109 protein-coding genes and 4 tRNA genes (1 of these 113 running past the window's edge) are annotated in these 115343 nt (G+C 27.3%); 62 read left to right on the top strand and 51 right to left on the bottom strand.

The window, feature by feature from the left end; all coding sequences use genetic code 11:
* Positions 1-1192, top strand: partial view of a phenylacetate--CoA ligase family protein gene (locus BT997_RS04370; protein ID WP_072680229.1) — the 3' portion only. It extends 104 nt beyond the left edge of the window; the window shows 1192 of its 1296 coding nt (coding positions 105-1296); the start codon falls outside the window, past its left edge; it ends in the stop codon at positions 1190-1192.
* Between the two features lie 11 nt (positions 1193-1203).
* Here BT997_RS04370 and BT997_RS04365 read toward each other — a convergent pair whose 3' ends face one another.
* The 4 genes from BT997_RS04365 to BT997_RS04350 are packed head-to-tail and all read right to left on the bottom strand — an operon-like array spanning position 1204 to position 5300.
* Complete coding sequence (locus BT997_RS04365; RefSeq protein ID WP_072680228.1) at positions 1204-1629, bottom strand: amino acid-binding protein; 426 nt, start codon at positions 1627-1629, stop codon at positions 1204-1206.
* 8 nt (positions 1630-1637) lie between these two features.
* Positions 1638-2933 (bottom strand): phenylacetate--CoA ligase family protein, encoded by a 1296-nt coding sequence (locus tag BT997_RS04360; RefSeq protein WP_174247195.1) that lies wholly within the window; start codon positions 2931-2933, stop codon positions 1638-1640.
* A 1-nt stretch (position 2934) separates the two neighbouring features.
* A complete protein-coding gene (locus BT997_RS04355) occupies positions 2935-3468 on the bottom strand; it encodes a 2-oxoacid:acceptor oxidoreductase family protein (RefSeq protein WP_072680227.1) in 534 nt (177 codons plus the stop codon).
* Complete coding sequence (locus BT997_RS04350) at positions 3468-5300, bottom strand: thiamine pyrophosphate-dependent enzyme (protein WP_072680226.1); 1833 nt, start codon at positions 5298-5300, stop codon at positions 3468-3470. The genes BT997_RS04355 and BT997_RS04350 overlap by 1 nt, the downstream gene beginning before the upstream one ends.
* 473 nt (positions 5301-5773) lie before the next feature.
* Here BT997_RS04350 and BT997_RS15515 point away from each other — a divergent pair, with 473 nt between their 5' ends.
* Together BT997_RS15515 and BT997_RS04345 are read left to right on the top strand one after the other, a co-directional pair.
* Complete coding sequence (locus BT997_RS15515) at positions 5774-5941, top strand: symporter small accessory protein (protein WP_174247194.1); 168 nt, start codon at positions 5774-5776, stop codon at positions 5939-5941.
* Positions 5941-7575 (top strand): sodium:solute symporter, encoded by a 1635-nt coding sequence (locus BT997_RS04345; protein ID WP_072680225.1) that lies wholly within the window; start codon positions 5941-5943, stop codon positions 7573-7575. The genes BT997_RS15515 and BT997_RS04345 overlap by 1 nt, the downstream gene beginning before the upstream one ends.
* 21 nt (positions 7576-7596) lie before the next feature.
* Here the strand turns inward: BT997_RS04345 and BT997_RS04340 are convergent, their stop codons facing one another.
* Positions 7597-7977: an acyl-CoA thioesterase gene (locus BT997_RS04340; RefSeq protein ID WP_072680224.1), complete on the bottom strand. Its 381-nt coding sequence runs from the start codon at positions 7975-7977 to the stop codon at positions 7597-7599.
* Positions 7978-8167: 190 nt separating this feature from the next.
* Between BT997_RS04340 and BT997_RS04335 the strand changes: the two genes are divergently transcribed.
* Both BT997_RS04335 and BT997_RS04330 read left to right on the top strand, forming a co-directional pair.
* Positions 8168-9118 carry an ABC transporter substrate-binding protein gene (locus BT997_RS04335; protein ID WP_072680223.1) on the top strand — a complete coding sequence of 317 codons (951 nt, stop codon included), beginning with the start codon at positions 8168-8170 and terminating at the stop codon, positions 9116-9118.
* Between the two features lie 2 nt (positions 9119-9120).
* Positions 9121-11415, top strand: coding sequence for an EAL domain-containing protein (locus BT997_RS04330; RefSeq protein WP_072680222.1), 2295 nt, complete (start codon positions 9121-9123; stop codon positions 11413-11415).
* Here the strand turns inward: BT997_RS04330 and BT997_RS04325 are convergent.
* Together BT997_RS04325 and dnaJ are read right to left on the bottom strand one after the other, a co-directional pair.
* Positions 11395-14793, bottom strand: coding sequence for a transporter substrate-binding domain-containing protein (locus tag BT997_RS04325; RefSeq protein WP_072680221.1), 3399 nt, complete (start codon positions 14791-14793; stop codon positions 11395-11397). The genes BT997_RS04330 and BT997_RS04325 overlap by 21 nt on opposite strands.
* A 75-nt stretch (positions 14794-14868) precedes the next feature.
* Positions 14869-16002, bottom strand: a complete 1134-nt coding sequence (gene dnaJ, locus BT997_RS04320) for a molecular chaperone DnaJ (protein ID WP_072680220.1) — start codon at positions 16000-16002, stop codon at positions 14869-14871.
* A 71-nt stretch (positions 16003-16073) separates the two neighbouring features.
* Between dnaJ and recR the strand changes: the two genes are divergently transcribed.
* Genes recR through BT997_RS04300 form a run of 4 tightly spaced genes read left to right on the top strand, consistent with a single transcriptional unit; the run spans position 16074 to position 19329 of the window.
* Positions 16074-16646, top strand: a complete 573-nt coding sequence (gene recR / locus BT997_RS04315) for a recombination mediator RecR (RefSeq protein WP_072680219.1) — start codon at positions 16074-16076, stop codon at positions 16644-16646.
* Between the two features lie 23 nt (positions 16647-16669).
* Positions 16670-16840, top strand: a complete 171-nt coding sequence (locus BT997_RS04310; protein WP_072680218.1) for a uracil-DNA glycosylase — start codon at positions 16670-16672, stop codon at positions 16838-16840.
* 2 nt (positions 16841-16842) lie between these two features.
* Entirely contained in the window at positions 16843-18351 is a 1509-nt protein-coding gene (locus BT997_RS04305) for a PAS domain-containing sensor histidine kinase (protein WP_072680217.1), read from the top strand.
* A 57-nt stretch (positions 18352-18408) separates the two neighbouring features.
* Complete coding sequence (locus BT997_RS04300; protein ID WP_072680216.1) at positions 18409-19329, top strand: dUTP diphosphatase; 921 nt, start codon at positions 18409-18411, stop codon at positions 19327-19329.
* A 38-nt stretch (positions 19330-19367) separates the two neighbouring features.
* On the opposite strand, the gene BT997_RS04295 is transcribed toward BT997_RS04300, so the two are convergent.
* From BT997_RS04295 to BT997_RS04270, 6 genes are all read right to left on the bottom strand, one after another.
* Positions 19368-19868, bottom strand: coding sequence for a gamma carbonic anhydrase family protein (locus tag BT997_RS04295; protein WP_072680215.1), 501 nt, complete (start codon positions 19866-19868; stop codon positions 19368-19370).
* 80 nt (positions 19869-19948) lie between these two features.
* Complete coding sequence (locus BT997_RS04290; protein WP_072680214.1) at positions 19949-22537, bottom strand: M14 family zinc carboxypeptidase; 2589 nt, start codon at positions 22535-22537, stop codon at positions 19949-19951.
* Positions 22538-22540: 3 nt separating this feature from the next.
* A complete protein-coding gene (locus tag BT997_RS04285) occupies positions 22541-24043 on the bottom strand; it encodes a helix-hairpin-helix domain-containing protein (RefSeq protein ID WP_072680213.1) in 1503 nt (500 codons plus the stop codon).
* A gap of 13 nt (positions 24044-24056) precedes the next feature.
* Positions 24057-24959 carry a RimK family alpha-L-glutamate ligase gene (locus BT997_RS04280; RefSeq protein ID WP_072680212.1) on the bottom strand — a complete coding sequence of 301 codons (903 nt, stop codon included), beginning with the start codon at positions 24957-24959 and terminating at the stop codon, positions 24057-24059.
* Between the two features lie 37 nt (positions 24960-24996).
* Entirely contained in the window at positions 24997-26088 is a 1092-nt protein-coding gene (locus tag BT997_RS04275; RefSeq protein WP_072680211.1) for a M20 family metallopeptidase, read from the bottom strand.
* A gap of 144 nt (positions 26089-26232) precedes the next feature.
* On the bottom strand, positions 26233-27471 hold the full coding sequence (locus tag BT997_RS04270) for an argininosuccinate synthase (RefSeq protein WP_072680210.1): 1239 nt from the start codon (positions 27469-27471) through the stop codon (positions 26233-26235).
* Positions 27472-27539: 68 nt separating this feature from the next.
* Between BT997_RS04270 and BT997_RS04265 the strand changes: the two genes are divergently transcribed.
* From BT997_RS04265 to lptB, 4 genes are read left to right on the top strand one after another with little or no spacing between them, the layout of a single operon-like run.
* Positions 27540-27791 (top strand): S4 domain-containing protein, encoded by a 252-nt coding sequence (locus tag BT997_RS04265; RefSeq protein WP_072680209.1) that lies wholly within the window; start codon positions 27540-27542, stop codon positions 27789-27791.
* 5 nt (positions 27792-27796) lie between these two features.
* Entirely contained in the window at positions 27797-28780 is a 984-nt protein-coding gene (gene trpD / locus BT997_RS04260; protein WP_072680208.1) for an anthranilate phosphoribosyltransferase, read from the top strand.
* A gap of 8 nt (positions 28781-28788) precedes the next feature.
* Positions 28789-29208 carry a tRNA (adenosine(37)-N6)-threonylcarbamoyltransferase complex ATPase subunit type 1 TsaE gene (tsaE, locus tag BT997_RS04255; RefSeq protein ID WP_072680207.1) on the top strand — a complete coding sequence of 140 codons (420 nt, stop codon included), beginning with the start codon at positions 28789-28791 and terminating at the stop codon, positions 29206-29208.
* Positions 29201-29923, top strand: coding sequence for an LPS export ABC transporter ATP-binding protein (lptB, locus tag BT997_RS04250; RefSeq protein WP_072680206.1), 723 nt, complete (start codon positions 29201-29203; stop codon positions 29921-29923). The genes tsaE and lptB overlap by 8 nt, the downstream gene beginning before the upstream one ends.
* Before the next feature lie 2 nt (positions 29924-29925).
* Here the strand turns inward: lptB and BT997_RS04245 are convergent, their stop codons facing one another.
* The 3 genes from BT997_RS04245 to BT997_RS04235 all read right to left on the bottom strand — a co-directional run bounded on the left by BT997_RS04245 (position 29926) and on the right by BT997_RS04235 (position 33580).
* Complete coding sequence (locus tag BT997_RS04245) at positions 29926-31242, bottom strand: diguanylate cyclase (protein WP_072680205.1); 1317 nt, start codon at positions 31240-31242, stop codon at positions 29926-29928.
* A gap of 104 nt (positions 31243-31346) precedes the next feature.
* Positions 31347-32072 carry a 3-deoxy-manno-octulosonate cytidylyltransferase gene (gene kdsB, locus BT997_RS04240; protein WP_072680204.1) on the bottom strand — a complete coding sequence of 242 codons (726 nt, stop codon included), beginning with the start codon at positions 32070-32072 and terminating at the stop codon, positions 31347-31349.
* Between the two features lie 17 nt (positions 32073-32089).
* The gene (locus tag BT997_RS04235) at positions 32090-33580 is read right to left on the bottom strand and encodes a PAS domain-containing sensor histidine kinase (protein WP_072680203.1); all 1491 of its coding nucleotides are present in this window, start codon (positions 33578-33580) and stop codon (positions 32090-32092) included.
* 71 nt (positions 33581-33651) lie between these two features.
* Between BT997_RS04235 and polA the strand changes: the two genes are divergently transcribed.
* The 5 genes from polA (at position 33652) to BT997_RS04210 (ending at position 38916) form a co-directional block, all read left to right on the top strand.
* Positions 33652-36354, top strand: coding sequence for a DNA polymerase I (gene polA / locus BT997_RS04230; protein ID WP_072680202.1), 2703 nt, complete (start codon positions 33652-33654; stop codon positions 36352-36354).
* A 104-nt stretch (positions 36355-36458) separates the two neighbouring features.
* Positions 36459-37160: a response regulator transcription factor gene (locus BT997_RS04225; RefSeq protein WP_072680201.1), complete on the top strand. Its 702-nt coding sequence runs from the start codon at positions 36459-36461 to the stop codon at positions 37158-37160.
* Positions 37161-37184: 24 nt separating this feature from the next.
* Positions 37185-37379, top strand: a complete 195-nt coding sequence (locus tag BT997_RS04220) for a hypothetical protein (protein ID WP_072680200.1) — start codon at positions 37185-37187, stop codon at positions 37377-37379.
* Positions 37380-37382: 3 nt separating this feature from the next.
* Positions 37383-37643: a DUF2116 family Zn-ribbon domain-containing protein gene (locus BT997_RS04215; protein ID WP_072680199.1), complete on the top strand. Its 261-nt coding sequence runs from the start codon at positions 37383-37385 to the stop codon at positions 37641-37643.
* A complete protein-coding gene (locus BT997_RS04210; RefSeq protein WP_083568447.1) occupies positions 37621-38916 on the top strand; it encodes a response regulator in 1296 nt (431 codons plus the stop codon). The genes BT997_RS04215 and BT997_RS04210 overlap by 23 nt, the downstream gene beginning before the upstream one ends.
* Here the strand turns inward: BT997_RS04210 and lgt are convergent.
* Genes lgt through argF form a run of 4 tightly spaced genes read right to left on the bottom strand, consistent with a single transcriptional unit; the run spans position 38909 to position 43340 of the window.
* Positions 38909-39727 (bottom strand): prolipoprotein diacylglyceryl transferase, encoded by an 819-nt coding sequence (gene lgt / locus BT997_RS04205; protein ID WP_072680197.1) that lies wholly within the window; start codon positions 39725-39727, stop codon positions 38909-38911. The two genes, BT997_RS04210 and lgt, sit on opposite strands and share 8 nt — an antisense overlap.
* 11 nt (positions 39728-39738) lie before the next feature.
* Positions 39739-41034 (bottom strand): (Fe-S)-binding protein, encoded by a 1296-nt coding sequence (locus tag BT997_RS04200; RefSeq protein WP_072680196.1) that lies wholly within the window; start codon positions 41032-41034, stop codon positions 39739-39741.
* Positions 41034-42401, bottom strand: coding sequence for an oxygen-independent coproporphyrinogen III oxidase (hemN, locus tag BT997_RS04195; protein ID WP_072680195.1), 1368 nt, complete (start codon positions 42399-42401; stop codon positions 41034-41036). Before hemN ends, BT997_RS04200 begins: the two co-directional genes overlap by 1 nt.
* Positions 42402-42413: 12 nt before the next feature.
* On the bottom strand, positions 42414-43340 hold the full coding sequence (gene argF / locus BT997_RS04190) for an ornithine carbamoyltransferase (RefSeq protein ID WP_072680194.1): 927 nt from the start codon (positions 43338-43340) through the stop codon (positions 42414-42416).
* Between the two features lie 208 nt (positions 43341-43548).
* On the opposite strand from argF, the gene BT997_RS04185 reads away from it, so the two are divergent.
* From BT997_RS04185 to BT997_RS04175, 3 genes are read left to right on the top strand one after another with little or no spacing between them, the layout of a single operon-like run.
* On the top strand, positions 43549-45675 hold the full coding sequence (locus tag BT997_RS04185) for a ribonucleoside triphosphate reductase (RefSeq protein ID WP_072680193.1): 2127 nt from the start codon (positions 43549-43551) through the stop codon (positions 45673-45675).
* Positions 45656-45814 (top strand): anaerobic ribonucleoside-triphosphate reductase, encoded by a 159-nt coding sequence (gene nrdD, locus BT997_RS15410; protein ID WP_072680192.1) that lies wholly within the window; start codon positions 45656-45658, stop codon positions 45812-45814. Before BT997_RS04185 ends, nrdD begins: the two co-directional genes overlap by 20 nt.
* Complete coding sequence (locus tag BT997_RS04175) at positions 45795-46466, top strand: anaerobic ribonucleoside-triphosphate reductase activating protein (RefSeq protein ID WP_258239419.1); 672 nt, start codon at positions 45795-45797, stop codon at positions 46464-46466. Before nrdD ends, BT997_RS04175 begins: the two co-directional genes overlap by 20 nt.
* Here BT997_RS04175 and BT997_RS04170 read toward each other — a convergent pair.
* From BT997_RS04170 to hemB, 3 genes are read right to left on the bottom strand one after another with little or no spacing between them, the layout of a single operon-like run.
* Positions 46443-47132 (bottom strand): response regulator transcription factor, encoded by a 690-nt coding sequence (locus tag BT997_RS04170; RefSeq protein ID WP_174247193.1) that lies wholly within the window; start codon positions 47130-47132, stop codon positions 46443-46445. The genes BT997_RS04175 and BT997_RS04170 overlap by 24 nt on opposite strands.
* Positions 47133-48329, bottom strand: coding sequence for a PAS domain-containing sensor histidine kinase (locus BT997_RS04165; RefSeq protein ID WP_072680190.1), 1197 nt, complete (start codon positions 48327-48329; stop codon positions 47133-47135).
* A gap of 13 nt (positions 48330-48342) precedes the next feature.
* Positions 48343-49317: a porphobilinogen synthase gene (hemB, locus tag BT997_RS04160; protein ID WP_072680189.1), complete on the bottom strand. Its 975-nt coding sequence runs from the start codon at positions 49315-49317 to the stop codon at positions 48343-48345.
* Between the two features lie 60 nt (positions 49318-49377).
* On the opposite strand from hemB, the gene ribA reads away from it, so the two are divergent.
* From ribA to BT997_RS15505, 8 genes are all read left to right on the top strand, one after another.
* Entirely contained in the window at positions 49378-49953 is a 576-nt protein-coding gene (ribA, locus tag BT997_RS04155) for a GTP cyclohydrolase II (RefSeq protein ID WP_072680188.1), read from the top strand.
* Positions 49953-50534, top strand: coding sequence for a 16S rRNA (guanine(527)-N(7))-methyltransferase RsmG (gene rsmG / locus BT997_RS04150; RefSeq protein WP_072680187.1), 582 nt, complete (start codon positions 49953-49955; stop codon positions 50532-50534). The genes ribA and rsmG overlap by 1 nt, the downstream gene beginning before the upstream one ends.
* The gene (locus tag BT997_RS04145; RefSeq protein ID WP_072680186.1) at positions 50531-50749 is read left to right on the top strand and encodes a PP0621 family protein; all 219 of its coding nucleotides are present in this window, start codon (positions 50531-50533) and stop codon (positions 50747-50749) included. The genes rsmG and BT997_RS04145 overlap by 4 nt, the downstream gene beginning before the upstream one ends.
* Before the next feature lie 13 nt (positions 50750-50762).
* Positions 50763-51134: a hypothetical protein gene (locus BT997_RS04140; RefSeq protein WP_072680185.1), complete on the top strand. Its 372-nt coding sequence runs from the start codon at positions 50763-50765 to the stop codon at positions 51132-51134.
* A gap of 3 nt (positions 51135-51137) precedes the next feature.
* Positions 51138-51479, top strand: a complete 342-nt coding sequence (locus BT997_RS04135) for a hypothetical protein (protein WP_072680184.1) — start codon at positions 51138-51140, stop codon at positions 51477-51479.
* A gap of 45 nt (positions 51480-51524) precedes the next feature.
* Positions 51525-51680, top strand: coding sequence for a hypothetical protein (locus BT997_RS15510; RefSeq protein WP_174247192.1), 156 nt, complete (start codon positions 51525-51527; stop codon positions 51678-51680).
* Positions 51673-53685 carry a glycine--tRNA ligase subunit beta gene (gene glyS / locus BT997_RS04130; protein WP_072680183.1) on the top strand — a complete coding sequence of 671 codons (2013 nt, stop codon included), beginning with the start codon at positions 51673-51675 and terminating at the stop codon, positions 53683-53685. The genes BT997_RS15510 and glyS overlap by 8 nt, the downstream gene beginning before the upstream one ends.
* 126 nt (positions 53686-53811) lie before the next feature.
* Positions 53812-53979, top strand: a complete 168-nt coding sequence (locus BT997_RS15505) for an entericidin EcnAB (RefSeq protein WP_174247191.1) — start codon at positions 53812-53814, stop codon at positions 53977-53979.
* Between the two features lie 11 nt (positions 53980-53990).
* On the opposite strand, the gene BT997_RS04125 is transcribed toward BT997_RS15505, so the two are convergent.
* Positions 53991-54254 (bottom strand): hypothetical protein, encoded by a 264-nt coding sequence (locus BT997_RS04125; protein WP_072680182.1) that lies wholly within the window; start codon positions 54252-54254, stop codon positions 53991-53993.
* Between the two features lie 184 nt (positions 54255-54438).
* On the opposite strand from BT997_RS04125, the gene BT997_RS04120 reads away from it, so the two are divergent.
* The 7 genes from BT997_RS04120 to BT997_RS04090 all read left to right on the top strand — a co-directional run bounded on the left by BT997_RS04120 (position 54439) and on the right by BT997_RS04090 (position 61494).
* Complete coding sequence (locus BT997_RS04120) at positions 54439-55488, top strand: phosphagen kinase (RefSeq protein WP_072680181.1); 1050 nt, start codon at positions 54439-54441, stop codon at positions 55486-55488.
* 20 nt (positions 55489-55508) lie between these two features.
* Positions 55509-56222, top strand: coding sequence for a response regulator transcription factor (locus tag BT997_RS04115; protein ID WP_072680180.1), 714 nt, complete (start codon positions 55509-55511; stop codon positions 56220-56222).
* A 1-nt stretch (position 56223) separates the two neighbouring features.
* On the top strand, positions 56224-58113 hold the full coding sequence (locus BT997_RS04110) for a CBS domain-containing protein (protein ID WP_072680179.1): 1890 nt from the start codon (positions 56224-56226) through the stop codon (positions 58111-58113).
* Between the two features lie 108 nt (positions 58114-58221).
* Complete coding sequence (locus BT997_RS04105; RefSeq protein ID WP_072680178.1) at positions 58222-59979, top strand: hypothetical protein; 1758 nt, start codon at positions 58222-58224, stop codon at positions 59977-59979.
* Positions 59976-60704, top strand: a complete 729-nt coding sequence (locus BT997_RS04100) for a nickel/cobalt transporter (RefSeq protein ID WP_072680177.1) — start codon at positions 59976-59978, stop codon at positions 60702-60704. The genes BT997_RS04105 and BT997_RS04100 overlap by 4 nt, the downstream gene beginning before the upstream one ends.
* Entirely contained in the window at positions 60701-61186 is a 486-nt protein-coding gene (locus BT997_RS04095; RefSeq protein WP_072680176.1) for a DUF1007 family protein, read from the top strand. Before BT997_RS04100 ends, BT997_RS04095 begins: the two co-directional genes overlap by 4 nt.
* The gene (locus BT997_RS04090) at positions 61183-61494 is read left to right on the top strand and encodes a hypothetical protein (protein WP_072680175.1); all 312 of its coding nucleotides are present in this window, start codon (positions 61183-61185) and stop codon (positions 61492-61494) included. Before BT997_RS04095 ends, BT997_RS04090 begins: the two co-directional genes overlap by 4 nt.
* Positions 61495-61591: 97 nt before the next feature.
* Here BT997_RS04090 and BT997_RS04085 read toward each other — a convergent pair.
* The 4 genes from BT997_RS04085 to BT997_RS04070 form a co-directional block, all read right to left on the bottom strand.
* Positions 61592-61668, bottom strand: a tRNA-Thr gene (locus tag BT997_RS04085).
* Between the two features lie 86 nt (positions 61669-61754).
* Positions 61755-61831, bottom strand: a tRNA-Met gene (locus BT997_RS04080).
* Between the two features lie 20 nt (positions 61832-61851).
* Positions 61852-61928: transfer RNA gene (locus BT997_RS04075), tRNA-Met, on the bottom strand.
* A gap of 17 nt (positions 61929-61945) precedes the next feature.
* Positions 61946-62020: transfer RNA gene (locus BT997_RS04070), tRNA-Gln, on the bottom strand.
* 120 nt (positions 62021-62140) lie between these two features.
* On the opposite strand from BT997_RS04070, the gene BT997_RS04065 reads away from it, so the two are divergent.
* Positions 62141-63172 (top strand): bifunctional 3,4-dihydroxy-2-butanone 4-phosphate synthase/GTP cyclohydrolase II, encoded by a 1032-nt coding sequence (locus BT997_RS04065; RefSeq protein WP_072680174.1) that lies wholly within the window; start codon positions 62141-62143, stop codon positions 63170-63172.
* Between the two features lie 103 nt (positions 63173-63275).
* Here the strand turns inward: BT997_RS04065 and pckA are convergent, their stop codons facing one another.
* The 4 genes from pckA to BT997_RS04045 are packed head-to-tail and all read right to left on the bottom strand — an operon-like array spanning position 63276 to position 68284.
* On the bottom strand, positions 63276-64853 hold the full coding sequence (gene pckA, locus BT997_RS04060; protein ID WP_072680173.1) for a phosphoenolpyruvate carboxykinase (ATP): 1578 nt from the start codon (positions 64851-64853) through the stop codon (positions 63276-63278).
* Between the two features lie 25 nt (positions 64854-64878).
* Entirely contained in the window at positions 64879-66198 is a 1320-nt protein-coding gene (locus BT997_RS04055; protein ID WP_258239418.1) for a sodium ion-translocating decarboxylase subunit beta, read from the bottom strand.
* Positions 66199-66230: 32 nt separating this feature from the next.
* Positions 66231-68042 carry a biotin/lipoyl-containing protein gene (locus BT997_RS04050; RefSeq protein WP_072680172.1) on the bottom strand — a complete coding sequence of 604 codons (1812 nt, stop codon included), beginning with the start codon at positions 68040-68042 and terminating at the stop codon, positions 66231-66233.
* A gap of 5 nt (positions 68043-68047) precedes the next feature.
* Positions 68048-68284, bottom strand: coding sequence for an OadG family protein (locus BT997_RS04045; RefSeq protein WP_072680171.1), 237 nt, complete (start codon positions 68282-68284; stop codon positions 68048-68050).
* Between the two features lie 321 nt (positions 68285-68605).
* Between BT997_RS04045 and BT997_RS04040 the strand changes: the two genes are divergently transcribed.
* Positions 68606-69262, top strand: a complete 657-nt coding sequence (locus BT997_RS04040) for a S24 family peptidase (protein WP_072680170.1) — start codon at positions 68606-68608, stop codon at positions 69260-69262.
* Between the two features lie 3 nt (positions 69263-69265).
* On the opposite strand, the gene BT997_RS04035 is transcribed toward BT997_RS04040, so the two are convergent.
* From BT997_RS04035 to mobB, 5 genes are read right to left on the bottom strand one after another with little or no spacing between them, the layout of a single operon-like run.
* A complete protein-coding gene (locus BT997_RS04035; RefSeq protein WP_072680169.1) occupies positions 69266-70264 on the bottom strand; it encodes a hypothetical protein in 999 nt (332 codons plus the stop codon).
* Complete coding sequence (gene metG, locus BT997_RS04030; RefSeq protein WP_072680168.1) at positions 70264-72216, bottom strand: methionine--tRNA ligase; 1953 nt, start codon at positions 72214-72216, stop codon at positions 70264-70266. Before metG ends, BT997_RS04035 begins: the two co-directional genes overlap by 1 nt.
* 23 nt (positions 72217-72239) lie before the next feature.
* Complete coding sequence (locus tag BT997_RS04025) at positions 72240-72440, bottom strand: hypothetical protein (protein ID WP_072680167.1); 201 nt, start codon at positions 72438-72440, stop codon at positions 72240-72242.
* Entirely contained in the window at positions 72430-73278 is an 849-nt protein-coding gene (locus BT997_RS04020) for a class 1 fructose-bisphosphatase (protein WP_072680166.1), read from the bottom strand. Before BT997_RS04020 ends, BT997_RS04025 begins: the two co-directional genes overlap by 11 nt.
* Positions 73278-73781 carry a molybdopterin-guanine dinucleotide biosynthesis protein B gene (gene mobB, locus BT997_RS04015; RefSeq protein ID WP_072680165.1) on the bottom strand — a complete coding sequence of 168 codons (504 nt, stop codon included), beginning with the start codon at positions 73779-73781 and terminating at the stop codon, positions 73278-73280. Before mobB ends, BT997_RS04020 begins: the two co-directional genes overlap by 1 nt.
* Before the next feature lie 77 nt (positions 73782-73858).
* Here mobB and BT997_RS04010 point away from each other — a divergent pair, with 77 nt between their 5' ends.
* Positions 73859-74350, top strand: a complete 492-nt coding sequence (locus BT997_RS04010; protein WP_072680164.1) for a hypothetical protein — start codon at positions 73859-73861, stop codon at positions 74348-74350.
* Here the strand turns inward: BT997_RS04010 and BT997_RS04005 are convergent.
* From BT997_RS04005 to bamA, 6 genes are all read right to left on the bottom strand, one after another.
* Positions 74304-75764, bottom strand: a complete 1461-nt coding sequence (locus BT997_RS04005; protein ID WP_072680163.1) for a transglycosylase SLT domain-containing protein — start codon at positions 75762-75764, stop codon at positions 74304-74306. The two genes, BT997_RS04010 and BT997_RS04005, sit on opposite strands and share 47 nt — an antisense overlap.
* 6 nt (positions 75765-75770) lie before the next feature.
* Positions 75771-76049 carry a YggT family protein gene (locus tag BT997_RS04000; protein ID WP_072680162.1) on the bottom strand — a complete coding sequence of 93 codons (279 nt, stop codon included), beginning with the start codon at positions 76047-76049 and terminating at the stop codon, positions 75771-75773.
* Entirely contained in the window at positions 76046-77323 is a 1278-nt protein-coding gene (gene gltX, locus BT997_RS03995; RefSeq protein ID WP_072680161.1) for a glutamate--tRNA ligase, read from the bottom strand. The genes BT997_RS04000 and gltX overlap by 4 nt, the downstream gene beginning before the upstream one ends.
* A 1-nt stretch (position 77324) precedes the next feature.
* Positions 77325-78563 carry a pitrilysin family protein gene (locus tag BT997_RS03990; protein WP_083568443.1) on the bottom strand — a complete coding sequence of 413 codons (1239 nt, stop codon included), beginning with the start codon at positions 78561-78563 and terminating at the stop codon, positions 77325-77327.
* Positions 78564-78626: 63 nt separating this feature from the next.
* On the bottom strand, positions 78627-79685 hold the full coding sequence (locus tag BT997_RS03985) for a dehypoxanthine futalosine cyclase (RefSeq protein WP_375537751.1): 1059 nt from the start codon (positions 79683-79685) through the stop codon (positions 78627-78629).
* Between the two features lie 14 nt (positions 79686-79699).
* Positions 79700-81955 (bottom strand): outer membrane protein assembly factor BamA, encoded by a 2256-nt coding sequence (gene bamA, locus BT997_RS03980; protein WP_072680158.1) that lies wholly within the window; start codon positions 81953-81955, stop codon positions 79700-79702.
* Between the two features lie 109 nt (positions 81956-82064).
* Between bamA and BT997_RS03975 the strand changes: the two genes are divergently transcribed.
* On the top strand, positions 82065-82895 hold the full coding sequence (locus BT997_RS03975; RefSeq protein ID WP_072680157.1) for a prephenate dehydrogenase: 831 nt from the start codon (positions 82065-82067) through the stop codon (positions 82893-82895).
* 2 nt (positions 82896-82897) lie between these two features.
* Here BT997_RS03975 and folP read toward each other — a convergent pair whose 3' ends face one another.
* Genes folP through BT997_RS03950 form a run of 5 tightly spaced genes read right to left on the bottom strand, consistent with a single transcriptional unit; the run spans position 82898 to position 86629 of the window.
* Positions 82898-83716 carry a dihydropteroate synthase gene (gene folP, locus BT997_RS03970; protein ID WP_072680156.1) on the bottom strand — a complete coding sequence of 273 codons (819 nt, stop codon included), beginning with the start codon at positions 83714-83716 and terminating at the stop codon, positions 82898-82900.
* 1 nt (position 83717) lies between these two features.
* Positions 83718-84350, bottom strand: a complete 633-nt coding sequence (locus BT997_RS03965) for a DNA polymerase III subunit delta' (RefSeq protein WP_072680155.1) — start codon at positions 84348-84350, stop codon at positions 83718-83720.
* Positions 84350-84901, bottom strand: a complete 552-nt coding sequence (locus tag BT997_RS03960) for a HobA family DNA replication regulator (RefSeq protein ID WP_072680154.1) — start codon at positions 84899-84901, stop codon at positions 84350-84352. Before BT997_RS03960 ends, BT997_RS03965 begins: the two co-directional genes overlap by 1 nt.
* A gap of 2 nt (positions 84902-84903) precedes the next feature.
* Positions 84904-86115, bottom strand: coding sequence for an aspartate kinase (locus BT997_RS03955; protein ID WP_072680153.1), 1212 nt, complete (start codon positions 86113-86115; stop codon positions 84904-84906).
* Positions 86116-86131: 16 nt separating this feature from the next.
* Positions 86132-86629, bottom strand: coding sequence for an RNA pyrophosphohydrolase (locus BT997_RS03950; RefSeq protein ID WP_072680152.1), 498 nt, complete (start codon positions 86627-86629; stop codon positions 86132-86134).
* A 55-nt stretch (positions 86630-86684) separates the two neighbouring features.
* Between BT997_RS03950 and hemW the strand changes: the two genes are divergently transcribed.
* Positions 86685-87749, top strand: a complete 1065-nt coding sequence (gene hemW, locus BT997_RS03945) for a radical SAM family heme chaperone HemW (protein ID WP_072680151.1) — start codon at positions 86685-86687, stop codon at positions 87747-87749.
* Between the two features lie 39 nt (positions 87750-87788).
* Here hemW and BT997_RS03940 read toward each other — a convergent pair whose 3' ends face one another.
* The gene (locus tag BT997_RS03940) at positions 87789-88463 is read right to left on the bottom strand and encodes a hypothetical protein (RefSeq protein ID WP_072680150.1); all 675 of its coding nucleotides are present in this window, start codon (positions 88461-88463) and stop codon (positions 87789-87791) included.
* Positions 88464-88657: 194 nt separating this feature from the next.
* On the opposite strand from BT997_RS03940, the gene prmC reads away from it, so the two are divergent.
* From prmC to BT997_RS03920, 4 genes are read left to right on the top strand one after another with little or no spacing between them, the layout of a single operon-like run.
* Positions 88658-89485 (top strand): peptide chain release factor N(5)-glutamine methyltransferase, encoded by an 828-nt coding sequence (gene prmC, locus BT997_RS03935; RefSeq protein ID WP_072680149.1) that lies wholly within the window; start codon positions 88658-88660, stop codon positions 89483-89485.
* A 24-nt stretch (positions 89486-89509) separates the two neighbouring features.
* Positions 89510-91480 carry a M3 family metallopeptidase gene (locus tag BT997_RS03930; RefSeq protein WP_072680148.1) on the top strand — a complete coding sequence of 657 codons (1971 nt, stop codon included), beginning with the start codon at positions 89510-89512 and terminating at the stop codon, positions 91478-91480.
* A gap of 55 nt (positions 91481-91535) precedes the next feature.
* A complete protein-coding gene (locus tag BT997_RS03925; protein ID WP_072680147.1) occupies positions 91536-92030 on the top strand; it encodes a hypothetical protein in 495 nt (164 codons plus the stop codon).
* Between the two features lie 3 nt (positions 92031-92033).
* Complete coding sequence (locus BT997_RS03920) at positions 92034-92312, top strand: hypothetical protein (protein WP_072680146.1); 279 nt, start codon at positions 92034-92036, stop codon at positions 92310-92312.
* Between the two features lie 9 nt (positions 92313-92321).
* On the opposite strand, the gene BT997_RS03915 is transcribed toward BT997_RS03920, so the two are convergent.
* Positions 92322-93377, bottom strand: coding sequence for a tyrosine-type recombinase/integrase (locus BT997_RS03915; RefSeq protein ID WP_072680145.1), 1056 nt, complete (start codon positions 93375-93377; stop codon positions 92322-92324).
* A 58-nt stretch (positions 93378-93435) separates the two neighbouring features.
* Positions 93436-93936: an NlpC/P60 family protein gene (locus BT997_RS03910; protein WP_072680144.1), complete on the bottom strand. Its 501-nt coding sequence runs from the start codon at positions 93934-93936 to the stop codon at positions 93436-93438.
* Positions 93937-94246: 310 nt separating this feature from the next.
* Here BT997_RS03910 and tssA point away from each other — a divergent pair, with 310 nt between their 5' ends.
* The 17 genes from tssA to BT997_RS03830 form a co-directional block, all read left to right on the top strand.
* Positions 94247-95788, top strand: coding sequence for a type VI secretion system protein TssA (gene tssA / locus BT997_RS03905; protein WP_174247190.1), 1542 nt, complete (start codon positions 94247-94249; stop codon positions 95786-95788).
* Between the two features lie 8 nt (positions 95789-95796).
* Complete coding sequence (tssB, locus tag BT997_RS03900; RefSeq protein ID WP_072680142.1) at positions 95797-96285, top strand: type VI secretion system contractile sheath small subunit; 489 nt, start codon at positions 95797-95799, stop codon at positions 96283-96285.
* 18 nt (positions 96286-96303) lie between these two features.
* The gene (gene tssC / locus BT997_RS03895) at positions 96304-97782 is read left to right on the top strand and encodes a type VI secretion system contractile sheath large subunit (protein WP_072680141.1); all 1479 of its coding nucleotides are present in this window, start codon (positions 96304-96306) and stop codon (positions 97780-97782) included.
* 4 nt (positions 97783-97786) lie between these two features.
* Positions 97787-98203: a type VI secretion system baseplate subunit TssE gene (gene tssE / locus BT997_RS03890; RefSeq protein WP_072680140.1), complete on the top strand. Its 417-nt coding sequence runs from the start codon at positions 97787-97789 to the stop codon at positions 98201-98203.
* Positions 98193-99965 (top strand): type VI secretion system baseplate subunit TssF, encoded by a 1773-nt coding sequence (gene tssF / locus BT997_RS03885; RefSeq protein ID WP_072680139.1) that lies wholly within the window; start codon positions 98193-98195, stop codon positions 99963-99965. The genes tssE and tssF overlap by 11 nt, the downstream gene beginning before the upstream one ends.
* A 10-nt stretch (positions 99966-99975) precedes the next feature.
* Positions 99976-100968 carry a type VI secretion system baseplate subunit TssG gene (gene tssG / locus BT997_RS03880; protein WP_072680138.1) on the top strand — a complete coding sequence of 331 codons (993 nt, stop codon included), beginning with the start codon at positions 99976-99978 and terminating at the stop codon, positions 100966-100968.
* A complete protein-coding gene (gene tssH, locus BT997_RS03875) occupies positions 100968-103523 on the top strand; it encodes a type VI secretion system ATPase TssH (RefSeq protein WP_143145155.1) in 2556 nt (851 codons plus the stop codon). Before tssG ends, tssH begins: the two co-directional genes overlap by 1 nt.
* A gap of 8 nt (positions 103524-103531) precedes the next feature.
* Positions 103532-103663: a hypothetical protein gene (locus BT997_RS15670; protein ID WP_258239417.1), complete on the top strand. Its 132-nt coding sequence runs from the start codon at positions 103532-103534 to the stop codon at positions 103661-103663.
* Between the two features lie 3 nt (positions 103664-103666).
* The gene (gene tagH, locus BT997_RS03870; RefSeq protein ID WP_072680137.1) at positions 103667-105064 is read left to right on the top strand and encodes a type VI secretion system-associated FHA domain protein TagH; all 1398 of its coding nucleotides are present in this window, start codon (positions 103667-103669) and stop codon (positions 105062-105064) included.
* 10 nt (positions 105065-105074) lie between these two features.
* Entirely contained in the window at positions 105075-105530 is a 456-nt protein-coding gene (gene tssJ, locus BT997_RS03865; protein WP_072680136.1) for a type VI secretion system lipoprotein TssJ, read from the top strand.
* Positions 105530-106861, top strand: coding sequence for a type VI secretion system baseplate subunit TssK (gene tssK, locus BT997_RS03860; RefSeq protein WP_072680135.1), 1332 nt, complete (start codon positions 105530-105532; stop codon positions 106859-106861). Before tssJ ends, tssK begins: the two co-directional genes overlap by 1 nt.
* 14 nt (positions 106862-106875) lie before the next feature.
* Complete coding sequence (gene icmH / locus BT997_RS03855) at positions 106876-107733, top strand: type IVB secretion system protein IcmH/DotU (RefSeq protein WP_072680134.1); 858 nt, start codon at positions 106876-106878, stop codon at positions 107731-107733.
* A complete protein-coding gene (gene tssM, locus BT997_RS03850; RefSeq protein WP_072680133.1) occupies positions 107733-111212 on the top strand; it encodes a type VI secretion system membrane subunit TssM in 3480 nt (1159 codons plus the stop codon). Before icmH ends, tssM begins: the two co-directional genes overlap by 1 nt.
* Entirely contained in the window at positions 111212-111889 is a 678-nt protein-coding gene (locus BT997_RS03845) for a PP2C family serine/threonine-protein phosphatase (RefSeq protein WP_072680132.1), read from the top strand. The genes tssM and BT997_RS03845 overlap by 1 nt, the downstream gene beginning before the upstream one ends.
* Positions 111886-112755: a serine/threonine-protein kinase gene (locus BT997_RS03840; protein WP_072680131.1), complete on the top strand. Its 870-nt coding sequence runs from the start codon at positions 111886-111888 to the stop codon at positions 112753-112755. Before BT997_RS03845 ends, BT997_RS03840 begins: the two co-directional genes overlap by 4 nt.
* A gap of 79 nt (positions 112756-112834) precedes the next feature.
* Positions 112835-113359, top strand: a complete 525-nt coding sequence (locus tag BT997_RS03835) for an Hcp family type VI secretion system effector (protein WP_072680130.1) — start codon at positions 112835-112837, stop codon at positions 113357-113359.
* Between the two features lie 128 nt (positions 113360-113487).
* Positions 113488-115343, top strand: a 1856-nt coding sequence (locus BT997_RS03830) for a type VI secretion system Vgr family protein (protein ID WP_072680129.1), incomplete at its 3' end; no start/stop codon positions are given.

Here is a 115343-nt window from a genome sequence, read left to right as displayed (position 1 = left end):
CTATAAAGAAAAGTTTGATGACTTAGGAATAAATCCAAAAGATATTGAATCATTAGATGATATTAGAAAGTTACCTTTTACAAAAAAACAAGACTTAAGAAATAATTATCCTTATGGCTTATTTGCAGTTGATATGGATGAAATTGTTAGAATACATAGTTCTAGTGGAACTACTGGAAAACCTACAGTTGTAGGTTATACAGCAAAAGATATGAATATTTGGTCTGAAGTTATGGCTCGTATATTTTATATGGGTGGAGTTAATTCTTCTGATATTTTGCATAATGCAATTGGCTATGGTCTTTTTACAGGAGGACTTGGCTTTCATGAAGCTGCACAAAGAATGAAAGTAGCTGTAATACCCAGTTCTACTGGATTTACTTCAAGACAACTTCTCTTAATGAAAGATTTCAAAGCTACAGTATTAAATACTACTCCATCTTTTGCACTTCATATGGCAGAAACTGCTAAAAAAGAGGGCTATAATCTAAAAAAAGATTTACAATTAAAATGTGGTTTTTATGGTGGAGAGCCTGCTTCAAAGGGTCTAAAAGATGAAATAAAGGATATCTGGGGAATACCTTTTTATGAAGTATATGGATTATCTGAAATAATTGGTCCTGGAGTTGCAGGAGGGTGTAAGCATTCAGATAGGTTACATATAAATGAAGACCATTTTTATCCAGAAATATTAGATCCAGATACTTTAGAACCTGTAAAAGAAGGAGAAAGAGGAGAGTTAGTTTTAACTACAATAACAAAACAAGGTCTTCCTATAATTAGATATAGAACAGGAGATATTACCTCTTTAGATTTTACTCCCTGTAGATGTGGTAGAACTACAGTAAAAATGGAAAGTGTAGTAGGGCGTAGTGATGATATGATTATTGTAGGTGGAGTAAATATATTTCCTTCTCAAATAGAACATGTATTATCAAATATAGAAGGTGTTTCCTTAAATTATCAAATAATTTTAGATAAAAAAGGTTATTTGGATAAATTAGAACTAGATGTTGAATTAACTGATAATATGATGTCTGATTCAGTAAATGAATTACAAAAGTTAAAAGCGGAAATTCAAAAAGATATTTTAAATAATTTATATATACATGCAGAAATTAAATTAGTACAACCAAATTCAATTCAAAGAAGTGCAGGTAAAGCAGTAAGAATTATAGATAAAAGGAAGTAATAACTCTCCTTTTATATCTTTTCTAATAATTTAACTTTTGATTTACTTAGTAGTTTTGTCGCTTTTTCAAAATCAGCAAGGCCTACTTTAAATATAAATGCACCATTTTTAGCATTGTTAATTGTATAGGTATATTCTAAATTGATATTATTTTCAGATAATATTGTAACTACATCATTAAATGAACCAATATGGTCATCAATCTCAGCTGCAAAAACTTCTGTAATAGTTAAAGAAAAACCATTTGCATCTAAAATTCTTTTAGTTGATAGTTCATCATCAACTAATAGTCTTAAAATACCAAATTCACTCGTATCTACAAGATTAATGGCCTTTAATGAAATTTTATTTTTTGATAATAAAGATGTAATATCTGATAATTCGCCCTGTTTATTTTCAATAAATACAGATAATTGTTTGATAGTATATTTACTCATTTTAGTCCTTATTCTCTTTTATCTATTATTCTAATAGCTTTTCCAACACTTCTTTCTATACTTCTTGGTTCAACAAGTTTTACATTTGCATTTATATATAGATTATTTAACAAATTGTGTTGTATTGATTTTTTAATATTTTCAATTTCTGAAATAGAGTCTATCATAACATCATCTGATATTTCAATTAAAATATCTAAAGCATCAAGATGTCCTTTTTTACTTACAACTATTTGATAGTTAATCGTAAGTCCTTCTGTTTGAGAAATTACGTGTTCTATTTGAGAAGGGTAGATATTTACACCATTGATTATCATCATATCATCAGCTCTGCCTACAACGCTTTCCATTCTAACCATCGTTCTTCCACAAGCACAGGGTTCTCTTTTAAGTGAAGTAATATCACCTGTTCTATATCTAATTATAGGAAGAGCTTGTTTTGTTAGTGATGTTATTACTAACTCTCCTCTTTCACCATCAGGTAATATTTCGCCTGTTTTAGAATCAATAATCTCTGGATAAAAATGATCTTCAAATATATGCAATAAATCACTATGTTTACATGAACAACTAACTCCTGGCCCAATAATTTCTGAAAGTCCATATATTTCATGATAATCTATTCCCCAGACTTTTGATACCTCTTTTTTAAGACCTTTAGAAGTTGGTTCTGCACCAAAAATTCCAGCTTTTAATTTAAAATCTTTTTTATAATCTATTCCTGCTTTAGATGCAGACTCTGCCATATGTAGTGCAAATGATGGAGTAGAAGCAAGGATAGTTGCTCCAAAATCTTTCATAAGCATTACTTGCCTATCAGTAAATCCTCCAGAACTTGGAATAACAGTCGCTTTTACTTTTGCAGCACCATTATGTAATCCAAGTCCTCCTGTAAAAAGTCCATATCCATACGCATTATGTACTATATCTTCTTCTGTAGTTCCTGCCATTTTAAAAACTCTAGCCATAACTTCATCCCAAACATCCATATCATGTTCAGTATATCCAACAACAGTAGGTTTTCCAGTAGTTCCAGATGAACTATGTACACGAATTACTTGACTCATTGGTACTGTAAATAGACCAAAAGGATAATGGTCTCTCAAATCTTGCTTTTTTGTAAAAGGAAGTTTTGAAATATCTTCTATTGATTTAATATCTTTTGGATTAATTCCTAACTCATCAAATTTCTTTTTGTAAAAAGGTGTTAATGTATAAACTCTTTTAATAGTTTCTTTTAATCTTTTTGTTTGTAGTTTTCTAAGACTTTCTAAAGAACTACTCTCTACCTTATTCCAAATCATTTTAAGCCTTTGTATCTGCTATTGCTTTTTCTAAAACCTCAATATTTTGTTCTGCAACTTTTGGATTAAAATCTCTTAGTGCTTGTTTAACATCTTCTTCTGTAAAAGGGAAATCCTCACATTTAGATACTACAACACCTAACATGTACACGTTTAAACCTTGTATTGGTAATTCTTTCTTTTTTGCTTTATCAAATGCATCAACCTGAAAAACAGTAGCATTTATATCAGACGAAGGAAAATCTGATTCTGCATTTACTGCTAAAGTTCCAGTTGGTTTCAAAAACTGAACATTTCTTAATGCTTCATTCTTTTCTAATCCAATTAATAAATCTGCTTGGTTTGCATCAATTACTGGATTTGTATAGTTACCAAGTTTGATTGTACATGAAACTGCACCACCTCTTTGACTCATACCATGATTTTCTGTTCCTAAACATGCTACATCTTTATTTCCAGCACATAACGCTAAAATCTTTACTAAAAATACAGACCCTTGACCACCAAATCCTGCTATTACTACTTGATATCTCATTATTTATTTTCCTCTCTAATTATACCACGACTTGTATCTTGAACAAAAGCATCTGTTGGACAAACTACACTTAAACAGGCACCACAACCAATACAAAGGAATGGATCAATTTCAACTTTTCCATCTGCATTATAAGCCATTGGAGGACATTTATATATAGTTGTACATTGATCACAAGCTGTACAATCTTCAGGAACTACTTCTGCAAACTCTAATGGAATATGGTCATCTACTACTTCTTTATCAAGAACACAGAATTCTCTTACTACAACTACTATTGGCCCATCTGCTTCATCGTATACTTTTTTCATGTCTTTAAAGAAATCAAGAGAGTGTTGAATATCATTTGAGTAGATATGTTCATAGACATCTGCTCCACAACCTTCAGCAATCTTCATAATATCAATCTCTTTATTTTCTCTTTGTGGTGGAAGTTGTCTTCCTGTCATTGCTACAACAGAGTTATCAAGGACAACTAACATAAATTTGTGTTTCTGATATACCGCATTTACTAATGGTGGTATACCTCCATGGAAAAATGTACTATCTCCAATGGTTGCTACTACATATTTATCTGGATCTGCTATTGAAAAACCACTTGCCATTGATACAGAAGCACCCATACATAAAACTGTATCAATTGCACCTTGGTTTATTGCAAGAGTATAACACCCAATATCTGATGGGTAAATAGATTTTTTCTTTCTAAATACTTTCGTAATAGCATAATAAATATCTCTATGTGGACATCCTGGGCAAAGATTAGGAGGACGTGCAGCTATTTCCTCTTTAAAAGGTACAACTGGATATAAATCAGCTCCAGTGTAAACTCCTATTTTTATTAATGCATTTTGAATATAAACTTTTTGCATCTCATCAATAACATGCATAGTTCCATCTAGTTTACCATGAACTTTTTCAGTTAAAATTTGCTCTTCAATACAGGGCATAGGTTCTTCTACAACTAAAACTTTTTCATAGTTTTTAAATTGTTCTCTAATTTGATTTTCAGGAAGAGGGTAAGGCATCTTAAATTTAACTACGTCTGCTTCAATACCAATATCTTCTAATGTCTCTCTTGCAAACCCATCACCTGTTCCAGATGTAAGTATTAATAGTTTACCACCTTTACATTTATCAAATTCAGGTTTAATAAGATTTTCCCAGTTGTATTCTTTAAGAGCATTTATTCTTTCAATTTGTTCATAACCTTGAATTATTCTACCTGCTCTTGGAACTGCTGCCCACCTTCCTATTTCTCTTTTAAATTCACCTTTCCCTGGTTTAAAATTAGTTTCCTCATCAATATCAACAATTTGTCTTGCATGACAAACTCTCATGACAGGCCTTAACATTGTAGGTGTTTGAAATGTTTCAGATATATCTGCTGCAATTTTTACAAAATCATAAGCATCTTGAGGAGTTGCTGGATCAAGTACAGGGATTTTTGCAAATTTAGCAAAGACCCTTGAATCTTGCTCTGTTTGAGATGAATGAAAACCAGGATCATCTGCAACTATTAATACAAAGGCTCCTAGGTTACCAATATATGCAGCACTCATTAAAGCATCACTTGCAACGTTTAAACCTACTTGTTTCATAGTTGCAGCTGCACGTCTTCCTGCAACTGCACCTGCATAGGCTACTTCAAAACCAACTTTTTCATTTGTTCCCCATTCTGCATATAAATCTAAATTCATTTGATGTTTTAGTTTATTAACATTTCCTAGTATTTCACTAGACGGTGTTCCTGGATATCCAGAAACCATATCAATATCTGAGTGAATAATCCCCCAAGCAATTGCATCATTTCCCATAAGCGTCTGTTTCATGATTTTCCTAATTATTAAATAAAATTTAAAATATTATACTAAGTATAATTTTTATTGTAAATTAAATGATTAAAAATTACAAATAATTGTAGAAAATCATAATAATTAGGTAATGAATGGAAAAATATACTTTTTAACCTATATAGTTGTATTTAATATACTAATAGATATTCAATTATTAAAAGGTGATAATTAGTAAGTTGACAAAATTAGTAAGAAAACTTAAGAAATTTACAAATATTTTAATAAATTAACAAAAAATTTTATAATTTATATTTATTGTATAGGTTATTTATATTTTTAACTATATTTAAATTTATTAAACAATAATTAAAAATTTATAAAAAGATTAATTTAATTATTAAGCTGAATTTTTGTTTATATTATAAACTTAAATATATTTTTTAAACAGTTTAACAAAATGTAATAGAGTTTCTTATAAACTTTTTCTAATAATTTCAAAGGGAGATGAGATGGTTGGAGCAGATTTTGGGGTAAATCTTGCTTTTTATTTAACAATTATTAGTACATTAATATGTGTAGTTTATGGTGCTATTAATTGGAATAAAGGAAGTAATGATTCAGGAAAAGGTGTAAAGAATTGGGCTAAAACAGAAGATAAAATAGATGAGGGGTTATAATGGGAGCTTTTGAAAATATAATCATCATTTTGTACTTATCATTAATAGGTTACTTGGGTTTTTTAGGTTACAAACAAACTAAGAATACTACTGATTATTTAATTGCAGGACGAGATACTCATCCTTTTATTATGGCATTATCATATGGGGCAACATTTATTTCAACTGCTGCAATTGTAGGTTTTGGGGGAGTAGCAGCATGGTTAGGTAACTCTTTATTATGGTTAACATTTTTTAACATAATAATTGGTATTTTTGTTGCATTTGTTTTTTTTGGTAATCCAACTAGAAAAATGGGTTATCGCCTAAATGCACATACTTTTCCTGAGTTTTTAGGTAAAAGATATGATTCAAAATTTATTCAAATGTTCGGGGGAATAATTATACTATTATTCATGCCATTATATGCAACAGCAGTATTAATTGGCGGTACTCATTTTATTGCATTATATTTTCAAGTTGATTATCATGGTGCACTATTAGTATTTTCTTTAATAATCACTGCATATGTAATAGCAGGTGGGTTAAAAGGTGTGATGTTGACAGATGCACTTCAAGGTTCAATCATGTTTATTGCAATGATTATACTTTTATTTGTAACTTTTGATTCTTTAGGTGGAATAGATCAAGCTTTTGGAAAACTAGAGAATGTTTGGAATCAAACTGTTGGGTCTTTAGCAAATACTTCTATAAAAGAATTAAAACCTGGTGGTCCAGATTTTATGATGAAACTTTCAACTATGTGGGGTTTTTCTGGTTGGAATTCAATGCCATCATTTTTTAGTCCAGGATGGTTATTTGTAATTACAACTATCACTTTAGGTGTAGGTATAGGTGTTTTAGCACAACCACAACTAATAGTAAGATTTATGACCGTTAGTTCAAAGCAAGAATTAAATAGAGCAGTACTAATTGGTGGAATATTTATTGTTTCAATGACAGGTATAGTTTTTATAGTTGGTTCTTTAACAAATGCTTGGTATTTTGAGTTTAATGAAGGTAAAAATGCATTACAGAGTGCGGGAAGTATTGGTAAAGTAATTCCTCACTTCATAAATACAGCTATGCCTAAATGGTTTGCATTTATTTTTCTGTTTGCTTTAATTTCGGCTGCTATGAGTACACTTTCTTCTCAATTTCATACAATGGGAACAGCAGTAGGTAGAGATTTAATTCAACAAATTAAACCAAAAAGTAATTCTGTCATAGTAACTAGACTTGGAATTATTATTATGATTTCTTTTTCTGTTGCTTTAGCTTATGCATTTGATAAACAGCCAGCAATAATTGCAAGAAGTACAGCAATTTTCTTTGCTTTATGTGCATCAATATTTCTTCCATCATATATTGCAGGGTTATTTTGGAAAAGAATGACAAGAACTGGTGCTATAGCATCTATGTTAGTGGGGCTTCTTTCTTCATCATTCTGGCTTGTCTTTGTTCATTTTAAAGAAGCAAAAGCTTTAGGTATTGCAAAAGCTTTAACAGGAAGTCATTCTGTATTGAGTGGAAAAATTATATTTGTAGATGCTTTAATAATTGCATTACCTTTATCAATTATTACAGCAATAATTGTATCTTTAATGACAAAACCAATGGAAGAAAAACATTTAAACAAATGTTTTAATGACTGATACTTAAAGGCTGTTTAGCCTTTAAGTTAAACTTTTTATTTCTCTATCTGCTAATATATGCTTTGTAGGATTTTTATTATAATCTAAGGCAACAATAACAATTTCTTCAACAGTGAGAATAATCCTGTCTGTAGTTTTATTTTTTATTTGACATTTAACTGTAATAGAAGTTTTTCCTGTTCTAATAAGTTCTGTTCCTATTGCTAAAATATCACCAATATTTGCAGGGTTTTTAAAACATACTTCACTCATTTTAACAGTAGCTAATCTTTGTGTATCTAGAAGTTGTGCTGCAAAGATAATAGCTTCTTCATCAATCCAAGACAAAGCTTGACCACCAAAAAGAATTCCTGCAGCATTCAAGTGCGGATACATTACCATTCTTTGAGAATCATAAATCAAATTGATCCTTTTTATTTATGTTATAACAATAATAGCGTTAATAATTGATAAAATGAGATTTCAATAATATAATTTATAATTTTAATCTAGATTTTATAAATTTAATGATAAATTATTATTTAATATATATACCTGTTATTCAGTTAAAAATAAAGTTATTTTATTAATAAATAGTAAAGGAATAGTACAAATGTTTAGATTCAATTATATTATATTACTATTGCCAATATTATTATTTTCAACATCAAATAAAAAATGTGTATATATAAATTCTTACCATGATGGTTTTGTCTGGTCAGATACCATTGCAAAAGAAATAAAATATATTTTAAAAGATAGTTGTGATGTTATTCAATTTAATATGGATACAAAAAGAAAAAAAGATGAAGCTTCAATAAAGAGTAGTGCCTTACAAGCAAAAAAGCTAATAGATAAAACTAATCCAGATGTTGTAATCACTTCAGATGATAATGCTGCAAAATATTTAATAAAACCTTATTATAAAGATAGTTCAATACCTTTTGTTTTTACAGGAGTAAATTGGACTGCAGATAAATATGGCTTCCCTTATTCTAATGTAACAGGAATGATTGAGATAATACCTATAAGAGCACTGTATGAAATGGCAGTTGATTTGTCTATTGGAAGAAAAGCTACTTTTATAGGTGATAATACTATTACCGATAAAAAAGACTTGTCATATTTTATTAAATATTCTAAAAAATATGGAATTGATTTATCATATAATTTAGTAGATGATATTAATGAATGGAAAAATAGTTATTTAGAAGCACAACTAAATAGTGATTTTATTATTTTAGGACATAACTCTGCTATAAAGAATTGGAATGACAAAAAAGTAAAAGATTTTTTATTGAAAAATAGTAAAAAGTTAGTTCTTGCTACTTATGAATGGATGATGCCTTTTTCTATGATTGGATTAATAATTAAAGCAGAAGAGCAAGGTCAATGGGCAGCAAATACTGCAAAAGGTATTTTAAATGGTTATGCCATAAAAAATATTTCAATCACAACAAATAAGACTTGGAACAATTTTATTAATTTAAAGTTAGTAGATAGTGCAAAAATTAAGCTCCCTAGAAAAATATTAATAAAATCAAAAAAATATGACATGGATTAAATTTGAAGACTCCTTTCTTTTCTTTAAAACTAAAAGTAACTGTATTTTTAATAAACCTGTTAATATTATTGATTATTGGAGTAGTTCAATATATTTATCAAGTTTCAAATTTAAAAAATAAATTTAACTACAATATTGAAAATATCATTGAAAAAGAGTTATCTAATAGGGTTTCAACTACCAAGGGTGTTATTACTTCATTAAGTAGTTATTATCAATATACATCGAATATGAATACATCTTCTTTTTCTAGTTTCTCAAATGATTTATTAAAAAATTATGACTTTATGGAAGTTATTGCTTTTGCAACAGTTGTACAAGAGAAAGAAAGAGTCTCTTTTGAAGAAGAGATGAAAGATAATGGCTTATACAATTTCTATATAAAAGATTATGATAAAAATCAAAAACTTATAAAAATTAATAAATTAAAAGATAGATATGCTCCTATTATATATATAGAACCTGCGTCATACAAATATACTAGGTTTTATGGCTTTGATATATATAACAATAATATATTCAATGAAGCTTTTATTCTTTCATCTAAATCAGGGAAAGTAATAGTAAAAGATAGAGTAATTGATGAACTTGGTAATAAACTAAATCTTTTTATTAAAGCTACATATAAGGGTGAAGATAGAATTGAAAATGAATCTTTAAGGTATGCAAATACTAATGGTTTTTACATTATAAATATAAATATTGATAAATTATTAGAAAAAGTAAAAAAGAAGTTTAATAAATATCATATTGAAATAGTAGATATAAATGAGTATGGAAAATATCTAGAAGCTAATTCTTCTAAAAAAGAAAATATATTTAAGAAGTTGATTTATCTTAAAAAAATTGAGGGTTTTGAGCATAGTTTCCTTCTTATAACAAAGCAATTGACATTAAAAGATTTTAATTTATTTGTTTTTATTTCTGTATTATTAGTAGTAATATTAATACAAGTCTTATATATATTAATTTGGCATAAGGATAAAATATCAAAACATAAATTAAGCTATAAAGCTACTCATGATGATTTGACAGGTCTTTACAATAGAAATTATTTTAAAAAAATCTTTGACAATAAAATAAATAACAAAAATAGTATGGATAAATTAATTGCATTATTATTTATAGATATAGATAGATTTAAAGAAATAAATGATTCTTTTGGTCATAAATTTGGAGATGAAGTATTAATTGAAATTTCGAATCGTTTTAAAAAAATTATGAGAAGAAATGACTTAATTAGTAGGCATGGTGGTGATGAGTTTTTAATTTTAGTTGATGATATTGAGAATATTGAACATATAATAAATGTTATAAAAAAGATTATGTCTAGTATGAATACTCCTATATCCTTCAATCATCAGAATATTCATCTAAGAATTAGTATTGGTATTTCAATTTATCCAAATGATGGTAAAACAGTTGATGATTTATTAAAAAATGCTGATTCCGCAATGTATAGAGCTAAAGAAGAGGGGCGAAATACTTTTAAATTTTATACAGAAGATATGACTTTAAAAGTAATGAAAAAAATAGTACTTGAAAACAAACTAAGAGAAGCAATTAAAAATGATGAGTTTGTTGTATATTATCAACCTCAATATGATGGAAAAATAAATAAATTAATAGGAATGGAAGCCTTAGTTAGATGGAAAAATACAGAAGGAGAACTAATTCCTCCAAATGCGTTTATTCCAATTGCAGAGGAAGCAGGATTAATAGTTGACTTAGATAGACTTGTTATGAAAAAAGCAATAAAACAATTTTCTATTTGGAAAAATCAAGGATTAGATACAGGTACTTTATCTTTAAATTTATCTATGAAACAGCTAAAAAGTGATGATTTTATTGAATTATTAAATAAAACTATAATTGATAATAATTGTAAGCATAATTCTATTGAATTAGAAGTTACAGAAGGAGGAATCATGGAAAATCCTTCTGAATCTATTGAAAAGTTGAGAGAAATAAGTTCTTTAGGGATTAAACTTTCTGTAGATGATTTCGGAACAGGATATTCATCTTTAGCATACTTGAAAAAACTTCCAATTAATAAGCTTAAAATTGATAGAGCATTTGTAAAAGACTTGCCTTTTGATGAAGAAGATACAGCTATCACAAAATCAGTAATTGTTCTTTCAAAGAGTTTAAAACTTGATGTTATAGCAGAAGGTGTTGAAAACCAAGAGCAGATAGATTTTCTTGTTAAAAATGGATGTTATAAAATTCAAGGTTACTTTTATGGAAAACCTATGAACTATAAAGAGTTTGAAAAACTATTGAATAGGAATGTATAAAGTAACTTTTGCACCTTTTTTATCTTCAAATTGCGAGTTTTCTATTTTAATAAAACCTTTCATACTATCTGTAATAATCTTATGAGTCATATATAATCCAAGACCTGTACCTTGTGATTTATGTTTAGTTGTAAAATATGGTTCACAAACTTTTCGGATAATCTTTTCATCTATTCCACCCGCTGTATCCATGATTTGAATTACTGCAAATTTATTCTCACAAAAAGTATTAATAAATATATTTCTATTTTCTTCATCTATCTCTTTTAATGCATCTTTTGAATTTGTTAATATATTTAATAGAGCTTGATTTAATTCATTTTCAAATCCATTTATATATATTGAATTTATTTTTGTATTTACATTAATAAAATTGTTTTTAAATGATGCATTAACAATAGTTAAAACTTTTTCAATACTGTTTTTAACATCAAATTTCTTTTTCTTTTTGTCACTTTTTATATAGTTTTGAAAATCATCTATAGTTTGAGATAAAAATTTTGTTGTTTCAGTTATAGAATCAAGATTATATTCTAATAATTCGTCATTTAATAATCCATACTCTTTTTGTACCTTTATTCCAGAAGCAGCAGTAGAAATTGAACTTAATGGTTGTCTCCACTGATGTGCAATGTTTCCAATCATTTCTCCTAAGCTTGCCATTTTTGACTGTTGAAACATAATTTCTTCTTTATTTTTAATTTCAGTTAAATTGATAATTGAAAGGATAAATGAAGACTTTCCATCAAAATCTATTTTTTTTGTTTTTAGAAGAACAGGTATTGTAGAGCCATCAACTTTTATAGCCTCTATTTCATGATTTCCATCAAAATCATCTTTATATATATCTATTAAAGAATTTTCTTTTAATATATTTGTAAGTTCTCTATTCATAAGTTGAGATTTATTTCTATATTCTAACATATTAACTATTTCATCATTTAAATATTTGATTTTTTTGTTTTCAATAATTAATACACCAGCAATATTTAAATCTATCAAAGATTTAAAATTTTTTAATGAATTTTCTAACTCTTTTTGAGTCTTTTTTAAATTACGTTGATAATCAATTAACTGTTTATTTTTATAAAGAACAAATATAATAATAATTAAAAATACTAGAATTGTTTTCCATAATAATGAATAATCAACTTCTTGTTGAATATTAGTATTTAACCACTTTTTATATATTTGATCTTTGTCTTCTGGAGACATACTATTTAAAATTTTATTGACAATACTTTTAAGAACAGGGTAATCATCTCTAATCATAAACTTTAGATTTAAATCAATTCCTGTTTGACCTGTTATTTTTAAATTAGAATAGCCTCTATTCTTTATATTATGAGAGAGTACAGGCATTATATCTACATACGCAAAGACTCTATTTTCACTTACATACTCTAATCCTTGGATAACATCATTTACAAAAACAAATTTAATTGTTGGATATTTTTCTTCTAATAATCTATGTGCAGAGGAATTTTCTCCTACAGCAATTTTTTTACCTATTAATTCTTCTGCACTTGCAATATAATTTTTATCTTGTAATGTAGCAATTCCAATTGGGGATTTTAAATAACCGTCACTAAATATAGAATATTTTTCTCTATCATTTGTTTTTGTTGCTGCAATTAATATATCACTTTTCTTTTCTTTTATCGAATCTAATACTACTGAAATTTTATTATTTGAGCTTAAGCTTGTTTTTAAATTAGCTTTATCTTTTATATAATTCCAAAAATCTACACTTATTCCGTATAATTCATCATTTTCTACTGAATTAAAGGGAGACCAATTATTTGTAGATATTACATTTATTTTTTTATTTTTTATAAAATTCAATTCTTCGTTAGTAAAATTAATTTTTTTAGAAATATTAATCCATTTGTTTTCTAATGCTTTCTGTTCTTCTTTTGTTATAGAACTTATAGCTTTGTCAATTAATGGATGGAGTACATTTAAATCTTTTCTTACTCCTACATATAATTCACTTTTAAAACCATCAAGTGATACATGGCTGCTTGCTTTTAATTTTCCATAATAGTTTTTATTTATATAATAACTTGCTAATAAATCATTTTGAATTGTTGCATCTATAAAGTTATTTTCTATTGAATTAAAGATATCTGTTAAAGATTCAAATTCAATTACATTTGCATTTGGATAATTTTTTTTAAATACATTAGTAAGATGCCATCCTTTTGCCATACCTATTTTTTTATTATTTAAATCATCTATATTTATAATATCAGTACGAGATTTTTTTGTAACAATTGATAACGTTTGTGACATAAAAGATTGAGTATATAATAAAAAATCTTCTCTTTTTTTGTTATATCCTATTACAGGAAGAATATCTATCTCTTTATTTTTGAGTCTTTTTATAAGAGAAGTCCATTTATCAGTGACAAAAATTGGTTTTAATCCAAGTTTTTGAGATATAAGCTTGATATAATCAATAGTATAACCTTTAGGTGTATTATTTTCATAATAATCAAAAGGTATCCAATCTAGCTCATTTGCAATATAAAGAGCATCTTTTTCTTTTAAATATTGTTTCTCATTTTCATTCAAGTCTAATTGAATACTTAAGTTTTCATCATACTTTTTATTTTTCCATTTCATAGATATTCTATTTTTTTCTTCTATTGTTAGACTTGATAAAGCTTTATCAATAATATTTTTTAGTATCGGATAGTCATTTCTTGTAGCCATATACAAAAGATTACCTTCATATTTTGTATGAAACTGCGCTTTTATATTACTTATAGAGTGTTTATTTATAAAATAGTTAATTATGGCAATATTTGAAATAATAAAATCAACTTTTCTTGTTACAACTGCATCAATTGATTCTAAAATGTTTTTTACATAAACTATTTCTATACTTGGGTAATTGTTCTTTATAAACTTTTCTTGAACATAACCTTTTATTATTGCAATTTTTTTACCTTTTAATTCATCCATTGATTTATAAGAGATATTATTATCTGTAAATACATAGTCTCTTATAGATAAATATGGCTTTGTGTATAAAAGGAATTCTTCTCTATGTTTATTTTTTGAAAGAATAGGAAGTAAATCTATTTGTTTGTTTTTTGTTTTATCTAAAAGGTTTTGCCAAGAATCAATAGAGTAATCGAATTTCAATCCAGTTTTCTTTTCAATTAAATCTAAATAGTCTTTTGCAAGACCTGTATATTCATCATTTTCAACAAAATCAAAAGGAGGCCAATCTCTTTCTGCACCAATAGTAATTGTAGGATTACTTTTTATAAAGTTTAATTCTTCTTTAGTAAATTCAATTTTGTTTGAGGCAAAAGAATGAAGTGTGATAAATAGTAGAAAAAATATGATTATTTTTAGATTTTGCATTGTAGCCCTTATTTAGCATTATTATACATAAATAAGAGTTACAAGTTAATAATAAATTATTTAAATTTTAAAGGATTATGAAAACCATTTTTTTACTTTTTCAAACATTCCCTCAAAGTTCGATTCATGTGGCTTACTTTCAACTCCAAAACTATCTTGAAGTTTTTCTAAAAGTTCAGTTTGTTCGTTATTTAATGATTTAGGATATTTAATTTTGATTTGTACAATTAAATCACCTTTACCATAACCTTGAACAGAAGTTACACCTTCTCCATGAAATTTAAATTGCTCTTTATCTTTTGTACCAGCTGGAATTTTAAGATTTAATTCTCCTCTTAAACCTGGAATTTTAATAGATGCACCTAATGCAACTTGAGTAAAGAAAATAGGTACTTCAATATAGATATCATCATCATGTCTTACAAAATGAGAATCTTCTTTTACTCTAATTTGTAAATATAAATCTCCTCTTGTACCATCTGGTGCTGTATTACCTTTATTTGAAACTCTAATTCTATTTCCGTTGTTAACACCTTCAGGAATATTTACTTCAAATTTTTCTTTTGTTTCTTTATATCCTGAACCTGTACAAGTTTTACATTTACTACTTGCTGCTTGACCTGAACCTTCACAATGAGGACAAGTTTGAGCAAAAGTCATAAATCCTTGTCTCATATGTACTTGTCCTTGACCATTACAATGAGTACATGTACTTAGTTTTCCATTTTTAGCACCCGTACCTTTACAGTCTTTACAAGCTGATTTATGTGGATATTTAATCTCTTTTTTACAACCAAAAATTGCTTCATTAAATTCAACTTCAATTTCAATAGCAATATCTAAGTTATAGTTATAGCTTTTTCTCTCACGTCTTCTAGAATTTCCTCCAAAACCGCCAAATCCTGAACCACTGAACATTTCTTCAAAAATAGAACCTAAGTCATCAAATCCTCCACCAGAGAATCCTCCTCCTTGACCATGACCTTCTAGACCAGCCTTACCATATCTATCATAGATTTGTCTTTTTTCATCATCACTTAAAACCTGATATGCTTCATTTACTGCTTTAAATTTCTCTTCTGCTTCATGATCATCAGGATTTTTATCTGGATGATACTTCATAGCCATTTTTCTATATGCTTTTTTTATAGTACTTTTGTCACTATCCTTAGTAACTTCTAATAATTCATAATAATTAATTTCAGTCAATTACTAACTCCTATAAATATAATTTTCGCGATTTTATCTAAATAACTATTAAGATTAGATATAATTCGCGCATGAAAAAAGGTTTAGAAAAGTTTTATGATTTAGTTGATGCATTTGAATCTTTGCCTACAATAGGTAAGAAATCTGCTTTGAGATTAGCATATCATATAGTAATGAATGACAGTTATAGTGGTATTAAAATTGCACATAGTATTGAAAATGCGTTAAGAAATATAAAAAAATGTATTAATTGTGGTTCTATGAGTGAACATGAGATATGTGAAGTATGTTTAGATGACAGTAGAGATAAGACAAAAGTTTGTATTGTACAAAGTGCAAAAGATATATTTATAATTGAAGAATCTAAACAATTTGACGGTTTATACTTTGTAATTGAAGAATTAGAACCTGAAGCAGTTGATAAGATGTTAAACTTTGTAAAAGAAAATGAAGTAGAAGATGTTTTATTTGCAATAACTCCTTCTTTATCTAATGATGCTTTTATTTTATTTATTGAGGATAAATTAAAAGATTTTAAAATTAACTTTACAAAAATTGCTCAAGGTGTTCCAACAGGTGTTAGTTTAGAGAATGTAGATATCTTGTCTTTAGCTAAGGCTATACAAAGTAAAGTTAATATTTAAGAAAGTTAGATAAGATATTATTTATGAATAAAAGAATAGTTTGCCAAAAATGTAAATTCTATTATGTAACTTGGGAACAAAACAAACCTCATGGTTGTAAAGCTTATGGTTTTAAATCAAAAACAATACCTTCTGTAGTTGTAAAAAGAAGTAGTGGTCTTGATTGCTCATTTTATGAGTTGAAAAGTGGATAAATATGGAACTTTTTATACTAAAAAATTATATTTCTCAATACAAAAAAAATAAAATTTCTATAATTAAATATTGGATTAGTGATAGTAAGATATTAAAAATATTAAAAGTACATCAAATAAATAGAGAAATATTTGTCAAAAAATATGCCTTGGGTATATTAGATTATTATATAGATATTGTTAATGATAATAAAAAAATAGGAGATTGTCCTGTTATTGATGAGCTTGTTTTATATTTAAAAGATAAAAATATTACACCTTCAGAACTTTTTATAATCTGTACAGGTTTTAAAAATGCTTTACTTGAATATACATATGATTTAAAAATCACTAATTTACAAATAGAAAAAGAGATAAATTATATTTTTGAGAGTAATTTTGCAGGAGTACTAGATAAATATTCTCGTTCTATACTTGATGTAGAAAATGAATTATCAAAATCTAGTAAAATTATTGATAAAAATGTAATTATGTCTAGTACTGATGCTTCTGGGAAAATTATTAGTGTTTCTGAAGCTTTTTGTGATATCTCTGGATATAAAGAAGAAGAATTAATAGGTCATATGCATAATATAGTTCGTCACCAAGATATTTCTAGTGAGACTTATGAAGAGTTATGGAAGACAATAGAATCTGGACAAGTATGGAAAGGTGAGCTTAAAAATAGAAGAAAAGATGGCTCTTCTTATTGGGTTCACGTGATAATAACTCCTAATTATGATTCTAATGGCAATTTTAAATCATATGATGCAATTAGACAAGATATAACTTCTAAGAAAAATTTAGAAGAACAACAAAATATACTTGTAGAACAATCTAAATCTGCTGCTATGGGTGAAATGATAAGTATGATTGCTCATCAATGGAGACAACCACTTCAAGCAGTTTCTATTTTAATACAAAAACTACCCTTAAATAAAGTTCTTGAAGGCGAAATAAGTGATGAGCTTTTAGATCAAGTAGTTTCTGGTATTGGTAAACAACTTGAATATATGAGTAAAACAATTGATGACTTTAGAGATTTCTTTTTACCTGATAAACCTAAAGAAAAAGTTGCAGTTATTGAAGTAGTAAATAAAGCATTAGACTTTTTAGGCTTTATGACAAAAACTGATTCTATTGAAGTTACTTTAGATTCAAAAACAGATATTGAAATAATGATACATGTAAATGAGTTAGTTCAAGTATTTATTAATTTAATAAAAAATGCAAGAGATGTTTTAATTGATAGAGATATTAAAGAGAGAAAATTATTTATTAAATTCTATGAAGAAGAAAAATACCTTGTAATTGAAATAGAAGATAATGCAGGTGGAATACCTGAAGATATTTTAAATAAAGTATTTGAACCTTATTTTTCTACAAAATCCAATAAAAATGGTACTGGACTTGGATTATATATGTGTAAGACTATAATAGAAAAACATAGTAAAGGTAAATTATCAGTTAGCAATTCAGAGAATGGTGCTGTTTTTAAAATTGAATTGCCAAAAGAAAATGATTTTATGTAAAGTAATATTTGTGTAAAATAAAAGCTTTAATTTTTTAATTAATTTAGGAGTAATAATTTGTTATATAAAGACTTAAAAGATAGTATTAAATCACTTGGTTTTGTTACGATTGAAGATTTTGTACATTATATTGGCGTAACACCAGCAGATATCCTTGAATGGGAAGAAAAAGATGAAGTTCCTTATACTATATCGTTAATCATTCACCTATTAAAAGGGGATAAAGATTTACCAAATAGTATTTCTCTTGATAATTTAGTAGAGGAGTGTTTACCTTTAGCTGAATTACTTGATGAAGCATCTTCTTTCCCTCATAAACTTGAAGAAATGTTCTTATTACAAAAAGAATTAAATGATTCAACAAATGGTAAAAATTGGGAATTAGGTGTAAATAAATTTGGTAAAGATATCAATTGGCTTAGATGTATTCATATGGAAGTTGCAGAATTAATTGATTCTACTCCATGGAAACATTGGAAAAATATTAATGCAGAACCTGATATGAACAATATTCATGTTGAACTTGTTGATATTTGGCATTTTTTAATGTCTTATATTTTACAAGAAACAAATGTACCTAGAGCGGTTTCTTTAGTAAATACTCATTGTATTTATGAAGCAGTAGAAGACGTAGATGTAAAAGCTATGGTAAAAGAATCTGAAAAGTTATCTTATATCTCATTAGCAATTGAAACTGGTAATATGCCTTCATTTAGTGGAATTGAGAGATTTATTGATCAATTCTTTAGATGTTGTAAAATATCAGGATTATCATTTACATGGCTTCAAAAATTGTATATTGGTAAAAATTGTTTAAACAAATTTAGACAAGACCATGGTTATAAAGAAGGTACATATATCAAAGAATGGAATGGTGATGAAGATAATGTTGTAATGGTTTCAATATTAGAAACTATGGAAAATGTTAGTTTTGATGATCTTTATTCACAATTAGAAAATAGCTATCCAGGAAAATAAAAAGAGAAAGTCTCTTTTTATTTTTTAATTAAATTATATTAAGAATAGTCATTTTTATATTCGACATAATGTCCTGCATGTTTAATTAGACCATCAACATCTTCTTGCGTTAATTCTTTAACAACTTTTGCAGGGCTTCCCATAATTAAACTTCTTGGAGGAAATTTTTTTCCTTGAGTAACTAATGAATTTGCACCCACTATTGAACCTTCACCTATAACAGCATTATCCAAAATTGTTGCACTCATACCAATAAGACAGTTATCTTGTACTTCACAACCATGTAACATAACTTTATGTCCAATGGTTACATTATCACCTAAAACAGTTTTAGTATGTGAATCAGTATGAATCATTGACAAATCCTGCACATTTGTATTTTTACCAATTCTTACTTCATTTACATCTGCTCTTATTACACAGCCAAACCAAATAGAAGAATTTTCACCAATTTCAACATCGCCTATTACATCTGCACTTGGAGCTACCCAAGCTTTACTATTAATTTTTGGATAAAACTCTTTAAATTTCATTATCATCTAAAACCTTATATTAAAAATTTGGATTTATTATATCTACTAGATTTGTAAATTGCAAGAAGTAAAATAAGAAAGAAATCTTATTTTACTTGGTATTCTAAAATTATAGGCTCAGAGTAGTTAGGAACATCATCATAAGTGAATATTGCATAATACTTATTTATATCTTTTGCACCAAAATCATCATATGTATAATCATCTAGTCCTGCATAAATTTTTTGTCCATCATGAGAAGAGTAGGGTTTTCTATAAGCATTTTTTATCACTTTAACACCTTTAAATGCGTCATCTTTTGGATTGTCCCAAGTGATTTTTATCTTCCCATTTTCTTTTATGATTTTAGCATTTGAAACTTTTTCAACTGCATTTCTTCTTTTTGGAATATGCTCTAAAATAAGTTTTGGAGATAGAGATTTATTTTTTACTTCCCAAGAAACACTTTTATCTTTTATAGCTTTTTTAGATGAAGTTGGTTTTAAGACAAAAGCAACATCAGATTTATTTTTTAACTTTTCATTTAGAGTTATCTCAGAAAAAGTATCAAAAGTAAAATATTGAGTTTGATTGTTTTTTAATTCAGTAGCACTAACATCAAATCCTACATTTTGAATAATATCTCTATTTCTAATACTCTTATAATCTTGGTCAATATTTTCATCTACAAACTCTAAATGGAATCTAATATCATCTTTAATATAGATTTTTGTTGAGTTTAATTCAAAATAGGCTTTTGTGATAAAAGTATCGTTATATGGTGGTAAAGATGATAAATTAAATTCAAAAGTAGAATATATAGAAGCACCATCTTTATCAAAACCTGCAGATATTTCATCTGATTTGACTTCATTCTTACTAACTGTATATACAGCTTTTGGATATAGTTCAGTGATAGTTGGTTTCATAGTATATGTAAGTTCAAGTCTAGGTCTATAACCTAATCCATAACCAAATTTACCATAACCAATGTCCCATTGCATCATTTGTCTTGTACGTCCAATTCTTAACTCTTTTGGCCCTTCAACTCTTAAAACAACTTTCTTTTTATCAGAGGCTAATTCTTGTAAGTCTTCACACTCTAGTCCAGATAAATGCCATCCTCTCCAAATACCTTGAGTTAATTGATGAGATTCAGTCGGTCTACCTATATATCTTAATATTTTCATATTTTGAACGTCATCAAAACTTGTAATATCTTTTATTGATTCTGGATCTACTATACCAACATTCCATTCCCCATATTTTTCAATAGTTGTAGAAACTCTATTTATAGGATATAAGTTAAATGATGCAGACTTAATCAAGGCATTAGCAGGTAAAGTTTTTACATCAATCGTAACAATTGCATAAGAAACACCTTTATTCTCATCTACCCCAACAAATAAAGAGTTTACTCCAAAATGTTTATCATTTTGATTTAAATTTTCAGCTACATATCCAGTCTCTTTTGCATTTGCGTAGTATGTTCTACTAAATTCATCATAATCAGGATTGGTTCTAAGCTTGATTTGTGGATAAAAAGGTGATTTTTCACCAGTTTTTTTATTTACAACTCTAATGTTGTAAAAATAGTCTTTATTACTTTGTAAATTGATATCACTAAATTCTAAACTTTGTGTTCTTGCTATTAAATTTGATGCATTACAAAAATTTTTATCTTTTAAACTTCTATAAATTTCAAAAAATATATTTTTATCTGTTTCATAAGACCAAGATAAATTTGCATGATTTGAACCTATTTCAGTTATTTCAAAAGATTTAACTCTATAGACTGAATTCTTTTCTGAATAATTAGGAACTTCTTTAACAGCAGCAAGTAGAGCAGGGACATGTTCTCTTAAATGTTCATTCATGTCATCCATATAATCAGATATATTTCTAGTACCTACTTCTACAACAGATGAAATTATTCCACGTGAGTGATAAAATTCTCTACCACTTCCAGAAATTAGCTTGGTAGGTGGTTTTCCTTGATGAATACCATATTCTCTACCTGAGATTTTTCTTATTTCTTCTGCCATATTTGCACATAATGTATTCATATCAGTTGTATCAATAGTATCTTCATGTCTAAAATCATGTGCAGGGAAAAATACATTTCCTTGTGAATGATAATCTAAAGCTATAGTAATATTTTCATGAGCTTCAACAAAATCTCTCAAAGCTCTAGTTTCAGGCTCTGAAAAAGGTTCTGGTCCACCGTATACATTTGAAGTTGTGGCAGTTGATTTAACATAGCCAATTGGAAAGTTTCTATTTAAATCTACACCATAAGATCCATCTGCATTTACTCTTCTATTTTTTCTCCAAAAAGAGAAATGATTTCTTGAGTATTCATATCCATCAGGATTTGCACAGGGAACCATATATATAGTTGTATTTTTTAAATAAGCTTGTAAAGTTGGATCTGTTTCAAGATTTTCTAAAATGTATGTTGCAAATTCAATTGCAAGCTCATGTCCAACCCATTCTCTAGCATGAATAGTTCCTGTAAAGAAAAGTGCAGGATTATTATCTGCACTCTTAATATCTTTACTAATAGTAATTAAATTTATATCTCTTTTTTCCCAAGTTTTACCAATAGAGTCTATTTTGAAATAGTTTGGATATTTATTTTGGTATTGCCTAAAAATTTCTGTTGATTCATCGTATGATCGATAAAGTTGCTTCAAAAACTATTCTCCTATTTTAAATCTAGATTTTAATTGTGCTAATTTGTTTTTACCTATACCATCAATTTCTTCGAGCTGGTCTAAGTTTTTAAAACCTTTATTTTTTACTTTGAAATCTAGAATGATTTTCGCAAGTTTAGCACCAATTCCTTTTATTTTCTTTAAAATAGATTCATCAGCTTTATTAATATCTACTCTCATATCGTCTACATGGTCATCCCAAGTTTCTAGCATTTGTTCATCTATAGATTCTAATTCTAATAAATCACTTGTATCAGTAACAATATTATCTTCAAGATACTCTTGAATTTCTAAGGCTAATTCCTCTTCCATACCATGAAGTGTCATAATATCAGTTAGAGTGGCCTTATTAAAGTTTAATTTGTTAATTTCAAGATTATCATGTTTAACTTCTTTTGTTAAATCATCTTTAATTGGCAAATCTTCAGGGGCAATTGAATCAGGAACATCACTAGAATCACTTAATTCAGCTTTTTCCATATCGAACTCATCTACTTTATCATTTATATACCACGTACCATCACAAGAAGGTTTATATTTACTAAAACCAATATGTCTCATAGTTCGTAATAAAGAAGAATCAATCTTACCTAACTCTTCCCATGAGAACAATGGAACATGAGGCATCTTAAATCTTCCATTTGAAAAATCCCACATCAAGTATTGACAAATCCAATCTCTAATATAAGGGAAAGCTGCAAAAGCAGTTGCACACTCTAAAATATAAGCTTTATCTGTTTTTGCATCAATTGCAATGTCACAAGCCCAATATTCTGCTTTAGCTGCTTTACTTGCTTCTACTGCTAATTCAAGTGCATTCATTGGAACATTCTCATAAGACATTGAACCACCTTGAGATGTATTAGTAATCCATTCTCCTTCGCCAGAAAATCTCCAGAAAGCACAAATAGGTTTATGTCCTATCAGCATTACTCTTAAATCTCCTGAATATTTTAAATCAATTCCATCTTGTGTATAAATAGGGTTATATTTTTCTTTATCTAATAAGGCTTTTGCTTCCGCAAAATTATCAGCTTTATGAACATAGTAACCTCCATAATTTGAAGCACCATATGATCTTTTAATAATTTGAGGATATTTAGCTCTGTTTTTTAAATAATCATAACCTTTTTTCTTGTCATAATGAATTTCTGTATAAGGAGCTGAAAGATTATATTTGTTACAAAAAAGAGTCACATTCTCTTTTGACTTATTTGGAAATTGTGTTTCTAAAGAGGGAACAAATCTTACATTAGGAAGTTCTTTAGAAATTTCTACAAAAGTATCATATGCAGTTGCAGGAATATTACCAATTAATATTTCAATTTTTTTTCTTTTAACTTCTTTAATAAATCTATCTTTATCATTTTTCCAGTGATATGTAACAGTCTCAATTTTATCTGGCCAACCTTTAAAATTTGAATGGTCAAAAAATCTTAATACATAATCAAGATATAAAAATCCTAATTTTGGTAAATTACTCATACTATATTTCCTTTTATTTTTTTGTTTTTCTATCAATTAAATCTACAATTAATTCTATTTTTTTATCATTGAAGTTAAGACCCATTTTTTCCTGTTCAGGGGTGGCAAAAGCAGGAATTCCATTTACTTCTAAAACAATATATTCTTCTTTTTTTCTATCGTATATAATATCAACACCTGCTATATCTAGTCCTGTAACTTTAGCAGCATTTAGTGCCAATTCGATTACAGCATCTTTAGGTTTTCTAACAAAAACACTTCCTCCGCTTGTTACATTGGTTCTCCAGTCTGTACCACTTGCTTTTCTTCCATAACAACCAACAAATTGACCATCAACAACATCAACTCTATAATCAGTATTATCATAATCAATAAATTTTTCTACATAAAAATATCTTAAATCCATTTGATTTAAAAAAGGCATAAGCATATCAAGAGTTTCTTGGTTTTCAATTTTTGTAAGACCAACACCACCCCAACCATCAGTCGGTTTATATACCATTTTATCCCATTTCTTCATGATTGTTTTTAAATGATGAGTATCATCCCTATGACAAAGTTTATAGTCTGCTGTTTGTATTTTGTGTTTTCTTAACAAAAATGCAGTTTGAAATTTATCTTCAGTAAGTTCAAATGCATCATACGAGTTTATCATTGGTACTACATGATTTAGTGCTTTATATAAATACATCTGATATTGTGTTTGCTCACCAGCATTATATGAGAAAAATAAATCTAACTTATCAAGTTTTATATCATTATATAAAATATGTCCATTTTTTGCAATTGCATCTCTTAAATTTATATTTGGTATAACATCAATTTCTCTTTCTTTTAATAAAGAAATCATTTTCTCTTGGATTTTATCTCCACCACCATTTTGGTATAACCACATACCAATCTTTCTTTTTCCCATAACTTCCCCTAATTTAAGATTTATTAATTTTTAAAAACTATATATTTTGATAATGCCTTAATATTTTTGTCATCATTTCAATTCTTTGTAAAAAAGAACTTTTAAGAGCTCTCTCTTTTATAGTGTGATCCCCATCCCCATATGGACCAAAGCCATCTATTGTGGTCACACCACAGCTTGCCACAATATTGGCATCACTAACTCCCCCTCTACGTTCTTTTGGAATAGATTCAGATGTTAATTCTTCAAAAAATTTAATAAGTTCAAGTTGTTTAGAATTTTCTTCCATAACACCTCTTTGAATTATTCCATCAGCATGAGCTTTTGTTCCTAGAACATAAGAAGTAGAAGTAATTTCTTCTACAGCATCCATTACTCTTTTTTGTTCATTTTTTTTGTCAAATCTAAATTCCATTTTCATTTCACAATAAGGAGAAACTGTATTTATTCCTATACCACCTTCAATTTGTCCTACATTTACAATAGTACCTTCTTCTAGATTTATTAATTCCGAATATTTTTGAAGTTTTATTGCACCTTCTAAGTTAGCATTTATTCCTTTAGTATATGAAGTTCCTGCGTGTGAAGCTTTACCATCTATTTTTATTATATATCTTCCAACACCTTTTCTTGATGTCACTACTTCCAAATTAGCACCAGCAGCTTCAAATACAAAGCAATAATCATAATCTTTTGCAATAGACATGGTTACTTCTTTTGAATCATCACTTCCAGTTTCTTCATCTGATACAAGTAGAAAGTCAATATTGTATATTTCATTATTCTCTTTATATATATTTCTTAAAGATTCTAAAGCAACAATATTGCCACCTTTCATATCACATACACCTGGGCCATATACCCATTCCTCATCTTCTTTAAAACCTTCAAAATAGCCTTTAGGAAATACAGTATCATTATGTCCTAATAACAGTATTTTTATTCCATCTCTTTTTTTAGTTTTAAATAATAAGTGATCTCCTAATAGTTCCCTTTCATATTTTATAGTTTCAAAGCCAAGTTCTTGTAACCATATAGACATATGTTTACCAACTTTATCGACACCATGTTTATTTTCTGTATGTGAATTAATATTTATTATAGTTTTTAAATCTTCTAAAAAGTCCAATCAAGTTCCTTTTGATTATATATAAATTAGAAGCATTCCTAAAAAGTTAAGAAAGCCAAGTAAATTATATAATTACTTGGCTTATATGAAAGGTTATAAAATGTCTATTTTGTGACGGATTATAAAATTATTATAAAGTTGTTACTATTTGTTTTGTGTTTGTCCAGCAATTATAAATCTTAGGGCATTTAGTCTAATAAATCCTTCAGCATCTTTTTGATTATAAACTTCATCTTCTTCAAATGTAGAGTGTTCTTCTGAGAATAAAGATTTTTCAGATTCTCTTCCTACAACTATTACATTTCCTTTGTAAAGTTTTAATTTAACTGTACCTTCTACATTTTTTTGTGTAGCGTCAATTGAAGCTTGTAGCATTTCTCTTTCTGGAGAGTACCAGTACCCTTGATAAATTAATTTAGCATATTTAGGCATTAACTCATCTTTTAAATGAGCAGCTTCTCTATCTAATGTAATTGATTCAATAGCTCTATGAGCTTTTAGCATAATAGTTCCACCCGGAGTTTCATAACAACCTCTAGCTTTCATTCCAACATATCTATTTTCAACAATATCAATTCTTCCGATACCATGTTTGTTACCATATTGATTTAGTGTTTTTAATATAGTTGCTGGTGACATTTTTTCACCATTAATTGCAATAGGGTCACCATTTTTATAATCAATTGTAATATACTCTGGTGTATCAGGTGCATTTTCTGGAGAATTAGTCCATAACCACATAGCTTCTTCAGGTTCTGCATTTGGATCTTCTAAAGATAAACCTTCATAAGAGATATGTAATAAATTGGCATCCATAGAATAGGGGCTAACAGCAGGGTTACCATCTTCATCAATATGTTTTTTATCAATATTAATACCATGCTCTTTTGCATAACTTAGTAATTTTTCTCTAGAATTTAAATCCCATTCTCTCCATGGAGCAATAACAGTAATTTCTGAATCCAATCCTAAATAACCTAATTCAAATCTTACTTGGTCATTTCCTTTTCCAGTCGCACCATGAGAAACAGCATCTGCACCCATCTTGTGTGCAATTTCAATTTGTTTTTTAGAAATAAGAGGTCTTGCAATAGATGTTCCTAATAAATACTCACCTTCGTAAATTGCATTTGCTCTAAACATTGGGAAAACATAATCTTTTACAAATTCTTCTTTTATATCTAATATAAAAATATTTTCAGGTTTAATACCCATATCAAGTGCTTTTTGTCTTGCTGGCTCTACTTCTTCACCTTGCCCTAAGTCAGCAGTAAAAGTAATAACTTCAGCATTATATTCATCTTGTAACCATTTTAAAATAATTGAAGTATCAAGCCCACCACTGTAAGCTAATACAACTTTTTTAACTTCTTTTTTACTCATAAACTTATCCTACATAATAGTTATTTTTAAGGCTAATATTTTATCTAAAATTAGCTATAATCTTAATTATGAGAATAGATAAATTTTTAAATGCAGTAAATATAACAAAAAGAAGAGCAGTTGCAGAAGATATGCTTGAACATAAAGTTGTATTTATAAATGATATTGCTGTTAAAAAAGCAAAAGAAGTAAAAGTTGGAGATATTATAGAAATAAAATATCTTGAAAGAAGTGATAAGTTTAAAGTTTTACAAATACCAACTACTAAATCTACTCCAAAATCTAAGATGGAAGAGTATGTTAAGAAAATAGAAGGATAATTATAATGTTTAATATGGCTAAATTAAAATTTGATGATATATTTGAAAATAGACTTCCTGAAGAAGAAGTAAGAGCATATTTAATAGAATTATATGAAAGAGGGGAAACTGCTGCTGAAATAGCAGCTGCAGCTAGTGCAATGAGAGATCATTTATTACCATTACCAGTTCACTATGATTTAAAAGAAAAATTAATTGATAATTGTGGTACAGGAGGAGATAAATCAAACTCATTTAATATTTCAACTACTGTTTCAATTTTACTTGCATCTTGTGGATGTTATGTTGCTAAACATGGAAATAGAAGTATTACAAGTAAATCAGGTAGTGCTGATATGCTTGAAGAGTTAGGAATTCATCTTACAATGAGTCCAGAAAACTCTGTAAAAATGCTTGAAGAAGCGGGTTTTTGTTTTATGTTTGCACAAAATCATCATCCTGCCATGAAATATATTATGCCAATTAGAAAATCAATTCCACATAGAACAATATTTAATATTTTAGGACCATTGTCAAATCCTGCTTCTGTATCTAAACAGTTAATAGGTGTATTTGATAAATCTTATATAAATAAAATAGCTACAGCTTTAGATTTGTTAGATGCCAAAAAATCTATTGTAGTATCTTCAAATGATGGAATGGATGAAATTTCTATTTCAGATATTTCTTATGCAACATCATTAACAAATGGTAAAATTGTGGATTTTGAAATTGATCCTCAGTCTTTTGGTTTAAAGCTTGCTTCTAAAGAAGAGATAATTGGTGGTGATGCAAAAGAAAACGCAAAAACAACAAGAGCAATTTTAAATAACGAATTAACAGGTGCAAAACTTGACGTTGTGTTAATTAATGCTGCAGCAGCGTTAGTTGTTGATGATAAAGCTAGAGATATAAGAGAAGGTATTGAAATTGCAAGAGATGCAATTCAAAGCTTAAAAGCAAAAGCAAAATTAGAAGAATTAATAAGTATTTCTTCTAAATTAAATTAAGGTTTTTATTGAAATCATTTATTTTAGGTATTGATAGTATCAATCAAATTATTGATGAATTAAAATTAAAACTAGAAATATTAGAAAATAGTTGTATAGTTATACTAAGGGGTGATTTAGCAAGTGGAAAAACTACACTTGTTAAAGAATATGTAAAATCACTGGGTTTAGATGATTTAGTTACTTCACCAACTTTTTCTTTACAATCAATATATAGTAATGAGATTTACCACTATGATGTATATAATAAAACTTTAGAAGAATTTATATCTTTTGGTATGATTGAAGAATTTGAAAAAAATGGTATCCATTTTGTTGAATGGGGTGATGAAAGATTAGAAGCATTATTAAAATCATATGGATATGATGTTATTCTTCTAGAAATAAAAAAAGAAAATGATAAAAGGCAATATATTTTAAATGAGTAAATTAAGAATTGAAGATATTAAAAAAAATATAAAAAAGACTCAAATTTTACATGGTATTTCACTTGAAGTAAATTCTGGAGAGATTGTAGGTTTATTAGGTCCAAATGGAGCTGGAAAAACTACAACATTTTATACTGTATGTGGATTAGTTAGTCCATCTAGTGGAAAAGTATTTTTTGATGAAGAAGAGATTACTAAGCTTCCTTTACATCAAAGAGCATTAAAGGGAATAGGATATTTACCTCAAGAATCATCTATTTTTAAAGATTTGTCAGTAGAAGATAACTTAATGCTTGCAGCACAGATTGTAACTGATGATAAAAAAGAACAACATAAAAGAGTTGAAGATTTACTTGAAGTATTTAATATTGAACCTATAAGACAAAGAAAAGGTGTCTCTTTATCAGGAGGAGAAAGAAGAAGAACAGAAATTGCTAGAGCTTTGGTTTCTAAACCTAAATTTTTACTTCTTGATGAACCTTTTGCTGGAGTTGACCCAATAGCAGTTAAAGATATTCAAGAAATTATTCATGAGCTTACAAAAATTGGTATTGGAGTTTTAATTACAGATCATAATGTTAGAGAAACACTTGAAATTTGTGATAGAGCTTATGTAATGAAAAGTGGAACTTTATTAGCTTCAGGAAATAGTGAAGATATAAAAAGTGATGGAAGTGTTAGGGAACACTATTTAGGTGAGAGTTTTAGTTTTTAATATTAATTAGAAACTACTAAATTCTTTCCTTTACTTTTTGCTAAATATAAAGCTTCATCTGCTTTTTTAATTACGCTATTTTCATCATCATCTTTTTGTAGTTTTGTTACCCCAAAACTTGCAGTGATCTTTCTTGGAATATCAATATTTTCATAATTTTCTATTGTTGTTCTAATTTTCTCTGCAACATTAACAGCGCCTTCAATTTCTGTTTGAGGAAGTAGTACTAAAAATTCTTCTCCACCCCATCTAACAATAGTATCATGCTCTCTTACACTTTTTAATACTATTTCTGAAATAATTTTTAACACTTCATCACCAACATTGTGACCAAACTGATCATTAAAAGATTTAAAGTCGTCAATATCAAATATAATTACTGATAAAGCATTATCATATCTTTTATCACGTTTAATTTCTTTTAAGAAAATTTCATTGAATTTTTGCCTATTGAATAGTCCCGTTAATTGGTCGTGTGTAGCTTGATACTCTAAAAGGTTTGATTTTTCCTTTAACTCTGTAATATCTGTAAAAGAGACAACATAATGTTCTCCTTTATGTTCATAATCATCAATATTAACAACAAAAACTCTATCTTCACCACTTGTGTTTTCAATTTTAACGACTCTATCAATTTCATTTAATTTTAAAATTTCTGATATCCAGCTGCTCGTATCTTTTACCTGACTTGCGTTAAAAAATCCATTTTCAATTTTACATTGATCTATTACTGATTTCTTTTTCTCAAAAAACTCTTCTAAAGTAGCAACATTGAAATATTCTAAGAATTTTTTATTTACATCTATAGCTTTTGTTAAATCAGTTAAAACTACCATATTATCTTGAGCATCTAAAATAAGTTTTGTTTTTTTAACTGCTTCTTCTACTTTATTGGCTAAATTTAAATTTACAGCTTCTAGTTCTTTTCTTAAAAATATAGGTTCTACAGCTTTAATCATACTTTCAATCAAATGATACAAATCTATTGGTTTCATCGCATAAGCGCTAACTTTTACATCTATAGCTTTTTTTAAAAAGTCAGGGTCACTATGTGCACTTGTAATTACTATTGGTACTTCATCATTAAACTTTCTAATTTCTGCACACATTTCAAGTCCACCCATTTTAGGCATATTTATATCAGTTAAAATTAAATTGATTTCAGGATTTTCTTTGAATTTTTCTAAGCCTTCTTTACCATTTTCTGCTACAACAACACTATTTACAATAGTACTAATTGTTTTACTAGTAAATTCTCGAACATCTTGTTCATCCTCAACATATAAGACATTAATATTTTTTAAAATTTCTTTATTCATAAATAATTGCCCTTCAAAGTGTCTTTAAGCTTGTCATTTTATATTATTATAACAAAAATAATTTTATATTACCAATATTTTTAATGAAATTAGAAAAAAAATAATTACTTATCAAATATTTTTAGAGCATTTTTTAAATCTTCTTCAGTATCAATACCAAATGATTTTGAAGATACTTTCACCATTGCAATTTTATGTCCATTGTCTATAGCTCTTAATTGTTCAAGTTTTTCAATGTTCTCTAGTTTTGATGAATTTAATTCACAAAAAGCATTTAATGATTTTTTTGTAAATCCATATATACCCAAATGACCGCAATAAGCTGATGAATCATAATGATCTCTATGGTAAGGAACTTTTGCACGTGAGAAATATATTGCGTTTGAATATTCATCTAATATGACTTTTACATGATTAGGATCATCTGCTAATTCTGAACTTATCTCTTTATAACAACTTGTAATCATGATACCTTCATTATTATCTTTAACTTTTTTAACTCTATTTATAACAGCTTGAATAACTTCTGGTTCAATAAAAGGTTCATCACCTTGAACATTAATAATAATTTCATCTTCTGGTAATTCTAAAATATTTACAGCTTCATTTATTCTATCTGTACCACTTTGATGCTCTGTTGATGTCATAACTGCATCAAAACCATGTTCTTTTGCTAAATCAATAACTTCTTGAGAATCTGTAGCAATTACTACTTTGTCTAAAGAGCTTACTTGTTTAGCTGTTTTAATTACCATTGGTAAGCCTAAAATATCTACTAAAATTTTATTTGCAAATCTGCTTGAATTTAACCTTGCAGGAATTATTATCATAAATTGTCCTTTTTTTATTAATTAAGAGGTATAGAGATTTTAAAGATAACACCATCATCTTGATTTGTTACACTTATTACTCCATTTAAATGCATATTTATTATGAGTTTTGTTGTATAAAGTCCCAATCCTACACCATGTTTTTGCTCTTTTGTAGAAAAATATGGTTCAAATATTTTGTGAATTATATCTTTATCAATACCTCCACCATTATCATATATTTCAAAGTAAATAGTATCTTCTAAAAAATATTGTTTTATATTTATAATTCCATTTTCAACAGAGTTCTTTTGTATAGCTTCTTTTGAATTATTTATTATATTAGTAAGAACTGTTATAATTTCTTCTGCATATGATTCAAATTTTAAATCATTTTCTATGTTTTTAATTAGTTCAATATTTAGATTTTCATCTTTTGAAAAAATTTCTAATACTTTTTCTACGATAACAGATGGTTTTGTAAGTTCTTTTTTTGTTCTAGGTTGTAAAAATCTTTGAAAGTCTTCAATAATTGAAGATAAACTATTAGCCTCATCTTTAATTTTCTCTAAAGTAGAAACTACATTATCCGTTGAAGGGGCTTCATCTATAGTAAAATCAAGCTCTAACTTTTGTGCCTGTATAGAGATTAAATTTAAAGGTTGCCGCCATTCATGAGATAATCTTTGTAAAGTTTCAGTCATAACTGAAAGTTTTGATTGTTGGATAAGAAGTGTATCTTTTTGTTCAATCTCTTCTTTTGCTGTAGAAACTTGATTTTGGAGCATTGAAGCTTCATCATTTAAATTTATTTCATTTGTAATATCAAACATTAATGAAGTATAACCTGTTACATCACCATATTTATTGTACATTGGTTTAATTTTCATATTAATCCAAAATGGTGTTCCATCTTTTTTAATATTTTTAAGTTTTCCACTCCACTCTTGGAGATTCTGTAAAGATTTATTTATATTTTTGTAAATTATTGAGTTAGTGTCTTTATGTGCTAAAGAAGAATAAGGTTTTCCTATAATATCTTTCTTTTTATATTCTGAAAGCTTCAAAAAAGCGGAACTAACTCTAGTTATATGTCCATGTAAATCTGTGTGCATTGATATTACGTAATCATCAAGAATTTCGTCATCTGAGACTTGTTGAGTAATATCTTTTGTATTTATTACAAAAAGATTTTTATTTAACATAGAAGAGATAGTTATTTTTAAATAAACTTTTTTTTCATCTTTTCTTATACAAACTATATCTATTTCAGCTTGATATTTTTTTTCTTTGTTTTTAATTACTAAAAGTTTTAAAAAAGAACGTACATATTTATCTTCCATTAAAGATACAAAATTTTTTTTAATTAATTCCTCTCTTGAAAATCCTAGAATTGGCATAAATGCATTATTTACATAGACAAACTTTGTAGACTTATCTATAATTCCAATTCCATCCCAAGAATTATTTATTATTTCTTGTAATTCTTGATTATTTCTCTTTAATTTTTCAATATCTTCTATAGACAATACAAAACCTTATTTTTAGTCATATTATTATAATATAAAATCTTTAAATAAGCATATGAAAGAAGTATTTTATGAAAAAAACAATAACAGTTATTGATACATTTGGATTTTTATTTAGGGCATATTACGCCTTACCACCATTAAAAGCAAAGTCTGGAGAAAAAGCAGGTTTTCCTACAGGTTTATTGACAGGATTTATGAATTTTATATCAAATATTGGAAAAGATTTTCAAACAGATTATATAGTTTTTGCACTAGATGCGAAGGGACCTACTTTTAGAAGTGATATTTATACAGAATATAAATCTCATAGACCTGATGTTCCAGAAGATTTATTAAAACAATTGCCAATTGCAATTGATTGGATTGAAAAAATGGGCTTTAAAACTGCGATTAAAACAGGATTTGAAGCTGATGATATTATTGCTTCAATTGCACTTGATGGAAAACAAAAAGATTTAGAAGTAAGAATTGTTTCCCATGATAAAGATTTATATCAATTAATTGATGATGACAAAGTATATTTATTTGATCCTATAAAAAAAGTTGTAATTAATGAAGATAAATGTTTTGAAAAATATGGTGTAACACCAAAGCAATTTACAGATTATCAATCTTTACTTGGAGATAGTGCAGATAATGTACCAGGAGTTAAAGGAGTAGGGGCTAAAACAGCAGAAGCTTTGATCAAACAATATAGTTCTCTTGATAGTATTTATGATAATTTAGAATCAATTGAGAAGCCAAGGTGGCAAAAACTTTTAACAGAAGGGAAAGAACTAGCATATATATCAAAACAGCTAGTAACTCTTAGCCAAGATTGTCATTGTATAGATGAATTAGACAAATATGTACTTCCAAAAGAAAATCCTATTTTAAAGATTTCAGATATTTTACTTGAATATGATCTAAACAGAATTGTTGATAGAGTAAATAAAGAAGGTTTGAATTATAAAACAGAAATACCTCAAAGTAAAATAGTAGAAAAAAAAGTTGAAGTTGAGTATATTTTATTAAATGATGAAAAAAAACTTCTTGATGTAGTTTCATCTATTAGCGATGACGCATTAGTTGCCTTTGATACAGAAACTACTGATATAGACGCAAGAAATGCAGATATAGTAGGATTTTCTTTTGCTTATGAAGAAAACAGAGCATACTATGTTCCTATTGGACATTTTTATTTAGGTGCCCCTGAACAAATATCAAAAAATACAGCAATAAAAGCAATATCAATACTAAACAACAAAAAATTAATATTACAAAACTTCAAATATGATTATGCAATAATAAAACAAACTCTAGGATTAGAACTTAAATTATACGCAGATACAATGATACTTGCATGGCTATTAGATTCAAGTTCAAAAATTGGTTTAGATTTTTTAGCAGATAAATATTTTGATCATAAAATGATTGCTTTTAAAGATATAGTAAAAAAAGGTGAGAATTTTTCAAATGTAGATATAACTGAAGCTTGTAATTATGCTGCAGAGGATGCTTTATACACATACAAAATTTATTATGCATTATTAGAAGACTTTAAAAACAAAGAGTGTGAACACATAATTGACATTGCCCATAAGTATGAATTCGATTTTATATATGTACTTGCAAATATGGAAGAAAATGGTATAAAAGTTGATGTTAATAAATTAAAAGAATTAAAAGATATTAACTACACTCATATTCAAGAACTAACGAGTAAAATCTATGAATCTGCAGGTACTGAGTTTAATATAAATTCACCAAAACAGCTTGGAACTATTCTTTTTGATACGTTAAAACTTCCTCCATCTAAAAAGACAAAGAGTGGCTATAGTACAAATGAAGTTGTATTACAAAAACTTCATGATGAGCATGAAATAATCCCTTTACTATTACAATATAGAGAAGCTTTTAAGTTACAATCAACATATATTGAACCATTATTAGAACTTGGTTTAAAAAATGATGACAATAGAATTTATACTTCTTTCTTACAAACAGGTACTGCAACAGGAAGATTAAGTTCTAAAAATCCGAATCTTCAAAATATACCAGTAAGGACAAAAGCAGGGGCATTAATTAGAAGTGCTTTTATCCCAAGAGAAGGATATACTTTATTAGGGATTGATTATTCTCAAATAGAATTAAGACTATTAGCACACTTTTCAGAAGATAAAGCATTAGTTGATGCCTTTAATGAAGGAAAAGATATTCACAGACAAACTGCGGTACAAATATTTGGTGAAGAAAAAGCAGATGAAAATAGATCTATTGCAAAATCAATAAATTTTGGTTTATTATATGGAATGGGAAGTAGAAAACTTGGTGATACTTTAGGAATTCCCGCAAAAGATGCAAAAAAATATATAGATTCGTACTTTGAAGCATTTGTTAGTGTAAAAGATTATTTAAAATCAATTGAAGATAAAGCTTTTACAGACGGTTATGTTGAAACATTAATTAAAAGAAGAAGACTTTTTGATTTTGATTCAGCAAATGGAATGATGAAAGCAGCATTTTTAAGAGAATCAGTTAACACACTTTTTCAAGGAAGTGCTGCTGATTTAATTAAATTATCAATGATTGATATATATAAAAGTTATAAAGATAATAATAATGTGAAAATGTTATTGCAAATCCATGATGAATTAATTTTTGAAGTAAAAAATGAGGAAATTGATAAAATAACTAAAAATTTAGTAGAAATCATGGAAAATATATATAATTTAAGGATACCCTTAAAAGTATCAAGAAGTGCGGGATTAAGCTGGCAAGAGCTAAAGTAAAAAGATTTATATGTAGTATTAATTTATTTTTTAATAATTTTATTTTGACAAAATAGTAAAAATCTGATAAAATACGTATAAAATTTATTTATAAAGAGAATATCATGCTAAAGACATTAAAAAACATCAGAAAACTTTATAATGCAAAATTACTTTTTGTTAGTAGTGATGTAGAAGTAAAGAAAACTATTGAGACTGAATTTGATGAATATTTTAAAGAACTTACTTTAGTTCAAAGTTCAAATGAAGCAATTTCTTTAATAGATGAAAATAATTATGATATGGTAATTATTGATACAACTGTTGAAGCAAAAGATTTTGATGAAGTATGTACAAATATTTCCCAAGCAGCTCCTACTTTACCAAAAATTATTATTTCAGATAAAGATAGTAATGATGATATTGTAACAGCAATTAATAATAGTGCTTATACTTTTTTAACAAAACCTCTAAGAGCAAAAGATATAAAATTAGCAGTAATTATGTGTCTTAACCAAACAAAAAGAGGTGATAAGATTGAATTCCAAGATGGAATTTACTTTGATGAATATAGAGATCAATTCTTTAAATCTGGAGGAACACTTATTGACTTCACTAGACTTGAAAAAGGTTTCTTAAAACTTTTAATTGCAAGAAAAGGTGAAATTACTGATTATGATATGATTAAAAATGTAGTTTGGAAAGGTAAAAATATGTCTATTTATACAATGAGAAACATTGTAAATAAGATTAGACAAAAAACTTACTATGAAATTATAAAAAACCATTCAAATAAAGGTTATATAATAGATGAGTTACAAAAGTAATTCATTTATTCTTTAAAAAGAGTTATGGAAGAAAGAATTGTTTCAAAAGAAGAGCTAGTATTACTGTTTGAGGAACAAAAAATTATTGATACAGGAAAAGGCTGGATGATGGATGAGAAAGAAGTGGATATAATAGCACTTCATGATGTAGATCCTAAGTTTTTACAAGATGTAACAAATGCAAAATTTTATAAACTAACATTAAAAGAGGGGAAATAATATATGTCACATTGTCCATACTGTGGTAAGAAAATAGCTATGAGTAAAGCATTTTGCTCTAGAAGTTGTAAGGAAAACTATTTTCAATTAATTGCAATACAGGTCCCAAGACCGTTTTTGAAAAGAATTTTTATATTCTGTACGCCGGAACAAAGAGAAGTTGAAATTGAAAACTTTGCTAATAGACATGGTTGGAGAATTGATTTATTACAAAAGAAAATCGATGAATTAGCAGTTGAATATGGATACGTTGAATCAAACTGAAAATAGCCCAAACTTTAAGAATAGTATTCTTAAAGAATCAACTCTTCTATATTTAGAAGATGACGAAGTAATACGAAAAGAAACTCAATCAATCTTCGAAAAAGTTTTTAAAAAGGTCTATGTTGGAGAAGATGGACAAGTAGGCCTAGAACTTTATAATAAACATCAAGATGAAATCAATATAATTTTAACAGATATAAATATGCCAAATATGGATGGTATAAGATTTATGGCAGAAGTTAGAAAACAAGATTTTGAAATACCAGTTCTTGTAGTTACCGCTTTTAATGATATTTCACAACTTATAAAAGCAATCAAGTTAAAAGTAACTGACTATATTGTAAAACCAATGCAGCTTAATACTACCCTTAAAATTATGGATAGAATTCTACAAGATAATTACAATCATAAACTAGTTACAAAACAACAAAATGAATTACATATATATAAAGAAATTTTAGATTTAGAAAACCTTGTAAGTGAAACTGATTTAAAAGGTTATATTACTTATGCAAATGATATTTTTTGTGAAGTATCTGGATATACAAAAGAAGAGCTAATTGGAGCTAATCATAATATAGTAAGACATCCTGATATTTCACCAAAAATATATGAAGAAGTATGGAATACAATTCAAAGTAAAAATATTTGGCGAGGTAAATTGAAAAACCGTGCAAAAGATGGTTCTGATTATTATGTTAGATCTACTATTTTCCCTATTTTAGATGGAGATGGAAATATAGAAAAATATGTTGCAAGTAGATTTTTAATTACAGAACAAGAAGAAGAAAAACATAAACTAAAAAAATATATCATGCATCAAAAAAGTAATCAAGTTAAACATGAAAAAGACTTGCAAGATAAATTTGATGAAGCATTACAAATTGCAAAAATGCAAAAAGATGAGCAAGTTGGAAAATTTATACATGAATTAAATGAACAAATAAAAATATTAAGAACAAAAAATTCAGATGATAAAGGAAGAATATTATCATTAGAAAAGAAATTAAAAGAAGCTACAGATAAAATAGATGAACTTCAAATTGGATATCAAGGTAGAATTGAAAAACTACATCATACAGCTAAAGTATCAGTAGAAGAATATACTAAATTTAAAAAGAAAAATGTCATTATGAGTGATAAACTATTAAAATCACAAGAAGCTATTATGACATTACAAGGCTATATAGATGAGTATAGAGATAAAATCAAAGACTTAGATGATGTAATCGAAGCCTATGAAAAACAATATGGCAGAATAACTGTTAGATAGTTTTTTTATTTTTATTTATTACAAACAACATTACTATACTTAAAATAGCAAATATTCCTGAAATCAACATTCCCATAGTTAACCATCCACCATATAAAAATCCTAACTGAATATCTGGTTCTCTAAAGAATTCTGCAGTAATTCTTGCGATAGAATATAAAATACCATAAAAAATAGCTAGTTGCCCATCAAAAGACTTTCTCTTTCTTATTGCAAATAAGATAATAAAAATTAATACACCTTCTAAGAATGCTTCATAAAGTTGAGAAGGATGTCTTAATACATTATCTACATAAATTCCCCAAGGTAAATCAGTTTCTCGTCCTACAAGCTCCTGATTAAAGAAATTTCCTATTCTTCCAAATACATATCCAGCAGAAATACCAATAACTGAAATATCCGCTAGAAACCAAAATGACACCTTATTTTTTCTACAAAATAAAATAGAAGCAATTAAAAAACCAATAAATGCTCCATGATAACTCATTCCAGAAATTCCTGTATATTCTCCATTAACAAAAGGATTAAAAATCTGCCAAGGATGGCTAATATAATACATAGTATTAGGATCATAAAATAGTATATATCCAAGTCTTGCACCTAATATTACACCAATTTCTGCCCACCAAATATAAGAATCAAATAAATCATTTGAAATAGGAATTTTATCATACTTTATAAGCCATTTAGCCACGAATATAGCAGAAAGTAGGGCTAAGGCATACATTATTCCATACCAATGTACAGCAATTGAACCTAAGTTAAAAGCTATGGGGTCAAATTGAGAATAAATATTTTGCCAAAACTCCATTTTATAACCTATTATAATGCTTCTGCAATTAGTTCAATTGGATTTTTAAATTGAACATCAACATCTGCTTGATGTAAAGAATTTGTAATTTGCATTCTACAGGCAGAACATTCTGCACTAACTACTTGTGCTTTAGTCTCTTTAATCATTGCAGCTTTTGGAGCACCTGCAGCTTTTGCATAATCATATTTTTCAGTTTGCATTGTAACACCACCAAAACCACAACATCTATTTGAGTCGCTCATTTCAGTCACGACATAGTTTTGTTTTAATAATTCTCTTGGTTCTTGCCATACACCTTGCATCTTTTTAGCATGACAAGGATCATGATATGTTATTACATCTTCCATCTTCTTATCAGATTTTGCAAGTAATTCTTTTAAATCAGTATTATTTTCTAGCCATTTAGTTGCCATAAAAATTTTCTTAGATAAAGTTTCAGCTCTTTTTTTCCATTCTGGTTGATTATGAAAATAGTGTGCCCAATCTTGATTTATCATTGCAGAACATGTAGCTTCTGGAATAATTACTGCATCTACATTATTTATCCATGTCTCAAAATATTCAATATTTTTTTTAGCTAAATAATCAACTGTATCAAAGTCTCCAGTAAAATATGCCGGAGCCCCACAACATAACTGTTTTTTAGGAATAAAAATATCAAGTTCTAACTTTTTAAGAATTTTTACTAAAGAATCACCAGTATTTGTATATGTATAGTTACTCATACATCCAATAAAAATTGCAACTTTATTTTTTTTGTCTTCCTCTTTCTTTTTATTTTTTGCAAAAATATTTTGAGGATATTTATTTAAAAAACTTCTCATATCTGCAAATGGTAATGATCTGTCTTTTTTTACTATTGGTAATGAAAATCTAGGAAGTCCTGATTGTTTTTTCTTATCGATTTTTAATGCACATGTTTGAAATACCCAACCAAGTCTTGAAAGCATATCCATAGTTTTTCTATGTCTTAATAACCAAAAGAACATTCTTTTATACCAAGCGATACCGTACTTTTGAGCTATATCAGCTCTAACTTGCTCAATAATCATATCAGTAGGTAAATCATTTGGACAAACTTCAACACAGTTTGTACATAAAAAACATGACTCAAAAATATCTTTTGCATTTTGGTCAAGTTCTAATTCATCTCTTTTATAAGCACCTAAAAGATCAATAAAACCTCTAGGAGATGTAGTTTCATCTTGATTTATATTAAAAATCGTACATACTGGCTTACATTTACCACACTTTACACAATCATCACTAATTTCAGTATAATCAAATTTATCAAGTATATTCATTATATTGTTTTACTAAACCTTCTTTTATTTTCAGGAACTTTTTTAAGATATGCATCAAATGGCATACAAATATTTCTAATTAACATTGTCCCTGTTTGTGAAACTTGAATTTTATCATTATTAATTGAAACTAACTCTGCTTCAATAAACTCATCTAATTCTTTTAAGTCATCTTTAAAATATTCATTAAAATTAATATTAAATTCTTTTTCTACTCTTGGAATATTTAAACTAAAGTTACTCATAAGTTCCATAATCACATATTGTCTTAAAATATCATCATCACTTAATCTATAACCTTTAAATATTGGTAAATCACCATTATCTAATGATTCTTCATATTGTTTTAAATCTTTAAAGTTTTGAGCATAATAATCAACACCATTTCCAATAGATGTAACACCAATTCCAATTAAATCAGCTCCACCTTTTGTAGTATACCCTTGGAAGTTTCTATGTAATTCACCTTTTTGGATTGCTTTAAATAATTCATCTTCAGGTTTAGCAAAATGGTCCATACCAACCATTTTGTAACCATTAGAAGTAAAAAACTCAATAGTATCTTTTAATATTTCAAGCTTTTCTGATGGTGGTGCAAATGTTGTTTCATCAAACTTTCTCATAGTTTTCATAAGCCATGGAACATGAGCATAATTAAATACTGCAAGTCTATCTGGATCTAAAGTTAAAACTTGTTTGATAGTCTCATGAAATGTTTTTTTAGTTTGATGAGGAAGACCATAAATTAAATCAATATTAATAGAATTTATTCCCGCATCTCTTGCAATTTGCATTACATTTTGTGTTGTTTCATATGGCTGGATTCGATGAATTGTTTTTTGAACTTCTTCATCTAAATCTTGAACTCCAAAGCTTAATCTATTACATCCACCTTTTTTAAGAACAGTCATATGCTCTTTTGTAAAGAATCTTGGATCTACTTCACATGAAACTTCGGCATCATCAGAGAAGTTAGGAAAAGTATCTTTAATCATAGTAATTACTTCATCTAATTGCTCAGCTGTAAAATATGTTGGTGTTCCACCACCAAAATGCATTTGAGTTACTTTTCTTGAAGTATTCAATACCTTTTTTAGTAAATCTAACTCTTTTTTTAAATAATCAAGATATTTAATTTTCTTGTCATCTTTTGAAGTAAATATTACATTACATCCACAAAAATAACAGGCACTTCTACAAAAAGGAAGATGAATATATAAAGATAAGTTTCTATTATCATCTTGTCCTTCGAAATAATTTATTAAATCTTTTTGTGAAAATTCTTCACTAAACTCAGGTGCTGTAGGATAAGAAGTATATCTAGGCCCAGGCTTTGAATACTTTTCAAATTTTTTAAAATCTATCATTTTATTAACTTTCTATTTTTTTAGTTGTCTATCTAACCAAACCATTACACCTTTTTGAGCATGTAATCTATTTTCAGCTTCTTCGAAAACTAAACTTTGTTCACTTTCTATTACTTCTTCACTAACTTCATATCCACGATATGCAGGTAAACAGTGTAAGAAAATGGCATTATCTTTTGCTCTTGACATCATTTTGTTATCTACAATATATCCGTCAAAATCTTTTAATCTTTTTTCTTTTTCATCCTCTTGTCCCATAGATACCCATGTATCAGTTGTGACTACTGTAGAACCTTGTATAGCTTCAATTGGATCATTACCGATAATAATTTTTGCACCAGACTCTTTTGCAAATTCTAATGCATCATCTAAAATATTTTGTTGTACTTCATAACCTTTTGGAGTTGCAATTCTAAGTTCAAATCCAAGTTTTGATGCAAGCATTAACCATGAGTGTGCTAAGTTATTACCATCTCCAACATATGCAACTATAAGATTTTTTTCAAGACCAGCTTCTTGGATAGTCATATAGTCTGCCATAAGTTGTACAGGATGATATTCATTTGTTAAACCATTTATAACAGGAACTTTAGAATATTTTGCAAACTCTTCAATTTTACTTTGCTCAAATGTTCTAATCATTACCATATCTACCATTCTTGATATAACTCTTGATGTATCGCTCATAGGCTCACCACGTCCAAGTTGAATATCATTTGAAGATAAAAATAATCCTACTCCACCTAATTGATAAATACCAGTTTCAAAACTAACTCTTGTTCTTGTGCTACTTTTTTCAAATATCATTCCAAGTGTTTGTTTTGGCATATAATCTTTAAAAACTCTATTTTTAGTTTCAATTTTAATTTTTGATGCTAAATTTAAAATCTCTAAAATCTCTTCTTTAGAGTAGTCTTTTAGTGTTAAAAAGTGTCTCATAGTTTAACCTTTATGTTTTAAAAAAGATTAAATTTTACCCAAAATTGATTTACTATTCACTTAAATATTTTTCAACTTATTATTTTTACTTTTATTTAATTATTTATTTTTCTCTAGAGCCCATATAGTGACATTTTTGTGACATTTTATATTATTATTTTTTAAGATTTTTAAGCCTATTATTGCACTATCGCTTTAAGGATAATAAATGATAAATGAAATATTAAAAAGAGATGGAACAAATGAAGAGTTTCAAGAATTTAAGATTAAAGATGCAATAAAAAAAGCATTTAAAAGTACACATGTTACTTATGATTCTGTAGTATATTTAAACGTAATAGAATTATTAAAAAAGAAAAGAATAATAGCTGTAGAAGATATTCAAGATGCTATAGAAGAAGAATTATATAAAGCTAGATATTTTGATGTAATGAAATCTTTCATGTTATATAGACACATGCACAAAATGCAAAGAGAACAAATCTTAGGGCTAAGTGATGATACAACATATATTAATTCTACTCAAACTATAGAAGAGTATATAAATGGTACAGATTGGAGAATCAAAGCTAATTCAAATACTGGATATTCACATGCAGGGTTAATAAACAATAGTGCAGGAAAAGTAATTGCAAACTATTGGTTAGACAAAATTTATTCAAAAGAAGAAGGCTATGCTCATAGAAATGCAGATTATCATATTCATGATTTAGATTGTTTAAGTGGATATTGTGCAGGATGGAGTTTAAGAGTTCTTCTTGATGAAGGATTTAATGGAGTAAGAGGAAGAGTTGAAAGTGATGCTCCTAATCATTTTAGAGAAGCCTTAGGTCAAATGGCAAATTTCTTAGGTATTTTACAAAGTGAATGGGCCGGAGCACAAGCTTTCTCTTCATTTGATACATATTTAGCACCTTATGTATTTAAAGACAAATTATCTTATTCTGAAGTAAAGAAAAATATTAGAAGTTTTATTTACAATTTAAATGTACCAGCACGTTGGGGACAAAGTCCTTTTACAAATATCACAATTGATTGGACCGTTCCAAGAGATTTAGCTGATCAAATACCAACAAAAAACCAAGCACATTTATTTATTGATATTGAAGATGAAGAGTTATTAGAATCAGCTAAAGAAAGAGGTCATGAATCTTTAACTGAATTGACATATAAAGATTTTCAAAAACAGATGAATATGATTAATAAAGCATATTATGAAATAATGACAGAGGGTGATAAAACAGGTCAACCATTTACTTTCCCAATTCCAACTGTAAATATCACTGAAGACTTCGATTGGCATGGAGAAAATACAGATATCTTATTTGAAAACACGGCAAAAATAGGTTCTTCATATTTTCAAAATTTCATTGGTAGTCAATACATAAAAGATGAAAATGGAAAACTAGTACCAAATGAAGATGCATATAAACCAGGTCATGTAAGATCTATGTGTTGTAGATTACAACTTGATTTAAGAGAGCTTCTTAAGCGTGGTGGTGGATTATTTGGTAGTGCAGAGATGACAGGAAGTATTGGAGTTGTAACAATAAACATGGCTAGACTTGGATATCTTTATAAAGATGATAAAGAAGCTTTAATGGAAAGACTAGTTGAATTAATGGATTTAGCAAAATCTACACTAGAGAAGAAAAGAGTTTTTGTAAACGAATTATATGATAGAGGTTTATTCCCATATACAAAAAGATATCTTCCTGGTTTTAACAATCATTTTTCTACTATTGGAGTAAATGGTATTAATGAGATGATAGTTAACTTTACTGAAAAAAGATATGATATTGCAAAAGAAGAAGGGATACAACTAGCTACTGAGATTCTAAATTTCATGAGAGAAAGAATGGTGCAATACCAAGAAGAGACAGGAAACTTATATAATCTTGAAGCAACACCAGCAGAAGGAACTACATATAGGTTTGCAAAAGAAGATAAAAAAAGATATTCAGATATTTTACAAGCAGGATTTGGTAAAAATATTTACTATACAAACTCTTCTCAACTTCCTGCAAACTTAACAGATGATGTTTTTGAAGCTTTAGACTTACAAGATGACTTACAAGGTAAATATACTGGTGGAACTGTACTTCATTTATATATGAAAGAGAAAATTTCATCAACTGAAGCTTGTAGAAAGTTAGTTAAAAATGTGATTTCAAATTATACATTGCCATATATTACAATTACACCTCTATTTTCAATATGTCCAAAACATGGATATATAAATGGAGAGTATGAATATTGTCCAATTTGTGATCAAGAAATATTAAATGAAGAATTAAATAATAAGGAGACAAAAAATGAAAAGCTTAGAGCCTGAGAAATTAAAAGAAAAAAGAACAAAGTGTATTGTTTATACAAGAGTTATGGGATACCATAGACCAGTAGAAAGTTTTAATATTGGTAAAAAAGGTGAACATCAAGAAAGAGTTAAGTTTATTGAAAAACATAATATATAGTATAACAAAGTTTACTACTACAGATTATAAAGATCACTTATCTTGTGTTGTATGGTTTTCATCATGCAACATGAGATGTCTTTATTGCTACAATCCTGATATTGTTAAATCAAAAGAAGGAAACTATAGTTTAAATGATTTATATTCATTTTTAAAGAAAAGAATTGGCTTATTAGATGCAGTTGTATTAAGTGGGGGAGAAGCTACTACTCATGATTTATTTAAAATCTGTGAAAATATAACAAACCTAGGTTTTAAAATAAAACTTGATACAAACGGAAGTAATCCTAAACTATTAAAAAAACTACTAGATAACTATTTACTAGATTATGTAGCTTTAGATTTTAAAGCACCAAAAAACAAATATAAAGATATAACAAAAAGTTCATTGTATGATGAGTTTATTGATAGTTTAAAAATTCTAAAATCTAGCGATTGTAAATTTGAAGTAAGAACAACTTTGCATAATGACTTGTTAGATGTAGATGACATAAATACTATGCAAAAGATTTTAGTAGAAAATACTTACACTGACAACTTTTATATACAAAAGTTTTTAGAAGTTGAAAATCTATCAAACTTAGAAAATTCAACTAAAGTATTTGATTTAAACAGTTTGAATAATGATTTAAATATCGTTTGGAGAAATTAAATATCCCTGTCCTGGAATATTTTTAATTAATTCTTTAGCCGTTTTTGCTCTTAACCTTTTAATAAAAGTTCTTAATCTCTCATCTGTAACATCTTCACCAGGCCATAATTTCGTTTTTATTAACTTTGCTGTTACAATATCTTTTTTATTTTCAACTAATAAAGATATAAATTGTTTCTCTCTTTTTGTTATATTAACAAAAGTATCATCTTCAAAAAGATTCTTTGTATTATTATCAAAGCTAAAATGCTTATTTAAACAAATGATTCTATGTTTATTTAATTTTTTTGCTAAGAAAGTAAGATATTCTAGTACTTCTTCTGGATCAAAAGGTTTAATAAAATATTTTGTAATACCAATATCAATTGCCTTTAAAAGTTTTTCTTTATCAGAAAATGCACTTAATACAATAATTGGTATTTCTTCATTTATCTCTTTGATTTTTTTTGTCATTTCTAAACCATCAAGCTTTGGCATCATTATATCAGTGATTACAATATCAGGATTTACTTTTTTAAATTTATCTAGACCTTCTTCACCATTATTTGCTACAGTGAATGAAAAGAAATAATCAGCAAGGGCATCTTTTAATAGTTTAGAAATATTTACCTCATCTTCTACAAAAAGTATTTTTAACTCTTTTAATAAAATTTCATCACTTGACATCTATTCTCCTAAAGGTATTTTAATTTTAAACTCTAATCCACCATCACAATTTTTTGCTTCAATTATTCCATTTAAACTTTTCTCAATAATCATTTTAGACATGAAAAGACCAAGGCCTGTCCCATTACTTTGGTGCTTAGTTGTAAAATATGGTTCAAATATTTTATCTAAATTATCTGTTCCACCAGCTTTATCAGAATATAAAATCAAAACATTTTTTTCATTTTTATAAACTTTTATATCAATTTCTTTGTCAGATATATTATTACTATTAAAAGCTTCACTAGAATTTTGTATAAGATTTATTATAACTTGCGAAAATTCATTTAAAACTCCAAAGACTTCAATTTTTTCAAACTCTTTATTTATATAAATATTTTCTCTTTGTAATAGCTTTTTAGTAATCAATAAAGCATCATCAATTGCATAATCTATAAAAAATTTCTCTTTAGGTTTATTTGGATTAAAAAAGTTTGTGAAATCATCAATTGTTTCTGACATATTTTCAATAATTCCTAATGATTCTTTGTAATATTGATCAAGTTTTTCAGGATTACAGTTTTTTGCACTCTTCTTAATATTAAACATTGTCAAACTAAGTTCAGTTAGAGGCTGCCTCCATTGATGTGCAATATTTGCAAGCATTTGTCCAAGACTTGCCATTCTAGATTGCCAAAAAAGCATTTTTTGTTTCTCTTTATTCTTTGCTATCTCTACTTGAACTCTTTGTTCTAGTGTTTGATTTAACTCTAATAGTTGAGCAGTTTGTTCAGATACTCTTTGTTCCAATGTTTTATTTAATACTTCTAGCTCTTCATCTTTCTTTTCTAATGCTTTTTTTAACTCAACTTCTTTTGTAACATCATAACGAATTGCAATAAACTCTTTTATATTATCATTATTGTCAAGAATAGGTGTTATTGTAGTATTTAAGTAAACAGTAGAACCATCTTTACAAAGGTTTTTCGCAGTTGTCTTATATGGTTTTTTTGAAAGAATTGTATTCCAAAGAGATTCAAAAGCCTCTTTTGGAATATCTGGATGTCTAATTATATTATGGTTACTTCCAAGAAGTTCTTCTTTTGAATAACCAGAAATTTTACAAAACTCATCATTTACAAAAGTAATAACACCTCTTATATCTGTTTTAGAAACAATATTTGAGTTTTCTATAGCTTCTTGATAAGTTTGTCCCATAATATAACTATTTTTACTTTTTATTTAAAAGTTCACAAGCTTCTTTTGCATGATATGTAATAATTAAATCTGCACCAGCTCTTTTAAACCCAATTAAAGTCTCCATCATTACTCTTTCATAATCTATAAGTCCAGCAGCACCTGCATGTTTTAACATTGCATACTCCCCACTCACATTATATGCACAAATAGGAAGATTTGATTCATTTCTAATATCTCTAATAACATCCATAAATGCAAGTGCTGGTTTAACCATAAGAATATCTGCACCTTCTTTTTCATCTTGTAAAGACTCTTCTAATGCTTCTAGTCTATTAGCTGGGTTCATTTGATATGTTCTTCTATCCCCAAAACTTGGAGTAGATTCTGCAACATCTCTGAAAGGTCCATAATAAGCACTTGCAAATTTAGTAGAGTAAGCCATAATTGGTAAGTTTTCAAAACCATTTTCATCCAATGCTTCTCTTAATGTTTCTATAATTCCATCCATCATTCCAGAAGGAGCAATCATATCAGCACCAGCTCTTGCATGAACTATTGCTTGTAAAGCAGAAATCTCTAGTGTTTTGTCATTATCTACAGTTTCAGTCTTTGGATCTAAAATACCACAATGTCCATGGTCTGTATATTCACAAAAACATAAATCAGTAACAACAAACATATCAGGAAATTTTGATTTTATTGCTTTTATTGTTCTTGAGATTATACTCTCTTCACATAAACACTCACTACCTACAGAATCTTTTAAATCGGGAATAGCAAATAAAATAATTGAATTTAATCCTATACTTCTAATATATTCACACTCTTTTAATATTTCATCAATACTCATTTGGAAAACACCTGGCATTGATTCAATTTCTTTTTTAAAATTTTCACCTTCTTTTACGAATAATGGATATATAAAATCATCTTTACTTAAACTTGTCTCTTGTACCAAGTTTCTTAATGTCTGATTAATTCTTAATCTTCTAAATCTTTTAAACATAATATTTACCTTTGTTAGATATAATCTTGAGCATTTTATCAACTTAAGGTTTAAAAGGTTATGAATATAGAGAAATCAAATATTGCTAATTTACCTACAAAATATGGAAAATTTAAAATAAGAGCTTACAAGCAAGATAATCAAGAACATTTAGCAATTATGAGTGAAAATTTTGACAAAATTGAATCACCTTATGTAAGAATTCACTCTGAATGTTTAACAGGCGACACACTGGGAAGTCTTAAGTGTGATTGTCAAAATCAGTTAGATTTAGCTTTAAAATTTATTGCCGCACATGGCGGGTTAGTAATATATCATAGACAAGAAGGAAGAAACATAGGTTTACTAAATAAAGTAAATGCCTATGCACTGCAAGATGCAGGAAGAAATACAATAGAAGCAAATCTTGAACTTGGATTTGGCGAAGACGATAGAGATTATTCTGTTGTTGAAGAAGTATTTACAGATTTAGAATTGAAAAGTATAAAGTTAATTACAAATAATCCTAAGAAAATCAATTATGTGGAATCTTTAGGAATAGATATTTGTGAAAGAATACCAGCAATTACAAAATCAAATAAATATAATGAAGATTATATAAATACAAAAAAAGAACATATGGGACACATGTTTTAATGGATTTCCAAGAAAATATAAAAGATATTATCTTAGATGACGAATTTCCAAAAAGATGTAATGTCTTTACAACGTTACTTCAAAAATGGGGTAAAGTTCATAATTTAAGTGGTAGATTAAGTACTGAAGATATACGAGAAAATATTATAGATTCAATTTATCCCTTGCAATATTTAGATTCTTATAATAGTTTTGCTGATATAGGAACAGGAGCAGGGTATCCAGGTCTAATCCTAGCAATGGCAAGAGCAGATATCAAATGTTACTTAATAGAGCCTAGAGTAAAAAGAGTAGCTTTTTTGAATTTTGTAAAAAACTCTCTTGGTCTAAAGAATATTGAAGTAATTGGAAAAAGAGTAGAAGAAGTAGAAAATGTAAAAGTAGATTTAGTAACATCAAGAGCAGTTACAAATACAAAACTACTCTTAGATATAACAAAGAACATATCTACTGATACAACAAGTTATTTATTTTACAAAGGAAGTCTTTTAGAAAGTGAAATAGAAGAGGCAAAACTTGAAAATACACAAACTTATTCTAGAAAAGATAGAAATTATCTATATTTAAAAGGGTCTAAATGATATTAAAAGTTTTAGCAATAGCTGTTGTACTTTTTTTAGTCTATATTGTTTTATTTAAAAAAGACAGAGAAAAAAGTGTAACAAAAAAAGAAGATGAAAAAATCGAAGATATTATGGTAGAATGTCCTACTTGTAGTACATTTGTATCTAAAAAAGAAGCTATCTTAAGCAATGGGCATTTTTATTGTTCAAAAGATTGTCTTCAAAATAAATAAAAAGGAAACTAGGATGATATTATTAGGTGATAATTTAATTCCATTTGAAGATCTTAGTTTAGTAGATAGTATTTGGGATATAGAACATTCTCTTCCAAATTCTACACTAATTTATAACTATGATGAAAATCTATTGACTTATTGTAATAAAAATCAATTAAACAGTGCCATTATCGTAACTTCTATAAAAGAAGCTATATACGCTAATGCCTTAGGTGCAAAATATATTATTTCTGATAAGAAACTTGCAAAAAATATTCAAAAAATTGCAGAGAACTATATGTTTGACTCTAAAATATTAGCCATTATTGAGCAAGATAAAGAGATTGAAGATATTGCTCAAGCAGAAATTGATGGAGTAATTTACAAAGATTTATTAAAATAAAATATGAGATTTTATTTATTAATTATATTAATATCTACATACTGTTTCTCTTGTACAGGAAATTGTATACAATGTCATCCTGTATTAAAAAAGTCTATTGAAAAACCACACCATAAAATATTAAAAACATGTATTAATTGTCATACAAAAGTACCTGAAGGTATGACCGAGTGTGGAGGAGATTGTTTTGAATGTCATTCTCAAAATAAACTTATAAAAACTGAAATAAATGAACACCAACAGTTAGTTACATGTAAAGAATGTCACGTAAATAAAGAAGATTTATTTAAAATAAAAAGTTTTGACAACAATTCAAATCTTCTTGATTTAATGGAAAATAAGTGATTTTTAGATAAAATATCAACTTTTATAAAGAATATTGGATTAAATATGAAAGAAATTTTAGATGTTATTGTAACAGTATTATTTGTCTTTATGGTATTTATGTTTATTAGAGGTTTTAATAAACAACAAATAAAAAAACATACAGATAAATTAGAAGAGATAGAAAAACAAAAGGCTAATAAGGAAAAAGTAGATGAATAAACCATTATTAATAGAGATTGGAGTAGAAGAATTACCAGCCATTCCATTTTTAAAAGAACTTCCGAATATTGAGAAGAAGTGGGCTGATATTTTAGAAAAAAATAGATTACTATGTGATTTTGATTTTTTCTATACTCCTCGAAGATTAGTATTATGGCATAAAGATTTTCAAGTAAAACAAGAAGACTCTATCCAAGAACAATTTGGAGCACCTGTAAAAATTGCTTTTAAAGATAACGAACCAACAGGAGCTGCATTAGGTTTCGCTAAAAAATGTGGAGTTGATGTATCTCAACTTGATAGAATTGATCAAGGAAGAGGTGAAGTTCTTTACTTTAAAAAAGAAGTAAAAGGAACTGATTCAAAAGATTTATTAAACGAAATGGTAAATGAATTTATCAACTCTTTAAATTTTGGTAAATCAATGAGATGGGCTTGCCGAACTGATAGTTTTATTAGACCTATTAGAAGTTTAGCTATTTTACTAGGTGAGGAAATCGTTGATGCCCAATTATATGGAGTAAAATCATCTAATAAAGCCTTTGCTCATAGAATGGTTTCATATGAACCTTTTACTTTTGACTCTAGTACTTATTTTGATAAATTAAAAGATAACGGAGTTATCCTTTATCCAGATGATAGACGAAACCTTATTCTAAATCAAATGAAAAGTATTGAAGAAAATAATGGTGTAAAAATTGAAATTGATACTGAATTACTTGAAGAAGTAGTAGCAATAACTGAGTATCCTACGGCATTAATTGGAAAATTTGATGAAGAGTTTTTAGAATTACCAGAAGAAGTTATTGTAACATCGATGAAAGAACATCAAAGATATTTTGCAGTTTATAAAAATGATAAGTTAACAAATAACTTTATTGTTGTTTCAAACTCTAAAACTGAAGACTTTACACACATAATTGCTGGAAATGAAAAAGTATTAAGACCAAGACTTGCAGATGGTATGTTTTTCTATAAAAATGATATCAAGAATGGTCTTTCAAATGAAGATCTTAAAAAATTAGTATTTGTAGAAGGTCTTGGTTCTATGTATGAAAAATGTGAAAGAGAAGCAAAAATTGCCTCTTACTTAGCAGACATTTTTGATATAAAAGAAAAAGAACTTGTAGAAAAAGCTGTAATGTTGAGTAAAGCAGACTTAATGTCAGAAATGGTTTATGAATTTACAGAGTTACAAGGTCTGATGGGATATTACTATGCAAAACTTGCAGGAGAAGATATAAATTTATATACTGCAATTAAAGAACAATATTTACCAGATGGAGAAGACTCTGAATTACCATCAAGTAAGTTTTCTAGTATTATTGCACTTTCATATAAATTAGATAATTTAATGGGATTATTCTCTGTAGGTAAAATTCCAAGCGGTTCAAAAGATCCTTTTGGACTTAGACGAGCAGCAGCTGGTATAGTTAAAATTGCAATGGAACACAAACTTCCAGTTGATTTAGAAAAAATCATTGATGCATTAGCTGATTCATACAAAGGATTAGATAAATCAAAATTAGTAGAGTTTTTTAATGAAAGATTATTTAAAATTTTTGATGTAAACCCATCTGTTCTAAAAGCTGTATTAGGTTCAGGAGAAACAGATATATATCAAGTTTCTAAGAAGTTATGCGCACTAAACCCTGTTGTTTTAAGTGATGATTTTAAAGAATATAGTACTACATTTAAAAGAGTTGCAAATATTATTAAAGATTTAGATACAAACTCTAAACTTAATGTAAATGAATCTTTATTTGAAGATAAAGAAGAAAAAGATTTATTTAACAAATACACTACAATTACTTCAAAAGAATACTCTTCATATGATGAAGAATTAGAAGCATTATTTGGTTTAAAACCTGAGCTTGATAATTTTTTCAATAATGTATTTGTAAATCATGAAAATGAAGAAATAAAAACAAATAGAAAAAATACAATTGGTTTAGTTTACCAAGAATTTAAAAATATAGCAGATATCAAAGAAATTACTATATAAACTAAAAGTAGGGCTTTTGCCTTACTTTAACTATACAACTACACAATTTCTCCTCTTTATTAAAGTAAAATATATACTTGATTTTTGTAAAATAATACAAATTTAATCTATTTAATAGGAAGAAAAATGAAATCTATTTTATTAACACTAATAGTATCAATATTTGTTTTAAGTGGTTGTGCAACTTGGAAAGGTGTAAAACAAGATTCTTCAGATGCCTGGGATGCAACTAAAGAAGGAACATCTAAAGCTTATAAATCAACAAAGAAAGCAATTCATAATGCAACAGAGTAAGTAACATTTAGTTACTTATCTCTTTTTACCGCATCTTTTGATTTATTAAAACAAAACATTCCCATTTTTTCATTAGTAAATGTCATTATACATGTACTTCCTGGATCACTAAGAGGTGTAAACTCGTACACTCTTACATTATAACCTTCTGTTTCTATATTATATTTTACATCTGGTTCTATATCTTTATTTCCCCAACTTTTTAATTGAGACCAACTTATTGCATTTGCATATGTAGTAATAAAAATCATAAAAAGAAATAATACTCTTTTCATAAAATTCTCCTTTTATATATTTATTTTTTAATAATATCAAAGAATATCTTATTTCTATTCCCTTTTATATACATTTTTTTATAATAAAATAAAAACTAAATATTTCTAAAATATTATAAATATTTACGAAATATTAAATTAAATAAAAATTTAAAAGAATATAATATAAATATAAGGAAAAAAAATGAATAAAATCACTACTTGTCCTGAGTTTCCAAAAACTTGTAAATCATTGTTATCAAAATATTTAACTCAAGATGTGTATTCTAAGTTAAATGAGAAGAAAACAGCAAATAATTTTACTTTAGAAAATGCAATTTTATCTGGTGTTGTAAACTTAGATAGTGGAATAGGTGTTTATGCAGGAGATATTGAATCATATACAACTTTTAATTTATTATTTGATCCAATAATTGAAGATTATCATGGTTTTTCTAAAGAAGATAAACATACTAGTAATCTAAATCCTAATGACTTAAATGCTCCAAATCCAGACGAAGAAGGTAAATATATACTTTCAACAAGAATTAGAGTTGGACGTAACTTTGCAAATATTCCTTTAGGACCTGCTATAACTAAAGAACAAAGAGAAAAAATAGAAAATGATGCATCTAATGCTTTAAATTCACTAAATGATGATTTAAAAGGGACTTATTATCCTTTAGATGGAATGCCTGAAAATATAAAGAAACAACTTATTTCAGATCATTTTTTATTTAAAGCAGGAGATAGATTTTTAGAAGCTGCTGGATTAAATAGAGATTGGCCATCGGGAAGAGGTATATTTCATAATGATGAAAAAACATTTTTAGTTTGGGTAAATGAAGAAGACCAGTTAAGAATTATATCTATGCAAGAAGGTGGAGATATAAAAGAGGTTTTTGAAAGATTAACCACTGCAATAAAAAAAATAGAAGAAAAGATACAATTTTCTTATAATGACCATTTAGGATATATTACAAGTTGTCCAACTAACTTAGGTACAGCTATGAGAGCAAGTGTTCATATAAAACTTCCAAACTTATCTGAAGATATGAATAGATTTAAAAATATTACTGATAATTTTCATTTACAAATTAGAGGTATCCATGGAGAACACTCAGAAAGTGTTGGTGGAGTTTATGATATTAGTAATAAAAGAAGACTTGGAGTAACAGAAGTACAATGTGTTCAAGATATGTATGATGGAGTAGTTGAACTCATAAAAATAGAAAAAGAATTAGAAAATAAATAATATATATTGAAATGAAATAAATGGATAAAAAAGAATTAATTAATAAAATGAAATACTGTACAGTATTATATGTTGAAGATGAATTAGACGTTAGAAAACATATTGTAGAGTACTTAAATAGATTTTTTAAAAAAATATATGTTTCTGACAACTGTGAAGAAGCCTTAGACCTTTATAAAATATACAAACCAAATATTATTCTCTTAGATATAAACTTGCCAGGAATGAATGGTATTGACTTTGCATCTTTAATTAGAAAAGAGGATTCAAAAACTAGAATTATTATGACTACAGCTTACACAAACAAAGAATTTATGGTTCAAGCTGTAGAATTAGATTTAACAAGATATTTAGTTAAACCAGTAACAGGAACGGATCTTTTTAGTGCTACACAAAAAGCAATATTAGAATTAGATAAAAATAGCTCACTTCCTACTTTAATTGACTTAGGAGAGGGCTTTATCTATCAACATACAGAAAAAAATATACTTAATAAAAAAGATAACTCTATTATTCTACTAAGAAAAAAAGAAATCCAATTGTTAGAATTTTTTATAAATAAAAAAAATGAAACAATTACTTATGAAGTAATAGAAACTCAAATTTGGCCTGATGATATAATGACAGAAGATGCAATACGAAGTCAAATTAGAAATATAAGAAATAAAACATATAGTAAAATTCTCAAAAATATCAGTGGTGTAGGATATAAACTTTGCGTAAGAACAGATTAAAATGAACAATTTAAAAGATATAAAGAACCAGCATACATTCCAGGTAAAACATGACGCATCAATAAAAGAAACAATGTCTATAATGATAAAAAATAAAAATGGTTGTGCTATATTAATTAAAAAAAACAAACCAATTGGAATATTAACAGAGAGTGATATTGTAAATATTTTAAAAAATAAAATAAATTTAGACACTCCAGTATATAAAATTGGACAAAAAAAAGTTATTACAGTTAATCAAAACCGTCCAATAGATATTGCTTTTGATATTCTAAGTAAAAATAATATACGTAGAATAGTTTTAGTTAATAAAAAAGACGAGTATACAGGAGTTGTAACCCAAGAAAACTTATTTGAATACTTAGAAGAAGATGTTTATAAAGTTGACTTAAAAATAAACGATATTGTAAAAACAAATAAAAAGGTTTTAACAATAGATGTAAGTTCTACTATCTATGATACATTAATATTAATGCAAGAGCATAGAGTAGGTTCTATTGTAGTCACTAAAAACAACCACCAAGTTGGTATTATTACAGAAAAAGACATCCTAAATATCACATTTAAAGAGATAAATTTAAAATCAAATATTGAAGAATATATGAATAAACCAATTATTACAGTTAATTCAAATGAACTAGTAACAAATGTAATAGATATTATGAAATTAAAAAATATTAGAAGAGTTGTAGTTTTAGATAAAAAGAATAACGTAGTAAATATTCTTACAAATAGAGATATTCTTAAACATATAAAAGGAAATTATTCAAGAATACTCCAAAATAAAATAAAGCATGCTCAAGAAATAATGAATTTTTTACCAGAAGCTATAATCGAGATTTTTGATAATGAAAAAGAACAAATATTATATTGGATGAACAATAAAGCAAAAACAATATTTGGTGATAATTTATTAGATAGAAAAGTAACTTCTATTTTTGGGAAAAAAGATTGGAAAAAAATCTATAAAAGCTTTCAAAATAAAAGTATATTGACAAATACAATAATAAAAATAGGAGATTCCTCTTATGAATTATCAGGAACTTTATCAAAAAACTTAAATAACAACTATATAAAAATCATATTTAAAGATGTAACTATCCATGAAAAAGAAAAAAACTTATTACAAGAAGAGGTTGACAAAGAGATAAAGAAAAGGCTTGATAACGAATATTTACTAATGCAGCAGTCAAAACTTGCAATGATGGGAGAAATGATTGCACATATAGCACACCAATGGAGACAACCACTTTCTCAATTAGGTGGAATATTTATGAACTTAGAAGCTTCTTACAACTTTGATGAGTTAACTAAAGAATATATGAATACAAGAATTAAAAATGGTAATGAACTTCTTAAATATATGTCTACAACCATTGATGACTTTTCTAACTTCTTTGAACCAAATAGGAAAAAAGAAGTATTTAATGCCTCTGATTATATAGATAACGCAATTAATATTATAGATATGAGTTTAACATATAATCATATTAATATTAAAGTAAATAGAAAAAGTGAAATATATCCGATTCTTGGTTATCCAAGTGAGTTTTCACAAGTCATTCTAAATATACTTATCAATGCAAAAGATGCTTTATGTGAAAAAACATCAAACTATAAAAATATTGAGATATCAATAGAAAAAGATAAAAGAAATATTATTGTACAAATAGAAGATAATGCGGGAGGAATAAAAGAAGAAATTATAAATAAAGTCTTTGATATGTATTTTACAACTAAAAAAAGTAAAGAAGGTACAGGATTAGGCCTCTATATTTCAAGATTAATTATTGAAACAAAACTAAATGGAAAAATTAAAATTAAAAATAGTAAAGTAGGGGCAAAGATTATAATAGAAATTCCACTTTCTAAAAAAATAAAAAGTGAATAAAAAGCTAAACTATTAAAAACTTATGATATTAATGATAACCTTTCTTGTTATCATAATGTAACTAAACAATTTTATAATTCATCACACTCATTAAACAATGGATTATAAATGAAAAATACAGACTATAAACAAATACTTTTAATATTACTTTTAACTACATCTGCCTGTTCAATAGATTTAAAAACTAAGAAGCTATATAATAAAACTGCCTATATTTCAAGTCAATGTTATACAAAAACAGAAAATGAACTAAATAAAAATATACTACACAATCCATGTTATTCTTGTCATACAAAAAATAAAATTCCTAATTTTACTATGCAGGATGAAGATTTACAAGAAGCATATGATTTTCCTGAAATAGCATTAAAAAACCCATGGATTAATCTTTTTAAAGATAGAACTAAAGAAGTATCAAAAATTGATGATATAGCAATTTTAAACTACATAAGAGAAAATAACTATAAAGATTCAAATAATAAAATTATTCTAGAGTCTAAATTAAAAAACTTATCAAAAGAATGGGATTTTAATAATAATGGGAAATGGGATGGTTATATTCCAGATGTACATTTTAATTTTGATGAAGAAGGCTTTGATAAAAATTCAAAAGGAGAGTACACAGGATGGAGAGCATTTGCATACTATCCTTTCTTAGGAACATTTTGGCCAACAAATGGAAGTACTGATGATGTTTTAATAAGACTTTCAAAAGTTTATCAAAATAATGAAAAGGGAGAGTTTGATAAAGAAATTTATAAAATAAATCTCTCGATAATAGAATCACTAATAAAACAAAAAGATATTAATATTGAAAAAGTAAATGAAAAAGATTTTGGTGTAGACCTTAATCAAAATGGAAAAATTGATATAAGTTCAAAAATTGTATTTAATTGGAAAAAACCAACGCTTGATATGAAAACTATGAAACAAAAGAATTTTTCCATGTCATATGTAGGTGAAGCAAAGAAACTTCAAATAGATAATATTGAAAAAATAGCACCTGGCTTATACCCTGTAGGCACAGAATTTATCCATTCAGTAAGATATATTGATATAGATGAGAATAAAAATATTAAAATGTCTTCACGAATGAAGGAGCTAAGATATGGTAAAAAAACCAATTGGAATACATACTCACAACTATCAAATTTAGGATTTGCTGAATTAAAAGAGAAACGCGATTTTCCTGATAGAACAGATATATATGTTGGCAATATGGAAACAGGACTTAGTAATAAAAGAGGATGGTACTATCAAGGTTTTATTGAAGATATAAATGGTAATTTAAGACCACAAAATTATGAAGAAACTGTATTTTGTATGGGTTGCCATAGTAATATAGGAGCAATTACAGACTCAACTTTTGTTTTCAAAAGAAAATTCGAAAAAAATAATCTTGCTTATGGCTGGTATCATTGGACACAAAAAGGAATTAGAAATATCGCTGATAAAAAACTTTTAAATGATGAAACAGAATATGTTAAGTATTTAAAAGAGAATAGTGCAGGTGATGAATTCAGAATGAATAAAGAAATAGTAGACAAATTTTTTATTAAAAATTGGGAAACGAATAAAAAAAATATAGAAAAAGATTTAATATCTAAATTAGAGAACCCAAATAAAATAATAGAACAAAAATGGAAATTTAAAGAAAAAGAACTTGATAAAATCAGAAAAGATATATCATATTTAATTCTACCAACTTCTAAAAGAGCATTAGAACTTAACAAAGCATATAAAATAATTGTTGAAGAACAAAGTTTTATCTATGGACGAGATCCACACATAAAACCTACTAATAACGTTCATAAAATTATTAAACCAGGTCAAATGACACATTTGCAAAAGATAGTTGAAAAATGAGTATATATCAGAGTTTCTTAAATTTTGTTGTCCAGACACAACAAATATTAAATATTAAAATATCTAATTATTTTGATAGATTAGAAATGGGTGAATCTATTATTTTTTTCTACATATTAGCTGTTTCTTTTATTTACGGCTTAGTTCACGCCTTAGGTCCTGGACATGGAAAGTTAGTAATTGCAAGTTACTTTTTAGCTAAAGAAGCAAAAATCAAAGAAGCTTTTAAAGCAGGTTTTTTAACCTCTATTATCCATACTTTCTCTGCACTTTGTATTACAGGACTATTATATATATTTCTTCAAAACTCTATTACAAAACATTTTCAAGAAATAAATACAAATATGTATAAAATATCAGCAATATTTATTATTTTTATTGCATTATATTTGTTATATGAAGTAATAACAGATAAAAATGAAGAAGAAAAGATTCAACGACTTCAAACTAAAAATTTATTTGCAGTAACATTTTCAATTGGCATTGTACCTTGTCCAGGAGTAATGACTATTGTTCTATTCTCTATGATATTAGGCTACATTTCTTTAGGAATATTAAGTGCCGTTGCTATGAGTATAGGTATGGGAATTACCATATCAGTTGCAGCAATTGTGGCTACACAAGTTAAAAATTCTAGATATCAAAATTATAAAGTCTATATGAATTTGTTAACTTATTCAGCGATAATTTTGTTATTTATATTAGGAGTATTTTTATTAGTATGAAAAAAATATTTTTAATTTTTTTTATTTGTATAGAAATAATCTATGCTCATCCCCACTTCTTTCTAGATTCAAAAATCATAATAAAAGAAGATAAAATAAAAAATGAATGGATTTTTGATAGATTAAATTCAAGGGTATTATTGTTTGACTTTGATAAAAATAAAAACAAAATTTTTGATAAAAATGAGAAAAATGCTTTCATTAAAACACATTTTTCCAAATTAAAAGAAAATAATTATAATATTTTTCTAACATTAGAAGATGAAATAAAAATTGAGCCAAAAAATATTCAAATAAACCAAAACAATGATAAAAGAATTAGTCTTTCTTTTGATATAGATATAAAATTAAATAATGTCTTTACTATGTGTACTATTGATGAAAAATTATATATGGCATATAAATTGATTGAAATAAGCTCTGCGAAAAAACTTGAAGTACAAAAAAGTGAATATGATTATTGTATAGGAGTAACAAAATGAAAAAAATACTATTAAGTCTATTATGTATAACTTTGTATATAAATGCTCATCCCGTAAGTTATACAATTGATTTACAAGTTCAGTATGATACAGAAAAAAAAGAAGCAAAAATATCTTGCATTAGTAATAGCAGAAATAAATGTGGTTTATATAGCTTTCATTTAATGAATAAAAAAAACAATATAATTAAAACAAAAAGATTTCCCTTCCTAAAAAAAGAAACAACTGTAAAGATTGATAAAAAGCCATATAAAATAATTTTCTTTTTGAGAAAAGTCCCTGCACATACATATAAAAGTTTTTTTTAATAAAAAAGAAATAGAACGATAAAGAGTTAAGAGATTTATACAAGAAAAAACATATTCAAATTTATTAATTTGTTCTATTTCATTTTTATTTCGCAAATGGAGCTGATGAAGGGAGTTGAACCCCCGACCTGCTGATTACAAATCAGCTGCTCTAGCCAACTGAGCTACATCAGCACACAACAAAATAATCTTACACTTTGATTTAAAAACATAATGAAAAATTATTTTATGAGTTTTTGATCAAGATGATCAAGAAAGTATGGTGTCAAGAGAGAGACTTGAACTCTCGACCTCCGGCTTATGAGACCAGCGCTCTAGCCAGCTGAGCTACCTTGACATAAGACATCATACTTTGATTGGTTGCGGAAGCAGGATTTGAACCTACGACCTTCGGGTTATGAGCCCGACGAGCTACCGGGCTGCTCTATTCCGCGTCCGGTGATACTTAAAATGGATGGGGTAGTAGGATTCGAACCTACGAATGACGGCACCAAAAGCCGTTGCCTTACCACTTGGCGATACCCCAACAATTTAAGTGCCGAAATTATAGTAAAAAATGTATATCTTGTCAAGGGTTTTTGGAATAAATTTACAAATTTTCGATATAATATCTCAAATACTAAAAAAATTATTAAAAAGTAGAAAAATGAATGCAATACAAAGAGTAAAAGAAGCAATTGAAGAAATTCAAAAAGGCAATATGGTTATTATGCTTGATGATGAAGATAGGGAAAATGAAGGTGATTTAGTTTATGCAGCACCTTTAAGTACACCAGAAAAAGTTAATTTTATGGTTACACATGCAAAAGGTTTAGTTTGTGTATCTGTTACGAAAGAAACAGCAGATAAATTAGAATTAAATCCAATGGTTGCATCTAATACATCCTCATACGAGACTGCATTTACTGTTTCTGTTGATGCCGCAGATGCTGCAACTGGAATTAGTGCAGGTGAGAGAGATGATACCATTAAAATTTTAGCAAATCCAATCTCAAAAGCACAAGAATTAGTACGTCCAGGACATATATTTCCGTTAATTGCAAAAGATGGTGGTGTTTTGGTTAGAACTGGACACACAGAAGGTTCTGTTGATTTATGTAAACTAGCAGGATTAAATGGAGAAGCAGTTATTTGTGAAATTATGAAAGAAGATGGAACAATGGCAAGACGTGATGATTTAGATATTTTTGCTCAAAAACATAATCTAAAACAAATTTATATATCTGATTTGGTAGAATATCGACTATCTCATGAAAACTTAGTAAATGAAATTTCAAGTGTTGATAATAAATTCTTTGGAACAAATGTAATAAAAAAAGAGTTTAAAGATCATATTGGACATATTCATACAGCAATACAATTTGGTAAGCATTCAGAGGTTACACATGTAAAGTTTCATACAGTAATTCCTGATATCAAATTATTTTTAAACGATGAAAAACTTCATTCAATGTTAAAAACAATCAACTTCTTACAATCAAAAGGCGGATTATTAATATTTTTAAATGAAGATATGGCACATAAAGAATCTCAAAGAGATTATGGTATTGGAGCACAAATATTAAATACTCTTAATGTAAAGAAAATTAAATTAATGACAAGTGGAGGGAAACATTCATTTGTTGGACTTAATGGTTTTGGTCTGGAAATAATTGAAGAAATACAAATAGAATGTTAAAAATCTAGAGTAGGGTAGTTTTAAACTATCTTAATAGTTTATTATCAAAATAAAAAAAGGAGTGAATTTCTTCACTCCTTTTTTTATTTAAAACTATTGAATTTTATAGTTTAGGCCCTGCTGATGTAAAGTCATAATCACTTTCTAAAGTTAAATACTTTTTAAAGTTTTTAATATACATACTAGCTAACTTCTGAGAAGTTTCATCATATGCATCTTTATCTTCCCAAGTATTTCTTGGGTTTAATACAGAAGTCTCAACACCATTTAATGTTTTTGGTATCTGAAGATTAAATACAGGTAATTTTTCAAACTCAGAACCATTAATAGAACCATCTAAGATTCCATTAATACAAGCTCTTGTATTTTTTATACTCATTCTTGAACCAACACCGTAAGGACCACCAGTCCATCCAGTATTAACTAAATAAACATTTACATTGTGTTTATCAATTTTTTCTCCAAGTAAAGAAGCATAAACTGTCGGATTTAACGGTAAAAATGCTTCACCAAAACAAGAAGAGAATGTAGCTACTGGTTCAGTAATTCCTCTTTCAGTTCCCGCAACTTTTGCAGTATAACCACTTAAAAAGTAATACATTGCTTGCTGTTTAGATAATTTAGCAACAGGAGGTAAAACACCAAAGGCATCAGCACATAAAAAGATGATATTTGTTGGATGACCACCTTTCATATCTGGAGTATGATTTGGAATATGATCTAAAGGATAAGAAACCCTTGTATTTTCAGTTTTTGAACCATCTGTATAATCAACAACACCATTTTCATCAGCAACAACATTTTCTAATATTGCACCTTTTTTAATAGCATTAAAAATATCTGGTTCAGATTCACCATCAAGGTTAATTACTTTTGCATAACATCCACCTTCAAAATTGAAGATTCCATTATCATCCCAACCATGCTCATCATCACCAATTAATGACCTGTTTGGATCAGTAGAAAGTGTAGTTTTCCCTGTTCCCGAAAGACCAAAGAATAGAGCCGTATCTCCATCTTTACCAATGTTTGCTGAACAATGCATTGCTAACTTACCTTCTAAAGGTAACCAATAATTCATCATAGAGAAAACACCTTTTTTCATCTCACCAGCATACCAAGTACCACCAATAAGAGCTGTATTATCTTCTACATTAAATACAACATAAACTTCTGAATGCAGTTTATGACTTGCATAAGCCATATCTACAGTTTTACAAGCATTATAAATTGTAAACTCTGGTTCGAAGTTTTCTAAATCTTCTTCTTTTGGAACAATAAACATATTCTGAATAAAGTTAGCCTGCCATGCAACTTCAGTAATAAATCTAACAGATTTTCTACTATCTAAAGATGCACCACAATATACATCAGTAACATATAAATCTTTGTTACTTAATTGTTTTTTAGATGTAATTTCTAAATCTTCATATACATCTTTTGAAACTTTTCTATTAATATCTCCCCAAGCAATATACTTATTTGATGGATCTTGATTAACAAAAAATTTATCTTTAGGACTTCTACCAGTAAAAATACCAGTATCAATCATAAGTGCACCAGTTGAAGATACTTTTGCACCTTCATTTTCAACTGCATGTTGAATTAATGTATCTACATCTAGATTTCTGTACACTGTACCTACATTTTCTAGGCCAAGTGAGTCTTTAATTTCAGACATTTTTTTATATTCCCTACTAATTTAATTAAAATATTGATAAAAGTACACCAGCAGCAACGGCAGAACCGATAACTCCAGCAACATTTGGACCCATCGCATGCATTAATAACACATTTGATTTGTCATACTCTTGTCCAACTTTACTCACAACTCTTGCTGCCATAGGAACCGCTGATACCCCAGCTGCACCGATAAGTGGATTAATCTTGTTTTCTTCTGATGCAAACTTATTCATAATTTTTGCCATAATAACACCTGCTGCAGTACCTGCTGAGAATGCTAATAGACCAATAATCATAATACCTAAAGTATCTACAACTAAAAATTTATCAGCTGCTAGCTTTGAACCAACTCCTAATCCTAGGAAAATAGTTACAATATTGATTAATGAATTCTGCATAGTATCAGAAAGTCTTTCAACTGCACCTGATTGCTTAAAGAAATTACCTAAAGCAAAAGCTCCAATAAGAGGAGTAGATTCTGGTAAAAATAAAATTGCTAAGAATAAAATAACAATCGGTAACATTAAGTTTTCTAGTTTGTTAACCTTTCTTAATTTTGGCATTTTAATTTTTCTTTCAGCTTCAGTTGTTAATGCTCTCATAATTGGAGGTTGAATAACTGGAACTAAGGCCATATAAGAATAAGCTGCAACAGCAATTGCACCTAATAATTCAGGGGCAAGTCTATTTGCAATAAAAATTGATGTTGGTCCATCAGCTCCACCAATAATAGATATAGCTGATGCAGATTGTAAATCAAATCCAATAGCAACTGCACCTACTAAAGAACCAAAGATTCCAAATTGTGCAGCTCCACCTAGAATTGCTGATTTAGGATTTGCAAGTAACGGTGTAAAATCTGTCATTGCCCCAACACCCATAAAGATAAGTAAAGGAAAAAATCCATTGGCAATACCCATATTATAAATAATACCAAGCATTCCCGTTTCTCCACCAATCCCAGCAAGTGGAATATTAGCTAAAATACCACCAAATGCTATTGGCATAAGTAATAACGGTTCAAATCCTTTAGCAATTGCTAAATAAAATAGAGTTAAACACACGATAAACATGATTAATCTTCCCCATGTTTGTTCGAATGTAGTCATAGGTCTTGCATCTTCAGCGTGAGCTTCAGCTGTCATAACCGTGTCTCTTGGATTTGTAAAGGCATAAATACCTGTTGTCTCATAAAAAGACTTTAATAGTTGGCCTAATGATTTTGATTCATATTCTTTAGTCTCAGTATTAATTGGTTCTGCTGCACTACTTGAAGCAAAAGCATTTAAACTAAAAATTGCAAAAAATATAATTAGCATTGATGCCATTAGTTTTTTATTCATTAATTATTCTCCGAATTCCTAATTTCATCTAACTAGCTAATAGTAGCTAAAGCTTGACCTTCTTCAACTGCATCACTTGGATTAACTAAAATAGCTGAAACTGTACCAGAACAAGGAGCTTCAACATCAATTTCCATTTTCATAGCTTCTAAAATAGCAACTACGTCACCTTTTTCAACTTTATCTCCAACTTTTACATTCATTTTCCAAAGATTACCCGCAACAGTAGCAGGAATTTCTGCTCCACCAGCAGGGGCACTTGAAGCTGCAGCTGGTGCTGCATCTGCTACAGGTGTTACTTGAATATCAGCATTTCCTTCTGCTACAGTTACATTAAATTTTTGTCCATCTACAACTACTGTGTAGTTTCCAGTTGCGTTACTCATACCTTTATTTTCTCCTAAATTACATTCTTTATCATTTTCACAAGTTGAATCATTAGATTTTCTTACACTTAAAGGTCCATCACCTTTTAAGAAAGCAATACCTTTTTCATCACAAGCAGCAGCTATAAAAATATTTTCTTCTGTTGTTTCAATATTTTCATCTTTTAATCTATTTTCCCAATAAGACATTGTTTTCTTTTCATCTCTATCTGCAATATCTAATGGATTTTCAGTAGTTGGTTCTAGCTTTAACTTTTCTGCAGCTAAAGAAACAATCTCAGAATCTGGTTCTACTGGAGTTTTACCAAAATATCCAAGTACCATTTTTCCATAACCTGGTGCAATTTGCTTCCAAGGTCCAAACATAACGTTTGCATATGCTTGTTGCCAATAAAATTGAGATACAGGAGTTACAGAAGTTCCATAACCACCTCTTTCAACTACTTCTCTCATAGCTTTAATTACTTCAGGGAACTTATCTAAAGTACCATTATCTCTCATCATTTGAGTATTAGCAGTTAAAGCTCCACCTGGCATAGGTGAGAAAGGAATTAATGGAGATACCTGTGTTGCCTCTGGTGGCATAAAATAATCTTTTAATTGATGTTTTAAAACTTCTTGATATTTTAAAACTTTTTCAATTTCTAAACCACCTAAATCATAATTCATACCTTTTACAGCATGCATCATAGTTAAAATATCTGGTTGAGAAGTTCCACCTGAAACTGGATCAGCAGCTAAATCAATACCATCTGCTCCAGCATCTAATGCAGCAAGATAACATGCAACAGATACCCCAGCTGTTTCATGAGTATGTAATCTAATATGTGTATCTTCACCAACTAGTTTTCTTGCCATCTTAATAGTATCAAAAACTTTTTGTGGAGAAGAAGTACCTGAGGCATCTTTAAAACAAATAGAATCATGTGGAACTCCACTATCAAGAATTTGTCTTAATGTTTTTTCATAAAAAGGAACATCATGTGCACCTTCACATCCTGGTGGTAAATCCATTAAAGTAACTACTACTTCATGATTCAATCCATACTTTTTAATACATTCTGCAGAATATTCTAAATTCTGAACATCATTTAATGCATCAAAGTTTCTAATTGTTGTAACACCATGTTTTGCAAACATTTTAGCATGCATTTCAACTAATTCTCTTGAACCAGTATCTAACATAACAGTGTTAATTCCTCTTGCTAGTGTTTGTAAGTTAGCGTCAGGACCTACGATTTCTCTAAATCTGTCCATCATCTCAAAAGCATTTTCTTGTAAGTAGAAGAATAAAGATTGAAATCTTGCTCCTCCACCAAACTCAAAGTGAGTTATCCCAGCATCTTTCGCAGCTTCTACAGCTGGAAAGAAATCATCCATTAAAACTCTACCTCCAAAGACAGATTGAAATCCATCTCTAAAAGTAGTATCCATGACATCAATATATTTTTTAGCCATTTAAATTAACCTTTTAGATTTTTGTGATGTTGTACAGCAGCTACAATTGCAGCCATTTTTGCAGTGTTGTTTGAAGCACTTACAGCAGGTTTATTAGGTGATACTTTCTTTTCAGGAAAATATTTTCCAATAAGCTTTGCTTGTAGTTTTAGAGCAAAAATCATAACAACCAAAAATAAGAATACTATTCCCATCCCTAGTGCCATAAATTTTCCTGCTTCGGCAATTAAATTTGTTTCCATATTACTCCCCGTGGTTACCATCGTGTAATTAGTAATCTAATTTTATAGAAACTTTGCTTTAGTAGAATTTATTTTTATCTCAATTTTTTATAAATTTAGGAATTTTGCTTTTTTGTTGCTATTTATAATATTTTAGTTCCAAATTCAAGTAAAAAATTATCAACTTTCTCTAACATTTTCATTACATTGCTTGTTGCTTTCTCAATTTGTTGTGCCATTTTATATCCTTTTTGAATAAATATATGTCAAATTTTATATAAATTTTTCAAAACACTTGAAAAATATTGCATTTTGTAATATAATTAGTTTAAAGGAGTTAAAATGTTAATCGTAAGTGAAATTATAGAAAAACTCAAAGATATATTAAGCCAAGATGGTAAAGATGGAAAAGTTTTTGATAAGGATGTTGCAACTGCTTTAGACTTAAGCCAAGTAAATTTTGCAACTATGAAGAATAGAGGGAAAATACCTTTTTCTAATATTTTAGACTTCTGTGCAAAGAAAAAAATATCAATTAACTGGTTACTATACAATCAAAACCCAGGTTCTTTAGTAGATTCTACTGATAAATATTGGATTAGATACTATCCTGAGGTTAGTGTTAGTGCAGGAGGTGGTGCCTATGAAAATAGTGATAGTGCCGAATCAATGGAGGTTCCTCCATATTTTATAAGTATGTTAGGTGGTAAGGAAAATCTAAAAAATATTGATGCTATAAATGTCATTGGGGATTCTATGGAGCCAACATTAAATAGTGATAATATTATCTTTATAGATAAGACAAAAAAAGATGTAGCAAGAGATGGAATATATGCGTTTACTACTAATCATGGTTTATTTGTAAAAAGAATTCAAAGAAGAGCAGATGGACAACTTGATGTTATATCTGATAATAAAGATTATCCAATTCAAATATTAGATAAAAGTGAAGTAACTATTGTAGGTAAAGTGGTAAGTTCTTTTGGAATGATATATTAATTTTTATATTAAAGAAGGTTCATTGTTCTGTTTAGAAACTTGTTCATAAAGTTCATCATAAGATACACCAATAAAATAGACAGCATTAAATTGAACCTTTTTTAAAAACTCTTTCAATTCTTCTAGGGAATTAATAAAAATATAGTCTATATCCCTGTTGTCATCAATATCTTTTGTAGTCAAATACAATACTTTTGCATATTTATATTTATTTGTTAAATAATTAACTTCTTTTTGAAGTAAATCATCTTTATCTTGAGCTATTAAAAACTTATCTGTTCTACCAAACTCGGTATGATTAATCAATTTATCTACAAAAATTGGTTTTAAACTATGGAATTTTTTTAATTTGTTTAAATCTGCGTCATATCCTAAATAACTATAAACATCTAAAAATTCAGTCAAATATAAACTTGAAATTTTAAGTTTTGAAAAATATCTATCTTTATGACTAAAAGTAGTCTCAAAAATAGAGTGTTCTATTAAATTGTTAATATCATACTCTTTTGTATTAAAATTAAAATTGATAGGATAAATATCATCAAGTAGTTTTTGATTAGAACAAATTATTGTATCATTTTCTTCAATATCATCTAATAGTTTAAAAAATTTTGATAAGTTATTAGGAATAATTTTAATATTTGTATGAACAGTTGGTTTTCTTAAAATATTAAATAATTCATAAGATACACTATTACAATAAAAAGCAGTCAATCTAATATTTGACAATAAATATCTTACTAACTTAATAATTGTTTCTTCAATATATTCTACATATACCCATGCAATTTCATTATCAGGGATATCTTCTATTTTTTTATTTACAACTAAAGCAAAGGCTCCATTTTCAATGGCAAGAGGAATATCATCTTCATCTTGAACAATAAATAAATCGCCTTCTTTTATTTTTTTAGGATTAGTTTTAATAGAGTATATAAAAGAAATAGATGGATGATTTAATAATCTTCCATCTATGATATCTAGAATCGATGTTATTTGCACTAGCTTATTTTAGTACCTGATTTTTTTGGAGCTTCTGGTCTAATTAAAGATAAACCATTTTCATCTCGAGCAGCCATAAGCATACCTTCACTCAACATACCCATTAATTTTGCAGGTTTTAAATTTGCTACAACACAAGCTTGTGTTCCTACTAAATCTGCAGAATTATAAAACTCTTTTATCCCTGCAAGAATTTGTCTATTTTTTTCTTCCCCAACATCAACTTGTAATTTCAATAGTTTTTTTGATTTTGGAACTTCTTCAGCTTCTACAATTGTTCCTATTTTTAATGTTGTTTCAAAAAACTTGTCAATAGTAATTAAGTTATCTGGTTCTTCTTCAACTTTTTTAGCTTCACTTTTCTTTTCCGCTTCAGATTTTGATACTTCTGTAGGTTTTGCTTGTTCTAATAAAACTTCTTCAATTCTAGGAAATAGTTGTTCAACTTTTGTAATAGTTGTATCTGCTAATAGTTCTTTATTTTTTAATATTTTATTATAGTTCTCTGTATTTATTTTTAAACCTATAGATTCAGCAATTTTTGCAATTTTTTCTGGCATTACAGAATCTAATAACAATGAAACTCTTGCCATAATATTAGTAATCAAAGCAACTAAAGCCATAGCTTCATTTTCTTTGCCTTCTTTCATCTTAGCCCAAGGTTCATAATCACCAATTGCTTTATTTGCAATAGTTAATACTTTCCAAATATCTTCTAGATATCTATTGATTTGCATTTTATATAAATATTCTTCTATATTTTCTAAAATAGCTTCTACTTCAGAAAGTTCTTTTTTATGGAACTTTTCTACATCTTTTGAAGTCACTTTAAAATCAAAATATTTTCCAGACATACCAGAAATTCGATTTAATAAATTTCCTAAATCATTTCCTAAATCTGAATTAATTCTATCCATTAAAGCTTTTTGAGAAAAGTCACCATCTTGTCCAAAAGGCACTTCTCTAAGCATAAAATATCTAAATGCATCAAGTCCATACGCATCGGCAATCTCTTTAGGATTTACTACATTTCCTTTTGATTTAGACATTTTTTCACCATCTCTTGTCCACCAACCATGTGCTGCTATATGTTTAGGAAGAGGTAAATCTAAAGACATTAAAAATGCTGGCCAATAAATAGAATGGAATCTTAAAATATCTTTACCTACAAGATGAGATGTTGCAGGCCAGAAATCCATATTTTCTTCATCTTTTCCATATCCTAAGGCCGTAATATAGTTCATTAAAGCATCTAACCATACATACATAACATGCTTTGGTTCATTCATTGATTCAGGAAGTTTAACTCCCCAATCAAAAGATGTTCTTGAAATAGATAAATCTCTTAAACCACCTTTAACAAAATTTACAATTTCATTTTTCTTTGCTCTTGGTAAAATACAGTCTTCATTTTCTTCATACCATTTGATTAATTTATCTTCATAAGCAGATAATTTAAAGAAATAGCTTTCTTCTTTTACAATATTTGTAGGCTTTCCACAATCAGGACAAAATTGCTCATCAATTAATTGTTTCTCAGTAAAAAATGTTTCACACGATACACAATAAAAACCTTCATAATCACCTTTATAAATATCACCTTTACTATGCATGATTTCAAATGCTTTTTGTACACCTATTTTATGTTCTTCATCTGTAGTTCTTATAAACTTATCATATGTAATATCAAAATCATCCCATAATTTTCTAAATTTACCAGATACTTCATCTGCATATTCTTGGGCTGTTCTTCCTCTTTGTTCAGCACTTTGAGCAATTTTTTGTCCGTGCTCATCTGTTCCTGTTAAGAAAAATGTTTTTGACCCTGTTAGTCTTGAATATCTCGCTAACATATCAGCAATAATTGTTGTATAAGCATGACCTATATGGGCCACATCATTTACATAATAAATTGGTGTTGTAATATAAACATTTTTACAAGTTTCTTCCATCTTTTACCTCTATAATAATATAATTAAAATTCGAATCCACCGCCAGAGCCCTTACTCATAGACTCATAAACAGCTTTTACATAATTCTTTCTAAGTTCACAATCAAAAAACTTTTCACAAGGATTACATGAATCTAAAGAAAATGATTGTTGACATTTTTTTAGTTCTTCAAGCTTAACATCAAGCTTTATATCCCATTCATCTTGTTTTTGACTATCTTGCATTATTCTTATAAACTTCTAATACTCTATTAATTTCTTCATTTGAACCAAAAAAACACGGTGTAGTATCATGAATATGAGTAGTTTCAACTTCTAAAACTCTTTTTAATCCATCAATTGCCCCACCATTTGCAAATTCATAAGTTAATGCAAAAGGAAATACTTCAAATAGTTGTCTTAATTTACCTTTTGGTCTATCTGTAGTTCCAGGATAAGAGAATAGTCCTCCACCTTTTAGTAATATTTGATGTAAATCAGGAACCATTCCACCTGAGTATCTTAATCTATATCCATCATTAAAAATATCATCAATCATAGTCTTATGATAAGGAGCCCAACAGTTTTGCGTTGAACCTGGAGCATTTAATTTACCTTTAGCATTTAATTTAATATCTTGAATATATTTAAACTCTCCTGCTAATAATCTATACATTTTTACACAATTATCAAGTGCAACTACCATTTCAACTCTAGGGCCAAATACTACATAGACAGAAGCTATAATATTTTGAGCATTAAATTCATCTTTGTATATACCGTAAATAGAACCTACTGATAAGTTAACATCAACTAAAGATGAACCATCTAAAGGATCATAAGCAATTAAATACTCTCCATTATCATTTAAATCAACAATTGCTTCTTGCTCTTCACTAACAATTGCTTTAATTGACGGAATCTTTGCAAATATCTCTTCAATTATTTCATCACTTGCTATGTCAAGTTTTAACTGAGTATCACCAGTTGAATTTTCATTTTCACTTTTACCAGTATCGCCAGTTTCAATTAAATCTTTAATCCTAATACTAGCATCTTCAATAGCTTTAATAATATCTTTCATTAAACTCTCTTTGCATTTTTTTCAATCCACGAAATAACTTCTTCTGGATTATTTAAATCTAACTTATCAATATCTGATGGTATTTCACTACTATCAATTGTTTCATCATGTGCAATTGCATCCGTTACGGGATAATATGTTCTATCTAATCTGTTTCTAAAGATTGAAATTCTTGGAAGAGGTAACGTCTTAAGACCTTCAACAAGAAGATAATCAAAGTCACCGAATAATTCAATCATTTCATCAACTGTAGAAGTCGCTTGTTTAAACAAAGTAGTTCTTGTAGGACTAACTACTGCAACATCTGCACCTGTTTGAGTAAACTTATCACTATCTTTTCCCGGTTTATCAAATCGTGCTTTATCTTTAGGATCATGTTTGATAATACATACCTTATAACCATTATCTTGTAGTATATTAGATACCTTGGCAACAAGTGTAGTTTTTCCACTATTTGAAGGACCGCTAAAAGCAATTGCTAATTTTTTATATTTCTTATTCATAGCGCAGATTTTATCCAAAAGATAGTTAAAGAAAGTTTAGTGTAAAATGCCACATTATTATCACTTAGGAACAATTTATGAATAAATTTTATTTTCTATCTTCTTTACTATTTTTAATACTTTTTACAGGTTGTGGACCAAAAACTAGTGCTTTAAATTATTTTCAAGAAGACCCACTAAGTGCAAATGCCATACAATATACTAAAAAAAGAGACTTAAACTATAAAAATGAGACTAAAGCACAGTTATTTGCTACATATTTAAATAAAATTGATAAAAAATATCAAACAGAAAAACTTAATAGTTTTATTATAGGTATACACTTAGTTAATAAAGATAAGCATGACTTGACAGAAAATGGTTATAAAGTTTTTTTAAACAATGAAATAGCTACAAGTATTGTAAAACTAGATAATAAATCAAAATTAGTAGAAAGTATACCTTTAAAAAATAGTTGGGCTAATTACTATTTAGTACACTTTAATAAAAAAGAAGAAGAGGTGAAATCATTAAACTTAAAACTTAGTCATTCAACTTTTGGTCAAGTTCTAATTGATTTTCAAAAATAGAGGATAAAGTTAACTTCTCTTTTTTTGTTAACTTATTATAAAAATAATAGTAATAAAGAATAAAATCTTTTAAATACTCTTTTTCTATATTAGAAACATATTCAAGCTTTTGTAAAGATTTAAATAAATCATCACTTTTAAATATATTTTCTTTTGATTTATTCAAAAGTTTAATATTTCCTTCATATGCAAGAAATAAATATATTGGGTCTTTAAATAAATTCTCTAAGTTGTTTAAATGAATATTTGCATACTTTATACTATTTTCCATATTAAATTGACTAAAAGAACTATACCTTTCATTTAAATTTGTAGAAATAGTTCTAAGTAAAGAAGTTTTAAGTTGCATAATTCCTACTTCAAAATTTTTTGAAATTTTATTTGCATCAAATTTTGACTTTATTTTTGCAATAGCATAAAGCAAGGCAATTCTACTAGAATCATAATCATTTGTTAAAATATCAAAAGGGTCTAAACTCTCTAGAAAACTATCGTCAAGCAAAGGTTTTGCTAATAGTTCATTTGCTAAAGTAGAATATAAATTCAAATTAATACTATTAGATAAGTTTTCTAAAATATCTTCATCTTTTGTAATATAATATTTCCAAAATAAATATTTATCTATTGTCTTTTTATCTTTTGTTTTAGATATTGCATTTTCTAAATAGATGTAAGCACTATTTAAATTATTATCATTCAAAGAATTTAAAGCCAATAAAAAAGAAGAGTTATGATTTAATAAAGAATCATCCACTTCTAACAATGAATTATGAACTTTTTTTAGTTTTTCATTTGTTAAAGAAATAGCTATAAATTTATCAAACTTATTTTTATCTATAAATATCTTTAAAAAAGTTCTTTTAGGCAATTTATAATTAAAATATTTAGTTCTAAAATTACTATCTACATTTAAATAGATATCATAAAAATCATCTTTCTTTGATATTATAAGTTTTGTAAAAGGAATCGAAGAAGAAATGACTTTTAATTTTTTTACAAAAGTAGGGTACTTTTCTCTTGTTTTTTGCACAATTAAATCAATATCAATAGAAGATAAAGTAGTAGCCTCTTCTAAAGATAATCCAATAACAATACAATCAGCATAAGAATCGACTAAATATCTAGTATCCATTTGCATACATTGTGCAACGGCTAAAGTTTCATCATGTTTAAAGGCTTTTGCAAAATTAAAAAACATTTCATTTGTTAAATTATCAACTAAAGATAAAGCTTTTAAAGAATCTTCTGAAGAAATATCTTTTTGAAGATACTCATTTACATAAAAATCTCTTTTTATCCCTTTATTTAAAGTTAAAAGCCAATCAAATGTAAGTTCAGTTTGATTTTCTTCTTTTTCTATTTCTTGAGCATTTAATAAAAATATACATGCTAATAAAAATATTAAATGCTTCATTTAAAATTACATTCCTATGAATAATCTTCCTAAAAATGTTTCAAGGAAAATCAATGCAAAAATAATAATTAAAGGAGCTAAATCTATCCCTCCAAATACTGTAGGAATAAATCTTCTAACAAATGCATAAGCAGGTTCTGTTAATCTGTAAAGCATTTGAACAATAGGATTATAAGGATCGGGTTTAACCCATGACAATAGGGCAGAAATAATAATAACCCATTTATATAATGAAACTACTGCAAGAATTACAGTAAATATTGAACCTAAAAATGCATCTATCATTTTACAATTTCTCCTAGGTAGTTTTTAATTAAGGGATAAATATCAGAAAGATTAACATTATTATTACTTCCTGTTAAAATATATGTTAAGGGTTTAAGAAGATTTTCTCCTTTTAAACCTGTTTTTTCAGTAATAAAGTTTTCAAGCTGATTGAAATTATCAAAAAATGGCGCATCTTGCATACAAAGTTTTAATTCAACAAACTCTTCTTCAAAACCTTCACAAGTAGACTTTGGAATAAAAACTAAATCTATTTTTAACTTTATCTCTTTTATCGTACTAGAGTCTTCTAAGAATATTTTTCCTAACTTCCCAATATCCATATCAGCAAAACCTAAAATTTTTGATAATCTCATTTCATCCATAGTTAAAATATGCTTTTTATTTATAAACTTTAATTTATCCATATCAAATGTTACAGAATTTTTTGATAATTTTTTTATATCAAACCATTCTATAGCTTCTTCTAAAGAGAAAATTTCATTTGGAGTTTTATTTCCAAGAAGTACTAAATAATTTGCAATTGCACTCGGTAAAAATCCTTCATCTATAAACCATTTTACAAAATTTTTATCATCTTGTCCATCTAATATTGTTGGTAAATGGATATAATCAATATTTTTACTATAGTTTAAGGTATCTCTTACATAAATTTGTTTTGGAGTATTTGAAGTATATTTTTCATCTCTTATTACTGTTGAGATATCATAAAGCATATCATCAACTGCACATGCATAATCATATGTAGGAGTTTTATCATGTTTTAAAATAATAAAAGAATCAATATCTAAAGGTGTATAATCAAAATCACCTTTTAATCCATCTACAAATTTAATATTTTGCTCAGGTTTTTTCATTCTAACTGTAAAAGGTGCATTTACATTTAAAACTGTTTCATCAGATAAAGTTTCGCAAAAACCATCATATTTAAAAGGTTTTCCATTTTTTTTGGCTTCATCTTTTAATTCATTTAATTTATCATCTCCACAAAAACATGAGAATGCTTTCTTTTTTGACATAAGTTGCATAGCAAGCTTTTGATGATATTTTAAATTTTCACTTTGATATACAACATGTGAATAGTCAATAGAAAAAAGACTTAATATCTCTAATATTTCTTTATCTTTACCTTCGATATTATTTTCTTTATCTATATCTTCTATTCTTATTAAAAGCTGTTCATTTAGTTGTTTTGATAATATATAATTAAAAATAGCAACTCTAAGGTTATTTATAGACATATCTGATATTGGACTTGGTGCAAATCTTAACAAACTATTTCCTTACTATTGAAAATGATAATTTTTTAATCTCTTTATGAGATTTTATATAATTGTTCAAATCTTCAAGTTTAAGATTCTCTATTTTTTCTAACTCTTTTAGTGAATGATTTTGTTCTAAACCTCTATAATAAAGAGTAAAAGCTCTATTTAATCTTTGAGATAATGTTTCTGTTCTTAAAGGTTCACTTCCAAGTAAAAAGTTTTTTGCAGATTGTAATTCTTCTTTTGTTACACCTTTTTTTACAAAATTATTAATTATTGAGATAACTAATTCTTTTGCTTCATCAGCAGTTTCTAGTTTAGTTTGTAAATAACCTGTAAAAAAAGAATGAGATTTATTTTGAGATACATATCCATAAGCAGAATAAGCTAAACCTCTCTTAACTCGGATTTCTTCCATAAGTCTAGAACCAAAACCACTCCCACCTAAAATAAAAGAAGCTACTTTTGCCATATAAGAATCTTTGTCATTAACTTTAACATTAAAGGGACTACCAAAATAAACGTATGCTTGCTGAGTCTCTTTTAATATAGTGTTAGTTTTTGATTCATCATTAACTATAATATTTGCTAATTTATTTTTCTTTTTAGAATTTAATACTTTTATTATCTTTTTTACTTTTGAAATTAACTCATCATATTCAAAATCTCCTCCTGCAACAACAATTAAATTATTTAAATCAAGAGTAGTATCTAAAAACTTTTCAATATCATTTATTTTTAATTTTGAAATTGATTCAATTGAGCCAGAAGAAGGATTTTCTAATGGTGTATTTTTAAAAATAAGTTTTTTTAAGTTCTTACTTGCAATATGATCAAAATCATTTTCTTTTCTTTTTAAAGAACCTATTTGTATAGTTTTTATCTTTTCTAAAGTTTTTTCATCATAATTTGGGTCTTCTAATAACTCTGTTAAAAGTTTTAAACCTTTTTCATGAACATCTTTTAAAGAAGATAATTCAATGACGAATGTTTCAAACCCAGTACTTGTATGTAAAGATATAGCTGAGTTTTCTAACTTTTGTGCAAACTTTGTAGAACCTAACTTTTTAGTCCCTTCATTTAAAAGTTTTGCTGAAATTGAAGCCGCACCACTTTTTTCCTTATCTTGTATATATCCTGAGTTTTTAAAAATTAATTGTAAATTTAAAATAGGTAAATTTGTATCTTTTTCAAAAACAACTGGAACTTTTATACCATTTATTTCTTCATGCTTTATTGAAGCAGCCATTAAAAATCCTTGTAAACATAATAATATTAATATTGATTTGAGAGTTTCTTTTTTCATCGGATATTAAAACCTTTCTAATATCTCATATGCAGTATTTCTTTTTGCTGGATTTTCTCCAACATCACGAATTAGTTCTATCATTTCATCTTGATTCATACAATTTGAAGCTCCTGCTGCTGCAACTACATTCTCTTCCATCATTGTACTTCCTAAATCATTTGCACCAAATTTTAAAGCCATTTGTCCGATATAGCTTCCTTGTGTTACCCAAGAACTCTGCATATTTTTAAAGTTATCTAAATATAATCGTGCAACTGCAAGTAATCTTAGATACCTATTTGAAGATTGTGGTTTTAAATCTGGAATTTCTTCTTTTAATTTTGTATTTTCACTTTGAAATGACCACATAATAAATGCTCTAAAACCACCTGTTTCATCTTGAAGTTTTCTAATCATTTCCCAATGTTCAATAATTTCCTCATCTGTTTCAACTGTACCAAACATCATAGTAGCAGTTGTCTTCATACCAATTGAATGAGCTAATCTATGGATTTCAAGCCACTCTTCTGCATCCATTTTCTTTGGAGCAATTATATCTCTTACTCTATTACTTAAAATTTCAGCCCCAGCACCTGGAATTGAACTTAAACCTTTTGCTTGTAATCTTTTTAAAACTTCAAGTTTTGTAATTTTAGATACTCGGGCAATATATGAGATTTCAATAGCAGAAAAAGAGTGTAAAGTAATTTGAGGAAACTTTGTATGAATATGAGATACTAGTTCTTCATAATAATCAATTTTAAGTTTAGGATGAACACCACCTTGCATTAAGATTTGAGTTCCTCCAATAGCTAAAAGCTCTTCAATCTTCTGATCTATTTCATCGAACTTTAAAACATATGAATCCTCATCTCTTCCATGTCTATAAAAAGCACAAAACTTACAATCAACCCAACATACATTAGTATAATTGATATTTCTATCAACTACAAATGAAGTAACTTTTTTAGGGTGAAGTATTTCTTTTTTCTTCGTTGCTAATTCACCTAATTCAACTAAAGAAGCATTTTGAATTAAATCAAGTGCTTCTTGATTTGTTATTCTTCTATTTGTTATATCCATTCTTTTAACCATGATTAAAAACTAGACCCTAAAGAAAATTCGAAATTTGAAGTATCATCGTCTTCTTCATCATCAAGAGGTAAGGCATAGATTAACTGAATTGGTCCAAAAGGAGAAACCCATTCAAAAAGAGCACCAACACTCGATCTTTGAATATCATCTATATTATCTTTTCCAATTGCTCCATAATCATAAAAAGCTCCCCATCTCATTTTTGCAGCTTCAGATAAAGGAAAACTTAATTCTACTGATGTTGCCGCCATAGCTTTATAAGGTTCTTCAACAATACCATCATCTCTATTTGGTCCAAAAGCAAAAGATTTAAAACCTCTTAAAGATTTTGGACCACCCAAATATAAAGAGTCCCCTTGATTAATTTGTCCATTGTCAACTAAAAATTTAGCTTGTAACTTGTATCTTAAAATCCAATCTAAATCATATAATTTATTTAAAGAATAAAAATATTTAAGAGATGAAGAACTTTTTAAATATTTTGAATCTCCTCCAATACCAGCAAACTCTAAAGAAGACCCAATTTTAAAACCACTTCTTGGAGTATAATAATCATCTGTATTATCAAAATTGATATATGGAGTAATAGAACTTGTTATATATTCTTGGTCTGTATAGTATGGACCTCCAGTACTTGTATCAACTTCATCTTCATCATATTCATATCTCTCTTGTATGAAATCAAGTTTATATCTAGCACCAACTTTTAAGTTTCTAAAAATTTCTCTACCTATCCCAACAGAAAAACCTTTTGTTTCCTTTTCTAAATCATACACTTCATTATTAATTTCATTAGTTCCACTATGAATATCTATATCTCCATGAAACTTGCTATCTCTAATTGAAGGGTTTTTAAGTGTTAAAGAAAAATCTGATTTACGTGCTGATAAATCAGCTGAAAGACCCAAAGTAAGACCTGAACCAAAAATATTTTTATCAACGATCGATCCACTAACCATTACTTTATCATAAGACCCATATCCACCACCAAGTGTAATGTTACCAGTGGAAGCTTCTCTAACTTTTACAATAAGATCCATTTTATCTGCACTAATTCTTTTTTGTTCTAATCTAACATCTTCAAAATATCCACTTCTTTTTAATTTTGATTTTGAATCATTAAGATCAGTTAAATTAAATAAATCTCCAGGAGCTAAGTAAACATTTCTTCTAATTACTCTATCTAAAGTTCTAGTATTACCCGAAATTTTAACATCTCTAATATATACTTTATCTCCAGGAACTACATTAAATATAACATCCGCTGTTCCATTTTTTTCATCTTTTTTAATATCATATTGTACTTGAGTAAAAGCATACCCTAAGTCTGAAATTAATGTTTTAATATACTTTGAATCTTTTCTTAATTTTTTAACATTAAAAACTCTATCTTTTCGTAATAATAATTCTGGATAAATTTCTTTTGGATCTATAATTTCAGAGTTTACATAAATTGTAATTGAATTAGTTTGATATTGCCTACCTTCTTCAATATAAAAATCTAGTTCTGCTTGATTTGATGAAAAATCAACTTCCACAAAAGGGTTTTCAATTTTTGCATCTAAATATCCATGTTCTAAATATAAATCTCTTATTCTCTGACTATCATATTTTAATTGCTCACCATCTAACTCTCCACCATTTTGAGTAATAAACCAAGAAGCAAATTCTTCTTCTTTGTTTGCAGTGACTTGTTCAAAATCGCTTTGTTCTAAATTTTTTGAACCAAAATAGTTAACATTTTTAATAACAATTTCATCACCTTTATTTACATTAAAAGTAACTGAAACTGCATCTTCATTTAAATTTTCAATATCAACTTCAACGACAGAATTGATATATCCAGCTCGCTCAAGATCATTTAAAAGCTCTTCTTTAGCTTTTTTTACTCTTTTAGCAGAATATAGCGTACCTCTATTCATACCAATTTGTTTTTTTAATATTTCAATATCATCTTCTCTTGATTTATAACCAACAATATCAACATTTGCTATTGAAGGCTTTTCATCAAAAACAATTTGAAGTTTTCCATTATTACTATTTACCACAATATCATCAAAATAATTGAATTTATAAAAATTTTTAATAGCTTTATTGATTTTATCAATATCTAATTCTTGTCCAACGTTCATATCAAGTGTTTCGTTGGCAATAGTAGACGAAATTTTTGTTAAATTAACATATTCAATAGATGTAATTTGCTCAGCTTGAAGTAACGAAGCTAAAGCTACGGATAATAAGATACTTTTATTTTTCACAGTAATCCTTATAAAATTATAATTAAAGCTAAATAATATATCTAAATAAAGTTTATAGGAGGTTTAAGATATAATCATATCTTTAAAAAAATTATTAAAGGTTAAAAATTTGAATATAGGTATTGTAGGTCTTGGACTTATGGGTGGTTCTTTTGCAAAAGCAGTAAAAAAATATGGAATTGTAAATAAAATATATGGCTATGCAAGAACACCAAAAACAATAAAAGAAATAGAAGAGTTAAATTTAGTAGATGAATTAATGAGTCTAGAGGATTTAAAAAAGAAATCAGATATCGTTATTTTAGCTATTCCAGTTGACTCAATATTAGATATGATGGATGATTTAATTGGAATATCACCAGATACAACTATATTAGATATGGGGTCGACAAAAGAAATAATAGTAAAAAATATTCCAAAAGAGATAAGAAAAAATTTTGTTGCAGCACATCCAATGACAGGTACAGAAAAGTTTGGTCCAAAAGCTGCAATTGATGGTTTATATGAAGGAAATGCTGTTGTATTATGTAATTTAGAAGACAATGATGAACTGCATAAAAACCGAACTATAAATATTTTTCAAGAAATTGGAATGAGAATAATATTTATGGATTCTCATGAACATGATATTCATGCTTGTTATATGTCTCATTTACCCCATGCAATTTCATATTCACTTGCAAACACTGTAATGAATCATGAAGACCCAAAATCAATTATAGCACTAGCAGCAGGTGGATTTAAAGATATGAGTAGGGTAGCAAAATCAAGTCCAGATATGTGGACAGATATCTTTAGACAAAATAGAAATAACCTTTTAGAATCTATAGACCTTTTTGAAATACACATGAATAAAGTCAGAGAAATGGTTGAAAAAGAAGATTATGAAGAGTTAAAAAACTGGATGAAAAAAGCAAATACACTACATGAAATACTATAATATTATAGTATTTCAGCTCTTTTTATAGCTTCTTGTACTTTTATAGCTTGATTATGTTCTTTAACATCATGACATCTTATTATCGAAGCTCCATTTTCAATAGATGCTAAATGAATTGCTAAAGTACCAGGAAGTCTTTCTTCTATAGAAGAGGGAGAGATCATATCTATCATAGATTTCCTACTTGCTCCAATTAATAGTTCACATCCAAAATGTTTAAAATAATCTAAATTTTTTAGTAATTTTAAGTTATGAGTAAGAGTCTTTCCAAATCCAATTCCAACATCTAGTATAATTTCTTCTAAACCAAATGATTTAGCTTTTTTAATTCTTTCTTTAAAAAAATTATCAATATCCAATACAACATCATTGTATTCAGGTTTTTTTTGCATATTGTTAGGATTATTTTGCATATGCATTATTACAACTTTTGCATTATAATAAGAGGCAATTTTACATACTTCATCATTTGATAAGCCTGTAATATCATTAACAATTTTAAAACCTCTATCTAATGCATACTTTAAAACAAAAGGATCATAAGAATCTAAAGAAAATTCAGTTTTGTCATAAAGTCTTTGTTCATATATTGAATCTATTATAGGTTTTACTCTAAAAAGTTCTTCATCAGAAGAGACAGAAACACTTCCAGGTCTGCTAGAAACACCTCCAATATCAATAATATTAGCCCCATCATTAATCATTTGCTCTATTCTAGAAATAGCAAAAGCACCTTCAAATCTACTTTCTTTAAAAAAAGAGTCTTCATTGGCATTTATAACACCCATTATCTTTGTTTGATAATTTGTAGAAATATCCATATTAAATAGTTTTTTTCCTATTTAAAAGTGTAAGTAATAAAGTTGTTAATACATTTATAGGTCGAGAATTTAGTTCTAATAATTTAATTGATTTAGAAAATACATCTAATTCATTTTGTGTTAGTTTTACTTTTTGTGAGTTTACCTTAAAAAGAATAGATTCGACAATCTCTTTTGCATCATTTTTTGTAATTCTTTGATTATCTTTTAAAAAAGCATATACATCTTTTAAATCAAGCTTCAGGATATCTAAACCTATACTTTTTCTATTAATATCTTTTCTAAAAAATTTATGTGGAATTCTTGAAAAAATTGTAGGTAATATTGCTGATTTTGAATTTGTAATAATTATAAAAACAATATTAGAAGGTGGTTCTTCTAGTATTTTAAGTAAAGAGTTCTGAGCCTCTTTTCTGAATGTTTTTCCACAAAGAATAATATACTTTTTTTCATTTGATGAAATGTAAGCTTCTTTAGTTACAGCATTTGCTTGTGCTAATAAAAATTCATCTTTTTCTTCATTTCTAATTATCCTCACATTATGTTTTGAATAATGAGGCAACAAAGAATTTAAAGTATCATCAATACTATTTACAATCAAAATATAAGAAGATTCAATTTTTGTAATATTCATTAGTGTTCTACGTTAATCTCTGCAAAAAGTGCTGCACTTAATGTTTTATTATAAAGTCTAAACATTTGAAGTAACTTCATATCCAATGCTTCATCACTGTTTTTTAAATTAAATGCATCTTGAACTTCTTCATCAAATATCCAAAGAAACGAATTCTTAGCAAATTTTGGTAAAGTTGCTCTAGTATCATTACTTTTTCCAATATACCAAAAACAATAACCATTTGGAAAAGAAATATTTAACATATCTTTTATAAAATTGATATCATCTTCTGTTTTAAAATCATCTAAGTCTTTATAGAATGATTTAAAGTTATAAAAAGGTAAAAAAGGACGGTTTTGCTTTTGAGAATTAATATTTGTCATAATATATTTTAAAAACCAATCTCTATCACTATCTGTAATAATAAGAACAGAACACCCTTTATCAAAAAGATTCACCACTGATTTAGATACTAAAGGAACCCATTCATATTTTTTTTCTTCTAACCAAGGAGAAATTAATCTATCTTCCCTGATTGTATCTACTGTCCAGTTTAAAAATTCTTGCACGTCTATTGATCCAAGTTATAAGCATCATGAAGTGAACGAACTGCAAGCTCTGCATATTTTTCTTCTATTATCATAGATACTTTAATTTCTGAAGTAGAGATAATTCTTATATTAATATTTTCTTTAGCTAAAGCTGTAAATGCTTTAGAAGCAACCCCAGTATGAGATTTCATTCCCACACCTACTATTGAAACTTTACAAATTGCTTCATTGTAATCAATATTTTCAGCATCACTCTTGAAGTTTTCCATTACATCTTTACATATTTCCCAATCAGTAGTTGGAATTGTAAAGTCTAAATCAGTTTTACCATCTACACCCACAGTTTGTACAATCATATCTACATTAATATTTGCATCTGCTAATGCTGTAAAAATTAATGAAGCAATACCTGGTCTATCAGTTACTCCATACATACCAACTCTTACTTGATTTTTATCTAATGCAATACCACTTACAACTGGTTTTTCCATAATATTCTCTTCCTTAGTTATTAACGTACCTTCAACTTCTGGCGTAAAGCTGCTTCTAGATACTAAATTTACATTTAATTTTTTCGCCATTTCAACAGATCTATTTTGTAAAACTTTTGCTCCTAATGAAGCTAGTTCTAACATCTCATCATATGATATTTTTTCTAATTTTTTTGCTTTAGGTTCAATCCTTGGGTCTGTTGTATAAATACCATCAACATCTGTATATATTTCACAAACATCTGCTTTTATTGCTCCAGCAATTGCAACAGCAGTTAAATCAGAACCTCCACGACCTAAAGTTGAGACTCTGCCTGAACCTTCTGTTATCCCCTGAAACCCAGCAACAATAATAACCTTACCATCAGAAATAGCATTTTTCATATTTGTTGTATCAATTGATTCAATCCTAGCTTTTGTATGAGCATTATCAGTAACAATCCCAGCTTCTCTACCACTCATAGAAGTAGCTTTATAACCTTGTTCATTTAAAGCTATAGAAAGCAAAGCTGATGTAACTCTTTCACCAGAACTTAATAACATATCCATTTCATTAGCTATTGGAGCTTTTGAAAAATTTTCAGCATATTCGATTAATTTATTTGTTTCACCACTCATAGCTGAAACTACAGCTATTACATCATGACCTTCATCTCTTATATCTTTTATAATATTTGCAACATTTTGAATTCTTTCAAGTGTACCAACACTTGTACCACCAAATTTTAAAACTTTTAACATTCTTCTTCTTTACCTTTTAAATAAAACCTTCATTTCTAAAATATTTCAATACTTGTTTATATACTGTTCTCTTAAAAAAAGTAATATAATCATAAATATTTTTTGTAGGTACAAACTTATACTCACTGAACTCAGGTATTTCAGTATTTATATTAACTTTTGCACCTTTTTTTAATTTAACCAAATAATATTTTTGTATTTGCCCATCAAATGGATACATTTTTTTTGCAATAGCAGGGGGAAAGTCATAACTTACCCATTCTGGATATTCAGCAATTATCTCTATTTCTCTTGTACCAATTTCTTCTTCAAGTTCTCTATATAAAGCTTCATTTGCACTTTCTCCATCATCAATTCCACCTTGAGGGAATTGCCATGCATTTTCTACATCAGTTCTTGAAGCAATAAAAATCTCACATTTTTCAGGGTATTTTGCTGATAATACAATAGCCGCTACATTTGGTCTATAATTTTTCTTTTCTTTACTGTTTTCTTTTATTTCTTTATCAGTCATAAATAATAATTCCCTTATAATTAGCCTGATATTATAATAAACTTAGGATTAAAAATTGCTTTTATATATACATATACCCTTTTGTGATAGCAAATGTTACTATTGTGCTTTCAACACCTATACAGATAAGTTTCATTTAAAAAAACAATATATGGAAGCCTTAAAAAAACAATTAAAATTTGACTTAAACAAAAACTTACAAAATAATGAAAAGCTTAATACTGTTTTCATAGGAGGAGGGACTCCTAGTACAGTAAAAGTAGAACTCTATAAAGAAGTGTTTGATATATTAAACCCATATTTGTCAGAAAACTGTGAAATAACAAGTGAAAGTAATCCAAATTCAGCTACAAAAGATTGGCTTCAAGGAATGAAAGATTTAGGTGTAAATCGTATAAGCTTTGGAGTACAAAGTTTTGATGATGAAAAGCTAAAAAAACTAAATCGTGCGCATAACAGTAAAGGGGCTATAAATGCTATACAAAATGCTGATTGTATAGGTTTTAATAGGATTAACTGCGATATAATTTATGGAGTTGAAGGAGATACATTAAAGAGTATAAAAGAAGATTTTGATACTATTTTTTCTCTTCCTGTAACTCATATAAGTGCCTATTCTTTAACACTAGAAGAAGGTACAAAATTCTTTAATAATACAAAAATAAAAATAGATGATGAAGAGTTATCATATAAACTATTTGAGTACTTAAAGAAAAATGATTTTAACCAATATGAGATATCAAACTTCTCTAAATCAAAAGAGGAAGAATCAAAACACAACTACGGATATTGGCAACATAAAAACTATCTAGGAGTTGGTGCAGGAGCGGTAGGTTTTATAGATAATCAAAGATATTATCCAAATAAAAGTATAGAAGAGTATATACAAACCCCAACAAAATACGACTATGAAGAGATAAGTAAAGAAGATAAAAAAGTAGAACAAGTACTTTTAGGTTTTAGATGCTCTTTAGGAGTAGATAAATCATTATTTACTAAAAAAGAGCTAGAAAAAGTCGGTCATTTAGTAAAAGAAAAGAAACTATTTCAAAACGATACAACAATTATTAATAAGAACTTTTTATTAGCTGATGAGTTAGCACTTTATGTTTTGGAGTAATAGAATTTTTAATAATTAAAATTAAAAACTATTCTTTTATTAATCAAATTGCTGATATTGTGAAAACATTATACTAAAAGTATTAGCTCTTGATGTAGTTACTTTCATAACAAATATTTGTTGCTTTCCTTGTTTAATATCGATTGGATATGTAATTAATTTTGTACCATCCGAAAATATTGTTTGTTTAACTTTGTTTCCATAAAAATCAACACCTTTACTAAATAAATATGCTTTTAATTTGTGCGACAATACTTTCGTACCTATTGGATACTTATCTTTAATATGATTATAAATTTCTGGTGTCAAAAGAATTGTAGTTACGTATTTCATAGTTTTTGCTTCGCCTGGTTGCAATGTCAAAGGAGTTGAAATATTCTTATTTTTACTATCTATAAAACTTGATGAAACGTTAGAGTGTTCAAGGGGAAAATCTGATGAGATTTGGATTGTTTTGATATTTGATATAGTTACAGGTATTTTACCATTGTTAACAATTAAACAATTCCATCTTAATGGAATTATTGCTGGATATTTATTACCATATCCCTTCAATATTGGAACTTTGTATCCAAAGTGATGATTTGAAAATTTAATTAATAAGTCTTCTTTACTTTCTTTCAGATAAATAATACCTGACAAAGAAAGGGATAATAATGCAACTACTAATGCCCCAACAGAAATCCCAATACTTATTTTATCTTTTAACTCCATCTTTTTCTTATCCTTTACTAATTATTAAACATATTTATAATCTAAGATCTTTGATACACAAACATATAATATAATTATCTCATATATTTTATACCAAATAAAACTTAACAAGAATATAAAATATTTGATAAATTTATCATATATTAGTCAAAGCTTTACTATAATATCTGCTTTTATTAAAGGAAATAAATTATATGACAATAAAAGATTGTGTAAGAACATATTCACAAAAACTAAAATTAGTAACTCATATACCCGCAAAAGAAGTAGAGATGATGATAGGTCACATATTAGACAAGAATGTTATCTGGCTTCATTTAAATGCAAATGCTGAGTTTACTCAAATAAAAGAACTAGAAAAACTAGTAAATAAAAGAGCAACAAACTATCCAATGGAATACCTTATTAACAAAGCCTCTTTTTATGGAGAGACTTTTTTAGTAAAAGAGGGTGTTTTAATACCTAGACCTGAAACTGAGCTTTTGATTGATAATGCAATTGAAATTTTCAAAGACAAAAAAGAAACAATCAATATAATAGAAATTGGTACAGGAAGCGGTATTATCTCTGTGATGCTTGCATTATTACTTAAAAATGTAAAAATCATTGCAGTTGATATAAACGAAAAAGCCCTAGAACTTGCACGAGAAAATGCAAAGAAGCATAAGGTTGAAGATAAAATAGAGTTTAGGCTTTCTAACCTATATGAGAATGTGCCTGAAACAGATATTCATATGACTATCTCTAACCCTCCATATATAGCAGATGATTACAAACTTCCTCCTAATGTAAAGTTTGAACCATCAAATGCTCTTTTTGGTGGAAATATTGGTGATGAATTATTAAAAGATATCATAAAAGATACAAATGAAAAAGAAATACCTTATTTACTTTGTGAAATGGGTTATGACCAAAAGAAACCTTTAGAAGACTATTTAAAATCTTTTGAGGTAAAAGAATACAGTTTTTATCAAGACTATGAAAAATTTGATAGAGGCTTTACAGTACAATTTAAAAAATAAACAATAAATAGAAAAGGAATATATATGTTTAAAGAATTTAATTTAGATAATTTAGAAAATAGTAAAAATGATTTAGAAACACTTTTAACAAGTAGTAAAGAAAAAATAGATGAACTATTAGAAATAGAAGAAAAGACTTACAAAAATTTTGTAAAGCCATTTGAAGAAATAGGGGAGAGCATCAGTGATTTTGTTACACCTATCTTTCATATAGACTCAGTTAAGAATTCAGAAATAACGCAAAAAGTGTATGAAGAGTGTCTTCCTTTAATCTCTAATTACGAAACTGAGATAAGTCAAAATGATAATATTTATAGATCTTTAAAAGATATACAAGATAACACTAAAATATCTTTAAATGGTATACAAAAAAAAGTATTAGAAAATGAGGTAAGAGACTTCAAATTAAGTGGTTGTCATTTAAATAACGAAAAAAAAGAAATACTAAAAGAGTTAAATCTAAAGCTTAGTGAGTTATCTCATAAGTTTTCACAAAACATATTAAATGCAACAAATGCTTTTGAAATGATAATTGAAGATTTTGAAGATGTAAAAGAAATTCCTAAATCAGATTTAGAACTTGCTTCATATGAAGAGGATGGAAAAACTAAATATAAGTTTACTTTACAAATGCCATCTTATTTAGCATATATTACATATGGTACAAATAGAGAAAAAAGAGAAGAGATTTATAAAGCCTATTGTACTAGAGCTCCAGAAAATGGAAAGATTATTGAAGAAATATTAAAACTAAAAGATGAAATGGTCAAAATCTTAGGTTTTGATAATTATGCTGAGTATTCACTTGAGACTAAAATGGCAAAAAATGAAGAAGATGTTGTAGCTTTTCTTGAAGAATTAGCTTCTAAAGGAAAGACCAGAGCAAAAGAAGAACTTGAAGAAGTAAGAGAGTATGCCTTAAAAGATGAATTAAAAGATATCAAAAGTTTTGATTTAGGATATTACAGCGAAAAACTAAAAAAAGAAAAGTATGACTTAGATGAAGAGTTTTATAGACCATACTTCGAACAAAACTCTGTATTAAATGGTTTCTTTGATTTTTTAAATGAAGTATTTAATATCAAATTTACAAAAACAGATGCCAAATCTTGGGATGATAAAAAAGTAAAAGTTTATGATATTAGTGAAAATGAAAAAACTATTGCTAGAATCTTTATAGATATGGAAGCTAGAAAAGAAAAAAGAGGGGGTGCTTGGATGAATAACTGGCATTCTCACTATATAGATAATGAAGGAAATGAAAATCTTCCAACTGCATATATAGTATGTAATGTTCCTCAATCAAATGATACAACTCCTTCACTATTAAGACATGGTGATGTTGTGACATTATTTCATGAAATGGGTCACGCCTTACATCATTTATTAAGTAAAGTTCCAGAAGCTATGGTTAGTGGTATTTCTGGTGTTGCTTGGGATGTAGTAGAATTTCCATCACAATTCTTAGAATATTTTGCATATGACAAAGAAGTTCTAAAACTATTTGCAAAACATTATGAAACACAAGAGGTATTAAGTGATGAAGCAATTGATAGAATTATTAAAGCAAAAAACTTTCAATCGTCACTATCGATGTTAAGACAAGTAGAGTTTGCATTATTTGATTTTAAATTACATCAAAAACTATATACAAGTGAAGAAGAAGTTCAAAAGTTACTTGATGGTATTAGAGAGGAATATGCAGTAATAAAGCCACCAAAATATAATAAATTCCAAAATGGATTTTCTCATATATTTGCAGGAGGTTATGCAGCTGGATATTACTCATACAAATGGGCAGAAGTGCTTAGTGCAGATGCCTTTTATATGTTTATTGATTCAGGAAAAGTATTAAATAAAGAGTTAGCAATAAAATATAAAGATACCATACTTAAAAATGGTGGTTCAAAAGATATGGATAAACTATTTTTTGAATTAGCTTCAAGAAACCCAAGTGTTGACTCTTTACTTAAGATTGATGGAATTATTAGCTAAATTTTGCAATAATAACGTTTCTAATAATATATGATAATTTTAAGGACCTAAACTAATGACAAACGCAGAAACTATAAATAAACTAAATGAAGCTTTAGAAAAGTTAATAAATGCATATGAAATACTTCAAAACTCATATGATGAACTGCAAAATGATAATGATAAACTAAATAATGAAAATAGTGAACTAAAAGCTAAAATAGATGATATTGAATCTGAAAAAAGAGATTTAGAAGATAATGTAAATATTCTTCAAGACAATACAGAAAAAGATTCATCAAATATCAATTCTATGTTAAGTAAGATAGAAGGACTTTTAAGTAAAAAAAATGAACCAAGTCCTATAAAAAAAGAGAAAAATGATATAACAGAAGATAGTAAAAAAAATGAACAAGAAAAAGTAGATGAGCATTCAAAATCAGAAGCTAGAGAATCTATTGAAGAAATCATTGTAAATACTGATGAAAAACCTTCATCAGAAAATGATTCTTCTGAAAATAAAATAGATTTGAATAGAATGGCTTCATTACTAAATGGATTTAATAATTAGTAAATGGTTTTACTTTTAAACAAAACTTCTTTGTATTCAACTTTTGGTGTCAATTGTTTTGATTCTTTAGACAATGTGATAAACAGTATGGCACCATCAATGGTTGAATACTATTTATCAGATCTTTCCAATGGAAATGAAGATGCTTACTTAAATAAAAGAAATATTCAAAATAGTCTTTGTATTGGAGACTATTCATTATATATAGATTATGATGAAGAAGTTTATTTAGAAATTGAAGATTCTATAACAGATGATTTAGAGACAGGTTCTCTTTGGTAAATTGTAAAACTAATTCATTAAATTAGTAGTGGCTCTCAATCTATCTTTATCAAAATGAGTATAAATTCTCGAAGTATTTATATCAGCATGACCTAAAGCTTCTTGTACAAGTATAAGGTCATGATGCTTCTGGTAAAGTAAAGTTGCAAAACTATGTCTTAACATATGTGCACCATTTTTCTCTTTTCTAATTCCTGCACTTATTAGTATTTGCTCAACTATTCTACTTACATATGCTTGCGTTAATCTATTTCCTTTTTTATTACAGACAAGTAAGTCATTATTACAAAGTCTTTGACTTAACCAATTTTGTAAATCAATTTCAATAATTTTAGATTTAATCATCGCAACTCTTGGCTTATTACCTTTTCCTTTTACTTGTAAAATATATATATCTTCCTCTTTATATATATCTTTTATTTTCAAATTTAAAATTTCAGATACTCTAATACCTGTATAAATTATCATTTTTATAATTAATCTATTTCTATAAATTGTTTCAGAAGAAAATTCAAATGTATCAATTGCATATAAGAATTTATTAATTTCTTCTTTATTCATATAAGCAGGAAGTTTTGAGCCAGAATTGCCTCGTAATCCTCCCCAGTTTTTTAATTCAATTTTAAAAAGATAAGAATTCCCATCTAAGTTTTCATTTTGTTTATCAATATATGAAAAGAGGGCAAGTAAAGCTATTCTATGATTTTTTTTAGTAGCATCTGATAAACCACTAGTTTCACTTGCTAAGAAATCACTAAGTAGCTCTTCATCTATCTCTTTCATAGATGCTAGCCCTAGATTTTTCAAAAATTTGTATAATTTTAATAGGGGGTTAAAATATGTATTTATTCCACTTAATCCAATGTTTCTTGCTTCTTTAACTAATACTTTTAATTCATCAATAGAGTTTGTTCCCTTAACTAAAGACTGAATAATAGAAGCCAGTTTATCCTTATCATTTACATTTGAGTTTGAAAGCGTAGTTAGTTTATTTCTAACAAATCTTTCAATCCAAAAAAGAAGCGTTTTATCAAAACTATTACAAAAATCTAAATCATATCTCATTTATTCCCTTTAAAAAAGAATTTTAACATAATTTAGATTTTATAAGTTTATAAATATTTTAAAATACTCGTCTTGCAGAATGATAAATATTTTTATATGGTGACTTATCTAGTTTTTCAATTTTTACACCTTTAAATGAAGAATGAATAAATTCATTTTCCCCCATATATACTCCAGTATAAAATTCTTTTTTTCTCTTTAATATAATAATATCACCCATTTCTAAATCTTGTTTATTTACTTTTATCCCTGCTCTAGATTGCTGATATGCTCTTCTTGGAATATTAAGATCTAATCTATCTTTAAAAAATAATTGAGTCAAAGCAGCAGAATCAATTCCTCTTTTATTAGTTCCACCAGCTTTATATTTTGTATTTTTCCAAATATTGTAAAATTCAGCTAATTCTTTTTTCATATCTAAGGCAACATTTGTTGATTCTTGAACAACTTCTTTTTTCTCTATTTCAGTATTGTTAGTGGCTGTTTGAGGTTGATTTACATGCTCACAGCCAGAGAATAAAGCAATAACTGCAAATAATGATATAATTTCTTTTTTCATAATTTAAAGTCTCCCATTTTGAATAATAAAATAAATTATAACCTTTTATCCTTAATTAATTTTTATAATAAATTCAGATAACTATTATTTTATAAATATTTTTATGCATTCTATATAAAAATAATTTAAGAAGAGCTAATTTTAATAACAAACCAATATATATACTTATAATAAATATAGAAATAGATTTATAATATTTTAATAAACTTTTAAAGTTGATTTAAAAAATAAAAAGATAGAATACGCACTATTGGTAATAAATATTATCATTTTTAAATAATAAATTTGTATAAAAATAAGGTTTTTAAATTTGCACGATTTGATATTAAAAGAGTTTACCAGTAGTTTGCCATGCGGCGAAGACTGCAAATATGAAGATTCCTTTTTATTAATAGAACAAGAAGTAGATAAAACTAATAGTGTAACTCAAGATGGAAGTACTGATTGGAAAATTGTTGTAAAAAATTCTGAACAATTTTTGATTTCTGAAAGTAAAGATTTAAAAATTGCATCATGGTTAACTTATGGTTTATGGAGAAACGACTCTTGGAAAGGCCTTAAAAATGGAATTCTTATCTATAATAAACTTTTGGAAAAATTTGAAAAAAGTATTTATCCAAAATCAAAAAAAGCAAAAACAAATATCTTTTCTTGGTTAGAAGATACATTAACTAACGATATACTTGCAAATGAAAACTCTAAAAAAACTATAACAAATGAATTAGAATTTCTAGAACTCTTTAAAAGTCTAAATAAGAATATTAATATACATTTAGAATCTGAAAATAATAATTTTAGAAAAATTATTCAATTTTTAGAAGATTTAATAAAAGAAAAAAACATACAAATTTCAAAAGAAAAAGAAATAAAAGAAAAAGAAGAAAAAACACCTTTAAAAAATCAAAAAAATAATCAGCCTATCAACAATAAAATAAATAATGAAATAGTAGAAATTAACAATGAATCTGATGCAATAAAAGTACTAAGAAGCTTTAAAAAGAGCGGTTCTTTGCTTACAAATTATTATAGAAAACAAAATATATCAAATCTAAAAGCACTTAGAATTACAAGACTATTTACATGGCTTGATACAGAAGGTTTACCAAATTCTGAAAACAATAAAACTTTTCTTCATCCTCCTTCAGAATTAGAGCTAGATGAATTAGAAAATCTATATAAAAACAAAGAATACGATGATGCTTTTTACCTAGCAGAGGAGATACTTGAAGTATCACCTTTTTGGATTGATGGACATTTATATTCATATAATATTTTAGAAAAAACAAAAAATTATAATGAAGCCAAAGAAATTAAAAATACACTTATTAGTTTTTTAAAAACAAATAATGGCATCTTAGATTTACATTTTGTAGATAATACTCCTTTTGCCTCTAAAAAAGCAAAAAAATGGATACAAGAAGAACTAACATCGAAAGAAGAATCATCAGATAATACTGATAAAGAAGAAACCATAGACGATAATGAAGAGCTTTTATCTATTATCTATGAACTTGCAAATGACAATAAAATAAAAGAAGCTATGAATTTATTAAATCAAAAATATTATAGTTCATCAAATACAGAAGAAAAATTTAATTGGAGGTTACATCATGCAGAACTTGCAATTGAATTTAATAAAAAAGAAATTGCATTAGCATTATTAGAAGAACTAGAAAAAGATATAGAAAAGTTTCATTTAAATGAATGGAACCCAAAACTTGCATCAAAAGTTTACAATCTACTTCTTACTTCTTTTTCTAGTATTGATATCCATAGCGATAAATTAGATTTAATTTATAAAAATCTTTGTAAAACTGATATCAATAGTGCATTTGAAATTAAAATAAATTAGGAGAAATAATGAATAAACAATCAGAGTCACCAAAAGAAAGAATTAACGTTACATATAAACCAGCAACTGGAGATATGGAAGAAGATGTAGAAATACCATATAAGGTTACTTTATTAGGAGATTATAACCCAAATGAAGAAAAAGTTCCTGTAGAAGATAGAAAAGCTATTAAAATTGATAAAAGTAATTTTAATGACGTTTTAAAAGGTCAAAATCTATCTGTTTCTTTTAATGTTGATAATAAATTAATTGATGATGAAGATTCATCTTTAAATGTTGACTTAAATATTAATAGTATTAAAGATTTTTCACCAGAAAAAATTGTTGAAAATGTTCCAGAAATGAAAGTTTTAATGGAATTAAGACAATCACTTATGGCACTAAAAGGTCCATTAGGTAATGTTCCAGCATTTAGAAAAGCAATAGAAAATGCAATTTCATCTAAAGAAGAAAGAGATGCATTAATGTCAGAACTAAATTTAAGTTCTAAAGAATAAAATTTATAAAGGAAGTTTATGTCAACAGAAGAATCAATAGCTCAAAATATGACTGATTTAGAACAACTTAGTCTACTAGATAGTATTGTAGCGCAAACAAGTCTTACTCAAGAAGACGATACATATGGTGTAGTAAAATCAGGAGTAGGCGCTCTAATAGAAGAACTTATTAAATCAGACAATGAAGATGAAAAAGTAAATAAATCAATTATTGATAAAATGATTGCTGAAATAGATGAAAAAATTTCTGCACAAATGGATGAAATATTACATCATGAGAATTTCCAATCTTTAGAATCAAAATGGCGTGGACTATACATGCTTGTAGAAAGAACAGACTTTAGACAAAATATCCTAATGGAAATTATTAATGTTTCTAAAGAAGACTTAATGGAAGATTTTGAAGAGAGTTTAGATATTACACAAACAGGATTGTATAAACATGTATATACAAGTGGTTACGGTCAATTTGGTGGAGAACCAGTAGGTACAATTATTGCAGATTACGAATTATCTCCATCTAATGTAGATATCAAATTTTTAAACAAAGTAGCTTCAATTTCAGCTATGAGTCATGCTCCATTTATTGCAGCAGCTGGTCCAAAATTCTTTGGTTTAAAAAGCTTTGAAGGATTACCTGACTTAAAAGATATCGAAGATGTTATGAGTTCACCTCAATTTGCTGCATGGAGAGGATTTAGAAAAAATGAAGACTCTAGATATGTAGGGTTAACACTTCCAAGATTTTTACTAAGAGCTCCTTATGATCCAGAAGACAATCCTATTTCAAATTTTGTTTATAAAGAAAATGTATCAAAAGATCATGAAAATTACTTATGGGGAAATACTATTTATCCATTTGCAAGTAAATTAACTGACAGTTTCGCAAACTTTAGATGGTGTACAAATATCATTGGGCCAAAATCTGGTGGTGAAGTAAGAGATTTACCTGTACATACTTTTGAAAGTATGGGTGATATTGAAATGAAAATCCCTACAGAAGTTCTTGTATCAGACAGACGAGAATTTGAATTGTCTGAGCAAGGGTTTATTCCTTTAATTATGAGAAAAGGTAGTAATTCTGCTGCATTCTTTGCTGCAACTTCAGCACAAGAACCAAAAATATTCCCTAATACTCCAGAAGGTAATGAAGCACAATTAAATTATAAATTAGGAACTCAATTACCATACCTTTTTGCTATTACAAGAATGTCTCACTATATCAAAGTATTACAAAGAGAACATATTGGTTCTTGGAGAGAAAGAGCAGATTTAGAGAGAGAATTAAATAAATGGGCTAAACAATACGTTGCAAATCAAGAAAATCCAAGTGCTGAAATCAGAAGTAAAAGACCATTTAAGGATATTGCAATAGTAGTTGAAGATGTTGCTGATGATCCAGGTTGGTATAAAGTTAAAATTTCGTTAAGACCTCACTTTAAATATATGGGTGCAAGCTTTGAATTATCATTAGTTGGAAAACTAGATAAAGAATAGGTTTATGTATAAAGGAAGTCTATTTGAAAGATTATCTCAAGAATTAAACGATAAAGATTTTACAAGCAATGAAGAGGCAGTTTATGCCTCTATTGCTAATAATCTTTCACGTATATTCTCTACAAATGCGGGAAGTGCAGAGATTGCAAAAGACTATGGTCGACCTGATTTAAATAATATAAATTTGAGTATGAAAGATTCTATTGAAATGATAGAGCAACATTCTGAAATTTGTATTAAGAAATATGAACCAAGACTTTACAAAACAAAAGTAGGGGTTTCAAGAGAAAAGCTTACCTTAAATCAAATGAATATATTTATTGAAGGTTATCTTGTTGTAAATGGGAAAAGTAAAAAAATAAATTTTAAAGCAGATTTATTAAAAAATGGAAAAGTGAAAATATATAAAGATGGCATTTAACGACTATTACAAAGAGGAACTAACTTCTTTACGTACATTTGGAGCAGAATTTTCTAAAAAAAATCCTGGACTATCTACTTATCTTTCTAAAGAAGGACAAGACCCTGATGTAGAAAGATTACTAGAAGGTTTTTCTTTTTTAACAGGAAGACTAAAGCAACAACTTGACCAAGAACTTCCTGAAGTTGCACATACTTTAGTACAACTTTTATGGCCAAACTATATAAGACCTATACCCTCGTATAGTATTATTCAATATTCACCAATAAAAAATTCTGTAAATAATATAAAAATTAAAAAAGATACTGAAGTATTAAGTAAAAATAACTCTGATTCTCTACAATGTAAATTTAGAACTACCTATGATACAATCGTTATGCCCCTTGAATTAGCAGATGTTAATTATTTCATTCATGGTAAAAAAAGTTCACTTGAACTAAAAATGAATATGACAACTTCAGGTACATTAGCTGACTTAGTTTTCAATAATTTAAGAATGTATTTAAGTGGTTCAAAATTTATTGCCCAAGACTTATATCTATTTTTGACAAACTATATTGAAGAGATTGAAATTTCTTTAGAAGATGAAGAGGATAAGTCTATCAGTGATTTTCATATAGATAAAAAATCTATTATGCCAGTTGGTTTTAATTCATTAGAAACAATGACACCATATCCATTAAATGTTTTTGATGGATATATATTACTTCAAGAGTTTTTTTGTTTTAAAGACAAGTATTTATTTGTTGATGTTATGAATTTAAATAAAATATCTGATATTTCAGATGAAATTTTATCAAAAAGTAGAAGTTTTACAATAAAAATTCATTTCTCAAAACGATTTATACATGCAGAAACTTTAAAAAAAGAACATTTTTCTTTATATTGTACACCAATAATCAACTTATTTGAAACGGATACTGTTCCTATTAGAAAAAACCAAGAACAAGACGAATTTTTAATAGTCCCTTCAGAACTAGATAAAAATCATAGTGAAATATTTTCAATAGAAAAAGTTAGAGGATGGATTCCCAGTAAAAATATCTACCAAGATTACTTACCTTTTGAATCTTTTGAACATTTAGATGATGACAACGAATATTATTCTTCAAGAATAAAATTATCAATTGATGGAGAAAGAACAAATACTTATCTAAGATTTGCATCTACAGATACACAAAATAGTCTTATAAAAACAAATGCAACTGTTTCTGTAAAAATATTATGTACAAACAGGGATTTACCTTCAACTTTACTTTTAGGTGATATATGTGTTGCAAATGCATTATCAAATAGTGAAAACCTCTCATTTAAAAATATTACTATTCCATCTGTTAGTTATCCACCACCAATTGCAGGTGATTTTTTATGGAGAATCATTTCTAATATGTCCTTAAACTATCTTTCTCTTGATAATATAAAATCATTTAGAACAATTCTTGAAACTTACGATTTTTATGGTGCTTTTAATATAAAACAAAAAGAAAAAACTATTATGAATTTAAAAGGACTAGAAGATATTTCATATAAAACTTGTGAAATGATTGATAAAGGGTTACCAATTAGAGGGATTCATGTCTCATTAAAAATTGATCCTAATAAGTTTTCATGTGTAGGAGAAGCATACTTATTTTGTTCAATACTTAATGAGTTCCTTGCTTTATATAGTAATATAAATTCTTTTCATAAGCTAACTGTAGATATGCAAAATAAAGAGATATATGAATGGCCAGCAAAACTTGGTTCTCAAAATTTAATATAGTAGATAAATCATGAATATAGAAACTATAAATAAAAGAATCAAAGAATCAACTTTTAATTATACTCTACCTCAATCAATAAGAATTGTCTGTGCATACCTAAAAAAAATATATCCACAAAAGAAACATGAAAAATTATATGATTTGATAATCTTTCAAGCTAACCCAAGTTTAGCTTTCCAAAAAACAGAAATTGATAATATAAACTTTATTGAAATTAATAATGAAGTAAAAGTTGAACTAACATTAAACTTTCTAGGAATCTTTGGTAGTTCATCGCCTATGCCATCACATTTTACTGAGATGATTTTAGATAGCGTAGATTCAGACAAAATTTTACATGATTTTTTAAATCTATTTAATCATCACTTACAACGTTTTGTTTTCCCTATTTGGAAAAAACACCGATATTATATTCAATATAGATATGACTTAAGAGATAAGTTTTCAAAATATATTCTCTCTTTTTTAGGTTTATATTCAAATATAAATGTCGGTAACTCATCTTTAGACTTACGAAAACTAATACCATATATTGGTATTTTGAGTATGAAACATAAATCAGCGGGTACATTAAAAGCGGTGATTAGACACTACTTATCTCATAATGATATTGAAATAATTCAATGTATCCCTAGTAAATACGATATTCCATCTTGGCAATATTCATCATTAGGAAATGCAAATATATCTTTAGGTTCTGATTTTTTAATAGGAGAGTCAATTGTTAGTAAAAATGCAAAGTTTAGAGTTTTACTAAAAGATGCAAAAGATGATGACTTAATTAAATACAGTGTTTTAGGTAAAAAAATGAAAGAATTAAATGATTTAATTTCTTTTTCTTTAAATGAACCATTAGAACATGATGTTTGTTTTGAAATAAAAAAAGAGAATAAAAAGAAATTAATTTTAAATAAAAATGAAAAAACATATTTAGGTGTTAACAGTTGGATAGGGGATTCTCTCTACGACGAAAACATAATCATTGCACAAAAAGGAAAATAATGAAATTAGAATTAAAAGAAATGATTAATTCTTTAGATATAAATACAAAAAAATATTTAGAACAATCAGCACAAAGATGTATTTCACGGGGTGGAAATGAAATATTAATTGAAGATATTCTATATGCTATGTTAGAAAATAATACAAGTATTTTTAATACAGTATTAGAGCATTATAAAATTGATGCCCAAGAAGTTTTTAATACTTTACAAGCAAGTACAAAACTTACAGCAACAGAAAGTACAAACCCAATCTTTTCTACACTATTAGTTCAATGGTTAGAAGAATCTTATGTAATAGCAAGAGTATCTCTAGCATCAAATGAAATAAGCGAATCTGCTTTAATCCTATCTCTTTTTGATAATGAAATCAAATATGGAAACACTGCATACTTTAAGCTTTTAAGAAATATTAAATTTGAAGAAGCAAAAGAGTTAATTATAGGATTAAATGATCAAGCAATTGAAAAATTAAGCAGTGAAAATAACAATAACAAAAAAGTTTCTCAAGGTTCAGAGCTAGAAAAATATACAACAAACTTAACAAACTTAGCAAAAGAGGGAAAAATTGACCCTGTATTATGTAGAGATAGTGAAATAAAACAAGCAGTTGATATATTATTAAGAAGAAGAAAAAATAATCCTATCTTAGTGGGAGAAGCTGGTGTTGGTAAAACAGCAGTAGTTGAAGGTCTTGCTCTTAAAATAATAAATAAAGAAGTTCCTGACCATCTATATGAAGCACAAATCCTATCTTTAGATTTAGGTGCTTTACAAGCAGGTGCTAGTGTAAAAGGAGAATTTGAAAGAAGATTACAAGCTGTAATAAAAGAGATACAAGCAAGTACTCAATTTATTATTCTTTTTATTGATGAAGCCCATACTCTTATTGGAGCAGGGGGAAATGAAGGTGGTGGAGACGCAGCAAACTTGCTAAAACCAGCCCTTGCAAGGGGAGAATTAAGAACAATTGCTGCTACAACATGGCTTGAATATAGAAAGTATTTTGAAAAAGACCCAGCATTATCTAGAAGATTCCAGAAAATCAATCTTCTTGAACCAACAATTGAACAAGCAGTTACTATATTAAGAGGAATAGCAAATAAATATGAACAAGTTCATAATGTTTATATAGAAGATGAAGCTTTAACTTCAGCTGCAATATTATCTGCAAGATATATTACAGGTAGACAATTGCCAGATAAGGCTATTGATGTTTTAGATACAGCTTGTGCAAATGTAAAAATTAGTAAAACTAATACTCCTTATGCTTTACAAAAACTAAATACTGAAATTATTGAAAAACAAAGAGAAATTGACTATCTAAAAAGAGATGATGATAACCTAATCAAAGATTATTCAAAAAGAATTACTACACTTGAAGATGAAATCAAAGCAATAGAAACAAATGTTTTAGATATTAAAGAAAACTGGGATAAACAAAAAGAGTTATTAGAAAAAATTAAAGCCAATGAAGATGACAAAGATGAATTGAAAATATTAAATATAGAATTAAGTAAACTACAAGAACAGGGTTCTTATATCTATAAGAATGTTACTAAAGAACAAGTAGCAGAAGTTATTTCATCATGGACAGGAATACCTTTAGGAGATATGGTTCAAGAACAAATAAAAACTGTTATGGAACTTGAAGAAAAAATGAAAGACAGAGTTATTGGTCAAGATGAGGCTATTTCATATATAAATACATTTTTACAAATCTCAATTTCTGGACTTAAAAATGAGAATTCACCAGCAGGAGTTTTTTTATTAGTGGGTCCTAGTGGTGTAGGGAAAACAGAAACTGCACTAGCTATTGCTGATTTAATGTATGGTGGAGAAAGATTTATTACTACTATAAATATGACAGAATTTCAAGAAAAACATACAGTATCAAGATTAATTGGTTCACCACCAGGATATGTAGGATACGGAGATGGTGGACAATTAACTGATCCTGTTAGAGTAAAACCATACTCAGTAGTACTTTTAGATGAAATAGAAAAAGCACATCCTGATATCTTAAATCTTTTTTATCAGATATTTGATAAAGGTGTTGCAAATGATGGAGAAGGAAGAGTGATTGATTTTAAAAATACAATTATTATCATGACTTCAAATCTTGCAACAGAAGAGATTACAAATATGTGTACTTCAAATGATGAAATAAAATTAGAAGATATGACAAAGGAAATTACTCCAATATTATCAAACTATCTTCAACCCGCATTATTAGGAAGGATGAATGTAATTCCTTATTTTAATTTAAAAGACGAGGCATTAAAAGATATTGCAAAATTAAAATTAAAAACTATTCAAAAACAATTAAATAAAAAAGAAATTAGCTTAAATATTCAAGACTCTTTACTTGACTATATTGTCTCATTATCCAATACAGTTGATACAGGAGCTAGAAATATTGATTTAATTATAAATACAAATATCATGCCTAAACTTTCTAAATATATTTTAAATGCAAGTATTAATGGTACAAAGATCACTTCGATTGATTTAGCTATTACTGAACAAAATGAAATTTCAATAACACATAATTAGGAGAAAAAATGCTAAAAAAACTTTTATTTTTAACAAATATTCTAATCGTTTTATCTTTTGCCGGATGTGCAAGTTTTAACGAAACTTACAAGCCTCTATATCAGGTTAAACCAGAAGTAAAATCATTAAAAGGTCAATAATTAATGAAATTAATATTTGACATAATAAAAAATGGGAAAGATGTACCTGTAAAAAGGAATTACCATTTTAATATGACAAGCGGTTCAATAGGAAGGTCAGATGACGTTGATTGGTCTCTAAACGATAGTAATAACTATATATCAAGTAATCACGCAACAGTTGAGTATAAAGATGGAATTTATTTTATCAAAGACCATAGTACAAATGGAACTTTCTTAAAATATCCATATAAGAAGTTACCTAAAAATATATCTATAAAAATCAATTCTACAGATATATTTATTATTGGTGACTATGAAATACAAGCTAGATTTATTGATAATGACTATTCTCAAGAAGATATCATTAGTAATGACTTTTCAGCCCAAAATACATCTATAAGTAATTCTGTATCTAATAACCAACTTATACCTAATGATGACGACTTTTTAGATGATTTTATATTAGAAGACTCTAATGTAATGGATAACTCTTTTATTATTCCAGATGATGATGATGATGAAGACTTCAATTCAAGTGTAATGAATATGTTCAAAGATAATGAAGATTTTAAAGAAAAAGAGTTAAATCCATTTAATGATATTGAAACAACGATAATGGACACAGAACTTGTTGATGATAGATCATTCTCTGATCCATTAAATGAACATATCAATATTCAAAATTTTCAAGAAGTAATTGAAGAACCTCTAGAAGTTAAAACAGAAACTAAACAAGAAGATATAACTGAAATAATAATTGAGAAAGAAGAAATATTAGAAGAGAAAACTGTTTCTAAAGAAATAAATACAGTAGAAAAAAAACCTATCCTAACAAAAGAAGAAACTGAACATAGTATTTCTATTATAGAAAAAAAATTAGGTATTGAGCTTAGCTCTCTAAATCAAGAAGAAAGAGATTTTATTCTTACAGAAATTTCTGATATTGTAATAAACTGTTTAGATGGACTAAAAAATTCTTTAAATACAAAAGAAAAAATCAAAAATGATTTATTAATAGCAAACAACAATAACCCACAAACGGATGCTAATCCAGTAAAGATGGGACAACATGCACTTAATCTCTTAGATAATAAAAATGAAAATGACATAAAAATTTCTGAAGCTGTAAAAAAATCTTTTACAGAATTAGATATTCATAATATCGCATTGCATAGATCAAGTAAAAACCTTATCAATATTGCCGTTTTAAAATTTTCACCAAAAAGTTTAGAACACAATTTTGAAACAAATGGTGAATTAAATGCCTTGATGCCTAAAAAGTATCAAATGTGGGATGCATATAATAATATGTTTAAAAAGTTAAATGAAGACCCAGACTTTGGTATAAACTTAATTGAAAAAGACTTTTCAAATGAGTATAACAATATTTTGTACAGTATAAAACTGACTTCAATATAAAGGAAAAAAAATGAAACTATTACTAAAAACGCTATTTACAATTATTCTTATAACTTTTTTTATAAGTGGTTGTTCTAATAAACCTACACACCTTGAATTAGTAATTAAATCATCAAAAGATTTAAACCCAGACTTAGATGATGTATCTTCACCTTTGATGTTAACTTTCTATGAATTAGAATCAGCAGAAAAATTTTTAAAATATGATTTCTGGAAACTTCTAGATAAATCTGGTAAAAAATTAAATTCTGATTTAATTTCTCAAACAAAACATATTATTACTCCACAACAGGAGCAAACATATAAAATTGCCTTTGACAAAAGAGCTAAATTTTTAGGTGTAATTGGCAAATTTAGAAATATTGAAAACAAAAATTCTTGGAGACATGTAATTAACTTACAACAAGAAAGTTTCAATGAAGCAGAGTTAGAAATTGAAAAATTTAGCATAAAAAGAGCTCAATAATGGAAAATAAAGTAATTTGGAGAGAAGGTCTTTTTATAAGACCACAACACTTTCAACAAAATGATCGTTATTATAACTATGAATTAATGACAAGAACATATCAATCAAGACAAAACAACTGGGGTTTTTTCGAGTTTAAAGTTAACGAACATCTATTAAGTACTAGTAAGATTATTATTGAAAGTGCCTCAGGGATTATGCCAGACGGAACATTATTTAATATTAACTCAAAAGACTCATATACTTTATCTTTAGATATTAATACTTCAGATATGAATAAATATGTTTATTTATCTTTACCTATTAATATAAAAAATAGTGATGAAGTACATTTTGAAGAACATAAAAATTTACTTACTAGATATAAGTCTAAAACCATTCCAAATATTCCAAATACAAATACAGGAGAAGTAAGTAACAGTGATTTATCTGTAGCACAACATAATTTTAAATTACAACTAGAAGATCAATTAAGCGATAGTTATATAAATATACAAATTGCAAAAATTGGAAATGTTTCTAATAGTGGAATAGTCTCTTTAGATGAAACTTTTGTTCCCTCATATATGCATTTAAATTCATCTAAATATCTATTATCAAAAATAAACGAGTTGACAAGTATGTTATCTTATAGGGCGGAAAAGCTTGCTCAAAAAGTAAGTGATTCTGTTTTGCAAGCTTCTGAGCTGGGTGATTATCTTATGCTACAAGTATTAAATAAATACAATAGTAGTTTTCACTTTTTATTAACTCAAGACAAAATTCATCCAGATGAACTCTTTAGAGAACTTACAATCTTAGCTGGAGAACTAGCTATTTTTATGAAAAAAGAGAAAAGATTATTAAAACAATTCAATTATGATCATTTTAATCAAACAACAAGTTTTGAAGATATTTTAGAGGAACTTAAATCAATGCTTACTATGGTTCTTGAACAAAATAGCATTTCTCTTCCTGTTGAAGAGAGAAAATATGGTATCTATATTGTTCCTTTAAAAGATAAAGAACTTATTGAAAACTCTTCTTTTATTTTCTCTGTAAATGCAGACTTATCAGCAGAAAAGATAAAAGAGATTTTAGTTACAAGCCTTAAAATAGGTACTATTGAAACTATTAAAAACCTTGTAAACTATCATCTTGTTGGATTTAAAATTAAACCTTTATCAAATCCACCAAAAGAGATTCCATACAGAATCAATCATCTTTACTTTAAATTAGAACTAAGTGGAAAAAATAAAAAAGAGTTATTGAAATCTGCAGGATTTGCATTTCACTTATCATCTAAACTCCCTAATGTTAACTATGCATTATGGGCAATTAAAAATAATTGATAATAGAGAGAAATATGAATAACAAAACTATTTTAATATCACATAATCAAAGTAATGATTCATTAACAAATTTTAATCATCAGCAAAAAAGTACTATTGAAGATTATAAAAAACAAAAAAGTGTATTCAAAAGAAGACCTATTAAAAAAGCGAGCGAATATGAAATTAGTTTCAACCCTTTCATAACTGCTGCTTCTCCACTTTTAAGAGCTGTGATTCAATTTCAAAAAAGTTTAGACAAAGATAATATGTATGAAGCAAGAGAAGAATTAGTAGCAAAAATAAATCTATATAATGAAACTGCTAGTAAATATGGTATTGAGGAAAATGAAATATTAGTTACTAGATATGTTTTATGTACTTTTACAGATGAATTACTTAACTCCACTCATTTAGGTAAAGATAACAACTGGTCAAATAACAGCTTACTTAGTATTTTTCATAATGAAACATATGGAGGAGAAAATTTTTTCCATCTGCTTGATAAATTTTTAAAAGTACCTGCTAAATATATACACATACTTGAACTTATGTATATTTGTATGGCATTGGGATTTGAAGGGAAATACAGAGTTATAGACAGAGGACAAATAGAGCTTAATAATATAAAAGACGGTCTATTTAGACAAATCAAAATTGTGCAAGGACGAGATCCTTTGACATTTTATACAACACAAGAACCATCAAAAGACAAATATAGACTATTTAATAAAATATCTTATCCAATGTTAATACTTAGTATTTTCACTTTGTTACTTATAGTTTATTCTAGTTTAACTTTTAGCTTACATCAACAAGATGAAGAATTTATAAACTTATTAAGTAAAGACTATAAAGCCTTTCAAATAAGTGATTTAGAGGAGAGTAACTAATGAAAAAACCAATATTTAAATCATTAAATTTCTGGCTTTTAAGTATTGCTCTTATTTTATCTCTATTAGTAATTTTTGTAACGCCATTCTTTTTTAAATCATTTGAAGAACTAAACTTTAGACTTCTCATTTCATTTAGTATATTTTTTGGTACAGTAATAATTATACTTCTTGTTTTACTTTTTAAAAAAGAAGAAACACAAGATATTTTAAAAGAAAAAAAAGAACAAAGAGAGTTACAAGAAGAACACAAAAAAGTAATAGCAGAGAAAATAAAAGAACTAAAAACAAAATTCTCAGAAGCAATAAAAGTTATAAAAAAATCATCTTTATACAAAAGTAAAAGAAAAGCTAAATACGAGTTACCATGGTATCTTGTAGTAGGGAATAACTCTGAAGGAAAAACAACTTTACTTGAGTCTTCAGGACTAGATTTCCCTCTAAATGTAAATTATGATAATAGAGTTGTAGTAGAAGAGGACAGTACTAAATCTTTCCAATGGTATTTTGCAGAACACTCAGTTTTTATAGATATGCCAGGTAATTATATTGAATTAAAACAAAACCCTGAAGATCCAGTTATTTGGAAATCTTTTTTAAATTTATTTACTAAAAAAAGATGGAGAAGACCTATAAATGGTATTATTCTTACAATAAGTGTGGATACGTTAGTTGATAAAACAGAAAAAGAGTTAGAACAATATGGAAAAGATTTAAGAGATAGATTTGATGAACTTTCTAAATCTTTTATGTCAAGTATCCCCATTTATTTAATCATTACAAAAAGTGATAAGATTGAAGGATTTAATGAATATTTCTCAAATTTAACAGAAGAAGAAAAAAATGAAATATTAGGTATTACCTTTGACCATGAAAATACAAATATCGACACAACTATTGTAAAACCACAACTAGAAGATTTATTAAAAAGATTAAATAGTTCAGTATTAGATAGAATGCATTATGAATGGGAAGAAGAGTATAGAACTAAAATATTTATGTTTTGTGAAAATTTTTCAGAATTATTTGAAAAAACCAATCTTTTTGTAGATATATGTTTTGCACAAACAAGATATAGAAAACCTTTAATGCTTAGAGGTATTTATTTCACTAGTGTACCTTGTGAAGATAACCACCATGCATTAGTTCCAGAAGATAAATTAGAAGTCTCAAGAAATACAAAAGGACTGTTTATAAAAAGACTTCTAAATGATATTATTTTCCCTGAAGCAGAAATTATAAAAATGGATGATAACTACAAGAAAAAGATAAAAAGAAACCAAGTTATATCATACTCTTTATCTTTTTTAATTGTATTATTCTTTAGTATCTTTATTGTAAGAGACTTTATTATTCATAATGATATATTAAACAAATTAGAAAATAGTTATCAAATTTACAATAATAAAAAGAGTAAAGTATTACCAGAAGATGACTTCTCACACATTCTTGAAGTATTGAATGATTTAGAAAAAATCAAACAATACAATGCAAAAAATACTACAGATGATTTTTGGAAACTTCTTTTCTATAAAACAGAAGATAGAAAAACAAAAATTCAAGAAATTTATTATGATGACTTAAAAACTTTATTATTACCTAGAGTTGCGAATCATATAGAAAAGAAAATGAGATTAAATTTAAATAGTTTTGATAAAACTTGGGATAATACAAAAGCATATGTAATGCTTGAAAATTTAAAAAGAAGAGATTCTGAATATCTGTCAAACTATATGGCTGAAGATTGGGCAAAAATTTTTCCTAATACTCCTGTTATTCAAAAAGGCCTAAACTATCATTGGAAAAATATATTAGAATATGGATTTGAACCATATGAATTAAACAAATCTACATTAAAAATTGCTAGAAATAGATTAACAAAACTTGGTAGTGAAGCATTAACTTATAGAGGCTTAAAAAATAAAGCTGAACAAATGAACTTAAAAGACTTTAGTTTTTCTCATGTTCTGGGTAGTAATATATCTTCATTTAAAGGCAATGATTATGTAATACCTGGATTCTTCACTAAAACTGGTTATTCAATAATGATTAAAGACGGTAGGAACCTAACAAAAGAAATACTTTTAAACAATTGGGTAATTGGGAAAAGAACCGACTTAAGTGTTGTTGAAATAAACAATAATTATAAAAAAGTATTAAGTTTCTATTTTGCAGATTATAAAAAATATTGGAATACTGCATTAACCAAATTAAGAATTCCTTCACAAAATAGAATCTCATCATTAACAAATCAACTATCAATATTGAGTTCAGCAGATTCTCCTATAATATCAGTTTTAAGAGCATTAAAAGAACATACAAACCTTTACTCTCCAGCAGAACAGTTTAAAATGAAATCAAAAAAAGATAGTAAAATTACAAATGCGGTTGTAGCAACTGTTGCACCAGGACAAATTGGTAGAGCTGTTGCTAAAAAAGCTTTAAGCTCTGTTGATAAAACAGTAGATAATACAAGTATTAAAAACCTTAGAAACTTTTTCAAAGAGTATAATAGTCTGTTAGATGAAAATGAACAACCATCAAATATTCTAAAAAATGCTGTTAATAAATTGAATAAAACATACCAAACAATGACTTCAATAAACGGTGCTGTTACTCCAAAATATGATTCATTTAAAATTGTTACTGATAGAATAAGTGGAAAAACAAGACCAATGGTTGTACCGTTAAATTCATTACCAATACATGTAAAAAAATGGTATAGACAAATATTAATAACAAACTGGAGATTAATATTAAAATATGCTAAATCATATGTAAATATTAAATATAAAGAAGATGTTTTATCTTTTTATAATGAAAGAATTAAAAACAAATATCCAATTGCAAACAAAGAAGCTAACAATTATATAAAACTTGAAGACTTTAGTGACTTCTTTAAAAAAGATGGAATACTTGATACCTTTCATAAAAATTATATCTCAAATTTTGTAAGAATACAGGCAAATGCAAATGCCTATAACTTAAAAAATATAGATGGAAATATGATGAATATTCAAAAAAGTTATATGCAAGCTATACTAAATGCCCATAAATTAAAAAAAGTTTTCTTCAAAAATAATGGTTCATTAGGTTTTGTTGCCTCAATTAAACCACATGTACTTGGAAGTAATCTAGCAACAATGGAACTATCTTATGATGATGATAATATCCTATATGAGCATGGACCAATAAAAAGTAAAAAAATCATTTGGCCTGCACAAAGTTTAAACACAGTTGTTAAGTTTAATTTATATGATTTAACAAATAATCCTGTTGTTGAAAACTATCTAGACAATGAATGGGCATTATTTAAGCTACTTGATAAATTTAATAAACAATCGTCAAGTGCAGATTCAGTAATTCTAAAATATGACCAAGATGAATATAGCGGTTCATTTTATTTAAAAGGTTCTATTACTAGGATATTAAAAAAATATAATGCGCTATCAAATTTCTATTTAAGTGAGAATTTATAATGATATATAAAAGTTTTACATTTACTCATCCAGGTCATATCAGAAAAGTAAATGAGGACTCATTTTACGCAAGTGACGAAAGAGGTTTATGGATTGTATGTGATGGAATGGGTGGACATGCAGAAGGAAACTTTGCAAGTCATCTAGTTACTGATATTTTTGAAGAAATGCAAATGAGTGGTGACTTTGAAAATAAAATATTTATAATGAATAAACAAATAGAAAAAATTCATGCCATATTAAAAAACAAAGTTGAAAAACTAGGAGAAAATATAACAATAGGAACTACTATAATTCTACTTTTTATAGAAGGAGAAAAGGGTGTATGTATACACTCTGGAGATAGTAGATGTTATAATTTAAGAGATAATATTTTAAGTACAGTAACTAAAGACCATTCAGTTGAAATTAATGACTTATATGGATATCGTAAAGTTTTAACTTCTGCCATATCTGCTCCTGGAAACTTATTTGTAGAAACAACTAGATTTATTGCAAAGAAAAATGATGCATTCTTATTGTGTAGTGATGGATTGTACGATAATGTTTCAAGTAAAATAATAAAATCCGCTCTTGAAGATGAAACTTTAGAAAAAGGTATGGAAAGATTAAGGCTAAGTGTCCTTTCTACAAAAGCTGATGATAATATAACTGCAATTTTAGTTGGTAATAAATGAAAGAAAAAAATATCATAACTGAAATTTCAAAAAAAAGTTTTAAGAAAAAACTTAAAAAAATAAAATCCAACATTTCACTACTAAATAACAGGTATTATTTAGGTGATGAAATAGGGAAGGGTGGATTAAGTACCGTTTATAGTGCTACAGATATCTATTGTGATTATTTCAATGAACCATCTAATATAGTTATTAAAATACCTTCTAATAAATTACAAAAAAATAAAGATATTGCAGCATTTGTATATTCAGAATACTCTTTTCTAAAAAGATTAAATCATGATAATATTGTAAAAGCATTAGATTTTGGAATAGATGAAGAATCAAATATTCCATATGTAGTATTAGAATATCTAAAAGGTAGTATCTTATCAGAAGTCCCTATAATTAGCATGAATAAGGATTTTAAAAATCAACTTTTTAAAACTCTTTTAAATACAATCCATCATATTCACTCACAAAATATAGTACATGCAGATATAAACCCTTCAAATATAATGATAAATAAAGAGTTCATATCTTTATTTGATTTTGGAATTTCTCAAGATACAAATAAAAATAAAGAAATCACTCTTGAATATAGTAAAGTAAAAGCTTATAATCCAAAATATTCTGCACCAGAAATTCTCCAAGGAGAAAAACCAAATAAACAATCAGATATATTTTCCCTTGCTTGTGTAATGTATGAAATCTATAATTGTAAGTCTTTATTTAATAAAAATTCTTTAGATGAAATCAAAAATAATAAATATGCATATGATTTATCTAATATTCCATTTGTTTTCAGAAGATGGTTTAAAAATTCTTTAGATATAAATCCCCATAAAAGGGTGCTTCCACAAAGGTTTTTAAATTTTTTTAAATAATAAAATAAAAAATTTCTAATCTTTATTATTATTTTATTTTTCTTTTGTTAAAATAACACAATTCAAAAAAAGGAACAAAATGAACAACCCAATATTTATTTCAATCAAAGGTAGTACACAAGGTTTAATTACTGAAGGTACATTTACTCCAGAATCTGTTGGAAACTCTTACCAAAAAGGTCATGAGAATGAAGCATTAATTAAAGGTTTCTCTCATAATATTAATATTCCAAGAGATCCACAATCAGGTCAACCATCAGGACAAAGAGTTCATGAGCCACTAGTTATTTCAAAAATTTTTGATAAATGTTCACCTCTTCTTTATAATGCATTAACTAAAGGTGAAACTTTAACAGAAGTAGAATTAAAATGGTACAGAACTAGTTATGCTGGTAAACCTGAGCATTACTTTTCTATTGTATTAGAAGATGCAGTAATCGTTGATATTGATGCTTTCATGGATAATGAAGAAGGTATTGCAAAAAGTCAAGTTGCTCCATTAGAAAAAGTATCTTTTGCTTATAGAAAAATTACTTGGAGACATGAAGCTGCAAGTACATCTGGTGAAGATGATTGGAGAATGGGTGTAGGATTAAACGCTTAGTTTAAACCTTTCACTTTAATGGTATATGATTTATTTCATATACCATTAATCTTTTAATTTATTGTAAATATTACTTTCAAACCGTTGTCTTTACAATAAATTCTATACAGAAAAGTAAAGGCCAAAGATTGTCAGAAGAACTAATAAAAAAGCTAGATAAAAGAAATATCGAAGAAAGTATAGATGAGCTATCAAACGCCTTAAACTTAAAAGAGTTAAGACGTGAAATAAATCAAGACATAACAGCAAGACTAAAACTACTAAACTATAAACCAAATGAAATACTAGGACTAGGAATATTAGATGGTTCTTTTAGTGTTTATAAACTATCTGGACAAAGTAGTGTAAATACCCCATATAAATTCACAATAACCTTCGTAAGTGATGACTTTATAAATATAGAAGATATTGTTGATACAGATATAGAATTAGTACTTCAAGACCAAATAAACCCAGTAGTAAAAAAATCAATCTTCGGTAAAATCTTTAAAGCAAGTGAAGACAGTATAGTTTCAAGAAAACACCTATACCAAATAGAAGTAGTATCTCCCATCCATTACCTTGGATTAAATAATAGATATGAAATATACCATGATAAAAAAACAAGTGATATAATAACAGAAATAATAGGAAGATATAACCAACTACTAAACCTAAAAATAGATGTAAAACTAGATTTAATAACAGCCCCAGTAAGAGAATATACAACCCAATATAATCAAAGTGATTTAGACTTTATACTTATGCTTTGTGAAGAAGAAGGATACTCCTTAATTATTGATTACTCTTCAAATAATCCATATACCCTAACACTATGTGAATTAAATGAACACGTAACAGTACATACATACTCTTCAACTTGTAACTTTAACCATAGTAAAAAGTTTGCCTCATCTCATCATATAGAAGACTACTATGATAAAGATAAACCAAGCTTAGAATATAAAACACAAAGTGGCTCAAATATAACAAGCTCTGTACTAGATAACCAAAGTACCTCACAACTAAGATCTGATATAAAAAGATATAATCTAAGAGATAAACTAAACCTACTAGATGAATCATACTATAAAGACTTAAATAGATATACAAAAATAGACTCTCAAAAAGAGTATGTAACATCAAATATAATAGAAGGAACATCTGAAGAACTAAATATACAAGATTGCCTATGTATAGAATTAGAAGATGAAAGAGCAAATAAAAAAATAGATACCATCATACTAGAAGTAAAATATGAAGGCTTCTTTCCAAATGCCCTAGATGAATATAAACAAAGTATAAATGATCAAGAAAAACATAAACTACAATATGAAGTAGAATTTACAGCCATACCAAAAGATATAACATATAAACCACCAGTTACTACTAAAAAACCAAGAATAAACTCAGTTCTAACTGCAAGAGTATCAAATGGAAATCCTAATACAAAAGATTATGATAATACAATAGATGTAGATGACCAAGGAAGAATAAGAGTACTGTTCCACTTTGAAGAGAACCAAACAACATCTTGTTATCTAAGACTATCAAACCTACACTCAGGAAATGGATATGGAACACAATTCTTACCAAGAGTAAATCAAGAAGTAATAGTATCTTTTATAAATGGTGATCCTGATTGTCCAATTATAATAGGAACACTTCATAATAATGAAAATAAAAATCCATATAACCTGCCAAAAGAGAAAACAAAATCTTTTATAAAAACAAACTCCATGCCACAATATGAAGATAAAGTAGGATATAACGAACTAGCCTTTGAAGATAAAAGAGGAGATGAACTACTATCTTTAAGAGCACAAAAAGACCTTTCATTTCATGCCTTAAATGATAAGTATAGTCATATAGAGAATAATTCTAAGACTATAATAGATAATGACAAAGAAGAGACTGTAGCAAATGATTCTGTTTTAACTATAGGGAATGATTTAAATGAGAATATTAAGTTTAATCATATTTCTACTGTTGAGAAGGAGAAAAT

Source organism: Arcobacter sp. LA11 (assembly GCF_001895145.1).
Classification (GTDB): Bacteria; Campylobacterota; Campylobacteria; order Campylobacterales; family Arcobacteraceae; genus Halarcobacter.
Note: the sequence above shows the minus strand (reverse complement) of the source record. Positions and strands in the feature narration are given on the sequence as shown.

Coding starts and splice junctions, on each gene's coding strand:
- BT997_RS04365 (WP_072680228.1), bottom strand. CDS start 1,629: ATGAGTAAATATACTATCAAACAATTATCTGTATTTATTGAAAATAAA.
- BT997_RS04360 (WP_174247195.1), bottom strand. CDS start 2,933: ATGATTTGGAATAAGGTAGAGAGTAGTTCTTTAGAAAGTCTTAGAAAA.
- BT997_RS04355 (WP_072680227.1), bottom strand. CDS start 3,468: ATGAGATATCAAGTAGTAATAGCAGGATTTGGTGGTCAAGGGTCTGTA.
- BT997_RS04350 (WP_072680226.1), bottom strand. CDS start 5,300: ATGAAACAGACGCTTATGGGAAATGATGCAATTGCTTGGGGGATTATT.
- BT997_RS15515 (WP_174247194.1), top strand. CDS start 5,774: ATGGTTGGAGCAGATTTTGGGGTAAATCTTGCTTTTTATTTAACAATT.
- BT997_RS04345 (WP_072680225.1), top strand. CDS start 5,941: ATGGGAGCTTTTGAAAATATAATCATCATTTTGTACTTATCATTAATA.
- BT997_RS04335 (WP_072680223.1), top strand. CDS start 8,168: ATGTTTAGATTCAATTATATTATATTACTATTGCCAATATTATTATTT.
- BT997_RS04325 (WP_072680221.1), bottom strand. CDS start 14,793: ATGCAAAATCTAAAAATAATCATATTTTTTCTACTATTTATCACACTT.
- recR (WP_072680219.1), top strand. CDS start 16,074: ATGAAAAAAGGTTTAGAAAAGTTTTATGATTTAGTTGATGCATTTGAA.
- BT997_RS04310 (WP_072680218.1), top strand. CDS start 16,670: ATGAATAAAAGAATAGTTTGCCAAAAATGTAAATTCTATTATGTAACT.
- BT997_RS04305 (WP_072680217.1), top strand. CDS start 16,843: ATGGAACTTTTTATACTAAAAAATTATATTTCTCAATACAAAAAAAAT.
- BT997_RS04295 (WP_072680215.1), bottom strand. CDS start 19,868: ATGATAATGAAATTTAAAGAGTTTTATCCAAAAATTAATAGTAAAGCT.
- BT997_RS04285 (WP_072680213.1), bottom strand. CDS start 24,043: ATGAGTAATTTACCAAAATTAGGATTTTTATATCTTGATTATGTATTA.
- BT997_RS04280 (WP_072680212.1), bottom strand. CDS start 24,959: ATGGGAAAAAGAAAGATTGGTATGTGGTTATACCAAAATGGTGGTGGA.
- BT997_RS04270 (WP_072680210.1), bottom strand. CDS start 27,471: ATGAGTAAAAAAGAAGTTAAAAAAGTTGTATTAGCTTACAGTGGTGGG.
- BT997_RS04265 (WP_072680209.1), top strand. CDS start 27,540: ATGAGAATAGATAAATTTTTAAATGCAGTAAATATAACAAAAAGAAGA.
- trpD (WP_072680208.1), top strand. CDS start 27,797: ATGTTTAATATGGCTAAATTAAAATTTGATGATATATTTGAAAATAGA.
- lptB (WP_072680206.1), top strand. CDS start 29,201: ATGAGTAAATTAAGAATTGAAGATATTAAAAAAAATATAAAAAAGACT.
- BT997_RS04245 (WP_072680205.1), bottom strand. CDS start 31,242: ATGAATAAAGAAATTTTAAAAAATATTAATGTCTTATATGTTGAGGAT.
- kdsB (WP_072680204.1), bottom strand. CDS start 32,072: ATGATAATAATTCCTGCAAGGTTAAATTCAAGCAGATTTGCAAATAAA.
- polA (WP_072680202.1), top strand. CDS start 33,652: ATGAAAAAAACAATAACAGTTATTGATACATTTGGATTTTTATTTAGG.
- BT997_RS04225 (WP_072680201.1), top strand. CDS start 36,459: ATGCTAAAGACATTAAAAAACATCAGAAAACTTTATAATGCAAAATTA.
- BT997_RS04220 (WP_072680200.1), top strand. CDS start 37,185: ATGGAAGAAAGAATTGTTTCAAAAGAAGAGCTAGTATTACTGTTTGAG.
- BT997_RS04215 (WP_072680199.1), top strand. CDS start 37,383: ATGTCACATTGTCCATACTGTGGTAAGAAAATAGCTATGAGTAAAGCA.
- BT997_RS04210 (WP_083568447.1), top strand. CDS start 37,621: ATGGATACGTTGAATCAAACTGAAAATAGCCCAAACTTTAAGAATAGT.
- lgt (WP_072680197.1), bottom strand. CDS start 39,727: ATGGAGTTTTGGCAAAATATTTATTCTCAATTTGACCCCATAGCTTTT.
- BT997_RS04200 (WP_072680196.1), bottom strand. CDS start 41,034: ATGAATATACTTGATAAATTTGATTATACTGAAATTAGTGATGATTGT.
- hemN (WP_072680195.1), bottom strand. CDS start 42,401: ATGATAGATTTTAAAAAATTTGAAAAGTATTCAAAGCCTGGGCCTAGA.
- argF (WP_072680194.1), bottom strand. CDS start 43,340: ATGAGACACTTTTTAACACTAAAAGACTACTCTAAAGAAGAGATTTTA.
- BT997_RS04185 (WP_072680193.1), top strand. CDS start 43,549: ATGATAAATGAAATATTAAAAAGAGATGGAACAAATGAAGAGTTTCAA.
- nrdD (WP_072680192.1), top strand. CDS start 45,656: ATGAAAAGCTTAGAGCCTGAGAAATTAAAAGAAAAAAGAACAAAGTGT.
- BT997_RS04170 (WP_174247193.1), bottom strand. CDS start 47,132: ATGTCAAGTGATGAAATTTTATTAAAAGAGTTAAAAATACTTTTTGTA.
- BT997_RS04165 (WP_072680190.1), bottom strand. CDS start 48,329: ATGGGACAAACTTATCAAGAAGCTATAGAAAACTCAAATATTGTTTCT.
- hemB (WP_072680189.1), bottom strand. CDS start 49,317: ATGTTTAAAAGATTTAGAAGATTAAGAATTAATCAGACATTAAGAAAC.
- ribA (WP_072680188.1), top strand. CDS start 49,378: ATGAATATAGAGAAATCAAATATTGCTAATTTACCTACAAAATATGGA.
- rsmG (WP_072680187.1), top strand. CDS start 49,953: ATGGATTTCCAAGAAAATATAAAAGATATTATCTTAGATGACGAATTT.
- BT997_RS04145 (WP_072680186.1), top strand. CDS start 50,531: ATGATATTAAAAGTTTTAGCAATAGCTGTTGTACTTTTTTTAGTCTAT.
- BT997_RS04140 (WP_072680185.1), top strand. CDS start 50,763: ATGATATTATTAGGTGATAATTTAATTCCATTTGAAGATCTTAGTTTA.
- BT997_RS04135 (WP_072680184.1), top strand. CDS start 51,138: ATGAGATTTTATTTATTAATTATATTAATATCTACATACTGTTTCTCT.
- BT997_RS15510 (WP_174247192.1), top strand. CDS start 51,525: ATGAAAGAAATTTTAGATGTTATTGTAACAGTATTATTTGTCTTTATG.
- glyS (WP_072680183.1), top strand. CDS start 51,673: ATGAATAAACCATTATTAATAGAGATTGGAGTAGAAGAATTACCAGCC.
- BT997_RS15505 (WP_174247191.1), top strand. CDS start 53,812: ATGAAATCTATTTTATTAACACTAATAGTATCAATATTTGTTTTAAGT.
- BT997_RS04125 (WP_072680182.1), bottom strand. CDS start 54,254: ATGAAAAGAGTATTATTTCTTTTTATGATTTTTATTACTACATATGCA.
- BT997_RS04120 (WP_072680181.1), top strand. CDS start 54,439: ATGAATAAAATCACTACTTGTCCTGAGTTTCCAAAAACTTGTAAATCA.
- BT997_RS04115 (WP_072680180.1), top strand. CDS start 55,509: ATGGATAAAAAAGAATTAATTAATAAAATGAAATACTGTACAGTATTA.
- BT997_RS04110 (WP_072680179.1), top strand. CDS start 56,224: ATGAACAATTTAAAAGATATAAAGAACCAGCATACATTCCAGGTAAAA.
- BT997_RS04105 (WP_072680178.1), top strand. CDS start 58,222: ATGAAAAATACAGACTATAAACAAATACTTTTAATATTACTTTTAACT.
- BT997_RS04100 (WP_072680177.1), top strand. CDS start 59,976: ATGAGTATATATCAGAGTTTCTTAAATTTTGTTGTCCAGACACAACAA.
- BT997_RS04095 (WP_072680176.1), top strand. CDS start 60,701: ATGAAAAAAATATTTTTAATTTTTTTTATTTGTATAGAAATAATCTAT.
- BT997_RS04090 (WP_072680175.1), top strand. CDS start 61,183: ATGAAAAAAATACTATTAAGTCTATTATGTATAACTTTGTATATAAAT.
- BT997_RS04065 (WP_072680174.1), top strand. CDS start 62,141: ATGAATGCAATACAAAGAGTAAAAGAAGCAATTGAAGAAATTCAAAAA.
- pckA (WP_072680173.1), bottom strand. CDS start 64,853: ATGTCTGAAATTAAAGACTCACTTGGCCTAGAAAATGTAGGTACAGTG.
- BT997_RS04055 (WP_258239418.1), bottom strand. CDS start 66,198: ATGAATAAAAAACTAATGGCATCAATGCTAATTATATTTTTTGCAATT.
- BT997_RS04050 (WP_072680172.1), bottom strand. CDS start 68,042: ATGGCTAAAAAATATATTGATGTCATGGATACTACTTTTAGAGATGGA.
- BT997_RS04045 (WP_072680171.1), bottom strand. CDS start 68,284: ATGGAAACAAATTTAATTGCCGAAGCAGGAAAATTTATGGCACTAGGG.
- BT997_RS04040 (WP_072680170.1), top strand. CDS start 68,606: ATGTTAATCGTAAGTGAAATTATAGAAAAACTCAAAGATATATTAAGC.
- metG (WP_072680168.1), bottom strand. CDS start 72,216: ATGGAAGAAACTTGTAAAAATGTTTATATTACAACACCAATTTATTAT.
- BT997_RS04025 (WP_072680167.1), bottom strand. CDS start 72,440: ATGCAAGATAGTCAAAAACAAGATGAATGGGATATAAAGCTTGATGTT.
- BT997_RS04020 (WP_072680166.1), bottom strand. CDS start 73,278: ATGAAAGATATTATTAAAGCTATTGAAGATGCTAGTATTAGGATTAAA.
- mobB (WP_072680165.1), bottom strand. CDS start 73,781: ATGAATAAGAAATATAAAAAATTAGCAATTGCTTTTAGCGGTCCTTCA.
- BT997_RS04010 (WP_072680164.1), top strand. CDS start 73,859: ATGAATAAATTTTATTTTCTATCTTCTTTACTATTTTTAATACTTTTT.
- BT997_RS04005 (WP_072680163.1), bottom strand. CDS start 75,764: ATGAAGCATTTAATATTTTTATTAGCATGTATATTTTTATTAAATGCT.
- BT997_RS04000 (WP_072680162.1), bottom strand. CDS start 76,049: ATGATAGATGCATTTTTAGGTTCAATATTTACTGTAATTCTTGCAGTA.
- BT997_RS03990 (WP_083568443.1), bottom strand. CDS start 78,563: ATGGCTGCTTCAATAAAGCATGAAGAAATAAATGGTATAAAAGTTCCA.
- BT997_RS03985 (WP_375537751.1), bottom strand. CDS start 79,685: ATGGATATAACAAATAGAAGAATAACAAATCAAGAAGCACTTGATTTA.
- folP (WP_072680156.1), bottom strand. CDS start 83,716: ATGGATATTTCTACAAATTATCAAACAAAGATAATGGGTGTTATAAAT.
- BT997_RS03965 (WP_072680155.1), bottom strand. CDS start 84,350: ATGAATATTACAAAAATTGAATCTTCTTATATTTTGATTGTAAATAGT.
- BT997_RS03955 (WP_072680153.1), bottom strand. CDS start 86,115: ATGTTAAAAGTTTTAAAATTTGGTGGTACAAGTGTTGGTACACTTGAA.
- BT997_RS03950 (WP_072680152.1), bottom strand. CDS start 86,629: ATGACTGATAAAGAAATAAAAGAAAACAGTAAAGAAAAGAAAAATTAT.
- BT997_RS03940 (WP_072680150.1), bottom strand. CDS start 88,463: ATGGAGTTAAAAGATAAAATAAGTATTGGGATTTCTGTTGGGGCATTA.
- prmC (WP_072680149.1), top strand. CDS start 88,658: ATGACAATAAAAGATTGTGTAAGAACATATTCACAAAAACTAAAATTA.
- BT997_RS03930 (WP_072680148.1), top strand. CDS start 89,510: ATGTTTAAAGAATTTAATTTAGATAATTTAGAAAATAGTAAAAATGAT.
- BT997_RS03925 (WP_072680147.1), top strand. CDS start 91,536: ATGACAAACGCAGAAACTATAAATAAACTAAATGAAGCTTTAGAAAAG.
- BT997_RS03920 (WP_072680146.1), top strand. CDS start 92,034: ATGGTTTTACTTTTAAACAAAACTTCTTTGTATTCAACTTTTGGTGTC.
- BT997_RS03915 (WP_072680145.1), bottom strand. CDS start 93,377: ATGAGATATGATTTAGATTTTTGTAATAGTTTTGATAAAACGCTTCTT.
- BT997_RS03910 (WP_072680144.1), bottom strand. CDS start 93,936: ATGAAAAAAGAAATTATATCATTATTTGCAGTTATTGCTTTATTCTCT.
- tssB (WP_072680142.1), top strand. CDS start 95,797: ATGAATAAACAATCAGAGTCACCAAAAGAAAGAATTAACGTTACATAT.
- tssC (WP_072680141.1), top strand. CDS start 96,304: ATGTCAACAGAAGAATCAATAGCTCAAAATATGACTGATTTAGAACAA.
- tssE (WP_072680140.1), top strand. CDS start 97,787: ATGTATAAAGGAAGTCTATTTGAAAGATTATCTCAAGAATTAAACGAT.
- tssF (WP_072680139.1), top strand. CDS start 98,193: ATGGCATTTAACGACTATTACAAAGAGGAACTAACTTCTTTACGTACA.
- tssG (WP_072680138.1), top strand. CDS start 99,976: ATGAATATAGAAACTATAAATAAAAGAATCAAAGAATCAACTTTTAAT.
- tssH (WP_143145155.1), top strand. CDS start 100,968: ATGAAATTAGAATTAAAAGAAATGATTAATTCTTTAGATATAAATACA.
- BT997_RS15670 (WP_258239417.1), top strand. CDS start 103,532: ATGCTAAAAAAACTTTTATTTTTAACAAATATTCTAATCGTTTTATCT.
- tagH (WP_072680137.1), top strand. CDS start 103,667: ATGAAATTAATATTTGACATAATAAAAAATGGGAAAGATGTACCTGTA.
- tssJ (WP_072680136.1), top strand. CDS start 105,075: ATGAAACTATTACTAAAAACGCTATTTACAATTATTCTTATAACTTTT.
- tssK (WP_072680135.1), top strand. CDS start 105,530: ATGGAAAATAAAGTAATTTGGAGAGAAGGTCTTTTTATAAGACCACAA.
- icmH (WP_072680134.1), top strand. CDS start 106,876: ATGAATAACAAAACTATTTTAATATCACATAATCAAAGTAATGATTCA.
- tssM (WP_072680133.1), top strand. CDS start 107,733: ATGAAAAAACCAATATTTAAATCATTAAATTTCTGGCTTTTAAGTATT.
- BT997_RS03845 (WP_072680132.1), top strand. CDS start 111,212: ATGATATATAAAAGTTTTACATTTACTCATCCAGGTCATATCAGAAAA.
- BT997_RS03840 (WP_072680131.1), top strand. CDS start 111,886: ATGAAAGAAAAAAATATCATAACTGAAATTTCAAAAAAAAGTTTTAAG.
- BT997_RS03835 (WP_072680130.1), top strand. CDS start 112,835: ATGAACAACCCAATATTTATTTCAATCAAAGGTAGTACACAAGGTTTA.